This window comes from Leptospira terpstrae serovar Hualin str. LT 11-33 = ATCC 700639 (assembly GCF_000332495.1).
In the GTDB taxonomy this organism is placed as follows: Bacteria; Spirochaetota; Leptospiria; order Leptospirales; family Leptospiraceae; genus Leptospira_A; species Leptospira_A terpstrae.
Genome location: NZ_AOGW02000010.1, coordinates 627,674 through 743,016 on the forward strand (window position 1 = coordinate 627,674; position 115,343 = coordinate 743,016).

A 115,343-nucleotide genomic window follows, 5' to 3' on the forward strand; every position below is an offset into this window, starting at 1 on the left:
ATTCAGAAGAAGATGAGAGGTAAAATCCGCCTTCGTTGTTTTTTCGAATGATTGGCGGAAGGAAACTGGGCTTCAATGGTTTAATCTTTGTTAAATTTTAATGATTCTTCTCTTAATCTTCGATTAGCATCTTCCAATGATTTGATTTTGTCGAATGCGGACATGAGTTCATCCCGACTAAGATTGGATACCATGGAGCTTGCTTGTACTGTCTCTTTCGCTTCCCTGAGTTCCACTCTTGAATAATCGATAATTTGTTCATACATTCGTATGATCTCATCTGCGTTTGCTAATTCTTGTTCGTTGAGTCGAAGAACTTTTTCATAGCCTTTGATGATATCCGATTGGATTTTCAATTTTTTAGTCAGTTCTTCTACTGTATCTTGTCCCATAACATCTCTGGTTCCTTAGCCAATTTAGGATTCTGTTGACAAGCAAACGCGGTCACTCACCTTGGATTAGCACAAGGGGACGTAGCTCAGTTGGGAGAGCGTTTGAATGGCATTCAAAAGGTCGGGGGTTCGATTCCCCTCGTCTCCAAAATCCCTCCCGGAATTTCACCGTTCAAAGCCTCCCCTGTCAAATTCTTTTTCATTTGGAGTGGAGATCACTTGATCAATCAGTGACCTTTTCCAATCTATTCCATATTAGATTATGGCTGTTAGAAAAATCCTCAAGATTGGCAATCCCTTACTCCGTCAAACGAGCGAAGACGTAACTGAATCCGAAATCCAAACCAAGGAATTCAAAAAACTGATTCGAGATATGTTTGAAACAATGAGACACGCTGACGGTGTTGGCCTTGCTGCCCCCCAAATTGGTGTTCTTAAAAAACTAGTTGTTGTTGGTCAGGACGATGACAATGAAAGATACCCTGGAACCCCAGAGGTTCCCAATCAAATCATCCTGAATCCAGAGATTACTCCCCTTTCTCCGGCCGGGGAAGGATTTTGGGAAGGTTGTCTTTCTGTTCCTGGAATGCGTGGATATGTAGAAAGACCCGATAAAATTCGAATGAAATGGAGAGATGAAAATTTCCAGGAACATGAAGAAATCATTTCGGGTTATCGTGCGATCGTATTACAACATGAGTGCGACCACCTCTTCGGTGTTCTCTATGTAGATAGACTCAAAAGTACAAAGTTGTTCGGTTATAACGAAGACATTGATACCGCAGGTAAGTTGTTAGATTAATTTTTTTTCTCCTATAGGAGTTATATGGGCACATCCATCGTTCAGTACTTTCTTTCGAAGAGTTTATTCGTAAACCTTCTTACCTTTCTTATCCTACTTGTGGGTGGTTTTACGGCCGCTACAATGAACCGCGAAGCATTCCCGAATATCAACTTTGATATTGTGAGTGTCACCACAGTTTACCCTGGAGCTGCCCCTGCAGATGTGGAAAAATTGGTCACCAAACCTTTGGAAGATGCTATCAAAGAAGTGGATGGGATCAAAGAATTTCGCTCTGCTTCATTGGAAAACCGATCAGGGATTATCGTTACAATTGATCCCAATACAAAAAATACACAAAAAGTAGTCGATGATTTGAAATCGGCCATCGATCGAATCCAAGACATGCCTACCGAGGTTGAGGATCCAATTGTCACAGAAATCACAACGGCAAGACAACCTGTAATTGAAATTCATTTGTCGTCAGCAACGAGAGACGACAAACCTTTGTTAAGTGCAAAAGAGCTCCGAGACAAAGCTAAAATTTTAGAAGAAAAACTCAAAGAACTACCAACGGTAGCAAGGATTACCAAACGCGGATGGCGAGAAAGGGAAATGAAAGTGGACTTAGATCCCGACAAATTAAGAAGCCTTTCTCTATCTTCTACCCAAGTAATCAATGCCCTCCGTCTTAGAAACATCAATTTCCCTGGCGGCAATATCAATGAAAAAACAAGAGAAATCATCGTCCGCACGGTCGGTGAATTTGATACCGCCGAAGAAATAGAAAATGTTTTTGTTCGTTCCAACGATGCCGGACGTTCTGTTCGCATTCGTGACGTAGCTCGTGTCACAGAAGGATTTGAAGACTCAGAATATTTAGATAAATCGAATGGAAACATAGCCATAGCACTCACTGTCATTAAAAGAGAAAAAGCAGATGCCATTACTGTTGTGGATGATTCTAAAGTTGTTGTGGAAGAGTTTATTAAGTCCACCGGAGGAACAGTCAAACATGCTTTTGTGAATGACTTATCCAAATACATTCGTCGTCGCCTAGGGGTTTTAACTTCGAATGCAGTGTCCGGGTTATTTCTAGTTACTGCATCACTTTTCGTATTTCTCGGCTGGCGTATGGCTCTTATGACAGCACTTGGAATTCCAATCTCGATTGCCATGACTTTTGTCGCCATGAACTACATGGGCCTTACCTTAAACCTAATCTCGATGATGGGTCTTATCATAGTGGTAGGGATTCTAGTCGATGATGCCATCATCATTTGTGAAAACGTCTATCGTCATTTAGAAATGGGAGAAGAACCATTTGAAGCAGCTATGCGCGGGACAAGTGAGGTATTGGCACCTGTTACAGCGACAGTAACCACTACCATTGCAGCTTTTGGTCCCATGTTATTTATGACAGGAATCTTTGGAAAATTCATCCACTCCATTCCCCTCGTAGTGATATTATCTTTATGTAGTTCTCTCTTTGAAGCCTTTTTTATGTTACCTTCTCACTTATATGATGTGAGTAAAGCCACTGACATGAAAGGTGAAGTCAAAGAAGAATCACATTGGTTTGTTAAGTTTAAAGAACGAACGTATCTTCCCCTACTTAGTTTTGCATTGCGGAATCGTTGGAAGATGGTGGGACTACTTTTGGGTCTCTTTGTTTTTTCACTCGCCATCCAAATTAAATTTGGAAAATTCAAACTTTTCCCTGGTGCCATTGAAACTTTCCAAGTACGAGTCACCGCAGAAACTGGTTTAAAATTGGAAGAAACCGATCGTTTCATTAGAGTGATAGAACAAGCAGTTTCCAAACTTCCCGAAGGCGAAGTCGAAAACTATATCTCCCGAGTAGGAATCATCCAAAAAGATCCAAATGACCCGTTCACCAAACGCGGTAAAAACTATGCACAAGTCATGGTATATCTCACACCTGATGACAATAGAGAAAGGTCTACAGAAAAAATCATCGAAGTGGTTCGCGAGAACACCAAATTCATGTTAAATGAAAAAGCCCTCCTTCTTTTGGAAGAAAAGTTAGCCAAAGAAAATATAGGTAAAAAAGAAGAGGAAACCTTGCCTCTTGCGGATGTTCCCAAAGATTTTCTACCTTTGAAAGGAAAATTGGTAAATCTTGAATTTGAAAAACTAGCAGGTGGGCCACCAGTCGGAAAACCAGTGGCGATCGAAATCAAAGGTGACGACTTCACCACCTTACTCAAAATAGGTGCCGAATTCAAAGCAGCCCTTGCAAAAATCAATGGAGTTACCGATATTGGTGACGATTTTAATGAGGGTAAAGATGAAATTAGAGTATCAGTGGATGAAACCCTCGCCTCTTTTGCTGGAGTTAGTGTACAATCAGTTTCTCTTGCGATCAATACCGCATTACAAGGAACAGTGTCCACAAAAATCAAACGGGCAGATGAAGAGGTGGATGTTCGAGTTCGTTTTCCAGAAGAATACAGGTCTTCCCTCACACACTTGAACAAAGTCTACGTGAACAACTTAACCGGAAACCTAATTCCCGTTTCGCGACTCACGAGCCACGATAGAAATCCGGGGCGAGCTTCCATCAACCACTTGGATGGTAAAAGGTTATTAACCGTGACCTCCAATATCGATGAAACCGTATCAACTTCAAGACAAGTCAACATCGAAGCCAAAAAACTGACAGAAGGGATCATTGCAAAATACCCTGGGTATTCAGTTCGGTTTTCCGGTGAAAATAAAGATACGGAAGAGTCGATGGCTTCTCTCGGCAGGGCATTCCTTGTGGGATTACTCATCATCTATATGATCCTTGCCTCTTTATTTCGATCATTAGCACAACCTCTCATCGTTATGAGTGCAATTCCCTTTGCCGTGATTGGAGTGATCTTTGCATTTTTACTCCATGGACAACCGTTTTCATTCCTAGCTTTTCTTGGAATCATTGGACTTGCGGGGGTGGTCGTTAACGACTCCATTGTTCTTGTGGATTGTGCTAACCAACTCAGGATTGAAGATCCCAGTAAGTCTACTTTCGAACTTTTAGTGGAAGCAGGAAGTATTCGTCTTAGGGCAGTAATGTTAACTACGGTGACTACAGTTCTTGGACTTCTTCCAACTGCTTATGGAATTGGTGGAAAAGATCCATTCCTTGTTCCCATGGCATTGGCATTCGGTTGGGGATTGGCGTTTGCCACTTTCATCACCCTCATCATGGTACCTGTCTTTTATCTGAACTTGTATTTGTTCAAAGATTGGGTGATGGCCAAATACCAATCGCGAAAGAAAAAGTTTTAGTCTTTTTTGTCGTTTAATACTTCGGTAAGAGTTACGAATTTATATCCTTTTTCCTTCATCCGTTCGATGAAAGTGGGAAGGATATAAATCAATTTATCAAATTTTCTTGGTCCACCCAAATGCATTAGAATGATGGCACCGTTCATTCCGTTCGCATCTGCTTTTTCCCAATTGTCCAAAAAAGTAAGTGTCTCTTCCCCTGTTTTGTAATGAGGGTTGCGAACTACTTCCTTTTTTCCTTTGGATGTTTTTTTATAAAGGAATTGTTTGCTAATATAATCCGGCAAATCGAGAGAACCTTTAGAATTATTTGACCACATGATATGGTCTGTATAACCAAGGCTTGCATGTGCATCTAAAATCAATTGGCTAAGTGCTCCATAAGGTAAACGATAATATTTCGTTAACTCTTGTTTTGTGAGCGAATGGAAAATATCTTCTACTCTCTTCAGTTCTTCTGCCATACGAGGTAAATCGAGAACTGATTTGGATAGGTATTCGAGTACCATTCGTTTTTTTAATGAAGTTTCTGTTACCGATCTTTGGTAATTAAAATGAGACCAAGTATGATTTCCAAATTCCACAGATCCAGTTTTCGCCATTTTTTTAATATAATCTAAATTTTGACGGAGAAAGAAAGAACCACTAATATCAGAAGGCCTTTCGTTTGATAAAAAGAGTGTCACCTTAATTTTATGTTCTTTGATATAGTTGTACAATACAGGGAGTTCTTCTCCTGTTGCCAAATCAAAGGTTAGTGCAATTTCTTTTTGAGTTTCATTTCCCCGGAGAATGTTGCGACCTTTACTGGTTTGGCTTACTTCTTTTAAAAACTGGATGTTTTCTTCGACTTGTTTGGCAAGTTCTGTATCAGGTTCGCTATCTCCAGCAAGGGCATTCTCCTCTCGAAGTTGTTCTTGGTACATAAGAGAAAAAAGCGATTGTTCCAGTTCTCTCAGGTTCTTTTCTTTTTCTTTTACCTCTGACTCAAGTTTGGTGACACTTAAACTGAGATAAAGTAAATACCCGCATAGGACGAGAACTGTAATTCCAACAAAGGAAAGAGCAGAAACCAAGGCAAACTTACGAAGTTTTTTTGCAAACAACCTGTCCTTCTCGATGTCCTGGGAAAGTTCATGAACAATATCCTGAATTTCCTTTTCTTCATTTGTCGGGTCGAGGGACATTTGGGTATGGGTTTCCTTATTACCTAATATCGGATTTGGATCGGTCGTTCTAAAACGACCTACCATCTCCCTTAAGTCTTTATCTTTAAAAATTTTCCCTTCTTTCCTTGGCGGATCAGGTATTCTTTTCCTGGTTCCAAAGAGAGTCCTGGGTCTGTAATTTTTTCTTCATCCAGATACAATCCTCCTGCCTGGATGAGCCTACGCCCTTCCGAAACACTGGGAATGAATTTTAATTGGGACAAAACATAGACAAGGAGAGGTGGTTTCTCGGCAAAGTAAGTAGAATCCAGGTTTTCGGTTGGAATTTCATCGGGAAGGGCACGGTTTTTGGTATTGTGGATGGCAGTCCACTCTTCCACTGCCTTTCTGTTTTCCTCTTCTGGATGGAGTTGGTCCATCACGAGAAGAGCCAGTTCCGTTTTGACTTCTTTGGGGTGAAGGGATTTGGACCGGATTCCTTCCTTTCTGTTTTCCATTTCGGTCCGAGGGAGATCAGTTAAAAGTTCAAAGTAATTCCACATCAGATCATCGGAGATGGACATGATTTTTCCATACATATCAATGGGTTTTTCAGTCACACCGACATAGTTCCCGAGTGACTTCGACATTTTTTTTACTCCATCTAATCCAACGAGAAGTGGAAGTGTAATGACCGATTGTGGTTTTTGACCGTATTCTCTTTGTAAGTCGCGTCCGACTAACATATTAAACTTTTGGTCCGTTCCCCCAAGTTCCACATCTGCTTTCATCGCAACAGAATCATAACCTTGGACAAGTGGGTATAAAAACTCAATCATAGAGATGGGAGTTCCTGCTTTATGACGTTTGGTAAAATCGTCTCTTTCCAACATGCGAGAAACTGTATATTTTGATGTTAAAACTAAAACATCTTCAAACTTCATTTCCGAACACCAATGAGAGTTATAAAGAATTTTCGTTTTATTTGGATCTAAAATTTTAAACACTTGGTTTTGGTATGTTTTGGAATTTTCCAATACCTCTTCTTTGGAAAGACGTTTTCTAGTTTCTGATTTTCCCGTGGGGTCACCAATCATCGCTGTAAAATCACCAAGCATAAAACAAACTTCATGACCCAAATCTTGGAAGTGTTTTAGTTTTCTAAGTAAAACAAAATGTCCTAAATGTAAATCGGGAGCCGTAGGATCAAAACCAGCCTTGATGGTAAGGGAAGGTTTGGATTTGATCTTTTCTAAAAGTTCGGCTTCGCTAATGATCTCGACTGTGCCTCGGCGGATGGTATCTAATTCTTGGTTCAATTCTCTTTCAGTTTTCATAACAAATTCAAAAATTTTCGATGGTCGAAATGGTGACTTTTGACAATACTAACCTTAGAATCTCTATAGGCAACCACCAAAGTACGTAAAAACCCTTATGAATCATTTAGATGAAAGAAAACAAACACTAAAACAATTAGAATCAACTGACTACGATGTCTTAGTACTGGGTGGTGGAGCCACTGGATCCGGTACTGCACTTGATGCTAGTTTGCGCGGATACAAAGTAGCCCTCCTCGAAAAACAAGATTTTTCGGCAGGAACTAGTTCTAGGTCTACGAAACTCATTCACGGTGGGGTTCGTTACCTCGCCCAATTCCATTTCAAACTGATTTACGAAGCATTATCGGAAAGAAAACGCCTCCTCATCAATGCACCCCACTTAGTAAAACCACTTCAGTTTGTTTTACCAACTTATGTTTGGTGGGAAAAACCATTTTACTCGATTGGACTTACCATGTATGACATTCTTGCCGGTAGATCCATTGTTCCCGGTCATGAAAGAATTACCAAAGCAACTGCTTTAGATTATTTTGCCTCTTTAAAAAAAGAAAAACTAAAGGGGGGAATTTCCTATTACGATGCCCAGTTCAATGACTCAAGACTCAATGTCACAACAGTCCGAGCTGCCAAAGAAAATGGAGCCGATGTTTTATCTCGAATTGAAGTTACATCTTTTTTAAAAGATGGGAATGGAAAAATCATAGGTGTCACGGCAAAGGACCTCATTACAAAAAAGAAAGTTACGATCAAAGCAAAGGTAGTTGCCAATACTACCGGAGTTTGGATTGATTCCCTTCGAAAATTGGATGACCCTAAAGCAGAAAATGTCCTTGCCCCGAGCCAGGGAATCCACCTTGTCTTCGACAAAGCAAAGTTACCTTGTCGTACAGCCATGATCATACCCAAAACTGCTGATGGGCGTGTGGTTTTTGTAATCCCATGGGAAGGCAAAGTCCTCCTTGGGACCACCGATACTCCAATCCAAAAAATTGAGGAGGAACCTCTTCCTCTTGCCTCAGAAGTAGAATTTTTACTCAAAACTGGAAATGATTATTTAGATACCAAGTTAACCAAAGACGATATCGAATCCGTTTTTTCTGGCCTTCGTCCTCTCATCTCCACAGGTGATAAAAAAGATACCAAGTCAATTTCAAGAGAAGAAGCCATCCTTGTTTCCGAATCAGGTCTTGTCACTATGTCTGGCGGAAAGTGGTCAACCTTTCGTAAAATGGCCGAAGACTTAACGGACAAATTAATTTCTGTCGGGAACCTACCTCTTAAGATGAATTGTGTGACCGCTAGTTTTGCATTCCCTGGGGCAGATGGTTATTCCAAACATCTAGTGGCAAAAGTACAAACTATGTATGATCTTTCTTATGAAACTTCCGTTCGTTTGGTAGATGCTTATGGTGGCGAGGTTGCCTTCATTCTAGGAAAAAAACCAAAAGAACTCAAAAAAGGATCCGGTTACTTTCTAGAAGAAATCAAACATTTTGTGAAAAAGGAATTTGCACTTTCTGTGACTGACGTTCTGTCGAGAAGGTGGAGAGTTGTATTTTTGGATTTGAAACTAGCAGAGTCTCTTGCCATTCCGGTAACCAATGCCCTAGCAAAAGAACTTGGTTGGAAAGAAACAGAGAAAAAATCTTCTTTGAACGAACTCTTAAACCATATCAAAGACCTGAAAAAAACAATAGGTTAAAAACGAAAAAAGCCAAATCTATTTCGGTTTGGCTAGTTCGTAATGATAAAAAGTCCTACCTGATTCCTTTTCTTTTAACACGAGCAAATAGTGGGTTTTGGGATTGAAGACTTCGGAAAACCGGGTACCTAGTTTGGTTTTGAAGTTTTCATAGTCTTCATCGCCCACTTCGGCCCGTTTAAAAATCCAGGAAATATTCCTTTCAATCCCACCGTTATCATAATAACTCAAATTGAGTTCCAATCCTTCTTCTGATGATTGAAGAATGGTGTAGGTTCCGACGATGGAAGGTAAAAATCCTAAAGGATCTCCTTCTCCATACATCTCCGAAAAACTAAAGGTTTGGTCAGACTTAAAAAATACGGGAAGGATGGTTCCTTGGTCATAAAAGGAAATGGTTCCCTTTTCATTGGCCAATACTAATTGTTTGAATCCAGAAAAGTGGCGTTCTGCTTTGCCAAATTGAATGATGGTATTTTTAATTTTATCAAAGGAAACCCAAGGATAAGAAACAAAGTTGTCTTTTTGTATTTCTCCAAACGAAATTTCAGAAATACATACTCGTCCCGTGGATCCGAGACCATGAGTTTCTAAAATTTCGAAACGAATTACATTTCCTTGAAACTTAGAATCTAAATCCAATATTTGAAATCCTGATTTTCCAAATTTGGGTTTTGTCAGTTCCAAATCCACTGTGGAACCTATTTTCAGTTTTGACTTTAAATCTTCGGTTTCCATATCGAACGAAGTGATTCGAAGTTTTTTTACTGCATCATTTGATTTTAAATCCAGTGCTGATTTATGAAATCCATTGAATATCTGTAAGGCGGAGAATTCCGAATAAGATTTTAAATATAAAGTGAATCCAGAACCTACTTCTTTGGCATTCGAACAAAACGCCGTCGTAGGTTTATTGTCCAAAGCAAATTCTGGGCTAAATCGCCAAGGTTCTTCGGGACTGATTTGGCCTACACTTTGGGTTCTTTGGTAATCGAATTGTTTTTCGGAACCTTTACATTGAAAACTGAAACCGAGAGAAAGAAGGAGAAGGCAAAAATACCTGAGAAGCTTTGTTAGAAAAGGAAAAAGGTAAGTAAAATTAAACTGATTCAGACCCATGGACTGTCAAACCATGAATCTGAACGAAAGGACGATCAAGCGAAAAACAATTTCTCTTAATCGATATAGTCTTTGAGTTTTTTGGATCGGCTTGGGTGGCGGAGTCGACGAAGGGCTTTCGCTTCAATCTGACGAATCCGTTCCCGGGTAACTTTAAATTGGTAACCCACCTCTTCCAATGTTTGCGCATACCCATCATCCAATCCAAATCGCATCCGAATCACCTTTTGCTCCCGTGCAGGAAGTGTTTGTAAGACCTGACGAATTTGTTCGGAAAGGATGGAAGACGCAGCAGAGTTTAGCGGAGAAATGACTTCCTTATCTTCGATAAAATCTCCGAGTTCCGAATCCTCCTCCGAACCCACAGGGATCTCAAGAGAAATTGGTTCGCGGGCTACGTTTTTCACTGCCTTAACTTTTTGCACTGGCCAACCAAGTCTCTCCGCAATCTCATCATTGGATGGATCACGACCAAACTCTTGAACAAAGAGTCGAGTTTCCCGAATCACTTTGTTGACTTGTTCGATCATGTGAACTGGAACACGAATGGTTCGTGCTTGGTCAGAGATCGCACGAGTGATGGCTTGCCTAATCCACCAAGTCGCATATGTAGAAAACTTATAACCTTTTTTGTATTCGAACTTATCCACAGCGCGGATGAGACCAATGTTTCCTTCTTGGATTAGGTCAAAGAAATGCATTCCACGGTTGGCATATCTTTTGGCAATGGAAACCACCAAACGAAGGTTTGCTCTCACAAGCTCACGTTTCGCTTGGGCAATTTCTCTTTCGCCTTTGATGATTTTTTCACCCCAGTCTTTGATTTCGCCAACGGGAGATCCAGCTTCCTGTTCCATACGACGGAGTTTTCTTTCGTTATTACGAATATCTTTGATGACTTCTCTAACTTCATCAATATCGCAACCCATCATCTTTTCGATTTCATCTAAGTTTTCATTTTTTTCGATGAAACGGTTTAGGGCTTTAATTTCACGAACATCATGTCCGTATTTGGCTTTGATTTTAAGGAAATGTTTTTCAATTTCCTTAACACGAAATACCATTGATTTGATTTTTTGTGAGATCTTTTGTATTTCTTTTTGAGAAACACCAATTTTACGAATAGCTTCGTCAATTTTGCCAGTAGATAAATCAATTTTTTCTTTGAGTTCTTTAAACTTCTTAGAGTTCTCAGAATACTTACGAATTCGGTTTGTGGATTCGTTGAGAACTTTTTCATCCTGTTGGATGAGTTCCATATTTTCAAAGAATACTTTTTCCAATTTGTCTGCTTGCTCTTGGTTGAGGGCGTACATTTTGTCCACTTTCACCAAGTCATAAACTTTGATTTTTTTGGACTTTATTTTTGGAATGAGTTTTGCAAAGTTTTGGCGAAGTATTGAAGAACTAAGAATTGTTTCTTCAATGATTTTTTCACCCTTCTCTATTCTTTTGGCAAGAAACACTTCTGTTTCTCCAGAGATAAGAGATACTTTACCAATTTCTTTTAGATAAAGGCGGATTGGATCCTCGGAACTAGAGGAAACACTGGACTCTCTTTTTTTACGTGCAGGTTTCTCTTTTGTTTCTTTGTTTGTCTCTTCTTTTGTTGTTGTAAGGGAACTCGATTCTTCCAAAGATTTTTTGGAATACTCTTCTACAATTTCAATCCCCATCTCATGTAACAAAGTAAAGACATCATCGATCTTTTCGGAATTTAAGATTTTATCCGGAAGTATTTCATTGATTTCATCATAAGAAACCTCTCGATTTGCTTTACCGATCGAGATGATCTTTTGTACTTCTGGTAGGCTTGCTAGATTTTCCATTCTACCTCTATCCTCTTTAGACTTCTAACGTTTGGATCGTTCGGAGATACACGGATCTCTTATTTTTCTCACTCTTTAAGAGTGAAAGTTCTGACAAAAGATTGTTCTTTTCTTCAATCGTTAAGTCAGGTTTGGCCATTTCTTTGACAAGTTCTTCCATCCTTGCGTCATCCAACAAATCCGCATGGTAAAGAAACATCCCTTTAAAAAGCCCTGGGCTTGTCGAATCATCGGCCGTAAAATGTTCGGCAATCATTCCCAGGTATTCCGAAGGAATCTCTTCCCTCGAAAGAATTTCAGCAGCTGTTAAGTTCTCATTCTGCAAATACTTAGTATATAAATAGTCCCAAAGAAAAGCGGATACTTCATCCCGAAACTCAAGACCAAGCAAATCATCCGCGAAACTAAAAAGTTCCAAATTCTGAATGAGCATGGCGATCATCTTTCGTTCACAAACCAAAATGGGAGAAACTTTTCCCGGTTTAGCCGCCGTTCTTTCCTTCTTAGTATCGACCACGGAGGGGGTCGAAGTTACCCCTGGTTTGCCACGAAAATCCTGAAAAAGCGAAGAAAATGAAAGTCCGAGTTGGCGTGCCCCTTCCTCTAAATAGACCTGTTTGTCCGTTTCTTTTTCCATTGGCCGGAGGAATTCGAAAAGTTTTTTGACACTGGCTTGTTTTTCTTCTGCAAGCGAACTTGGACCTGCCCCTCCGAGAACTTCCCGGATCATAAATTGCGAAGCTGGGGCCGCTGCTTCGAGTAAATCTCTGATTTCTTGTTTGTTGTGATGGAGTGAATAATCAAAAGGGTCTTTTCCTTCGGGAATGTGACATACCTTCACACTTACCCCTTCTTTCGATAGGAGGTTCACAGCCCTAAAAGCGCCCTTTGTGCCTGCTTTATCGGAATCCATCATTAAGTACACTTTGTCCGCCATATTCTTCAATATCCGAACATGGCCTTCCGTGAAACCAGTGCCAAGCGGAGCGACAACAAACTCGATTCCTTTACGAAAGAGTCCAATGGCGTCAAACACACCTTCGACGATCACCGCTTCTCTTGTTTTGCGGATGCTGTCTTGGGCTAAATTTAAATTATAAAACGTACGACTTTTATCATAGATCAAAGAGTTTGGACTATTGATGTATTTGGCTTCTTCCGATTCACCAAGGATCCGTCCAGAAAAGGCAATCACTCTCCCCTTGGTATCGATCACAGGAAACATAATGCGGCTACGAAAGAAATCATAAGGATCTCTATTTTGGTCTTGTCGTTTGAGTAGACCCAACTGTTCGCCTAACTTCACTTCGGATTCTGATTTAAACAAATCTTGACGTAAATTCCCAAATCCAGGAAGTCCAAATCCAATTTTAAAAACTTTTAAATCTTCTGTAAACATCCCGCGAGATTCTAAATACTTTAAAGCCACTTCGCCGGCGCTTGTATTTAAATTTCTTTGAAAGTATTCTAAGGCTTTTTGAGAGACCTGGTAAAGTGCTTCTTTTTTTCGTTCTGACTCTTCCTCTTCTTTGGTCCTTTCCACAAGCGGAATGCCAGAATAATCAGAAAGAATTTCTAAAGATTTGAGAAAGTCTACCTTTTGGTAGTCCATCACAAAACGAAATAAATCACCAGAAGCTTTACAGCCAAAACAGTGGTAGAACCCACCTTCTGAGTTTACATTGAATGAGGGAGTTTTTTCATTATGGAATGGGCAAATGCCTACAAGGTTACGTCCCATACGTCGTAAGGGAACAAACCTGTTGATGTATGAGTCAATGGAGACTTCTCTGCGAACTCTTTCTTTAAAACTTTGGTAAGGATTCACAGTATAACAGTATTAACGGGCGCTAAGTGCTTGTTTTGCGAGGGAGGATACCTTGGAGCCGTCTATATTTTGTCCTTTAAATTTTGCCATAACTTTACCCATCACCTTTCCCATATCCTGGGCTCCGCTAGCATTCAATTCCCCAATGGCTTCTGTAACCGCTTTGGAGATTTCTTCATCGGAGACTTCTTCTGGAATATAACGAGAGATGACTTCTGCTTCCTGAATTTCTTTGCTAGAAAGATCGGGACGATTGGCTTTGTCATATTCGACTGCCGTGTCCTTTCTGCGTTTGAAATTGGATTTAAGGATCTGCATCACCGCAGTATCCGTCAGTTCGGAAGCACCGGTTTTGGTTAATTCATATTGAATTTCCGCTTTCAAGAGACGTAAAGTGCCGAGGACTGTTTCATCCTTAGCCTTTAAAGCCGTCTTTAGATCGGTATTGATCGTCTCTTGAAGGGTCATTAGTAAAACCGACTTTAAGATTAAAGTTTATCTTTTTTAGCGAATAGTCTTTTCTTTTTGTCTCGTTTGCGTTTCGCAGCTTCGACAGCTTTCTTTTTCACAACGCTTGGTTTTTCAAAGTATTCTCTACGTTTGATTTCGCTCATGATACCAGCATTCGCACAATCTCTTTTGAATCGACGAAGCGCAGCTTCAATTGATTCCCCTTCTTTTAAATAAATCCCTACTTGTGGGGTCATAGACAAACAACTGTCCTTTTGTAAAAATGGTCTAGTTTTGACGGTATCGGAAACCGCCCTGATTTGTCAATTCAGCCGAAAAACAAATCAGAAATTTTCAATGAAAATCGACGAAAACTTGGAATCATCGGCCAAAATCTCCCGATCAATGGGGAAAATCTTCAGCTTGTAGTCCAAAATCAAATGTTTCGAGGGAAAGTAAAGGGATCCAAACCTTTGGTTGGCTCCATCCAGTGTTTCTCCAGGGCAAAATAGAAAGTAAGAACGGGGGTTTAGTTGGAAATTGAATTCTTTTTCCTTGGTTTCTTTGTGCAAAGTGGCCGTGACTTCTCTTAGGATTTCTTGGCTTTTGACCACTCCCAGGGGTTTGAAAAAAGGTGATAAGTCTTGTAAATGGAAAAATGCGATCACCCCTGACTGGATATCTCCAGAAAAAGATTTCTCCATTTTTTTGCGGATGGGATCAGTAATGGTTTCGAAATCGAGAAGGTTCTTCTCACGCAAAGAAATTCCAGTGGCACAAAAGGTCAAAACTTGGTTGGAAAGGTCTTCCCAGTTTCTTTTCGAAAGTTCTGGTTCCACTTCTTGGACAACGAGAACAAAAACAGGAACCTCCCCTTCGGGAAGCCGCATCATATTGATTTTAAAATCTCTGCCTTTTTCGGAAAAAGTTCCCAAGGCTTTGGGATCCATATAGCTTAAGTTACGCACAAGATCCGAAATTTGTGTGGAAACAAGGCCTCGAAGCCATTCCTCTTTTTCCGTTTGACCAAATTCGTAAACAATCTCGCCCGCAAGATACACCCAGCCTAAATGGGCACCCACACTGGCAAAACTAATCCCCAAACGCCTGGAATGGTAGTCTGTCATTTGCATCGAAGGAGAAGGACTTACGTGAGTTGTATCTATCATCGGAATCTAGTTTTAGTATCGGTTAGGACTTCGCCAATCAAAAGGAGAAAGGATTGCTCCTGACGTTATGCCCCCAAAATGGTGTAAAAACTACTCGGGGAACCTGTGAACGCAACACCGAAACAAAAAAAACTCATCTCTCTATCGCAATTCATTCTAGAAGAGCAACTCAAAATCCCTCATGCCTCCGGAGAATTTACCGCCCTACTCAGCCATCTGGTCTATGCGGCCAAAATCGTGGGTCGTGAGGTTCGAAAAGCAGGACTTTTGGATGATATTCTCGGTGCCACAGAAGATACCAATGTCCAAGGCGAAACCCAAATGAAATTGGACCAATATGCAGACAATGCCTTCAACCAGTCCCTCAAAATTTGCGGCCATCTTTGTGTCCTTGCCAGTGAAGAACACGAAAACATCATTCCGATACCAGGCGGTTACAATATTGGAAAGTATACCATGGCCATCGATCCCTTGGATGGATCCTCCAATATCGATACCAATGTTTCCATAGGAACTATCTTTTCCATCCACCAAAGGTTAGAACCTAATTCCAAAGAACCAGGAACCGAAAAAGATCTCCTCCAACAAGGCCATTTGCAACGCTGCGCAGGATACATCATTTACGGATCCTCCACAATGCTTGTTCTTTCTACTGGAAAAGGTGTCTCTGGTTTTACTTTGGACCCAAGTGTGGGTGAGTTTTTATTATCCCATCCCAATATGAAAATGCCAGAGTCAGGCGATATTTACTCTGCCAATGAAGGAAATGCATCTTATTGGTCGCCAGAAGTACAAGCCTATCTCCAAAAGATAAAATCCATTGAAGGGGGAAAAAAACCAAAAATGGCTCGGTACATTGGATCTCTCGTTGCGGATTTCCATAGGAACTTACTCAAAGGAGGAATTTTCCTTTATCCGAACGATACCAAATCCTCCAAATACCCGAACGGAAAGCTACGTTTGTTATACGAAGCGGCACCTATGGCCTATATTGCAGAACAGGCCGGCGGAATGGCAGTGACAGTAAAGGGCGAAAGAATCCTAGACTTAAATCCCAAAGACCTTCATGAAAGAACAACGCTCATTATTGGAAGTAAGAAGGAAGTAGAAGAATTCCTTACATTTGTTCCCAAAGCATAATTTTCGAAACAAATACAGAAATTTCTTTCAAAAGAAATCTCGATCTATTAGTTTTGGCAGAATTAAAAGATTTTAGGAGAAAACTTTCAATGAATAAAAAACTACTCGTTTTAATTCTTGGTGTCACTATGGCTTCTGGACTTGCGTTCTGTAAAAAAGAAGAACCAGTTGTAGAAGAAAAAATCGAAACTGTTGAAGATGCAGCTAAAAAAGTAACTACAGAAGTAGAGAAAAAAGTTGATGCAGCAGTGAAAACTGCAGAAGCAGAAGCTAAAAAAGCAGCAACAGGCGCGATCAAAGACGCAACTAAAGACATTAAAAAACCAGCAGGTTTCTAATCATCTTTTTCTGTAAAAAGGAAACCAACCGATTTTCGGTTGGTTTTTGTTTTTACAAGAAGGCACAGTTTTTTAAATTTCCCTCATTTTTAACTGCCTACCATAGATTTCAAAACGAATCCAACTAAGAATCAGTGTATTTAATTTTTGCATGAAGTTCTTCTTCTAATGCACATTTAGGATAGGTTCCTACATCTAGCGAGGTTCCGATATGCCCGAAAGGATCTTGCGGAGAAATGATCCTTAAATCCCAGCCGTTCACAATCCAAGGACATTGGTAATTTTTATCCTTACATAAGATCTGTGCTGCCTTTGGTTTTGGATAAGCCCAAGCGGAAGGAGGAAACTTACATTTATTTTCAATTTCTGCAATCGTACGAATGCGTTTGATGGCTTGGTCGAATTCCTTAAAACGATCTATCATTGGATCGGCAAGGTCTTTTCGGAAAAGACCCTTCTCTGCATTGTAAGTAAACATAACCAGGAGTTTTTCTGAGACATGTTCTTTATCCGTGGTCAACTTTAAGTTTTCCATGATATAACGTGCAATCTTTAACGCATCCAAGGTGACAGCTGCAGTATCATCTGCATACTCACCTGCTTCTTCTTCATCATCACTGGAATCATCTTCCATTCCACTTCCTGCAAGTAAATCCTGGTTCAATTGGTGTTTGCGTAGGTCTTCTACATTGACTGTGGCTGGAACAACGTCAGGAATTTCAAATCCATTGGAACCGTGGTTATTAATGGCACTAATCACTTCTTCTGGAAGATTGAGTTTTCGTGCGATTTCCAATGAAAGATTTACAGCAGAAGTTAGCGAAGATCCAAAAAAACTTTGTTTGTACAATCCTTCTTTGGATACGGAAATATCAGCACAAAGTCCGGCAAGGAAACTGAACCGATTGACCATCTTAAAGCCGTATTGTTTTTGAATCACCGATCCTAAACTCAGGAGTCCAAAGTCAGCTAAGTGGTTAAAGAATTCCTTATGGCTAAGCAAAATTCTAAAAAAAGATAGAGCAAGTGATTTGGAATAAAAAGAATTCTGAATGATTCCTTTGAGACTTGCCATCCTTTCTGCATTTTGTTCGTATAAATGAAAAATAAATTCATTGGATCGGTCTTCGATTCGACTGAGGATGGCTTTCGAAAGGACCATTCGAAGCATTCTCATCAAATCCTTGGACATTGCTAACTTAAAGGAAGGAATGTAATTACCTTCCATTCCTTCCAGTTTCTTTAAAATATTTTCCTTAATGGCAACTTTTTCTTTGATTAAGATATTACCATTTTTATCAACAACGGGTTCACTAAGAGAGACAGAACCTAACAAATCATAATCAACGGCAAAATTTTTAAATTCATTGAATTCTAAGAATTCGATTCCAGCATTCGTAATTTTCATAAAGGTCCTAAGGAAACTGTCTTTTACGATCCTTCTGAGAGCAAGATTTTTGCTTTCCTTCTCCGTCTAAATGGTGTAGTTTTTTACTGGTTTTGGAGGTTCTAGTTGGTTTCTTCTGTCCCAAAAGACTCACAATCTGTGAGCGAGTTGAAAGAGTTCTACAGACAAATGGTACTTATACGAAAGTTTGAGGAAGCCGCTGCCAAAGCCTATAGTGTAGGTAAGATTGGTGGGTTTTTACATTTGTACATCGGTCAAGAAGCAGTAGGAGTTGGTTCTATCGCTTCCCTCACCCCAAAAGACTATATCGTTTCTACTTACAGAGACCACGGCCATGCATTGGCAAGGGGACTCCATCCAAAACCTTTAATGGCCGAATTGTTCGGGAAAGGAACTGGAATCTCGAAAGGTAACGGTGGTTCGATGCACTTTTTTGATCGCAACGCCCACTTTATGGGAGGACACGGAATTGTGGGAGGTCATATCTCTCTGGCAGCAGGAATCGCATTTGCTTCTAAATTCAAAAAAGAAGATTCAGTCACAATTTGTTTTTTTGGTGAAGGTGCTGCCAATATCGGATCCTTTCATGAAGGTTTAAATTTAGCGGCTATATGGAAACTTCCTGTTGTTTTTATTTGCGAGAACAACCATTATGCGATGGGAACTCCAGAATACCGAGCGCTTGCTGTAAAAGATGTTTCGGTTCGAGCTTATGCCTATGACATGGCACGTGACCATATCGAAGGAGATGAAGTAAGGAAAGTGAGAGACCATGTAAAAGTGGCTGTGGAACGAGCACGACGCGGCGAAGGACCAACTCTCATTGAAGTTTCGACCTACCGATTTCGAGGACATTCTATGTCTGACCCTGCAAAATACAGAACCAAAGAAGAATTAGAAGCTTATAAAAAGAAAGACCCTCTCATGCGTGCGAGACACGAACTGGAATTAGGCGGAATTAAAACGGAAGAATTAGATAAATTAGATTTAGAGATTCAAACCCAAATTGATGAAGCCTATGAGTATGCTGAGACCTCACCGGAACCTCCTCTCTCTCAACTACACAAGTATGTGTATGCGGAGGACAAATAGATGGCGATTCTTACTTATAGAGAGGCACTCAACCGAGCCATGGTCGAAGAGATGGAAAAAGACCCATTGATCTATTTAATGGGAGAAGAAGTCGGTCACTACCAAGGTGCCTATAAAGTGTCCCAAGGGATGTTAAGTAAGTTCGGAGAGGATCGTGTGATCGATACTCCGATTTCAGAAAACGGCTTTGCAGGGATTGGAGTTGGTTCTGCCATGGTGGGCCTACGCCCCATCATTGAATTTATGACTTGGAACTTTTCTCTCGTTGCCATTGACCAAATCATCAACTCCGCTGCCAAAATGAATTATATGAGTGGGGGTCAGTTCCCCATGCCGATTGTCTTTCGAGGCGCCGGTGGTGTCGGAGGAAGACTTGGTGCCCAACACTCGCAAGCCTTTGAATCTTGGTATGCTCATTGTCCGGGATTAAAAGTAGTCTGCCCTGCCACTCCGAAGGATGCTTACGGACTACTCAAATCATCCATTCGTGACAATAACCCTACCATCTTTATCGAGTCGGAAGTGTTATACGGATCCAAAGGGGAAGTTCCCGAACAGGAATACACCATTCCATTGGGACTCGGTGAAATCAAACGCAAAGGTACAGACATTACACTTGTTACTTGGTCAAGGGCTCTCGTTTTTGCAGAAGAAGCAGCGGCCCTCTTAGAACAAGAAGGAATTTCTGTGGAAATTGTAGATCTACGAAGTTTACGCCCGTTAGATGAAAATCTTATTTATGAATCGGTAAAAAAAACAAATCGAGCTGTGGTTGTGGAAGAAGGTTGGCCTGTGGCAGGATTTGGGGCCCAGATTGCTTACCTTATCCAAAAAAATGCCTTCGCCTACCTGGACCACCCAGTAGAACGAGTGACACAAATGGATGTTCCTATGTCTTACGCTGCAAACTTAGAACGAATGAGTTTGCCCAATGCAACGAGAGTTGCTGATACCATCCGCGAGATGTTACAGTAGGAGAACCGTAATGGCAAAGATCCAAGAAATGACCCAACTTTCCCCCACCATGGAGGAAGGAACCATTGTGAAATGGCTGAAACAAGAAGGAGATTCTGTCTCGCCTGGTGACATCATTGCAGAAGTAGAAACTGATAAAGCTGTGATGGAAATGGAAGCCTTTGAAACCGGAGTGATTCTAAAAATCCTACACAAAGAAGGCGCCAAACTCAAAGTAGGTGAAGCTTTGGCTGTGATTGGAAAACCAGGAGAAGATGTCACTTCTCTCCTAGCTGGAATTCCACAAAAATCGGCTCCCGTGCCACAAACTTCTACCAAAGAACCTACAACTCCAATGGAAAATGGAAATCCACTTCCTATGCAGACTAAACTGGAACCAGTGGCCCAAAGCCCAGCCAAGGAAGTAGGCTCTCAAAACCAAACCAATACAAAACCACAAGTGCAAACGCAAAACAAAGGTTTAGCGCGTATCCTTGCCTCCCCTTTGGCTAAGTCCATAGCCATAGAACATGGAATTGACCTACACACTGTCATAGGCACTGGTCCTGAAGGTAGAATCACAAAAAATGATGTACTCGATACCTTAAACAAAGGAAGCCACTCCTCATCAGCGCAAGTAACATCTTCTCGTTTGGATGAAGTAGTGACTCTGAATGGAATGCGTAAAACCATTGCCAAACGTCTGACAGAATCCAAACAAAACCTTCCCCACTTCTATTTGAATGTAGATGTAAATGCAAAAGCCATGGAATCTTTCCGAGCGGATCTTTTGGAATTCCAAAAAAATTTAGACCCGGAAACACAAGGAAAGGTCAGCCTAAACGATATCATAGTCAAAGCCACTGCCGCTGCCTTAAGGCTCCACCCGAAAGTGAATGCCAGTTTCCAAGGAGATTCCATTTTACAATTTGGTCGAGTGGATGTAGGGATTGCAGTTTCTTTGGATGGAGGACTACTAACGCCGGTCATACGAAATGCGGACGGAAAATCGATTTTCGAAATTTCTAAAGAAGTGAAGGAACTAGCTAAAAAAGCTAGGGAACGAAAACTAAAACCCGAAGAGTTTTCGAATGGAACCTTTACCATATCTAATCTAGGCATGTATGGGATCAGTCGGTTCACGGCGATTATCAATGAACCGGAGAGTGCTATCCTTGCCGTCGGTTCTGTGGAAGAAAAACCGGTTGTGGAAAACGGAGCAGTGGTCGCCGGAAGAGTTTTGTCTCTGACCCTTTCTTGCGACCACCGAGTGATCGATGGTGCTGTAGGGGCCGAGTTTCTAAAAACCCTAAAGACTCTTCTGGAAAAACCGAGCCTGATTGCGGGTGTTGTTTGAATCTATGAAATCTTGGGATTAAGCAGCGAAAAAATCGGCGCTTTGGATGTCAGCGATGGGAATGCGGACCACACCATTGGCTAAGTTCCCGATCACTACATCGTCCATCATTTGGCGATTTTTATCGAGTTCTATGCTTTGTCCGTCTTTTAGGTGAAGAACGATATCGATTCCGCGGTAGTGGATGTATCTTTCGAGTGTGTTTTTGAATTTGTGTGCTTTGTCCATCTGGTTTTTGTATCCTTTCTTTTTGTAACTTACAAAGGGTATCGTACGAATTTATGAGACCTTTAGAAAATTTTGTCTCATTAGGTAAGTTTTTTTTGACAGTATCAGGAAACCGGGAGAATTATGTCACATGAAGCCTGAGAACCCCACATCCGCCACTCCTGGCGTAAGGAAAGCCGCCCTACTCCTATTATCCCTAGGCAAAGAGAGGGCCGCCGATGTTCTCAAACACCTGGATGACGCCATGCTCGAAGCTGTGATTTTGGAAATGTCTAAAATCCGATCGATCTCCAAAGAAGAAAGAGAAGTCATCTTAAAAGAATTTCACAATACCATTGAAGATTTAAACGAAACAACTTCCGGCGGTCTATCCACTGCCAAATCTCTTTTGGAACATACGGTTGGGGCAGAAAAAGCCAATGTAATCTTAAAGAAGATCCATAAAGAAGAAACCAAAAACGATTTTGAATTTTTAAACCAAGTGGAGCCTGGTGTTTTGCAAGGAATGTTAGGGACTGAATCCCCACAAATCATTGCCGTCACACTCTCTCACTTGGATCCCAAAAAAGCCGCTGATGTTTTGAAACTCTTTCCAAAACCGGAACAGGCAAAAATCGCAGTAAGACTCGCTACCACATCCAAAACACATCCAGATGTAATCCAAAACATTGCGCGGATTCTTAAAAAACGATACGAAGAAAGAGACAAACAGGAATACTCAGAAGCCGGTGGTGCTCACGTCCTTGCGAACATTTTAAACTTTATGGAAAAAGGGGCAGAAGAGACCATCCTTTCCGAATTGGAAGAGACCTCCCCCGATGTAGCAGACCAAGTCCGAGAAAAACTCTATACCTTCGAAGATATCCTTTCTTTGGATAACAAGGAAATGCGAATCCTGATCAACCGATTGGCAGATGATACTTCCATCTCTCTTGCCATCCGGGGGGCAGGAGATGAAATTCGAAAAAAATTCTTAAACAATATGAGCCAAAACCGAGCAGAGGATATATTAGATATCTTAGATATGAAACCTCGGGTCACCTTACGAGAGATAAACGAAGCAAGAAGTAAAATTGTTCAGGTGGCAAGGGTATTAGAAGAAGAAAATCAGATTTTATTTAAGAAAGAGAAAGAAGAGTATATTGAGTGAGGGGAAAACCGATGGCGGAGTTGACGGGGCTCGAACCCGCGACATCCTGCGTGACAGGCAGGCACTCTGACCAACTGAGCTACAACTCCATCGGAATAAAAACCAAGGTATAGAAACGACTTCGAGAGTCAACACGGTTTTCATTTGTTTTCTTGCCTTTCGTTAGAATTTTTAGAATCTGGCATTGGTTCTATGCAAATCGAAGAAAAAAAAGCCAAAGACCTTTTCCAGGATCGAATCTTTACTCTATCCAATTTTTTATCTGTGTTCCGGGTATTGTTATTACCTTTTTTTTTCCAAAGTACTTTCGACTATGCACATAACCCAGCAAACCTTGCTGCTTTTTTTGCCTCCCTATTGTATGCATTGGCTGCAGTTTTCAGTGATTACCTTGATGGACTTTTTGCTCGCCTTCTCCACCAAGAAACTACCCTCGGCAGATACTTAGATCCGGTATGCGACAAGCTGGTCACCCTCGGTGGTCTTTTTGTCGTAACCATTCATTTTGATTTTCCGAGTTGGATCCTTATTGTCTATTTTATCCGTGAAGTTCTAGGAGTTTGGCTAGGTGGTTATTTGTATCTGAAAAGAGGACTGCAAGGAAGACCAAACTGGTGGGGAAAATTTGGAGTGGGGATTGTTGCTGTATCGGTGGTTTGGTATATGTCTTTGCCTTACTTTTTGCAGTTTGGCGCACCTTATGCTTTTTTACTCTATCCCGTGATCTCGGCCTATGTTTTACTTTTTGTCTTAACTGCCGGTGTTGTGGCCTATGTCATTCGCTATTGGAATATTGTGTTTCATCCAGAAGCCATCGAACTAGATCCAGAAAATAAAAAACAAGCTAGGAAATACCAAAAGATTTAATTGGAATTCTAATGAAAATAAAGTGCGGACTCGCTTGGGTTGGATTTGTTAGAGGAGGATTTTTGGGATAATAGAACGGTTCCCATTCCTGAAAGGAATTTCCAGGGGAGAAACGGAACCTATTACCCCAAACGTCGTTAACGTCTTTTTTTCTTTCTTGCGACTTTCTTCTTCGCTGCTTTTTTCTTAGCAGTTTTCTTTTTCGCAGGTCTCTTTTTAGTGACTGCTTTTTTAACTTTCTTCTTAGCCGCTTTCTTTTTCTTAGCTACTTTTTTCTTAGCCGCTTTCTTCTTTTTAGGAGCCGCTTTTTTAGCTTTTTTCTTCGCTGCTTTCTTTTTTGCCGCTTTTTTCTTCTTAGGAGCTGCTTTTTTAACCACTACTGCTACTTCCGGAGCAGGTTCTTCTTGAATCTGTGGAATTTCTATTGTTTCGTTTTCTTCCATACATGTAACCTTATGAAGATAGTATCAAATCTTCCTTCTTGGTACGATAACAAAGCGAGGATTATTAAAAGTAAATTCATTTTTGTTTTGTATGATAGTACATGACTAATTTCTTGGAAAATGATTCTATTTTATCGATATTTGTTTACCAAAGATCGATTCACCACCCATAAATCGAGTGAACTAATCCACCTAACCCTTAAGATACGATTTCACCAAAGGGTTTAGGACACTTTCCTTAAGACACTAATGATTGTTTTGCAAACGATGGATTTCTTTTTGGTATTCTTCGGCTCTTTCTGGACGTTTTGACTTTTTATAAAGACGGACAAGGATTTTGATCACAGGAATTACGTCAGGTTTACGACTATAAATTCGCTCTGCCATATCGATTGCTTCTTCAATCAAACTAGCTTTGGCATATTGTATAGCGCCATCTAGGATCATTTGGAGACCAGATGGGTGATTGTTAGAAAAGTTCTCTGCGGCACGTCCAGCCTCCGCTGGTTTTTCCAATTTACGATACACTCGGTACAATAATTTCCATACGGCAGGGTCGGAAGCATACAAATCAGCGTAGGTGGTAAGAAGAGTCAGAGCTTCAAAGTCATTGTTTTTCTTAAGGAGTCGGATCGGTTCTTCCAAATTCATTTCTCTAGTTTTTGCATCCACATGTGTTTGGGGATGGAACCGAATGCTGAGTAAGGAGAGATCATCGGTTAATTCCCCAATTTTTTGGAGGCGAAGTCCTAATCGTTCAATATCACCTTCACTTTCTTCGACTTGCTTTAATATCGAAGTATGATCTACGTTAATCACACGATTGTCAGTGGCATCCATTCCCATACCCAGATCGTCTCGCCCATCAGAGCCAATGATAATCGTGTCTCCAGGGCGAATCCAACAAGTTTCAATCCGAGCCTTGTCTTTTTGCATTCCTAATTTAAAGTTAGTGGCTTCTTCTGATAAAAAGTTAGCCTTTCCTTCACGGAATCGAATGGGAAAAGGATGTTCTGCATTGATATAGTATAAAAATCCATTTTCCTCATCTACCAAACCCAAAAGAAGAGACATGGACATAGATCCATCAAAACCTTCGAAGACATCATTGAGATCATTGAGTGCTGTATGTAACCATCTTTCTGGAAAGTATCCAGAAAGAATTCCTTCTCTATGCGTCCGTTCAATGAGAGCCCGAAAGGCAGTTCCAAAAACAAGAACTCCCCCTGCCCCCTGCATGGATTTCCCCATGGCATCTCCGTTGGCAAATACACAATAACTTCGACCCCTTAAAACAATTTGATCCGCTACACAAATATCACCACCGAGTTCATATTCTTTGTTTTTGAATTGGAATGCTTTTTTCTGTTTGATATAGGATTGGAAATGCACCGATTGGGAACGAATACGAATTCCCGAAAGTGGACGAGTGAGCAGAGAGGTTAAATAGTAATCTCCATCTTGTTGGTATTTCAAACGACTTACTTCTCCAATGGCATCTTCGTAAGATCGGTTGAGGGTGCGTAACATAAGTCCCAGTAAAAATAAAATAGAAATCCCAGTGATAAGAAAGTCCTCACTCCTTGCTTTCTCAGAGGAATAATCAAAAAACCACTCAGGATGCATTCCTTGGATGGTATTGACAGCAAAAAGTGCTCCTACAAAAAATACGATGGCCAACCAATCAAACTTTTTTCCAAGAATGAGCATATTCAAAACCAAGATGGGAGCAAGTAACATCACGTTGGCACTTACGATTCCACCACTGTATTGAATTTGTAAGAAGGAGGTTAAGGAACTGATGATAAAAGTTGGAAGGATTAGAACTTGAAATTGGTGTTGGAACCGGGCCAAATAATAAAAAATACATGCAAATCCAAAAGCTACCCATAAGGCAATCAGTCCTCCGATTTCAAAACCCTCTCGAAAAAACTCTGAAGTAAGCCCCACTCCCATGGCAACAATACCAGCAAGTAAGGTTCCATTCAAAATTCTGTGCCGCATCACAAAACCTTCGGTCGGACCTAAAACAAAAGAAACAAACAGAGACAAAACCTTTTGGAACTTACGTAGAAAAACAGCAAAGTTTGTTACTAACATTTTCGATCTCCCTTTTCGCAAATGACCAGAAGTGTTGGATTCTCGATGGGAATGGAATTCCCAAGATACATTTTTAGCACTTTTGATGTAAGGGGTAAACTGACAAAAAAACCGACAATTGTCGATTATTTTTTGTGGGTTGATTTTTCTTTTCTTAGGAGGACAGAAATCTATTTTCTATATTTTAAAAATTCGGGAAGGTAGGATCGTAAGTATGCTACTGCTGCCCTTGCGGCTTCACTGACCATTTCTTCGGTGATCTCACCTTGTTCTCGAAAGGAATACCGAAAGACAGAATCAATGAGTGATACGGCAATGCCCACCTTACGAGCTGCCTCCGGTAAATCCGGTAGAAGAAAACGTTCTTCCACTTGGGACAAAGCCAATTTTGCAATGGATGAATCTAAATCCTTCCCTACATCTTTTGTCTCTTCGTTGCGAACTCCATACACCACTCGCATGAGTGCCTTATCTTCTCGCACTACGGAAGCCGCTTCTCTTGCAAGAAAATGTACATAGTCTTGCCATGTTTCAAATTCAGATGTATCTACTTTTTCTAATCTATTTGAAACCAATTCAGAATGTACAAGACGAAGGCCAAGATACATGGCTCCCATATTGGGAAAAAAATGATACGCAGATGCCCTCGGAATTTTGGCTCTTTCACAAACCTTAGCGAAGGTGACTGAAGAGGGATCCTCTTCCTTAAGAAGTTCTCTGAGGGATTGGACTAAAACTGTCCGTCGATTTGGATCCTTCCCTCTATCCTCATCGACAGGGTGTCGTAAGGATTTATTTGCTTTCCCTCCAGTTTGTTTTCGATTAGAATTTCGCATCCAACTCGACAAAAGCCGAGTTTTATCCTGGTTTCAAGCATATTATAGCTAAAATGATAAAAAATTGTCGACAAATGCCCATGGAATCATAGTTTACAATCGACAGATGTCGGGTTTTAATAATCCAACTTTGGGGAAGGGAGAGAACGGATGAAAGATTCAAAAAAAGATACAGTGAAAAAGTCCATGTTAGCCGCCTGTATCAAGTTAGCTGATTTGGGTTTTTTAGCGGGAGTTGGTGGGAATTTAGCCGTTCGAATCAATTCTGAACTTATGGCAGTTACCCCTTCTGCTACTGATTATTATACAATGAAACCGGACGATCTTTGTATCTTACAAATCAAAGATTTAAAAATGGTAGAGGGCACCAAACAACCAACAACGGAAAGCGGACTCCATGCAGCATTTTTTAAATTGAGACCTGAAATTGAAGTCAGTTTACACACCCACCAACCACTTGCCAGTGCCGTCTCCCTCCTCGGTTTGGATATGGATATTGAGTCCATTGAAGGGAAAAAAAATATAGGTAATTTAATTCGGATCGTACCTTACGCACCTTCTGGAACTTCCTTTCTTGTTAGCGCATTTAAAAATAGGATTAGTAAAGATACCAATGGTTATCTACTCCGAAACCATGGATTTGTTTGTGGGGCTTTTACACTCGAACAAGCAATCGCCAATGTAAAGTTAGTGGAAAAGGAAGCGGCTCGTTTTTTACGAAAGAGAATCGAAAAAAATACTAACTTATCTTATATGCCAAACTCGGTGAAAGAACAATTACTATCAGCTCTATAAAACTTAATCTATAATAATTAGAATCCAATGAAAACAAAAACATATAAAAAAACAAATCCAAAACTAAAAACAAATTCCGATATAGTCGAGCTAAATCATTTATGGCACCGCCTAGATTCGAAAGGTCTATTCCAAAAACATAAAGCAGACCTTTCCTTTCGTCTTCCAGGAAAAGGAAGTTTTTTACTAATGCACCGTGGGGAAGGAAAACAAACAAAAGTAGAAACCACTGAGTATTTTATAGAGAATCCTACTTCCTTCCTAAAACTAAATTCTATACCTGAGGAAACACTGGCTATCATCCGGTTCCATGCAAGTTTTTATTCTTTAAGACCTGATGTAGGTGCGATTGTTTGTTTCCAACCTGTTTGGAGTTCCTTACTGAAAACACTCGACCACCCACTTCCCTTGGTCTTTGATGAACAGTGCCGTCAGCTCGGTGCCCCTGTAGAAATTTTACCAAAACGAATCGATGGCTCGATGGAAGCGGGTTCGATTGTCCAATCGGGAGCCAATGCTTTTCTCCAAGAGAATGGAGTTGTGATCACAAGTGTCACTCGTGACAAAGCCATTTACAATTGTGAGTTGATCGAAAAATGTTCTAAAGCCTATCTATTAGCCCACTCTACCGGAAGTCCTATCCGAAGGATTCCTTGGTGGGTTCGATTGATTGCCAAAAGTAGACTCAAGAAAGACGAAAAAAAAGCCAGTGCCGCTTATTTACGAGGCGAAACACCGACTGGGTTTAAAGCGTATTAACTGGATTTGATACGACCAATTCTACCTTTCTGAGGTTTCTAATGAATCCCTAAATAGATATCAAACTGTGAATGGTTTGGATCCTTTGCATTGGCACCATAGATTTCTAAATCGGCTTTGTAGGAACGATTCTTCTTATATTTCTCTTCCTTCCAAATGGTCTGCCAAGTTTCCATTCCAATCTCTGCAATCGGACCCCAAGGAGTAGGAACTTGGATGTAATCAGATGCTGGGATTGTAACTGAAGTTAGATGATGCCGAAGAACTCCGACAGAATGAACGGCAGCACCAATTAAGATTGAGTATTCCCCATTTTCATCGGATTCAAATTCTGTGTAGGTTGCCATAAATTCGTATGGATTGGTTCTATTTTGGATCTCGGAAAGAATTCCTTTTTCCCAAAACTGCTGCCATAGTCCTGCGATTTTTCCCTTTCCCTCCCTTTCCAGACGATTGGAAGTTCTAGCTTTGATCCCAACAAGGGTAATAGATTCTAAATGAATTTTGTTCTGAGTTGTGTTTTCCATACCACTATCCTAGCAGAATGGTTTGTGCCTTTCTTGACTATTTGTGCTTTTTATTGCGAAAGCCAAACGATTAGGCCAATGCATAGAAAATTTTCTTTTTAAAAGTTGTCTGGAATCACTGGCAATGGATTTACTTAATCGGGATATAGATTTCTGATTCTGGGTTTATTTCCTTTTGGAAGCGGTCATCAAATAAATCAAAATCATCACTGAACTCTCTTTCGTAACCTGTGTTAGGCATCCAGGTTCCATAAATATACTTCCAACCATTTAGGATATCATCGTTTTGATTTCCAGTAATTGTAAATACCATATATTTTGCAGGTTTCATCCGGTGAGTGACAAAACCTTTGGGAACAGAAACATCCGAACTCACTTGAGCCCCGATAATCACATCGAAGTTTTCCGCATAATCCCAGTTTGTATAGATACCCATAAGAGAATGTCCCATACGTTGGGGAATGGATTCCATATGTCCGCCACCGATAAATTCAGCCCAGAATTTCGGAATATCAATTTCATTTTGGCATCTTTGCATTGTAGTACGGAAAGGTTTTCCCATAAGTATGAATTCATTTTTCGTTATGATTTGGGTTTTAATGCGAGAACCATCGACGCGAATCCCATCACGTAAAGAATCAATTTCCAATTTAGAAAAATTTCTATGTTCTGAATGTTTTCTGTAATCAGATGGGTTCAAACCATATTCTGAACGAAAGGCACGTAAAAAAGATTCAGGAGTGGTATAATGGTATTTTAGAGCAATATCGATAATTTTCTCTTTTCCAAGGATCAAATCATTTCCAGCTTCGTTTAGTCTTCGTTTCTTTAAATAAGTATAAACTGAGTAACCGGTAACATAACGAAATATTCTTTGAAAATGCCATCTGGATTGGAATGCATTTTTAGAAATATCCTCCACTCCAATGTCATCTCGTAAATGTTTTTCGATAAAATTGACAGCTAGTTTGATATGATCGTAGTAATCCATGGAATAAGGATGGTAAGAAGAACTTTGTCTAGACTTAAGTTCCTATTTCTTCTGGCCATTGGTTTTTAATTTCAAGAATCTTTGGTAAAACAGAAATGAATTTTTCAACAAGGATTGGATCAAAATGGGTTCCTGATTCTTTTTTTAAAAACTCTATGGCCACATCCACTTCCCAAGCTTTTTTATATGGCCTGACTGTGGTCAATGCATCAAATACATCGGCGATAGCAATGATTCTACCTTCTAAAGGAATCCCTTCTCCTTTTAATTGAAAAGGATACCCTGTTCCATCAAATTTTTCATGATGGGTAATGGCAATGGACTTGGCTAATTTTAATAAACTAGAGTTATGATCTCCAATGATTTCAGCACCAATCTGAGGATGGCGTTTCATAATTTCCCATTCTTCGGGTGTGAGTTTCCCAGGTTTTTGGATGATATGATCAGGAATACCGATTTTTCCCACATCGTGCATGGGAGCTGCATTTAATATTTCTTCCGCTGCTTCTGAAGAATATCCAAAAGCTAAAGCAAGGGTTTGGGAATAATGACTCATACGAATCACATGCATTCCCGTTTCATTGTCTTTGTATTCGGAAGCCATACCGAGTCTCTGGACAATTTGTAACCGAGTTGCCTTCACTTCATTTACGTTAACTAATGATAATTGGTTTTTGATTCTTGCTTTTACAATGGGAGGACTTACAGGTTTGATAATATAATCAACTGCTCCTAACTGGAACCCTTTTTCTTCATCACCTACTTCGGTAAGTGCCGTCACAAAGATCACTGGAATGTATTTTGTTTTTTCATTGGACTTAAGCACTTTACAAACTTCATGGCCTGTCATTTCAGGCATCATTACATCGAGTAATACAAGTTCAGGTTCCTCTGAGATTGCCAGTTCAATTCCCTTGGCACCATCTTTAGCAAACAAAAGATGATAGTCATTTTGCAAAATTTCATTCAGAATTTGTAAGTTAGTTGGTTCATCATCCACAATTAGGACTTTTGGTTTAGCATTCATTTTCACTACTGCTCTTCCTTAATTTGAATTTTTAAATCGTTTAACAGTTTTATCGAATTCTCAAAGTCAAACTGTTGGATCGATGATTCCATTCCAAAAATAAGATTCAAAAATTTCGTTTCCGATAGTAGATTAGATAAAACATTCCACTCCTTTTGGTCTAAGGAACCTTTGGAAAATGATTCTGTTAAAACACCGATAGATTTCAGAATGTCAATTTTTTCGGATTCTAATAGGACTTTGGTTTGAGTCTGAATCACTTCCTCTTTCGCTATTTTTCTTCCAAATTCTTTTAAAAACTGGCCATAACTTTCCCGAAATGCCTCTTGCAGACTTTCAAAATCTGCTTGGGTCAGTTTTCCATTCTGCAATTTGTTTTCCAAACCATTGGAAATTTCCGAAAGTAGAACCACTCCTAAGTTAGACGAAACACCTTTGATTTTATGTAAAAAAGCCTGTTCTCCGGAAGGGTTCCCCAAATGAATCAAACTTTCCTCAATCTCAAATTGGAAATCCCGGAAAAAACCATCTAACATCGAAACATATTTTTCTAAGGATCCAAAAAGAGAAATTCCTCTTTGGGTTTGAAAAGCTTCTTTCGGATTCACTTTCGTATTCATGGGAACCGATTTTACCAAACTGCCTTGGATCAACTTTTTAATTTCAAAAAATAAATCGTGGATATCAATGGGCTTTGATACAAACCCATCCATTCCAGCATTTTTTGCAGAAACTTTATCTTCTTCAAACACACTGGCTGACAAAGCTATGATAGGTGTACGGATACTACTGCTTTTTTCATAATCACGAATTTGACGAGTGGCTTCTAAACCATCCATCTCAGGCATTTGGATATCCATTAATACTAAATCAAATTTTTTAGACTTAAAAAACTCCAACGCCTCCCTTCCATTTTTGGCAATTTCCACCTTGTGTCCGTTAGATGTCATTAATAGTTCAATGAGCTCGACGTTCTGTTTGACGTCATCCACGATCAGTATATCCATACTCGGCAAATCAAATTGAATTTTTTCATTGAACTCTAAAATGGGATTCCCTTTTTCCAGAGGAAGGGATACATAAAAATGAGTACCAGCACCAAGTTCACTTTCTACCCAAATCTTTCCTTTCATAAGTTCTACTAATTGTTTGGAGATCGTAGTCCCAAGTCCTGTCCCACCAAACTTACGACTCATGGAAACATCCGCTTGTGTGAATGGATCAAAAATTTTTTCTAACCTATCAGGAGCAATGCCTATCCCACTATCTTGAATATGAAAAAGAACCTCTTCTTCTTTTGTTGTGATACTGAGTTGGATAAAACCTTCTTTTGTAAATTTAATTGCATTTCCAAGTAAGTTGGTTAAAATTTGTCGGATGCGAAGACTGTCTCCTTTGTAGTATTCTTCTAGATTTTCTGCTAGAGAATACTGAAACTGTAATCCCTTTCTTTTTGCCTCGATTCCCATGGCAGAACATACTTGATCTACAAGTGAGAGTAAAGAAAAATCTATGATTTCAAGTTCTACTGCACCACGATCCAATTTTGCTGAATTCAGTACATCATTCAGTAACCGTAACAAAGATTTTGCGGAATTCTTAACAGTTTCTAATTGTTTTTTCTGATTTCCATACAACTCCCCCGCTAACAATACTTCGGTAAATCCAATGATAGCATTCATAGGAGTTCTGATTTCATGGCTCATGTTAGCTAAAAATGTAGTTTTAGTGATGGCTGCCATCTCCGCCTTTTCCTTGGATTCAATCAGTGCTTCTTCAATCATCCTCCTATCCGTGTTGTCTAAAATCACACCATCCAAAAATTTAACTTTTTTTTCTTCATCGAAAACAAGGCCACCGTATTCTAAAACCCAACGAATTTCCCCTGATTTTTGAATGATTCGATAATTCAAAACAAATGTATCGGTAGTATCGATTGCATTTTGAATGATATTAGAAACATGAATCCGGTCTTCTGGGTGGATGATTTCTGAAAAAGTTCTTTTGCGATTCGGTTCCAAAAAATCACTGGAAGGATAACCCGATAAACTTTGTATCGAATCACTCATAAACACTGTAGTCCAATACTCATCCACCAAACATCTGTAAACTACTCCCGGAATATTTTGAATGAAAGATTGCATTTGTTCTTCATTTGATTTTAATGCTTTTTCAATAATGACTCTTTCCGTTATATCACTGATCAATCCTACAAAAATGTCGTCTTGCGGGAGTTTTGTGTGTCCAATAGCCAATCGAATGGGAAAAATGGATCCGTCTTTTCTTATCGCTTCTGTTTCTCTACCTACTCCAATGATTTTTGCGTTTCCTGTTTTTAGATAATTAGAAAGATACCCATCATGTTCGGATTGATAAGGATTCGGCATTAAGATATTCACATTCTTTCCAATGATTTCCTTTGCTTTCCAACCAAACATTTTTTCAGCAGTAATATTAAATTCCTGCACAATACCTTTTGTGTTGATCATTACAATGGCATCAGCGGCAGTTTCAATGATAGCTCGAAGCCTCGATTCACTTTTTTGTAGATTTTGGAAGAGATCTTTATAACTAATAAATGCGATGGTCGCCACAGCTGAGCCAATGACAAAAATGCTTCCAATACTAACAAGAAATGCTAAAAATAATTGGTCAGGATTAGAAGACTCGAGTATCTGATTCCTTTCTGTGACAAATCGAGCCGCCGCCATTCCGGTATAGTGCATTCCCGATATCGCACTCCCCATTACAACGCCACTAACAAGAGTTAAATAGATATTTTTGATTTTTAAATTTCTTTTTTTTAGCCGAAATTGAATGAAAATTGATAAAATAGCCAAGGATATGGCAACTACAAGTGAAACAGAAAAAAGTAATGGATCATACATTAACTTTGGTCGCATTTCCATAGCAGCCATTCCCATATAATGCATAAAGCCGATTCCAGAACCTACAATCACTCCAACAGAGATTAGTTCCTTTCTACTGATTTCTTTTTTGTTTAAAGAAACCAAGGCAAAGTAAGAGGCGAAAAAACTAGGCAGAATGGAAAGTATCGTAATGGATTTATTGTATGTGACTTTTGTACAGAGTTCAAAAGACATCATTCCAATAAAGTGCATTGACCAAACCGCACCACCCATCGATAAACTGGAAGTGAATAGAATTGCTAACCGAGAATACCGATTCTCCACATTCGAGAAACGATTCAGCATGTATAAGGAAATCCAAGAAGCAAAAATTGATATAAAAACAGAAAGACTGACTAACCAATAATTATAAGAGCCTTCTACAAAATACGTTTGGCTTGAATCAAAGATAAAAAAATGTTTTAGAATTTCGAATCCCACTGTTTTACTGACACCGACTTTCTCCTATGATTCATCATAAGAAAATATGGATACTAGCAAATTAGATATATTCTAAATTCTATAGATAAGCATTCGTACTAGCCCTAAACGAAATCGCTTTGATCGGGATAGATAGAATCAATTGTGGCAATTTTTGCCATTCCAATCGAACAGGAATCCATTGTAAGAATTTTTATTAAAGATTCAAACCCTACAGGTTTGATTTTCAATTTTATAATATTTTAATTCCAACTCTTACATTTAGACCAATTGGTTCACCAAGGTTTTACTTTGATACAGTAGACCGATCAGTCTTTACTTGATAAGAAAGAATCATAAACTTTGGGATTTTACTTGCACCACTTGCCTTAAATCAAAAAGGTTTGGTATGGAAAAAAACTTAAAAAACAAAAATGCCATCGTGACCGGTGGTGCACTTGGGATAGGTAGAGAAACATCTCTACTTCTTGCCAAAAAAGGAGCCCATGTCATAGTATCAGATATCAATTCAGCAGAAGGAAACCGTGTGGTTTCAGAAATCAATGACCTAGGTGGTTCTTCAGAATTTATCAAATGTGATGTCACCATAGAAGACGAAATTATCGCGTTAGTAGATGGACTCAAAGTCAATAACAAACGATTAGACATTATGGTAAATAACGCAGGCATAGCCAATAAACCCACCTTTATGCATAAAGTCACAACAGAAGTTTGGAACCGATTGATTTTAATGGATTTAACTAGTGTCTTTTGGTCTCAGAAATATGCCACAAAACTCATGCTAAGTGATCGCCTTGGTGGTTCCATTATCAATGTGGCATCAATTGCAGGACTAGGTGCCTCCCCTTCTCTTGGTCCTTATTGTGTTGCCAAAGCCGGTGTGATTGAGCTCACAACGACTGGAGCCTTGGAAGTAGCTAGATTCGGTGTTCGGATCAATGCCGTTTGTCCAGGTTGGACAGAAACTGCCATCCTTGATGTAGCCGGCGAAAGAGGAAAGGATGCTATGGAAAAAAATATTCCTATGGGAAGGCTTGGAAAACCAGCAGAAGTAGCTAACTTAATAGCATTTTTAGCATCCGATGAATCTAGTTTTATTACGGGTTCTGTATATCGTGTGGATGGGGGAACAAGGAGTTGAGGCGGATCAGTGAAATTTATTTACACATATCAGAGAAAATGTCATTAGGCGTATCGATGATTTTGGAAGTATAGGAATCGTTTTTGATATCTACTTCGATATATACAGATTGGTTGGCTTCGACAGTAAAAAATTGATAAACATAGAAATTATCATAATGAGGCAATTCGAAATCGCGTCGATTATCATACATTGAAAATTCGTAAATATATTCTCCTTTGGGTATTGGAAAATAATTATTACAAAACTCAATTATCGAATTTTGTCGATGCAAATTTTTACTTACTTTATAATATGAAGATTTATTAATAGAAGAATATGGAATTACAGAATTGCGGATTGGGTAATCCCAATAACGCATCCTCAACCAAAATCGATTTTTACCAAAAACAAAATTGTATGAATAACTATTTGATTCATTCCCGAATTTTTCTCCCAAGACATTTACAATAAAATAATTATTTTGATGATCTGGAACAGGTACTGCTTTAAAAATGTATTCACTTTTACCTTTCAACAAAGGACTGGTAGCGATATTTAACAAGCTAACAACAGGATCTGCTTGAGTAACAGATAGTATATGAAAATCTAAAAAAAATAATAATAGAAGTAGAAAAATACACTTAAATTTCAACATACAGTCCACCTGATTTTGATTTTTTTTTGATGATAAATTTTTGTTTTTTGTCTTTTGTAAAAAAAAACGAATATGCCTTTTCCATCTCGTCTTTACGATACCGGATACGAATTGTCTGATTTCTACACGGGATTTTATGGGAAAAGCCACCTTTAGGATCAATATGAAAAGGCAATCTATATTCAGAATCAGGATCAGTGTGAACACTTAATTCATCTAGCAACTTTTCTTCAACATCGAAAACGTTTGTTCGATCCAATATAATTGAAATTGATGTTATATTTTCCAAAGCTCCAGAAATGGCTAGTGGACAGAGTTTTTTGGCTAAATAAGGATGATAAGTTAATTGAATCGTATGAGTTGTATCACAGTTGCCGATATGGAGAAATAATAAACTCAACCAAAGAAATCGAAAATACATACCACCTCCTTGATATTAAAAATCCAATAGTTTCATTCAATTTCTTAAACTATATGGAACAAAAAGCATGATCGAAAAAACCACTAACGTTCGCTATTTTCTTATCATTTTAAATAAAAATAAGAATTTAATAATATGAAACAATAATTAAAGAGAAACGAGAGGGAATAATAATATTAAAATTTAATGACAGGCGATGAAGTTAGATTTCAGCCTATCTTAGATTCCCGTGAAAGGGATGTGCAGGGCTTGGTCTGACGGATGTCAGACGGGAGCGTTAGCGCACCCCGGAACAGCCCGACCCCGAAATTCTTTCGGGGGTTCACCCTTAACGCATTACTTCAAATAGTCGACCGAGTAAACTATCTTGGGTTTGCATGGTTTTAGAATTGGCTTCGTAAGCGCGGTTGACTTCAATCATATCCACCATTTCCGTCACAACAGAAACGTTTGAGGCTTCTAAATATCCTTGCATGACTTGTGGGGCAAGAAGAGTGGGAAACTTGGTGGGTTCTCCCGATTCGGGAGTGTCGGAATAAAACGAGTCCCCTTCTTTGTCGAGGTGGCGAGGATTTTCTACGGTTCGGATTTTTAAGGTATCGAGAAGGACTGGATCTTCAAATCGGTTTTCACTAAAGTTAGTTCCATCTTTCGGTGCGGTTCCGAGTTTTGCGTTGATATAGATCTCTCCATTTTCTTTCACAAGAAAATTTCCTTGGTTCACTTGGATGGGACCTTTTTCTCCAAGAAGAGGAAATCCTTGGGGAGTGACTACAAATCCATTTTTATCTAATACAAAACTTCCACTTCGAGTGAGGCGTTCGCCTCGGTTAGTAAGAACAGTAAAGAAGGCAGGTTTTTCCATACCGGGTTGGTCTTGGACCATCAAGTCAAAGATATTGTCTGTTTTTTTCACAGAGCCTTGGTCGAAACGAGTGTACACTTCATTCACTTCAGCACCAAACCCGAGTTTCCCGACCACAGGTGAGGTATCAAAAGATCCCATAGGCGTTTTTCCAATTCCATCTTCTGAATAACGATGCAGTAACATTTCAGGAAAGGTTTTGAAAACGGTTGTATCTTTTTTGAATGCAGTTTTATCCACATTGGCCAAATTGTTGGCGATCACATCCATTCTTACTTGTTGGGAAATCATCCCGTTGGCGCCTGTATAGAGTCCTCGTAACATACCTTTCCTACCTATCATTTCTTTCGGTCAGAACACGAGATTCCCTAAGAGAAAATGCGACATAGTCAAAAAAGAGTTGAAGTTTTGATGAAAATTCAGGAAAAAGAAGGACATGAAGTTATCCATCGGAAATCTCCCCCAGTCGCTTACTGACGAAGCCCTCGAAAAACTTCTTTCGGCCCATGGAAAAGTGGATCACCTCCAAATCAAACGGGACAAAATCACCAAGGTTTCCTTGGGATATGGTACCGCAGAAATGGCAGATGCCGATGCTACGAAAGCAATCGCTGCCCTAAACGGAAAAGAAGTAGAAGGGAAAAAATTGGTTCTAGTGAACCAAGAAGAGCTTACCAAATCGCAAAACGATGCTGCCAAGAAAAAAGGAAGTCCCGCTGTAGCCAAACCAACGTTTGGTAGAAACCAAACCTCTGGTGGTGGAAACACAGGTGTCCAAAGGAGAGGCGGTTCTCGCGGTTCTTAGATGAAACAACTGACCGGCAGTTACCTCTCCATTGGAGCCGGAGAGAACCAAATCCCCCTGATCCGGGCAGCAAAAGCCAGAGGACTCAAAGTCATCTCGGTGGACACAAACCCCCAGGCTCCGGGTCTTGTGGAATCAGATATTAAAATATTAGAATCTACTCATGAATATAGAAAAATTCTACATTCTATGAGTAAAGTCCCTCTCCCCTTCACACTTTTAGGAGTGGGTTCTCGATCTTATGGCAAAGCAGTATATACAGTTTCTTATTTAGCTGAAAAATTAAAACTTCGCGGGAATCCTCGTGATACTGTGAATCTTTTTCTCGACAAAGAAAGATTTAAAAACTCCGTTCAAAAGTATGGAATCCCGGTTCCCCTTTCTTTGCAGTCCAATTTACAAACGAAAGCCAAAGAAAAAAAAATCGAAATCACATTTCCACTCATCGCCAAACCCAAAGAAGGTTCTGGGAAAAAAGGAATTTTGGTTTTGGAGTCAGAGGCTGAATTTAAAAAGTTTAGTCGATTAAAAACCAGTGAAAGTTTTTTATTAGAACCATTCATCCCAGGAGAGGAAGTGACGGTTCTTGGTTTTGTGATCGCCAGACGTTTTTATTTGATCTCTCTCACTGACAAAATTACAACGGGAAAACCAAACTTTATCGAAGTGGCCCATGTCGCGCCGTCAAAACACATTGCAATGGCAGGAGAATTAAAAATGATCTGCCAGGCCATCGTTACTGCCACCAAACTAAAAACAGGTCCTTTTGTTGCCGAATTCAAAATTACAAAAAATAAAGAATGCCTTCTGATTGAATCTGCTCCAGAAGTGGGTGGCGAATTTTTAGCGGATGTGCTCATCCCGGAACATTATGGGTATCAGTATTTTAACGACCTACTCTCCGTTACGATTGGTGAAAAAACAAGACCAGGTTTTTTAAAAAAACCCAAAGACGGGGTCACAAAATCCGCGTTAGTGTTTACACTTCCCTCGGAACGCCAAAAGAAAATGGGAGAACCTACCACCTTACTTGCCAATGTCGGTGAGACTGTTTTTTTCCAGAAACAGTTGGTTCCCACTGGCGCTCTTCTGGATAAATTAGAGGGAAACCACAAAAGAACCCAAGTGTTTGGGATCACTACGAAATTAGACACAAACACCGAAGATTGGTTAGAATCTATTTTCACACGAATCAATTCATGAAAAATGTCTGGGATGAACACTATGAAAGACCAAAATCAAAACTGGCCTTTCCGGATGAAAATTTAGTCCGCCTCCTTTCTAGAATCCAACCAACCAATCGCAAAGCGCTCGACTTTGGTTGTGGTTCCGGCAGGCATTCTTACCTCTTGCAAAACGAAGGATACCTTGTTACCGCCTGTGATACTGCCAAAACTACTATAGATAGTTTAAACCAAAATCCATCTTCCATTCGTTGGATTTTTACCCCACCCGATACAAACCTTCCGTTTTCCCCGAGTGAATTTGGTCTGATTGTTAGTTGGGGTGTGTTTCATTACAATCAAAGAGAAGATGCAAAAAAATTACTTTCTTCTTTGTATTCCTCTTTGGATGAAGGAGGATACCTTTTGGGTTCTATTCGTGCGGAGGGAGATACCCATCTCGGTCTTTCCAAAGGAAAGATGAATTTGGTAGATCTTAGCGGAGGTTATGCGGAGACTTACTCACTCGAAGATTTAAAAAGTTTTCTTTCCATCTTTTCGAATGTATCCATTGGATATTCGGAACGAACCCCACTCGGTAAATTGGAAGATAGAATTTGCCACTGGTTTTTCCTTGCTTGTAAATAATGAACGAAAAAAATTCTTTGTTGGAAGAATGTCCACTCGATAAACTTTGTGACTGGCAACCATTATATACAACCACAGGAAAGTATTCTGGGTTATCCATTTTCGAATGCAAACATTGTAAACTCCAAACTCTCTATCCTAGGCGCAACCAAAAAGAATTATACGGTAAAGACTACTACCAAGGCAAAGCCGACTATACTTATATTGATGAAAGAGAAAATAAAAAATACTTTCAATATGTATGGAAAGCCCGAGTGCGTAACATTCAAAAGTATGTATCTTCCGGAAACTTCCTTGATATAGGTTCTTCTTTCGGCGGTTTTTTGGAGTCTGCGAGGGAGGAAGGTTTCCAAGTCCAAGGGGTGGAAATTTCAGAATATGCCTCTCGTTATGCGAATGAAAATGGAATTCCAACTTTTCAGGGAAGTTTATTAGATGCAATATTTCCAAACGACCATTTTAGCGTCATCACCATGGTGGAGGTGATTGAACATATAGAAGAACCGAACCATTTTTTTAAGGAACTTACCCGAATTCTAAAACCGGGAGGACTTCTCCTCCTACAAACTGCTAATTTTGATGGTTGGCAGGCAAAATCGGAAGGTTCCAATTATCACTACTACATGCCAGGCCATGTTTATTATTACTCAGACACCATCCTAAAAAAAATATTGACGAACCTTAATTTTAATCATTTTGTATCTTACTTCGGAGTGGATTTTCCTTTAGTAGCCAAACTTCAAAAATCAAGAGGTTCTTTCCAAAACTGGAAAGACTACTTCCAATGGATTCGTATTTCGTATTACCATTTTAAGTCAAAATGGAAAAGAAAAGGATTTCCCATCACTTCAAGTTACGTTTTGTACGCTTTTAAAAAATAGGTAAACCCATATGAATGACACAACCAAACTTCCCTTACTTGTCCGGCTGACAGCAATTCCAGAGGAAAACGGATGGAAACGAAAACTCATTTTAAGTCTTCGGGTTTTATTAGTCGCCGTTCATAGGTTTATGAAAGATGATTGTCTTATCATAGGTTCCAGTTTGGCATATACAACCATTGTCACTCTCATCCCAACACTTACCGTTGCTCTCGCTTTAATCACTGTTGCTTCAGGAATCCAAGCAAGACAAGGAGAAATGGTGGATGAAATAAATTCCTACTTACTTCGTAACAATATCCAATTTGATATCACTCCTTACCTTGATACACTTACAGACATTATATCCACGGCTTCGCAAATTGGAGCAGTGGGTTTTGTGGTATTTATTTTCTCAGCTACTGCTGTCTTACGATCTCTCGAAAAAGCCTTCCATATCATTTGGAAAATTGACCTACATAGAAATTTTATTAATAAGTTTGTATTTTATTTCTTTCTTATCTCTTTTGGTCCGCTTCTTTTTGTTGTTGGAAAAAACATCACTGATAAAATTTCCGATTCTGTTCGCCCTCCTCACTTAAAGTCAATTGTTTCGACAAAACAAGGTGAGTTATGGGTTGCGGGTGAAAAGGGAAATATTGGAACTATCAAAGAACTTAACAAATCGATATCTTTTATTCCAAATTCAAGTATAGACTTTGAGAACATGCTTTGTATCGATTTTGAAACTGTTGAAACAGGTACATGCAAAAAACCAGATATCTCAAAAGAAAACTTTTTTCGAATTCGAAGTGTCGGCGATGATTTATTCACAATTTCAGAAGAAGGAACTTTTCTTTATTCGAATGATTTAGGCAGTACATGGAAACTCCATTCTCTAAAAGGAATCAATGTATCCGATTTTGGTGCGATCGATTATGATACTCTATTCATTCTCACAAAAGACACTCGCACACTTCGTTATGAAATTGGCAAAACACTAAAAGAAATCAAAAGGTTCACAGATCCTGCCATCACACCCATACGAGTTCGTTTCTTTTCTGATAAAGACGGTTTTATTTTAGACCGTGAAGGTAGACTTTGGAAAACCAGTGACGGAGGGATTACATTTTTTCCTCAAGAAATTTCACAAAAACCTCTGAATGATATTGCTTTTTTAAACCGAAACGTAGGTTTTCTTGTTGGTGATAGTGGTGCCATTTTTAAAACCACAGACGGAGGCTACACTTGGTCCGACTTAAGCCACAGAAAGTATTCTTATGAAAGAGTATGGGTGTTTACTTCGCCAAAAAAACAAGACTTCGATATCTTTATCCTTACCTCCCTGGGTGACATTCTCCTCTCTGAAGACGAAGGTGAAAACTGGTCTACAGCATACAAAGGTAAGGCGGGAATGATTCTCGACTTAATTTTAATTTCCAAAAAAACAAAAGCTCCTGAAGTCCTTACTGATGGAACTACCGCACCTATAGAAGAAACAATCGAAATAGAGAATCAAAACGAAGCGGAATCATTAAACGAAGGTATGCTTGGCCTTGTTGGCGTGGGAGAATTCAATAAAATCATTCGGGTTGAAGATGATTCCAAAGGTCAAACCATTTGGAAAAAGTACCAAGGGGGAAAACGTTTTTTTTCCCTGTATTCTATTTTCCAAATCCTCCTTCCACTCCTTGCCCTTTGGTTATTCTTTTTGCTGATATTCAATATCATCCCAAATACCAAAGTCCCGATTAAAGCCTCTTCCATTGGAGCTGCTGTCACTGGAATCATCCTCATTATTTTCTTTTGGGGATTTATTAATATTTATCTCACATCTTTTACCGAAAAAACAATGTTAGTTTACAAGGCCTTGGCTGCGATCCCAATTGCTTTACTTGCCATTTATTCTATCTCACTCATCATTTTGTATGGTGCTGAAGTGACGGCAACTTTACAATTCCCTGACCGTTATCTACTGCCGAAACACCCATTTGATGATATTGATAGTAATCTCTCTTATGAGTTTTACAAAACCATACAAGTTTTAGCACTTACTTACGACCACCAATCCAAAAAAGGTGAGCTAATCAAAAAATCAGTTTTAAGAAAGTCACTTCTCATACCAGAAAAAGATTTATCCGAAATTTTAGATAAACTTGCCGATGCTAAACTCATTGAAATCACAGAAGACAAACGAATTGCACCGGTAAAACTCAAAGAACAAATCGATTTAGTATCTTTATACGAGAATACATCTAGTTTTAAATTGGGAGCACCAAAGGAACTTGCCGGTGTTATCCCCAAGTTAAATGAAAGTTTAAGTTTGGTTGAGGATAAATTAAAAGAGGAACTAAAAAAGATTTCTTTTAAAGATTTAATTTAATTGGATATCGTAAGACTGGATTCCAAGGAAGAAAGAACATACGTTGATTCGTATGTTCCGAAACTTACGGATTAAAGATAAGGATTCTTTTTTACTGGCGGAAGAGACGCTGACATTTGTTTGTAGATCTCTTCTGCAAGTCCCATCGATTCATTTTGGGAAATATTTTTGGCATACTCATCGTAAAGCATGTCTTCAAAAATTTCTTCCGCATACCCTCCATCGATCATTTTCTCTTTGTGGATGGTGTTTTTCATTTCTTTAAGCATCATCTTCACAAAAACAGATTCAAATTCCACAGAGGCATCATAGAGTTTTTTTCGATAAGGATCTTCTTTAATTTCCTCTCGAATGTTTTGTGGCACACGAATCGAAGAAGAACTCACCTTACCCATAAGTTCTTCATGAGTTTCTAGTAAGTTTTGGAAGTCAGACTGACCTTGTTTTTTCGGTTTTTCTAGATCATTCGAATAGGATTTCATCCGATTTAAAATGGATTCGTCTTGAGAGCGACTGAGTCTTCCCGAATAGTCTTGGATTTTGTGAATGTCCATATTATGTCTTCTTATTCTATCGGCAATTTTCCAAATTACTGAATCACAAGTTCTGCTTTTAAAGCCCCTTGTTTTTTGAGTGCTTCCAGAATCGAGATGATATCCCGAGTGGAGGCACCCACTTTATTCAAAGCAGCCACAACATCCGAAACTTGTGTGGTCTCCTTTAAAACAAAAACCGATTCCCCTTTTCCCTCGTCTTGGATGGGAAAGAAATACCGCGCTTTGTCTCTGTTTGCAATTTGGATGGTGAGGCCTTGTTGGGAGATAGCTACTTCATCGATGGCAATATTGGCACCCATGACAATCGTTCCCGTTCGTTCGTTGATGACGACTCGAGCGACTGGGGATGAGTTTACCGTTAGGTTTTCTAATTTAGCAAGGAATGCCAAATCCAGTTTCGGTTCCCCCGCCGCCATTTCTCCTGCTGCATTCACACCAGAAGATTTTACTGGTAGAGGAACTAGAACCTCTGTCGGAGATACCACTTCGGGGACAATCGAAAGTTCATTTGTGATGGCTTCGACAATGGCTCCCATAGTGGTATAATCTTTTTCTAGTAAAGTCAGTTTTACTGATTTTGTAACAGGGGCATTCGGGATTGATTTTTCTAAAATGGCACCCATGGGAACCAGAGCCGTATTCGATCCCGATTTTTTATCGGCTCCCCCTCGTTTTTTTTCTTTTCCACCAAACACAAGTACGCCGGAGGCAACGGCTATGGTTTCTCCATTTCCTGCTTTCAAAGGAGATTGTAAAAGCACTCCTCCTTCCAAGGAACGAGCATCTCCGAGAGAAGAGACTAAAATATCAATTTTATCCCCTTCTTTTAGATTCACGGGAACATTTGCTGAGATCAGAACCGAAGCTGTGTTTTTCGCATCGCGTAAGTTCTTTTTGGTATTCACACCGAGTCCACTTAAGTAGTTTTGCAAAGCTTCTTCTGTGAGTGGATTTTTTGTATCCCCTGTTCCATTGAGACCTACCACAAGTCCAAAACCAGTCAGTTGGTTTTCACGAACTGCATCAATCCGGACAAGATCCTTTAGTCTTGTTTCCACAGCAAATAAAGGTAAGGATAAAAATCCAATGAATACAATGGATAATAGTGATCTTCCACCCAAAAGAAAAAGGGTTTGAGTATTGTTTAAAAAAATTTTTTTGGAAAGTTCCATCTTTGGATAAGTAAAATTCATTTCTTTTGAATTCATTGGATTACTCACTTTCCCCTAAGAGTCGTTTGATATTTTTTAAGATAATTTCTTGTTTTTCTGGTTCCGAAAGTTCCGCTTTTTCCGTAACAGTTCCATCTGGATTGGTAATTCGTTTCATTTGGATATTAGGATTTGTTAATTCTTTCGGATTTAAAGTCCCTTGGTATTCCACCCGAAGGTTTGCAATCAAATCACTTGAGATAAATCTGTTTTTGTCGAGGTCTTCTGGAGAAATAGTTCCCGACAAACGAAGGTTAATCCTTTCTTCGGAAAGATTGAATACCTTACTCCCCTCAAGCTCCAAATTTCCTGTTCCGGGATCAATTCCTGTCACAAGAACTGCCATCACACCCACCACTTTGCCTTGAGATTTTGATTTACCCACTTTGGAACGCATGTAGGTGGCATTAGAGTTATAAGTAGGAAGGTCAGGAACAAGCTTTTTATCAGGAACCGTTTTGATATCATTATCAAAGGTTGCTTTGTATTCCGATTCGTATTCCACACGAAGGCCGTTTTTTAAAACCACTTTCACTACGGTTCCCGGTTGGATGGTCTTAGGATAAGAATAAGGATCTTTGTCTTTCCATAAGGAATCACCCCAAAGAGATAGTCCAGCAAGGACTGTCAGTCCATAGACTGTCAAAATTCCAATAGATCCTAGTTCAAAAATAGAAATCAAAAACCGATTCATTAGGGAGGATTTTTCTTTGAAATTCATAATATTTTATATTTCTTCGAGAAGGCAAATCCCTTCATTTTGCACACGGGCTTTGATGATCTTTTGCGAAGTTAAGTTGAGAACAGAAATTTCATCACCACGATTTCCAGAAGCGAGGGCTCTCGTTTTGATTTTTAATAATAAATTTCCCGCAGTATAAACCAATTGGACTTCTTGTCCTCTTTCGATAGTATGAAGTGTCCTTACTTGTTTTCTTTCAATGGCTGAATCCCCAAGTAAAACACCAAGCGCCGTTTTTCCCACCGGACTTTCCTCTAAATATTCGCGGTTGTGGTCTGCTGTAAAAAATTCTTTTAAGGCCACGTCGGCTTCTGTCAAAACTGCTTTTGATGGGATCTCTCTTGTAGTGAAATAGGCTCTTTTCTTTTCTTCAATAAGAAAGGGAACGGATTCCGAATATACCATTTTTCCTTCAAAGTAATAGTCCAAAGGAAAAAGACGTTTTCCTGCATGGAGGGTGCGTCCAGTATTTCTCCAGACAAGTTTAGTTCCGGAGATTGTATGGAGAGATTCTTTTTCTGAACTCAAACGAACAGATTGCCCTTCTTCCCCAAGAGATACGTCTACACTCTCTTGTAACTCTTTCCATAAAGAGCGTTCTAATTCTTTTTTTCCCACTACACTTGTTTTTGGAAGTAGAATTCCTTCTTTTCCCATTACCTCGAAAGAAAGATCTTCCCCCGTTTCTTTTTTATAACGCGTGTTTAGCGACTCTTTTAGAGTATCTGGTTCTAAGACGAGAGGATATTGTAAATTTTGAAATAGGATCGGGTTCCAGTTTCCTTTCCAGTTAGTAAAATCAGACAAACGAATTTCACTATTACCCACTATGGTTTTGGGTTTTAAGTAAACTCGATTCTCTTTCTCTTTTGCCAGAATGGGCAAAGATAGAACTAAACTAAAAAGGATAAGGAACCAAAGTTTCATTAACGTTTCAAACCTATTGCCGTAGAAAGCATGTTATCTGAGGTTTGGATGGTTTTGGAATTGGATTCATAGGCTCTTTGTGCCACAATCATATTCACCATCTCTTCTACGATTTTTACGTTACTCATTTCCAAAAATCCTTGGAGGACACTTCCATATCCTTCTTGGGATGGCATCCCAGGAATTTCTGCACCAGAGGCCACTGTTTCTCGAAACAAGTTTTTACCCACAGCTTGGAGACCCGCAGGGTTCACAAAGCGGTAAAGTTCCAATTGACCAATGGTTGTGGGACGAATGTCATTCCCGATTTTTACAGTGACTTCCCCTTCTTCCGAAACCATCAGGGTATTGAGGATGGCGTTTTCAGGAAGGATGATGGGAGGTTCGAGTAGGTATCCATTCGAAGTCACTACTTGTTGGTTGGAGTCAATTTTAAAAGATCCGTCCCTCGAATAAGAAAAAGTTCCATCAGGCATTTGGATTTTAAAAAATGCCATTTCCCCTGTCAGGGCAAGGTCTAGTTTGTTTCCCGTAGCTTGGAAGGAACCAATTTCGAATAACTTCTGTGTGGCGGCAACTTTCACCCCATGCCCCACATTCACACCAGTTGGGATTTCGGAAACAGAGGTGGCTGGAGTTCCCGCAAGCACTTGGTGTTGGTAAACTAAATCTTCAAAGTCCACACGGTTCTTTTTGAAACCAGTTGTGTTTACGTTGGCCAAGTTGTTAGCAACGGTATCAATATGAAATTGTTGGGCAATCATCCCGGTAGCGCCGGTCCATAGGGATCGCATCATAAAAAGGCACCTCTACAGCTTTCTATCGGTAGAGATGAAAAAAAGCTAAGTGTCTTTTTTCCGGTTTATGTCTTATTTTCCTGTACTTCCAAACCCACCCGTTCCCCTCTCTGTAGCAGAAAGTTCTGTCACCACCTGAAGGGTTAGCTTGTCCACTGCCTGAAATACAATTTGGGCCACCCGGGTACCCGGTTCGAGGACAAAGTCCGCCCCACTCAAATTCAATAGAGGGATGAGAATTTCTCCCCGGTAATCCGAATCAATCGTTCCTGGGCTATTTGGCATAAGGATGCGGTTCTTAGTAGAAAATCCACTCCTTGGCCGGATCTGTCCCTCAAAGCCATCGGGGATGGCCATGGCAAGGCCCGTGGGAACATAAACTACTTCGCCTTGGGGAATGGTTATGTTTTCCGTGAGGCAAGCAGAAAGATCCATACCGGCAGAACCAGAGGTTTTGTATTCAGGAACAACGGCACCGGCTTTTAAAATCTGGAGGGACACAATGGGAGGTTTCATCTGGATCCTTAACTTAGTATCTGTTTTGTATTTATTAGAGTTTGTTTGAATTGGTACAATTGTTTTTTTTTCGAATCATCCACCAAATTGAACGGGGATTTTTGCGAATTGAGATTCTGTCATATCACCCACACAAGACAAATGTACTTTCTTTAGATCAAACAATTGTTTTGCGGTTTCATTGATTTCCTCTAAGGTAACCGACTTGATGGACTTCATTCTGTCTTCCAAAGAAAAATATTTTCCATAATAGATTTCTTGAAGGCCAATATTATTCATTCGGTTTTCGGGAAGTTCATAACCAATCGCAATGGAACCCATTTGGTTGGATTTTGCATCGGCAAGTTCCGATTTAGAAAATCCAAATTTGGTGATACTTTCCAACTCTTTTAATATGAGCTCCACACAACGGGCAGCCTTTTCTTTCGAAGTCGCAGAAGAAATAGAAAAAAGACCAGTCGTTTTGTAATAGGAAGGAAAACTATAAATACTATAACATAATCCTTCTTTTTCTCGGATGTTTTGGAAAAGTCGAGAAGCCATTCCTCCACCAAGGATGGTTGAAATCAATTGGGTGACAGTGACAGTTCGGTAATCTCTTTTGTTCCCATTTACACCAAGCATAATATGAAACTGCTCAATTTTACGACGTTCCAAATGCTTCGAATAACTTTTTTTAGGTGCAGGAATGATAAGTTCTGTCGGATTTTTACCCTTTGGATTCTCAAAGGAAAAGTATTTGTTTGTGAGATCTAAAATTTTTTCCCATGTAAAATTTCCAGAAACAGAGATGACCATATTTTTCGGGAAATAGTGTTTTTCAAAAAAACTGCGGATGGATTTTTCACTCACACCTGTGACAGATTTTTTAGTTCCAATGATATCACGGCCGTAAGGTGACTTACCAAAGATATTGCGAAAGTAATAATCATAAACAAAATCATCCGGAGCATCTTCATAGGAACGCATCTCTTCCATAATGACACCCTTTTCTGTGCGAATGTCTTCATCACGAAAAAGTGGTCGAAATAACATATCGGAAAGAATATCAAAAGCAAGCTCGGCTTGGTCTTTGATAGCAACAACGTAATATTGTGTGTATTCACGACCCGTTGAGCCGTTTAAAATTCCGCCCACTCGTTCTATGGATTCAGCTATTTCTTTACTAGTTCTATGTTCCGTATCTTTAAAGAGCATATGCTCTAAAAAATGGAAGTATCCGTGTTCTGAACTCGTTTCGGCAAGACTGCCTTGTTTCAAAAAAACACCCACCCCCATGGAGGATGCGTGTTTCATAGGTTGGAAGAGAACCGTTAACCCATTAGGTAAAACGGCTCGTTTGCATTCGATAACGGATGCCATTTGTTTACTCCCCCCAAACAATTGTTTGGGGACTGTTTAGTTGTCTAGAAGAACATCCTTTCTGGAAAGGTCGATTTTTCCCATTTTATCAACGGAAATCACCTTCACTTGGATTTTGTCTCCTTCGGAAACAATGTCACGAACCGATTGTACTCGTTTCACATCTAGTTTGGAGATATGACAGAGACCTTCTTTTCCTGGCAAAATTTCGACAAAAGCACCAAAATCAGCAATTCGTTTGATGACACCATCATAGATTTTGCCTACTTCGATTTCTTCAAAGATTCCGTCGATCATGGCAATGGCTTTTTCTTTTGCTTCTTCACTTGGAGAAGCAATCGTTACCTTTCCTGTGTCATCCACAGATATCTCCGATCCAGATTGTTCGATGATCGCACGGATCATTTTACCACCAGGACCAATGAGTTCGCCAATGCGATCTTTTGGAATTTGTTTGAGAGTGATACGAGGAGCATTTAAACTCAAATTGCCTTTCACAGAAGAAATCGCTTTGTTCATTTCCCCAAGGATATGGTCACGACCCACTTCTGCTTGTTCAATGGCTTTCTGTAAAACTTCGAGACCTAGTCCATTGACTTTTAAGTCCATTTGGAAAGCAGTGATTCCTTTTTTGGTTCCTGCAAGTTTGAAGTCCATATCGCCGAAGTGGTCTTCAATTCCAGCAATGTCAGAAAGGACGGCAAACCGGCCTTTTTCATCACTAAAAAGACCCATAGCAATTCCAGACACAGGACCCGAAATGGGAACACCCCCAGCCATAAGGGCCAAGGTTCCCGAACAAACGGAAGCCATAGAAGAAGAACCATTGGATTCTAAAATTTCAGAAACAATACGAATCACATAAGGAAAATCCGTTTGAGTCGGGAGCACTTTTTTGATCGCACGTTCCGCCAAGTTTCCGTGACCAATTTCACGTCGGCCAGGACCTGAGTTTCGACGCACTTCTCCAACAGAAAATGCTGGGAAATTGTAGTGCAACATAAAGTTCTTTTCTTTCGAACCTTCCAAAGTTTCGTACCTTTGGTTGTCAGAAGTAGTTCCTAGAGTCACAACACCAAGCGATTGGGTTTGTCCACGGGTGAATACTGCTGATCCATGAGGTCCAGGAAGAACGTCAATTTCACAAGAAATTTGGCGAATTTCGTTGGTTTTACGACCGTCAAAACGAATTCCATCGTTTAGCACGAGTTCGCGGACCACTTCGTATTCTAATTCATGTAGAAAATGTTTGATATCTTTTGATTTGTCTTCTGGTGCAAGTAACGTTTTAAAATGTTCTACTGTTTCTTTATTGATGGCTTTGATGTCATCATTACGTTTTGCTTTGTCAGAGTTTTTGTTTGCAGCCGCCAAACGGTCGTATGCGAACTCACGAATTTTTTTATGAAGTTCTTTGTCTGGAGTTTTTAGAACGACTTCTTTTTTCACCGTTCCATTTTTCGTAGCCAAAGTCTCTTGCATTTCGACAGCAATTTTTAGCTGTTCTTGTGCAAAACGGAGAGCAGACATCATATCTTCTTTTGAGATTTCGCTTGCTTCCCCTTCGATCATCACAATGGCTTCTTTGGTTCCGGCAACTACCAAATCCAAATCAGATCTTGTGATTTCTTCGTTTGTGGGGTTTAGAATAAATTCACCAGCGATCCTTCCGATACGAGCACCAGCAATAGGGCCTGCAAAAGGAATGGAAGAAACGGAAAGTGCCGCCGAAGCTGCGTTAATCGCATGTCCTTGGACAGAAACTTGTTTGTCTGCGGATAATACTTGTACGAGAAGTTGTACTTCAGAGAAGTATCCTTCTGGAAACATAGGACGAATGGGACGATCTAAGATACGGGAAAGTAATACTTCGTGTTCTGCGGGTTTTGCTTCACGTTTGAAGTATCCACCAGGAAAACGACCTACCGAGTAGGCTTTCTCAGTGTATTCGCAAGTAAGTGGGAAAAAATCTTGTCCTTCTTTTGGTTCTTCTGCCGCACAAACTGTGGCAAGGAGAACTAAATTTCCGGTTTTGTATACAACCGACCCGTGAGCTTGTTTCGCCCACTTGCCGGTCTCAATGGTGATAGAGTCTCTACCCCAAGTACCAGTCAACTCTGTAGCCATAGGATTTATTTCCTAAGGCCGAGTTTTTCAATCAGCTTTTTATAACTTTCTAGGTTGGAACGTTTTAGGTATTCCAACAAACTCTTTCTCTGGTTCACCATAGCGATTAATCCGCGGCGAGAGTGAAAGTCCTTCTTGTTCGCTTTGAAGTGTTCAGTAAGGTCTTTGATACGAGAGTCGAGAAGAGCGATTTGTACTTCTGCAGAACCTGAGTCGTTTGGTTTGCTACCGAAAGTAGCAATGATCTGCTGTTTTTGTTCTTTTGTGATCATAACAGTGTCCAGATTTTAAGAAGGACTCATTTAGAAAACATAATTTTTAAGGAAGGGTCAAAAAATACTTTTCTGTAACGGTAGGGAATGTGGTCCGGTTTCCCATCGTAAGTACACCAGGCAAGGATTGTAGATTCATCTGAGTCTACAATATAAAACCCATTTTCATCGGCCTTTGGGAGTTTGTCCCAAATGTACCCCCCGTGGACCACGGCCTTTTTTTCTGCCTCATCGGCAATCCGCACGGGAAGTGGGAACACTTCCTTCCAGGTTCGTAAGTCCAGGTAGGTAATTTCTTCTAAGGGTTTTACCCCGTCCAAGTGGAATTCTCCAATGGATTCTCGTACCAATCGTCCAAGAGAAAGCGGGATTCCCCACTGGTCTGACAAATCCAAAACAATTTTACGGATGTATGTTCCGGAGCTCACATGGATTCGAAAGGAAAAACCAGAACTTGTTTTTTGGATGTCGGCCACTTTGTAGATAGAAATGGATCTTTCCTTTTCTTCCACAAGGGCCCCTTCCCGCACTAGATCCGATTGGCGTTTTCCTCCCACTTTGAGGGCAGATATTTTCGGGGCTTTTTGGATCTTTAGCTTCGTGAGTTCTGAAAGTTCCCGTTCCAATCGTTCCGTGGGAAATGTGGATTCCCAAACGGATTGGATAGTTTCCCTTTCCTCCACTTCCACAACTCCTTCGGGATCCCCGGAATCGGTTCGCAGCCCCACAACCACTTCCGCATAATAGGTTTTGTCTTTTCCAAGAAATACTTGGGAGAAGGCAGTATAGTCGCCGCAAGGTAAAATCAGTAGTCCTTCGGCAAACCGGTCGAGAGTTCCGGTGTGGCCGACAGACTTTTGTTTTAACAAACGTTTGGTTTTGAGAACCAAATCGGAACTCGTAATGCCCGGAGGTTTGTAGACAAATAAGAATCCGGATTGGTAAGGTTTATGAGCCATAAAATCTCTGACTTAAGGAAAGTAATAAGAAAGAATACTAAGTTGTTTTTGAATCTGAATTTGTTTTTGAATCATCTTCTGATTCGTTAACATTTTCATCCTCTGTTTCTTCTTCAGTATCCTCATCTTCTTCGTTTTCAGACGGATGGAGTTCTTCAAACAAAGTTTTAGGAGCGGATTCATCGATCAGGCGATTCACTTCCAAACTTTTGATGTAGTTATTGTCCCAGACAAAACTAAACTTGGGATTGGTATGAAGGTGGAGGTTCTTTCCGACAAGGGAAGAGAGAAAACCCGCACAAGAGACAAGTCCTTGTGTGAGTTTTTTTCTTTCGTTGTTATTACAAAGAGCAGTGAAGTAAACCTTTGCATACTTGAGATCTTCACTGATCTCAATTCGATGAAAACTTGGCAAAAAGACCCGAGGGTCCTTTACCTTGCCTTCTAAAATTGCGGTGGAGATGAGGCGAATGATCTCCGATTCGAGTTTTTTCATTCGAATAGGATTCATTTAAGCCGCCTTACAGTTTACGAGCAATCTCTCGGATCTCGTAAGCTTCGATCTCATCACCCACAACAAAGTCATTGAATCCATCAAGTAAGATCCCGCACTCAAACCCGGTCAGAACATCTGCCACATCGTCTTTCATACGTTTGAGGTTTTTGATCTTACCTTCCCAAGTGATTTCCCCTGTTTCGCTCGAGATCACTCGAACGTGCGCCTGTTTGGTGACCTTACCGGATTTCACCATACAACCTGCAATGTTACCCACTTTGGAAATTTTGAATACGTCTCGGATTTCTACCTTTCCGATTACGTTTTCTACTTTTTCTGGTTCAAGCATTCCTTCCATGGATGCTTTTACTTCGTTTACTACATCGTAAATGATACTGTAGTATTTGATTTCTACTTTTTCTTTTTCAGCGAGTGAAACTGTTTTTGGATTCGCACGAGTATGGAAACCAATTACAATCGCATTGGATGCTGATGCCAAGATGATATCAGAATCAACGATCGCACCCGTTCCAGCATGAATTACGTTCAAACGAACATCTGCCGTAGATAGTTTTTCTAGGGCTTCTTTCACCGCTTCCGTAGATCCGCGAACGTCCGCTTTGATGATGACTTTGAGTTCTTTCAGAGCACCTTGTTTGATGATCTCGCTCATGTTGTCGAGAGTGACACGAGTGGCCGCATTTTTCGATTGGCCTAGTCTTTCATACTCTTGACGGCTATGAGAAATGGTGCGTGCTTCTTTGTCATCGATCACCACATCAAACGGAGCTCCTGCATCAGGAACTCCATCGAGTCCCGTTACGAGAGCTGGAAAGGAAGGACCTGCTTCTTTGATCGAACGACCAAGATCGTCATACATCGCTCGCACACGACCTGCGTGTACTCCGGCAACAAAGGCATCACCCACACGGAGTGTTCCGTTTTGGATAAGAACCGTTGCCACAGCACCACGACCTGGATCGAGTTTTGCTTCGACGATGGTTCCTTTTGCTTTTCGTTTTGGATTGGATTTGTGATCGAGAAGTTCTGCTTGGATGAGTAGCATCTCGAGAAGTTTATCAATTCCAATATTATTTTTAGCGGAGATATCACAGAAGATGGTAGTTCCACCCCATTCCTCTGGTTGTAATCCGTAGTTGGATAGTTCTTGTCTCACCTTCTCTGGGTTAGCGGCTGGCAAATCAATTTTGTTTACCGCCACAATGATTGGCACTTCTGCTTCTTTGGCGTGGTTGATCGCTTCAATGGTTTGAGGCATTACCCCGTCATCGGCAGCAACCACAAGTACAACAATGTCAGTCACCGAGGCACCACGTGCTCTCATGGAAGTAAAGGCTTCGTGACCAGGAGTATCAAGGAAAGCTACCCTTCCACGGTTGGTTTCTACTTGGTAGGCACCAATGTGCTGAGTGATTCCACCTGACTCTCCTTCCGCCACTCGAGACGAACGAATGGTATCCAAAAGTTTCGTTTTACCATGGTCTACGTGACCCATGATAGTCACTACTGGAGGACGAGTGATATAATCTTCTGGTGCATCCTTTTCTTCTTCAATGACGGTTTCGTCATAAAGGGAAACAATCTTCACCTTACAACCGTAATCGTCTGCAAGGATAGATGCCGTTTCTGCATCGATCACATTATTGATGGTTACCATCATCCCCATTTTCATGAGTTTACTGATGACTTCCCCTGGTTTTAAATTCAGTTTTTTAGCGATCTCTCCCACTTGGATGTTTTCCAAAATGGAGATTTCTTTTGGGACAGCGGCAAGAGCTGCAGCCTGAGCCTTTTGTTTGCGGAAAGATTGTTTGAAAAACTTAGTATTCTCGTTTTCTTCTCTTCCGCCTTTTTCTTTATCAAAGACTCTCTTTTTCGCACCACCAGGGCCGCCTGCACCAGGCGGTCCACCGGGAGCTCCGAAAGGAGAATCTCCAGGAGGTCTTCCCGTACCTGGTCCACCTTGACCAATGGGTCTTGCCCCACGATTTCCTTGGTATCCACCAGGACCACCTTGTCCAGGTCCACGATTTCCTTGGTATCCACCAGGACCACCTTGTCCGGGTCCACGATTTCCTTGGTATCCACCAGGACCACCTTGTCCAGGTCCACGATTTCCTTGGTATCCACCAGGGCCACCTTGTCCGGGTCCACGATTTCCTTGGTATCCACCAGGGCCACCTTGTCCAGGTCCGCGATTTCCTTGGTATCCGCCACCCTGTCCTGGGCCACGGTTTCCTTGGTATCCAGTTCCTTGCCCTTCCGGTCTTGGGGGACGAGGAGTGGTAGGCCTAGACACAATCGGGTTACGATCTTCTTTTCTAAAATAACCTTGGTTTCCTCCTCCTTGGCCTTGGCCAGGACCACCGCCTTGGCGGTAGTTAGGAGAAGAAGTATCACCGGAGAGGATGGATTCCGGTTTGCGGTCCATAGGAGGTCTTTCTCTTTCAGGTTGTGGTTCCGGTTTTCTTTCCGGACGAGACACAATTGGTGATGCTTGGGAAGGAGCTTGTGGACCGGAACCGAGTCCCTGTCTTTTGGCTTCCTCACGAATGAGTTCATTTAAATCCTTTTTCTTGTCCGAAGCTGAGGAAGAGGTTTTCACCGCTTCTGCCGCTTGTGGGCTAGAACTGGATTCTTTTTTCTCATCTGCAGGCGCCGCTTTTTTCTTGATGACAAGCTTTTTCTTGGTTTTGTCACCACTGGCTCCCTGCTGGAGGGTTTCTTTAATCGATTTTTGCTCTTCCATATTATGCCTTAAAACTTAACCCTCTTCTACCCATTCGATAGATTCACGAAGCAGACGTAATATTTGTTCTGCAGTCGTTTTCCCGATTCCGGAAATTTTCGAAAGTTCCTCTTGGCTGAACTCGAGAAGGGTTTCCACGTTTTTGATCCCGCCGGCTTCGAGAAGACCAACGATCCTTGGGGTAAGACCAGGAACTTCAGAAAGCGGAGTGAATCCAGAATCTTCTTCTTCCTCGTCCCCACCCTCATTATATTGGTCATCCGATTCTTCCATTGCTTCTTGTTGGGCATTGAAGAGTCGATCCAGTTTTTCACGAGCTTCCGGCGAAGCCAGTTCCTGGTTGTATTGGGATACAGTTTTGATGTCGATTTTGAAACCGGAAAGTTGGGATACCAATTTTACGTTGGATCCGTTGATTCCGATGGCAAGAGAAAGAGATTCGTCAGGAACGATGACTAGAGCATCTCCTCTCTTTCTGTCCACATGCACTTCCACTGGTTTGGCAGGAGAAATGGCATTGGCGATAAAAATACTTGGTTCGTCAGAATGAAGGACGATGTCGATTCTTTCATTTCCAAGTTCTCTTACGATGGCTTGGATCCGAACTCCCTTCATACCCACACAAGCTCCCACAGGATCTACATCCGATTTACTTGTGGTAACGACCACCTTAGTTCTGTAAGATGGAATGCGCGCTACGTCGCGAATTTCCACAATGCCATCATAAACTTCGGGAATTTCCATCTCGAAGAGTTTTTTCACAAAGTCACCCGATGCACGAGAGAGTGTGATGACAGGCATTGGTTCGCGAGGTCTTAATTCCACACGAGAGATGATTGCTTTGAGACGATCCCCTTGGCGGTATTTTTCTCCAGGGTTTTGGTCCTTTTTCAACATGATCCCTTCCACCTTACCCAGGTCGATGGACATGATGTCTTTTTTCCAACGTTGGAAATACCCGTGAGTCAGTTCCCCTTCTTTGGATTTATACTCTTGGTAGAGTAATTCCTTTTCCATATCGCGCAAACGTTGGAAGACCATTTGTTTGGCTTGGCTAGAAAGGACCCGAGAAAGGTCTTGTGGTTTTTCAAACACTCGCATCTGGGTTCCTACTTGTGCAGCAGGATCCAATTTGCTTGCTTCTTCGAGAGAGATCTCTAGAGGGTTTGTTGTTTTATCTTCTACCACGTCACGAAGGACAGAGATGATGATTTCGTTTTTGTTGTCGGAACCGAAGTCTACTTGGCAACGGTCATCTGTCTCTGCTTCCAAACCGACTTTTTTGCGATAGGCGGCGAGAAGTGAGTCTCGGATGACACCGAGTACGAGTTCTCTATCAAGAGATTTGTCCTGACAGAATTGTTGGATGGCTTCGAATAGCCCAGTTTCTTTCGTTGCTTGTTTTGTCGCCATAGTCTTAAATTTCTAAATACAAATTTCCCTTTCGTATTTCTGCGATGGGCATAGATACCGATTTTTGGTTCTTTTTGTGTCGAGTTTTACGATCGTAAAGCGTAAGCTCAACTGAATCCCCCGAAACCGGTCCCAAACGATACAATCGTTTGTCCCATTTTCCTGCTTCCAGCGGTACTTCTAGTTTGACTAAAAGTCCTTGGAAACGACTTAAATCCTCCGGCAGACGCAAAACACGTTCTGCTCCCGCGGAGGAGACTTGGAGAGTGAAATCAAATTCCTCTCCCCATAAATCCAGCTCCTCTTTGAGTCTCCTAGAAACATTTTCACAGTCTTCCAAACTAGCGGAGCCAGTTTTGTCTGTGAGATGATCAAGTTCAATCTCAATGAGGGCGTGGTTTTTCCGATTCTGTACTTGGAGCGAAAAAAGCGCTAGAGGTGGAGCGAGAACGCGTAAAATAAGTTCTCTGATGTTTTCCTCGGTATATACCAAACCATTTCCAAAAGATTCCAAAAGGAATCTGTATAAGAGACCCAGCTCATGCTAAAATTTAACATGTCTACTGTCAAGCTAGGAAAAGCGAGTTGTCCTGTAAATAAAAAATTAGGGAATGGATGTTGCACCATGCGAACCCTTTATCTTTTCCTCACCCTACTTCTTTCCCTTTCCTGCCTTCGTTTCCGAGTGGAGAATCTGAAAGAAGAAATCCTCTTTCGCATACCCTTAGGACAAACCAACGAAACCTTTGAAGGTGTGGTGGTGAACCAAGTACTCACCAATGTCCCACTGACCATTCCCAACTCTTCCAATATTAGCGCGATGGCGGACAATAAACAAGCCGTAATCAAACTTTTTGACAGAAATGGAAGGCTAGATGCCACTCTCGGCAACCCCGATTTCAAATCTATCTCCGGAATTCCCCACTACCCGTTTCGCTTTGGGGGGATTGGGATTGTTGCTATGAACGAGGATGGTGACCTCATTGTTCAAAATCGAATTTCGACAAAGGGAATGGAACTTCCCCCCGGCCAAGAAAACTTATACAAAACCTATAGTGGTGCTTTTTCCACCCAAGGGGCAACAGTTCTCCCCTCTTTTCTTGTTCAAATCTCCCAAAAAGGAGTCGTGAAATTTATGTTAGGGGCATCGGGAAAAAATTCCGAACCCTTTCGTTACATTGAATTCATCCTTCCTGGAGAAGGCGAAAAGTTATTTGTCTACCACCGAATTGCAGAAGAAATGCGCCTTTCTTATTTTGAAGAAGGAGAACTTAAAGGGAATTTGAAAGAGTCAGGGCTCGATGTATTTGCTAGTAATGACGCCAAAGAATACGATATCACTCTGGATAAACTCCTTCCTCATCCAGAAGGAGAGTATGTACTCGGGTCTTTTAGTTACTATTCGAAAAAGGACAAACGTTTTAAATTCCGTAGGATCTTTCGTTTTGTTTTTAATTCTAAACAATCTGAGTTTTTAAAAGAAATCCAGGATCCATCGGAGATATTATTTTCCATTCGTAACAACGGAGAGTTTTATATTTGGGAAACGGAAGACGGTGGTAACTCCGCAAGACTGCAAGTCCATGACAAAGAAGGAAACCATATCAATAACAAAAGGATTCCTTTTTCTAGTCCCAGAGGACAATGGAGAGAAACTTATACGGATGCCTTTGATAATATTTATTCCGTTCGGATTCGTGCAGGTGCCCTCGAAGTGTATCGTTGGATCTAAATGAAATACAAACCCTTATTCACAAACAAAGAATCTAAAGCATTAGATTCTCTCACAATAAAGGAATTAGGGTTTCAGGAACAAACCTTAATGGGAATGGCTGCCCTTTCTGTTTTCCATGCTAATGAAGACTTATGGAAAACAGCGGAATCCATCTGGATACTTTCTGGAAGTGGCGGCAATGGGGGGGATGGGTATGCCCTTGCCCATACACTCTTCCAAGAAGGATATAACGTTCGGTGTTTTTCTACCTCACCAAACAAAAACGAGGCGGGAAAGTTCTACGAATCCTTAGTTTCAAAAACTCTTGGTACCATTGGAACAATGGAAGACTTTTATAAGGAATGGGAAGAAGCGGAGGAAGACTCAGTTCTTCTTGTAGACGCCCTCCTTGGAACAGGATTTCAAGATTCTCTTTCGAAAGAACTAAAGGAACTGATTGATACAGTAAACGACTCGGATGTATTTTTTTACCGGTTGTCGCTCGATACGGCAAGTGGTTGGAATCCTTATTTACTCGGGGAAAAAACTCAAGAGAGCCAAAGTTTTGTTTTTGCCGATTCTATCGAAGAATTAGGGACAAGGAAATGGGAAAACATAGGATTTATTTATGAAAAAGATTCTATCATCCCTAGATATTATGAATCCATTGGATTTCCTGTTCACTCCCACCTAAACAATGCTACATTCTCCAATCGTTATTATTTAGAACCAGATCCCGAATCGGCCATCTCTATCATCAAAAGAAAAAACAAAGACCATAAATACAGTGCGGGTTCTGCCCTATTTTATGGAGGTTCCGACGGAATGGAAGGAGCCATTTTACTTTCCGAACAAGCATTCGCAAGGCTCGGTGGAGGGATTAGTAAAATCTTTTCTCCCTCAATGAATATCGCCTCACTTGTGTTCAAAGAAGACCTTTCTAAAATGGTAAAAACAAGTTCCCTTGCGGAAACCTTAAACGATCCTTTTTTAAAGAAAACGAAAACCCTAGTTTTGGGCCCAGGCCTCACACAATACCCCAATGATCTAAGCGGATGGGAAGTTCCTGAAGGTCTACGTTTGGTTTTGGATGCTGGGGCGATCCCAACAAAAGGCATCCCACTCCCGAAGGGAAACGAAATCCTCCTCACGCCACATGTGGGAGAGCTAAATCGAATGACAGGAATTCCCCACCACTCAGTCCAGGCCGCCTATGATACACTAATCAAATATTGCCCACAAAACAATGTGTATGTGCTATTAAAATCTTTTGTGAGCCTTCTTGTTTGTCCCAATGGTTTTTCTTATGTTTGGGAATCACCCAATCCGAAACTGGCCACTATGGGAACGGGGGATTTACTTTCGGGAATCCTTGCACGGTATCTTAGTTTGGACTTATCGATCGAAGAGGCAGTGCCTTTGGCTCTAAGTTTACTTGACCATTCCAAACAAGTGGAAGAACCCTACCCGTCCGCCCATCAAATCTTAAAATCTCTTGTGGAGTTAGTTTAAATGGGAAAAGGATACCACTCTCGTTCTCCGGAAGAATTTCGCGAATACCTAAAACAGATTGGGGACAAAAACAAAAAAACTAGATGGAGACAAATTGTTCTCCTCATTGATTTGGTTCTAGTGGTACTCATTTTCTATATTGGGTTTCGCGCTTTAAATCCTGGAAGTTTTCAAAATCGCACGCAGTCCGACAAACAGATTGTAGATGGTTACCCAACTTATTTAAGTTTATCGAGAGAGGAAGATGACCAGTTCCAAGGTTATTTTTTATTTATAGAAAATAATACAAAGTCAGAAATCCAAGTTCCAAACCCTCATTGGAAATCGGAGTTTCGAATCCAAACGAGACTTGGGATTTTATGTTTTAAAGAAGACATCCAATGGGAGAACAGAACCATTCCCGCGCAAGCAAATGGTTTTCTTTACTATTCCGTTTCCAAAAACAAATGGAAGGAATTAGTCGCAGATTGCCGCAAAGAAATATTTGATGAAGAAGCCTCCATCTTCCGGTCGAAGTTTCGCTCTTTGGATTTAGGATTTTACGCTCAGGTTCTCATCCATTCCGAAGAGAGAACCTTCACCTTCCAAATCAAACAAAAGCCATACAAATAGGCGGTTATTTTAACGTAACCGCTGGATATTCTTCTAAATAACTTTCGCCGTTAACACCGTAATAAACAACCTTTCTGCCTGTGAAATCAACGTCATAACCGATGACTCCCGCTTCCCAAGCTGCTTTCAGAAATTCCTGGAATGTACTTCGGCCTTCTTGGTCGGTTCGAAGAGCAGTGATGAGTGCGTCCCTATCAAAGTTCGCTATCTCAAAAACGCCTGTGACGAGAGGGGTTCCTTGTTGTACGACAGAACCATCTTTCATATGGTAGACCGCTTGGCAGGCAGGCAGTGACCAGCGGTTACTATGTACGCCTGCACTACGAAGGACTTCCGCAAGCACGGGAAAACCTCCTACTTTCGGTCGGATGGACATCGCAAATTTTTGCGCATCTGTAAGTTGGTTTGTTAAACTTGTCATTGTTTTCTCCTTATTCGATTGGGTTGGTATTGAGTTTATGTTGTTCTGCTAGTTTCACGAGTGTCTTCATAAGAAGATCTCTCTCGGATGAAGAAAGCAGGGAAAAAAAGACAGCGTCATTTTCATCGGCAATAAGAGAAAGCTTTGGAACTAACCTAATTGCTTTTGCAGTGAGTCGAATGTCTTGGTAACGGCGATCCTCGGTTGCTTCTGTCCGAGTCACGAGACCTTTGTGTAAAAGTCGATCAATGAGTTTGGACACGGCTCCACGAGTGAGGCCTGTGATTTCTGATACAGTGCTTGGCGAAGTATTTTCTTTTTTGGAATACATCTCCCGAAGGATGACCCACTCAGCAACGGTAACGTCAAGAGTAGCCAGTTTCTTAGCAAACGAATGAGACACCGCATTAGAAACAATGCGCAAACGATATCCAATATGAGATTTTAAGTGGCTTGGTTCGAGAACTTCCTTTTTTGCCATAATTAATATTAGTTTCCTAGGAAACTATTGTCAAGGAAATTAAACCGAAAAATATATTCTTTTTTTTGTAACCATAGGCAAAAGTTTTGACGAAACCGGTTTTCTTTTTTTTCATTACCTAGTTATAATGTGCAATAATCGTTTAGAGAAAGCTTTAAGAAAGCAAGAAAATCACACTGATAAAAGTGGATCACAGCAGAGGAAGATGTACCAACGCCAAATGAAAGTTAGACAAACTAAGAATTCTGAAAATAATTATTAAAAGCTTCCTATATCTTTGCGTTTCTATTAAGAAATTGATTTCATAAAAAATAAAATTAGATAAGTCTAATTTTTTTTGAATTTCATTGGTAGATCAATCAATACAACTAAATCATATCAATGAAAATGCCATTACAACAAGCAACTGAATTTTGTATCAGGAATACAAATGGATTATTTCACGCAAACTGCACAGTTTTGGGAATTGTCAGCATATTGTGACATATATAACTCTCCTTGTGCACCATAATTAGATCTAGATATCCTTGAGTAAAAACTTGTTTGTAGAGAAGTCAAACCACTGATAGTAGTTGCCGAACAAATTAAATTTGCCAAACTTACCGACGGTGCCGTAGGCGATGGTGCTGATCGAATCTATGGCATTTGCATATAGCCAACGTAAGCGGTCGTCCATCCACTAGCACATGTTGTTGATCCCCAAGCTATATAGCTAGCTCCGATGGGAACATCTCCCCCGGCACCAGTTCCCATAAATGAAGAGAGTCCTAAAACTGCCATTAATCCATTCTTCGCAGAGTCATTATTTGATTGGAACAATCCACATTGGAATAATGCGGAAATCATTACAAACAAGGCTAGTAATCTAATTTTCATTGGCACGGCTTGTAGACAAAACAAAAAAACAATCGCCAAACGGTAGTGATGTTTTAATTTTAAACTGATATCGGGACTTACCCAGATTTGAGAAGATTAAGTAATCAAAGTGGGGGACCTGAATCAATGAATAGATTCAATCAAGGTTTTAAAAAATTCTAATATGAAACTCAGATTACTGTTTTTACTGATCCTATATGTATTTTCTTCGTTTTGCGGAAGAAAAACAGACCAAATAGATCCAGAGAAACGAAAGCAATTTTGTTATTTGCTGGCTATCGATAGGGAACTAAATCCACAAAATCTTGATCTTCCAGGTTCTTTAAAACAAATTTCTACCGCTGAATATTTAGCATTGTGTCATTATACTTATAAGAAATGAATTGATACCCATTCAAATTTTCAATATCGTTAACCTCTTATCATTCCAATTCTTTTTGCAAACGTTCCACGGTTGTTTCTAAAATCATAGTCCTTGCAAAGTATTTGTCATTGGCAGGAACCAAAAACCAAGGAGCTTTGGGGGCATCTGTTTTTTGGAACATTTGGTTTGCTGCTTCTTCATACAGAGACCATTTGTCTCTGTTACGCCAATCTTCTTCTGTGAGTTTCCAACGTTTGAGTGGATCGTTCTTTCTTGTTTCGAACCTTAACAATTGTTCCTCGGCACTAATATGAAGCCAAAACTTAATGACGATGGTTCCAAAACTCAACAGTTGTTCTTCGAATAATAAAATTTCTTCGTAAGCTCTTGACCATTCTGGTTCAGAGGCAAACCCTTCTACTCGTTCGACAAGGACTCGACCATAGTAAGAACGATCCAAAATTCCAATATGTCCTTTTTTGGGAATGCGGTTCCAAAACCTCCATAGGTAGTGGTGTTGGATTTCTTCCGCATTGGGGGCAGAGATATTATGAACTTCAAAAAGTCTAGGGTCGATTTCTTGAGTCAGCCGGCGAATGGCACCACCCTTCCCCGCAGCATCCCAACCTTCAAAAACAAATAATATGGGTCTTTCTTTCTCCTTTGCTATAAAAGTGAGTTCCCTAATTTGATTTTTTAATTCCTTCATCTTCACCTGGTATTCGTCAGGTGATAGAATTTTGGTTTGGTCTAACTGGTTTAAATGTAAAACCCTGTTTTGTAAATGGTTCCAATTCATGGGATAAGCTCCATTCCGTGATTGATCGACTGGAGTGCGTTTTGTGAGTCGTATTTAAGGATTCTTTCTAATCGTTCAATAATGGCTTCGAATACCAATAGTTTGGTGTCTTCCTTTTTATCACTGGTGATGATTTGCCAAGGAGAGTCAATGGTTCGAGAAGCACTTAAGATAGAATCAAATATTTCAAAGTAACGTTTGTAATGTTCTCCCTGGTCTTTGTCAAATGCTGAAAGTTCCCATTCTTTTTTCTTTTTTTTAGAATCTTCTAATCGTTTCTTTTGATCTTTTTTGGAAATATGCAAAAAGAATTTATGAACAATGATTTTATCTTTGGAAAGGATTCTTTCTGTATTCAAAATCGATAGAAGTCTATGGTCATATTCAGATAAGTTGATTTTTTTTTCGGAACGAAGATAAGCAAGTCGACTGTAGTAAGTATTAAGGTAAAACAAAAACTCACCATAACGAGGAACCACACGCCAAAAATTCCAAAGGAAGGGATATCCTCTATCTTCTGATTGGTGGACATAGGGAGAATACACTTTAAACTTACGCGGATCCAATCGAATGGTCAAGGATTGTAAAATAGATCCCTTTCCTGTGGAAGAAAAACCCTCTATGAGAAAGATATGAGCAATCTTTTGTTTGAACGATTCTCTCTGCAAAAGAAAGAATCGTTCCTGCAAATCGTTTAAGTCACTCGTCGCATGTTTGGGGACTTGGTTGATTGGATGTCTGTCTAAAACCACAACCAAAGATTGTAAGTAAGATTTAGAAAAATCCTATTCTTTTTTTCCAATTCCTCTGTTTACATGGGTTTTGGAAAACCAGGGCCTGTGGCTTTTGCAATATGATCTAGCCCCTTCTCTTGGTTTTCATAACGCGGAATCAAATGAACATGCAAATGAGGAACTTTTTCTGCAATCGCAACAATGTACATTTTTTCTGGATTGTATTCTTTTAAAATTTCCGTGGCTTTATGGAAAGCACGTCCATAATTTTCAAACTCACCGATACCTAACCCAAACCAAGACTCCCGATGTTTGCGGTGTTCCATATAAAGGTAACCTTCCAGGTTTTGGCCTGCTTTTCGGAGGATCCAGTCCTCGTTTTGGTAGAGGAATTGCGATTCATTTTTATGGGCTTCACAGATGGGACAGTTCATCATTCTTCCCATTTTGGCCGATATAGAAAGAGATGAGAATCTATTTTTTAATCTTCTTATTCTTATCTTTGATAGGTCCAGAACGAAGTTTTGCACAAACCTCAACAGAATCTTTGGATCCAATGACTGAATTTATTTATTCGCTTTCGGAAGTAGTTTTCTCCAATCCATTTCGCAAAGAAGAAACAGAGATTCGAAAAAGAATCCAAGAAACCAATAGTTCGGAAATTAGAGACCTTCGCATCCAACTAAAAAACATTCTCCGTTCCCAATCGATCTCCACAAACGATACCAAATCTAAGAATCAAAAACTCACTGCCTTAACGCAAGTGCTCGAAGAACTACCAAGCCTTGGTGGGTTTTTATGGAAAGAAGATACAGGAACTGTCTACCAATGGGGTGACTGGTCTGATTTTTATGAAGACGGGTTTAGCATAGAAAAATTGAGACTCGAGGGCCAAATCCCTTCTTTCCCTTATGAACGAGGAACAGTCTATTTTTATATAAAGAACCCACCAGGTTCCTTCCCTGCTGAGTTCAGTTTTCTTGGTTGGGAGTCACATTTTTATGCCTTTGGGGACGAAGGGTCTTTACGTTACACAAACGACTTTCATTTGGATCCCTCGGAGAGACTCGGTGATTTTCGCAAAGCCTTCGATTCCATTCGGAAAAAATTCCCAGGTTCCCATATCCTCACGGCCAATGACTTAACCATCTTTATTGTTCCAGGAGAACCAAAACCGATTTATTATGTTTTCCTATTCCTTCGTTTTTTTCTTATTGGTTGGACCCTCCTCCTCGCCCTCTACATCATACGTATGAGTCTCTCTACTCCAAAAAATCATTTGCCCGAAGAAAGCCCCCGCCTATCCTGACATTACATCCATGACCATGCCCTGGTAGTTCAACGGATAGAACATCGGTCTTCGGAACCGACAGTGGGGGTTCGATTCCCTCCTGGGGCACCAGTTTAGCAATCACAACAGAATCCATCTAACATAGCAAAGCTGGGATCGAACAGTTTTGTGAGCAGAAATGAGAACGACCCATAGGGAGTGAGCATTTCTGTCCCGTAGCCATGATGGCGAAGGGAGAACAAAACCGTGCCTCGGAGCGCAGGCAACACAGGATGTGTTGACAGCGGAGAGGGCGATTCCCGGCCTTTAGGCACCAGTTTAGCAATCACAACAGAATCCATCTAACATAGCAAAGCTGGGATCGAACAGTTTTGTGAGCCAAATCGTTGCGTCCCTGTGAAGCACCGGAACCTACAGGGGGAGGTGTTGAAGCGATTGATCAACTAATAAAAGATATATTGAATGGAGCAATCAACAGACCAAACATGAACTATCAATCATTACTATAATAAGTGGGGAAAGTTACAAATTTTAGCATAACAAATCAAACATTCTTGAAAAATCGTCTGATCTGATTTATCAGGAGACTCTCTAATTTTCACTAAATAACAATTAAGAAAAGACTCACCTCGCCTCTCGGACGTCTTATCTATATCTTTTTGCTTACCACAACTAATTGTAATTAATGAAGCACAAACCAACATTGAAAATGCAAGATTCGACCAACTCATAAAAATACCTTTCCATTTAAAAATAATTTAAACACAAAACCAAATCTCCCTTCGCTCAAGGGTTTTGTACTTTCCCTTCAAAACGATTCACCTTCACATCCAAAAAATCAATAGATTCCGAAACAAAGCCGCAATAGAGAACTGTCAAAGGCAAAAGGAATCCTTGATAAATTTTTAAGTCGCCCCATTTACAATTTTGAAACGAAGTTTCTACATAGCCATAGTCGTGACGAGCGATATTATTTTTTACATTCTCTTTTTCAAGTGAACCTATACAAGTAAGAGTCAAAATTACTGAAAGTGACAATGCAAATAACCGAAGTCGAACCACCTAACCATAACACCATACGATGGAATTCTATCGCAATAGAAAATTGATTCTCTTTTTTGATTTACGCCAAAAAGGGGAATAAAAGCATATACTCAATGTTATTGAATCAATCGGTCAACTATGCTCAAATGGTTTTGGATAACTCTACCGATGCCATTGTACTAATGGGGCTTGATTATTCGGTTCTCGCATTCAATCAAAACCTACAAGATACCATAAAAGCCTACTCAGGAAAAATTATAAAAACTGGTGATGATTACCGTAAATTTGTGACAGAAACGGATAAAGAAGTTTTTTTCGAATTATTCCAAAATGCTCTTACAGGTGAGGGTGTCACCATAGAAAGACTAGCAAGTCTCAATGAATTTTCCATTTGGTATGAATACAAAATGAATCCTACTTTTAACAAGGAAAAGACTCTATTGGGAGTTTGCCTACGTGCCAAAAACATTGATGTCCGAAAGAAAATGGAAATTGCACTTTCGGAAAGTGAACAAAAATTTCGAAACTTAATAGAGTCCGCTCCAAACCCCATTCTTATCGTGGATCAAAAAGGTATGATTGTTCACTGCAATATCGAAACTGAAAATACATTTGGATTCAGAAAACAAGAACTCATTGGACAATCAGTAGAACTCCTTGTACCGCTGCAACATAGAGAAGGACATGATCGTTTGTTAGCAGGTTTTTTTCAAGCACCGAGGCCCATGCGAATTGGTAAAAACCAAATAACTTCTGCGATCAAAAAAGATGGAACTGAAATTTTTGTAGAAGTCAGTTTGAATGGATTTGTAGTTAACGATACAAATTATGTATCCGCAATCATTGTAGACATCACAGAAAAAGTATTAGCAGACAATAAAATCAAGAACCAAATCCATGAACTAAAGGAAATTGCAAGAATCCAATCTCATGAGATTAGAAGCCCACTTGCAAACATTTTAGGTCTCATTGAACTTTTGGACACAGAAATGCCAGAACAAACTACAAATGAAATATATTCCTATTTGCGTCAGTCAGCAAAAGAATTAGATAACTTAATTTGTGATATTGTAAAACGAACTGCCATTAGCCTCTCCAAATAACCAAATCCTTAGCCATGGTTCAAATTTCAAATTCTGTCTTAACTTAGTAACTTTCATTAATATTTGATAATTAATACTGTATACTTTCTATTTTTATAACTGTATACTAACTCTTTCATTTTTATCTGCTAAAATGATATTATGAATGAAACCATTTATATCGTGGATGCCTTTACTAACTCTCTATTTTCCGGAAACCCAGCGGCAGTTCTAGTTTTATCTAATTGGCCCAGTGAAGAATGGATGCAAAACATAGCAATGGAGAACAACCTTTCAGAAACTGCTTTTGTTGTAAAAAAAGAAAATCAATACCAAATTCGGTGGTTTACTCCTTCAGTGGAAGTGGATCTTTGTGGACATGCCACACTAGCTTCCGCCTTTATCTTAAAGAATCATTACGGAGAAAAAAGGGAGTCTTTTGAGTTCCATTCAAAATCCGGAATCCTTCCTGTTTTTATCAATGAAGATATAATTTATTTAAACTTTCCGACTTATCCAGAATTTCAAAAAAATAAATCTATAAATCCGAGGGAACTTGTTTCTGCATTAGGTAAGGAACCAAAAGAAATCTGGGAAGGAAAAGATACCATCTTTCTATTTTCCAATTCTTCCGATTTGATAGTCTTAGCACCAAATTTTTTCAAGTTAAGCGAATATCCAACAAATAGAGGTTATATTGCTCTTTGGATCAATGATACAAATAAGGAAAAAGTTGATTATGAATTTCGATTCTTTGGCCCTGGTCTTGGAATTCCCGAAGATCCCGCAACAGGTTCAGCCCATTGCAGTTTAGCTCCCTTTGTTTCCGAGAGATTAGGAAAAACAAAATTAACAAGCCAACAAAAATCAAAAAGGGGTGCTGAATTTTTAATCGAAGTCTTAGGAGAAAGGGTTTCCATAGGGGGAAGAGCAGTTTTGTATCTGAAAGGGGAAGTAGTTAAGCCAACTATGGATTAACACGCCAGCGATTGCAGCGGATATCCTTTCCGAAAGGAAAGATAGGAGCGTAAAGCGCGGTCGCCTCTTGGCGAGGCGCCCCAATCAAATCTTAAATCTGGAAAAAACTAACATCTCGTTTTAGATTGTTCGCTTGTTCGGAAAGTGCAGAACAAAGTTTGTCAATCTCACCAACAAACTGATTTAGGTATTCGGTTCCTTCTGAAATAGTGGCGATACTCTGAGAAAGTTCAAAGGACGTACGTGCTTGTTCTTCTGTGTTTTGTTCTATCTCAAGTGCGGACCGGTCTGTACTAGTTTCATCCCTTACAAATTGATCTCACAACATCCTTTACAAACAAGAATTTAATTCTTCGATTCAGAACACGATGTACACACCAGGAGTGTGTCATGGCTTGGAAGGAGACAAACGTGTTTGAAGAAAGAATGAAATTTGTTGTCGCTTGGAAACGTGGTGGGTGGTCTCTCACTGACCTTTGTCATGAATTCAATATCAGTAGAGTGACGGGGTATAAATATTTAAAGCAATACAAACTATATGGGATCGATGGGTTAAAAGACAAAAGCCGAAGACCGAAATACCATCCACACCAAACTCGAAAGAAAATCATTGAACTAATTTTACAAGAGAGAAAAGACCATCCCAGGTGGGGAGCAAGAAAACTCCTAGCATCACTCTCAGCTCGGTTTCATATGATTAGAAAGTATAACGTATAATGTATGCTATACGAAGTTATCATGATTGGAGAAATCAATGACATAGGGAATCTTCATATTGAAGGCCATCGGATCTTTCTATCTTCCGCGTTAGCAGATGAAGAAGTTGGTTTAGAGGAAATCTCGGACAGGCATGTAAAGATTCATTTTTATGGAGTTAGCCTTGGTGTGATCGATTTGTATACGGGAAAGTTGTTGCATTTTAAAAATCCAATGCAATCCTCATTACCGTCTGAATCAGGATTTTAATGCATCTTTATGTAAAGTATGTATTGAGACAAAACTGTAAAGGATGTACGAGTACACTCAGACCGAGTCAAATTACCGAATCCTTCTTTTACATCCTTTGCGATAAACATCTGTTTTTTGGTCATTTCAGAGGAAGTTTTGATTAGCTGGATTGTAGTTTCTACGGCCCCACCTATTTGTGAAAAAGTTTTTTCTGTATTGGAAACCGCCACCCTTCCCGATTTAGAAGCCTCATAGGCTTTATCTACGGCTTCCAAAATTCTTTTTGTATTTTGAAGTGTTTGTTCCCCCAGTTTTGAAATTTCGCTAGCGACAACAGCGAAACCTCGGCCGGCCTCACCTGCCCTTGCTGCTTCAATGGATGCATTCAAAGATAAAAGTCCAATTTTATCTGATATATCACTAATGACTTGGATTACATCTGCTGTATGTTCAACACTTGTTTCGATTTCTTCCATGGCAGACAAAGTAGAATGTAAAGCTGATTGTCCAGATAGAATTTCTTTTTCCATCCTTTGTGTTTCGGATTCGGTTCGTTCCATAGAAGAGTGAACATCAACTAACACAGACTCCATTTCAATAAGAGAATTTAAAGCGGCTCTTGTGATCTCATTTTGAGTTTTTGCGCCGGCAGCCGTAGAACGAATGCTTGCTGACATCTCTTCAATCCCTGCAGACATTTCTTCTGTCGAAGATGCCTGTTCCATCATAGCTTGGGAAAGACCTTGTGTTTGAGAGGCTATTACCTTGGAATCGTTACTCACACGTTCGGATTCTTTAATGACACCCGAAGTTATTTTACGAATGCTTTCGATAAAGGAATTAAGAGAAAGTGAACCATGACCCAGTTCGTCTATAGAAATCATAGGTACAGTTTCTCGAAGGTCGCCAGTGGCAAGGCTGGCATACCGTTTTACCATTTGGTCAGTGTTAGACTGTAATGCGCGGACAAAAAGAGAAGTTAAAACATAAATTGCGATACAAATAAAAATTGCCAACAAACCAATGGTAATGCCTGCATTTTGTAATCGGATGATACCTGTTACCTGAGATCCCAATAAATAACCAAGTGTTGTCACACTCATACTAAAAACAGCAAACATTGTAAAAAAAACACGAGGGAAAATTCCAATTTTAGGAATATCCTCAACTGCTAAAGACAAATTTTTTAGTTCCTGCTGAGATAATACTGGCGCTAATTTTAATTCAGTAAGAAAAAAATGAGAAACACCTAATACCGGATAAATGATCACTGGCAAAACCGCATAGGGAATAATTTCCACTAATGTAGGTGTAAAGAAAAAAAAGGTTACAAAAGCAGCAAAAGGAATTCCCAAAGACCACTGGATCAGGAAGTAACCTGAGTTATTTCGAGGAAACTTCAAAAGTTTGATTTTGATTTCTTGTTTTTCTTTTAGTGTTTTTTTGGAAAATACAGTCGATCTAGTTTCCAATATCAAGCTACGTAACCGAAAAAAACGAATTGTTGGAACAATATAGGATATTGTTAGCGAAATGGTCGCTCCCAATACCACTAAAACCGCCTTTTCAAAGTTATACTCCCCACCGGAAACTATAAATAATACGGCAATGGGAACCGCCAGAATGGATGTTAATAATTCTAAACCTAAAGTTAATTTCCAACAAATCGAGTTTGTTTCCTTTTCTTCCATACTGCATTTTCCTTTTCAAATCTTAGTTCGTTTTTTTTATATATTTATATTGAGAATTCTTTGTTATTTGGATGTTCTTGTAAAAACACCATCCCAATCCACAGCCGGTGGATTTTTAAATAGAGACTGACAACGACTGATAAGAAGTTTACTGCTTTTATCATCATACCCATAAATTTTTGAAACTTTTTCGAAACTAACAATGGCCTTTTCCCATTCTCGGTTTAAATAGAACTGAAATCCTTCATCATACATTCTTTCTGCTTCCAAAACTTGAGGGGAGAGATCGGAGACCAAACTAACTAAGCTATAAATCTTTACGGGGGCTTCCTTGCCTTTGACTCGTATCCAATCTAAGAATCGAAAATGAAATTCTCCGTTACAAAGAGACTCAATACTTTCAGAAACAAGAATAGAAACACCATAGTCTTTTGCCGCTGCTTCTAACCTCGCACTTAAATTTACGGTATCTCCCATCATTGTGTAAGAGGCAAGACTGTCAGTACCCATAAAACCAACCTTAGCTGGTCCACAATTCAATCCGATACGGAAGGTCATATTTCTGGCCGTTTCCGTATAATCCATTTTTTCTTTCCAATTCGACCTTAGAACTTCCAATTCGGTAACCATCTCTAGTGCCGTTTTACAAGCAAGTCTTGGATGTTCTTTATTTTGAATGGGAGCTCCAAAAATTCCAACTATGGCATCTCCGATGTATTTATCCAAAGTACCTGAATTAGATTTTAGAATTTTTGTCATTGCAGATAAATATTCATTTAGTAATCGTGCAAGGTCACTTGCACTTAGTTCTTCACTAATAGAAGAAAAACCAGCCACATCAGAAAAAAATGCAGTAATCTCCCACTCTCCACCTTTTTTTAAGGAGTCCATATCTTCTAATGCTTCACTCACAACTCCAGGATCGACTAAATTCCGAAGTATGCTGTTGAACTTTCTTTTTTCCTTTCCTTCTGTATAGGTTAGGTATGCAAATCCCAATAAATAAGAAATGGGAAATGCAATCACAAAGGAAGAGCTGGCTAAAACTAAATCCAATCGATACAAAAAATAAAACAAACCAACAAACATTGATATGGCAAAAATAGGATAAATATTTTTTAATAGATGCCACTGGTTGATAAAAAGGACAAATACTCCAATAACAAGAATTAAGAAAGTAAAGCCCATTCCAACAATTTCTGGAAGTTCTCGCAACATATGTCCTTCCAACAAATTCGAAGCAAATACTGCCTGACCAATCACTCCCGGAAAAAGTCCATGAGGAGTGACCACATCATCGTGAGTGGAAGCTGCAGAAGTTCCAATCAAAACAATTTTGTTTTCAAACACGCTAGGTGGTACAAGCAGTTTTTCAGGATCTTCTACTTCGCTAGAATTGAGCTGGTTTAATGATTCAATAATTCCTGCAGCAGAATACCGAGGTATATTTCTTAACTCATCTTCGGTGTAAAAATAAGCACGGACGAGACCATCTTTTCCTAAAGGCACTTCTCTTTTTGTTTTTTCTTTTTGGATCCACAAACGACCTTCTTTCCATTCCGTTTCGTAAGGTTTTCCTGCTACAAATGCTTGTAATGCGAGAGTAGGAAAATTTCTGTTTTTCCAGCGAATGAATGGAGTGAACCTACGAAGAATCCCATCACTGTCTGGGATTACATTGACCACATGGATCATGGGAGCCGTTTCCCCTACTTCACCAATAGGAAAAGATGCATTTTCATACCGAGGAAATGGAATTTCTTCGGGAAGTGGAACATTAAATTTTTGGCCCAGGTCTTCTTGACCTTTTCGGGGAACCACAATTCCTCCATCGCGAAAATTAGCAGCATGAGAGATTTCACCTAAACTGAGATTCGCAGCCACTAAAGCTTCATCGTAATCTGACCTTTCAGTAAACATAATATCGATAATCGTAACTTTAGGTGCTGTAATCAGTTTCGTATAACCAATTAACGTTGGATATACGGTTCGCTTCCAGGGCCACTGACCAAGTTCTGGATGGTCAGCATATTTTGCGATACTCTGTTCGTCTATATCGATGATAACAATATCTTTTGATAAACTATGATGGGAAGGGAGCAAATGAAATAAGGAATCTGATAACTTTCGATTTAACGTTTGCGAAAAACCGAATAAAGATAATAATCCAATGATGATCGCAGGTACGATCACCATAAGGAAAAATGGTACAAAGAATTTTTTCTGTTTCATGGTTTTAATTTGGATTTAAATTCGCTCCAACGATCTTTGATTAGAGGCGATTGATCGCTCACAGAAGAAGATTCATAGAATACCAATTTTGCAATACGAATGGTAGTGTCTGGATGCGTTTTTTTAAATGATTCCGTGCCTTCCGACTTGGACAATGTATTCAAATAACTAGAAAGACCAATTGGTGTATAACCAGCTTGGCTTGTCAGCGCAACTGCAGCTTCGTCGGCTTCCAATTCTAATTTCATATCTCGCCCTGTTTCAAATAATTGTTTTTCCATTTCATCTAAAACAGCGGAAGTAGCTGCATTCACAACCTCCACACCGGGTGGCGATAATAAACTAGATAAAATATCCAAATATACATTCGACTGCTTAAACTCACCGTTGTGAAACAGTACAATATGTCCGATTTCATGTCCAATGATTCCCGCAAGTTCTGATTCAGTTTGAATTTTTTTCAAACTCCCGGTAGTGATGAATACAAAACCACCCGGGCAAGCAAATGCATTGATTTCAGGAGACTGAATGATTCCCACCCGAAAACTCAAATCCTTTCTTGAAGAAACGGAGGCAATGCGAGTTGCCACTCCATTCAAGTAAGAAGTAAATTCTCCATCTCTGACTAAGGGGTATTTTTTTAATAACCTTGCCGCAAGGGAACGTCCCATTTTTACTTCCGCTTTTGTCTCTTTTGAAACTTCTAAACTGGAACCAGAAGAAAAGAAATTTAGAATATTTACATTTTCTAATTTAACAACTTCCTCATTTGCAATTACGGACGGAACGTCGGATGGAATTGATTCAAGCCAACGTAAAGACTCAAAATCATACAGGTCTCCTTCCCCACGGACTCTCATTTTTTGTGTTTCTGAAAGCCCTCGTGCTGCCGCAGTTTTTGTAAAATCAGAAGCTCTTTGTCTGGCCACGACTGCCTCAGAGGAATTGGAAGTGACTCCCAATTTGATTTGGCTACCCGGAGGCAAAGGCGACACAAATAGTTTGGAAACCCAACCTAAATTCTCCCTGGACCGCACCTGAACAAACAGACCCTGCTCTCCAATAGGTGATAGTACTTCCCCCATTGCCAATGGAAATCCATCTGCACTTAGCTTCGGTTGGGAAAGAAGTTTTGCCTTTGTGCTTTGTACGTATACATTGCCCTTGGCAACAAGTGATTGTGCTAATAAAAGTAACAAAACGGTTTGAGATAGTGCTCTCATTCAAGAAATTATGTTTAGAGTGAATGGTTTGGAAACTCTTTTTTTACTTGTAGACTTTAGAATTGACATTTCCTTTCACACTCATGAAATGAACGCGTGATGAATCATCTATTTCTAATATTCTTTCTTGTTTTCTTTGCATTGATTGGTTGTAAAAAAGAAAAAGATGAGAGTAATTCTTTAGAAGCATTGGTGTCTCGTTTTCTTGTTAGAAACCTTCTAAGCTCCAGTATCAATTCTGAACTTCCTTCTAATCTAAGTGTAGCCGTTCCTCGTTCGATTCGCAAACCATCCTCTGGACTCGGTGCTTCCGTTCGAAAAGTACCCAAATCAATTAAATCTATTGTTAGCTCCAAAGGAATTGCACAAGATACCTTTGATTATGGATTTACGGGACAAGCTTTCCTTACAGAAGGAACATCCATTGTCTCCGAAATTCTTCGCGATTCCAAAAGAGATTTAGTCCTTGTGAGTGGTGCTTATGGAACTGCAAAATCAAATCCTGGAGTTTGTATTCCTGGAGGGACATCAACAGTAAGAATCACTCAAACAATGGAAAATGAGTTTCTAACGGGAATTGAACGTTTGGGACTTAGTCCAGAAGAAGCACGCGGAGAACTTGTTAGTTTACAAAACGAAGGAATCCTACCTTTTATAGGTCAGGCGGTTCCTACTCCGGCTATGGTGTACCGAACCTTATCCAATAACGAATATGATGTTGAAATCGAATATTCTTTTGCGGAATCTATAGGAACCCCACAACCTTGCCCAGCGAACAATCGTTTCCAAAAAAGCATTAAATTCAAATCAGACAAAACAAAAATTTTTAGTTCCATCACTCGCTCTTTGAAAGTATTTGGAATTTCTCTGAGTGTGGAAGCATCAATTACCTATATCACTCAAGAGGGAAAAAAAGATAAAGCCATCTTAAACATAAAACAAGTCACTACTGGTTCCGGAAGTACAGACAAATCTACCACTCGGTTTACTTTTGAGGAATGTGAAAACGATACCAATTCCAATGCAAACAATTGTGTTACTTTAAGTTACAGCAATGTTTATGATACAACCGCAGGAGACAAAATCACTACTTCTGTAAAAGGAAAATCCAATGATTTCGGTGGTTATGTGACCACAGAGTATATAGACAATGCAAATCAGGAAGAATATTACCTAGAAGAGACTTATAATGCCAATGGAGACACTGAGTATTTTGCAGTAGATTATTATGATATAGCCACTCCTGCAAACGATGAATACGAAGAACTAGGATACTTTGACTATGATATCTACGGTCAGTTTTATGAAACAGGTGCCAACGCTTACCAATTTGAATGGGATGCCTTTGTCGACTTTGCGATTGCATTGCCAGGTGGTAATATTGGTGTGGATGCAGGTTTTGTTGAATACGATGCTTATGTGATTATGCCAAATGGTGTAGATCCCAACACCTATCCCGACGAATACATTGGTTGGGGAGAATTTTTTAATAATGTCAACAGCGGTGGTCCTGTTTATTATATAGATTTTTATGGGACTGCTGACCAAATTCCATCTGCTGATGTTTATCGATACTTTATCGATTCGAATGGAAATGAACAATACACTCTTGTAGGAAATACAGTCGTACAAATTTAAAAAATTTAATTGAAACCAAATATGTTAGAAACAAAACAATTTAGAATTTATTTCCTATTCCTATTAATTTTCCTTTTCGGACCTGGTTCTTTATTTTCTTCAGAACCTTTTCATAATATCCAAGGATTTTATGGAGAACGTGCTGCAGGACTTGGTGGTGCATTCACAGCCATAGCCGATGACCCTTCAGGAGCTTATTACAATCCGGCAGGACTTGGCTTTACTCACAATGATGGAATTTCCATTTCTGCAAGTAACTTCAAAGACATTAAAAGAAGTTATATCAATATTGATACACCAGGCCAAGTATACAACCAAACCCACCAAGGTTTTGATCCCAACTTCATTGGATTGTTAAAAAACTTTGATCGTTGGAAATTTGCCTTTTCTATTGTAAATACTTACAACTACTCTTACAACCGAGTGGATCAGGTCAACTACCCCTTAGTATCACCTTCTATCAACTCTACAAGAAATTATACAAAAGAAAGATACAACCAACTCCTTGTGGGACCAAGTGCCGCCTATTCACTCTCCGACAAACTTTCGATTGGTGCTACCTTGTATTATATGAATGACACGAAAGAAGTGTCCAGGACTCAGTTCCAACAATTTTCTGACTTAAGTTATGTTATGCGTTCCTACGTAGACAATAGAAGAACATCAGCAATTATGCCTGTTCTCGGTATCCAATACCAACCCATTCAAAAAGTTTCACTCGGCATGAGTTACAGACGAATTTTTGTGATGGGTGGGAATAGACTTTATAATGAAGTTTATGCAGATTCCACAAGAAGGCCAGGTTCTTCTGCCATAGATTTTATTGAAGGAACTGGAGATGGAGCCTCCGCCATTGAATCGGGAGTCCTAACCCAAAGACCGAAACTCACCACTTCCATTCCACAAACATCGGAGTTACGATTCGGAATTGCATTTTTTCCTACATCCAGGTTTCTCGCATCCTTTGATATGATCCATACAACTGCATACAAATCACACAGAAATCAGGATGAAATCAGCGCATTTGGTCGCAGAGTTACTTATACGATCAATGATACGGAAGTTCGTGAATTAACCAGAGCATCCACAACAAATTTTGCTGCAGGAATGGAATATTATCTAGCAGACACATTTTCTGTGTTAGCTGGGATTTACACAAACGAACCAAATACAAAACCAATTTCCTGGACAGAGTCTGCCGTCGATTTATACTTACAAAACATTTTTGGAAATCAAGTGCAAATGAATTCTGGTGACGCAAGTGTAATCTACAAAGTGGCACGTTCTGGAACCAATCCAAGAAACGAATATTCCAGAAACAAAGGTTTAAGTTTAGGATTTTCATGGGCAACTTCCAAGTCTTCCGTTTCAGTCACTTATATTAGAGAAGTGGGAAATGGGAACTCTCGTATAGATCCAAATTCATTATCCCAAACTTTTGAATACAGTGCTCACTCAGTGTATATCATGGTTAGCTCTAGAAATTAATTTATATTTTACTTGTAGTTTCTACATCCATGTCCTATCTTTCTGCAGATGGGATTGGAACTTACAGACCAAATATTGATCCATACAATTCTGGAACAATCGGTCAATGCCATTGTGATTACCGATTTAGAAGGAATCCTACAATATGTAAATCCATCTTTTGTCTCTCTTTGGGGATACAATCATTCCAGTGAAATTGTTGGCAAAGATGCAGCCGAATTCCTCGAAGATACAATAAAAGCAAAGCAGATCCTTTCCGAACTAAAAACCGGTTCCCGTTGGGAGGGCGAATTATGTGCAAAAAGAAAAAATGGTTCTAGTTTTGAAATTCAAGTAAGTGCTTATAGTTCCAAAGATAAACAGGGAAACACCACTTACCTACTTGCAACTTTTGCGGACCAAACCAAATCCAAAGAACTGGAACGATATGCAAAAGAACGAGAAATTTACTTTTCACAAATTTTAGATTCCATCACTGATTTGGTTTTTTGTAAAAATCAAAAACTACAAGTCACTTACGTAAATAAAGCATGTGCGGATTTTTATGGCCTATCGAAACAGGAACTCATAGGAATCCAAGATGTATCCTACAACGAAGAAGAATTCACAAAAGCTTACAATGCAGAAGACCGAAAAGTTTTTGAAACAGGTGAAACAAGTTACGTGAGAAGAGAACCAAACCTTGGCTCTCGTGGGATTACAAAAATTTTAGAAACAGTTAAAAATCCAATCCTAGATGGTAATGGCAAAATCAAAGAAATTGTCGGTGTTTCTCGAGATATTACGGAAACTCTAGCTTTAGAAGACCGCCTTCGTTTGGTGACAGAAATCACTTCTGATTATATTTACACAGCAAAGATTGAAAATGGAGATATTATCGCAGAATGGAGTTCTAAAGATTTAGCCACTACCTCGGGTTATTCCATAGAAGAAATAGGAAAGTTAGGTGGCTGGTTTAACGTGATCCTAAAAGAGGATATCTCCATTATTGCTCTCCGGATGGGACAGATTTTGAAGGGAGAAACAGGTGTGATTGAATACCGCATCCGTACAAAATCCGGAAAAATCAAATGGTTACGCGATTATACGAAACCCATAATGGATGAAAATGGTATTGTTATTTCCGTCATTGGTGCCGCTAAAGACATTACGATGGAAAAGGAAACAGAATTAAAATTCCAAATCAGTAGCCAAAGATACCAAGCGGCAATGAATTCTGCCTTAGAAGCCATTTACTTTTTAGAAACCTCAAAAAACAAAGAAGGCGATATCATAGACTTTATCATTTCCGATGTGAACAAAAAAGCAGAGGAACAACTCGGAATGAAAAAAGAAGATTTGTTAGGTAAAGGGATCTGCCAACTTTTTCCAGTCAACCTTGAAAATGGTTTTTTCGATGACTACAAAAAAGTTGTAGAAACAAACATTCCCATGGAACAAGAATTCCAAATCCCGGGCAATTACAGAGCCCCTGGTTATTATTTCCACCAAGTCATACCAACTAACGATGGAATTGTGATACAAACGAGAGATATCTCTGACAGAAAAAGAATGGAAGAATTACTTCTTCGAACAAACCGACTAGCAAAGGTGGGAAGTTTTGATTACGATCTAATAGAAAAACAAATTACTCTTTCGCAAGTAGCCACAGAAATTCTTGTACAAACATCAAAACAAATCAAAAATGTGGACTTAAGTTTTTTTGGATCCAAAGAATTTGGCCCCATTCTAAAACAAAAAGAAATTCACTGCATCCAAACTAAAGAAACCTTTGATTTGGAATGTTTAGTAAAAATAAGTTCAGGCAATGAATTTTGGATTCGGATCATTGCCACACCGAAGTTTTCAGAAGAAACCTGTGTCGGATTCTACGGCGCCATCCAAAACATTCATGACGAAAAACTGATCCAAGAATCCTTATTTGACAAAGAGACTTTACTCCTCACAAAAAATCGAGAGTTAGAATCCTTGATCCAAGTAACAAACAAACAGAACGAAAGACTAAAAGAATATACTTACATTACTTCTCATAATCTACGAGCACCTATCGCCAACTTAATGAGCCTTACTGCCATGTTAAAAGAAAACCCAGCCAATACTGAACTTCTGGGTCTTATTGAGTCCTCGTCTTATCAACTGGACCAAATCATTCGTAACTTAAACGAATTATTGAATATTGAAAAAGATACAAAAGAACTTCCTAAATCAAATATTTTGATAAAAGAAAGTATCGAAGCTCAGATTCTAGTATTAAAAAATGGAGCAGATCGGGAAATAGAATTCACAAACAATTTACCAGAAGGTATGAAGCTTCTCGGTTTCCAGGCCTATTTCGATAGCATCATCAACAATATTCTCACCAATGCAATCAAATACTCGAAACCAGACGAGGTTTGCAAAATCTCAATTGCTTATGAAGAATCAAAAGAATTCTTGAAGATCGCCATAGTGGACAATGGACTTGGCATCGATTTGAATCGCCATGGTCACAAACTGTTCAAAATGAACTTCCGATTACGCCAGGACATCGATGGAAAAGGTATGGGATTATTCCTTGCAAAACACCAAATTGAATCCATGAACGGTTCAATTGAAGTCACAAGTGTTCTTGGGAATGGCTCCACTTTTTTCCTAACCTTTCCTAAAAACCTAATTTGAACGGCTTTTGACAGTAAAGGAGAGTTTGGCATCTTCATACCCTTGTTGTAAAAGTATTTCTGCCTGGTCTTTTTTGAAATTCAATATACTACCTAAACCTAACATTTGCTTGGGTGCGATGACAGAAATATTGGCATGATTGAATTGTGTTCGTAAACCTAGGAAAAAATTTTCGATCGATGTGAGTCCTTTCATCACTGCTTTTCTGTATTCCAAACCCTGTTCTACACTTCTGTAAGAACCAAGTAGATACAATTCAAACAATCGTTCTAAGGCTTCGTCTTTTGTTTCCGGAGCTTCCATCATTGGTGTTCCCCCCACAGGTGAAAGAAGAACTACAACAATTTCAGAAGCTTCATGTGTTAAGGCAGGAAGGATCGGAGTGTTTGCCATCACTCCCCCATCCCAGTAAGGTTCTCCATCAATCATCTGCCATGGAAACACCATCGGAATCGCAGAGGAAGCTAAGATATGTTCAATTTGTAAATGGGGATTTTCGAAAAACTTTAACTCTGATGTTAAAATGTTCACAGCAGATATGATAACTTTAGTTTTTGATTCATTGAGAGTAGTAAAATCTAAGTTCTCATGAATGAATTTTTTTAATGGATAGGTTTCCACAAGCGGATAGTATTTTCTTCGGAAAAGTCCCTTTAACATATTCCAAATAGAATAACGCATGATATTTTTTTGATTGAGCCTAAGCCATAATTCGGATAATTTACTCGAATTCATTCCTGCACCAATGGCACATGCATTAATCGCACCTACCGATGTTCCACAAATGATATCCGGTTTCCAATGGATATCTTCTAAATACCGCAAAACACCTGCTTGGTAAGCACCTCTGGCACCACCTCCCGATAAAACAAGAGCTCTTTTTTTACCCATTTTAGTTTCCTCCTGTAAAAATGTCGCGACCCGTTACGTATCTTTCCTTCCACCACTTTTCATTTAAGGACTGGATGACAACTCCACGGCTTGTTGAGGCATGAATAAAATTTCCATTCTCTAAAACCATTCCTACATGTGTGATTTTGTTTGTGTTTGAAGAAGCTGAAAAAAATACCAAATTGCCGATCTGTTGTTTTTCTCTCGTGACTGATTTTCCTATTTGAGCTTGGTCTCTGGCAGACCTTGGAATCATCCGTTCATTCATTCCAATCTTTGGATCAGTAAGAATCGATTTTGTAAGTCCAGAACAATCCACACCGCGTTTGGAATAACCTCCATAAAGATAGGGAGTTCCAATCCATTGGCGACCGACAGTATCCACTAACTTACGTTTGTCCTTTTCTCCACTACTTATGGGTGGAAGATTATTTTGTTCTTCTAAAAATATTAAGTTAGGGTCTAACTTTGGTCTTTCTTTCGTGACCCAATCCCCTTGTTCATTCCAGATGATTTCTGTTCGTCTTTCTGATTTTTGAAAATCTTCCTTAAGCTTTGCAGGTGCTAACAATGCAATTGTATCCGCCTTTACCATTTCCCAATGTTTTTCTTCTATCTTCAGTTTTTCACTGGCAAACCATTCATTAAAAAATTTTATCCGTTTTTCTTCTGTTAAGTTTTGAATCTGTTTAGGCAATACTGATTCCAATCGTTTTAGAGTAACACCAGGATTTTCTTCCTTTTTCCTAGAAAGAAGAACCAAACGACCAGAAACAAAAACAGAAGCTCCACTCCATTGTTTTAATTTTGCAATACGAAGGATTTCTGAAACGGTATCGTCGGGAAGTTTTGAAGCGGCCATTTCCTTAAAAAACTTACCTAAATACGGAATGTCTTTTTTACTTGGTTTGGTTGTGATAAAATAAGGAATTAATTCTTCTGTTTCTTCCCAAGTGAATCCATAATCGGAAAGGATCACAAACCTTTCTACTTCTTCAGCAAATTCAGGAGCAGGCATAGATTCAATTGCCGCCCATACACGTAAAGATTTTACGATCTCTTTTACAGAGGTATCATTTGCCCGGTCTCCCAAACGTTTACGAATCTCATTTCGGATCAGAAGGGATTCTTGTTTGTTATACACAGACTCAACTAACGAATCTAAGTTTTGTGCAGATAGGGAATTTGCAACAAGTAAGAAAAGAGAAAAAGCCACTAACGGAAAAACAGCCATACGAAAAACAAACATACTTTGTATGATAGTCGATTGTATTTATTGTAAAGTAGGATTTAGAAATTTCTCTCGACTCCGAATGATTTTATCAATGGAAGAAATATAACCTAATTCAATCAATCGTTCATAAGCAAACCAATCCAGTAGACCGAAGTTATTGGTGGGAATTTGTAAAAACAAATCAGAAATTTTTTCTGTTTGGCGTATCCTATCCCTACTTGAGGCAAGGATGGACCTGATGATGATATCTCCAATAGGTGGAAACTTAGGCCGAAGGATTTCATTGAAATTAATTAAGTTTGTAATTTGTGTCAAAGGATTTGTCATTACCCCGGGATTTGTTTTATCAAAATAGGCACAAAGTTCTTTATCTTGGTCAGGATAAATATCTCCAAAGACATCTACAGAAATCACCTTTCCTACTCCTCGTTCTTTTAAAGCAATTCCAGGAACATTGTCCAATACCCCTCCGTCAACATAGACAACTCCATCATCAATTAAGGGGGGAACAATTCCTGGAATGGAAGTACTGGCACGAATGGCCTTCCACAAATCCCCTTTATCATGGACATGAATTTCAGAATGGGATAAGTCCGTCGAAATAGAGTAATAGGGAATCCATAAATCTTCTATTTGAATAGTACCAAAAAACTGACGAATAGCTTCTGTATACTTTTTTCCCGTTGTTAAGGAAAGAACGGGAACCGTATATTCATTTAACAGGTCTTTTGTGACCCAAAAGGCTTTTGCTTTTTCTTTACTTCCACTACTAGTTTCTCCCATAGCAATGAGTGCAGCAAAAATAGAGCCCGCACTGGTTCCAGAAACCATATCAATGGGAATTTGATTTTCTTCTAAAGCAGAAAGAACTCCTAAATGTGCAAAACCTTTGGCACCTCCTCCTCCGAGTGCAAGTCCGATTGATTTACCGAGTAAACCACGTCCAAGTCTTTCCCAAGTATCAAGCCGATCAAAATGCACATGGAAATGACGATTGAATTTTCTTTTTTGCAAATGCCGAATGGTTCCGGGAACCACAGCCACTGGGTCTGGTTGAAGAAGGACCAAAACTTGCGTTCGATTCTTCAATTGTTTTTGAATCAAAAGGGATTCTAGGTGGATACAATCTGGTGCATCGTTTGCATCTTTAATAAACAGAAGTGAATCGGATTGGCGCAAAGCACGCTCTGTCCAAGTTGAAATAGATTTGTTATCATCTAAAAGATAAAATACAAAATCATACTCAGCTTCTAACTGTGAAAAAAAACGGATGATCCAAGGTTCCCTTTCCACTTCATCTAACGATTGCAATTCAGTTGTTCTTTCTAAAAAAATCGTTTCATCTATAACACAAAATGATCCATACCGAAGGAGTACAAGGCCAATTCGGTGAATGATTTCATCTAAAGTTTCTTTGGGAAATGAACTGAGAATAGAAAATGTTTTAGGAACTGGAACAAATCCTTTGCTATCCGTTTTGGCATGGGCCAAACGTTCCGCTATGATTTTTGTGATTTGTAAAAGACTATCGGGGTATTTTAAAAGTATGGAGAGAGCTACCTCTCTTGGAACTCGAATGAGTTCTGAATCTCGAATGGCTTTTACAGTTGCCGAACGTTTTTCTCCTGTGAATAAACTAAGCTCTCCTATGATATCAAGTCGTTTGAATTCTCCGACATCACGCACAGTCCCATCCGCTGCACGTTTTTCATACCGAAGTTTACCTGCTGCAAGTATGTATAAATCACTTCCTTCGGAGTTTTCCTCAAACAAAACCTCACCACCCGCTAAAAATTCCCTGACTGTATTTTCCTTCATTTCGCGAAGTACAGTATGAGGTAAATTTTTGAAAAGGTCTGCCAAAGTCAGATACTGTGCCAATGCAGGATGTTTGGAGATTCGAATACGTTTCACTCCTTTTGTTTTACTAAATAAATCAAAAAACACAACCTCCTTTTCTTTTTTTCAATTCACATTCACTCAATCAAAGATAGAAAGCAAGTGGTATCAAAACAAAAGAGTTGTCGCCAAACGGATGGGATCCTAAAGATTGGAAGTGGAACGGATACGATGATTGCAAGTTTACGCGGAAAATTAATTCAACTAGAAATGGACCATCTTGTCCTAGATGTAGCCGGTGTTGGTTATGAAGTTCACATCCCTTTTCCCTTACATTTAGAATGTAAAGAGAAAATGAAAGAAGAGATCTTTTTACATATATTTCACTCCATCACAGACAGGGGGGAAAGGCTTTTTGGATTTTCCACAAGAAAGGATAGAGAACTTTTCCAACTCATCAAATCACTCCATGGGATTGGTGAGTTAACGGCACTTAAAATCTTATCCTTTTTCCAAGCAGATGATTTGTACAAAATTGCGAAAGAAGATGACCGCAAGACTTTGGAAAAAATTCCCAAGGTCAAAGGCAAAACTTCAGAAAAAATTCTTTTTGAAATCAAACAAAACTTAAAAAAACTAGAAATGTTTCTAAATGATGAATCTACAAAAACAGATTCAGAAGATAGAGAAACAGACTTGGCCACTCTTGCCCTCATCCAACTTGGTTTTGATGAAAAAACAGCCACAAAACAAGTAGCAGACGCCAAGAAACTGAACCCCGGTTATACGGCTTCAGAAATAGTAAAACAAGTCATTACAGGAACCAGGTAGTTCAAAACATACGGAGGAGATACCAATTCCCCTCCCATTTGATAAAACTGGGATTGATCAAATACCGTTCCAATTTTGGATTTTCAGCAAATCGAAACCGAACTTCCACTTCTTCGCTAGAGCCCACATAAAAATCAGCCCATACTTTTTTTGCTGATAAAAAAACTTCTCTGACTGTTAGGTTTCCCAAACTTCCTTTTTTATGGTCCAACTTTTTAGAATCAAAGTAATAGATTTCAAAGTAACCATTGGGACTAGCGAGGTCCTTTTCAACTTCTAATAAGGTCCAATACCCTTTGGCATCTACAAACAAACCTTTTTCTGGATGGATGAGACTCGGTAGATGGGAAAAAGATCGAGCACAAAGATCACCAAGTAATACTTTTAATACACTTAAAAGATATGTCTGGTCAAATTTAGAAAGTGAGGTTCCGTAAACCGTTCCAAGGGATAGTGAGATGGGGCAACCAATTTCTTTGGTTGGAACTTCGGAAGAAAAACCAGTTTCTACGGATGGCCCTTCTTGTTTTTTTAATTGGCAATTGAATAGAATACCAAGGATGAGAAAAAAAAATAAATTTGGTTTTAGATGCATCACATTGTTTTGTTGAGTAAGTCCTCAAACAAATCTCCGCTGTACATCTCGAGAGCTCCATTACTGGCAGCGATGATTTTTTTTCCTGCTTCCGTCACATCAAAGTTTCCAATGACAAATCCTTTCGTGGCACCTAACTCTTCCATTTGGTTTGTCATCTCACGAAGAAATACATCTGATACCTTAGCATCTTTCCATTTACGAACTCGGAAGAGTGCTCTTTTGTTGACATCTTCTTTAGAGGATGCGAGTAAATTCACTCCATCTGCCTCAGGATTGGACATTTCTTTGGTAACACGGTAACCCATGCTCATCACCATTCGAGTGGCTTGGTTCTTAAAATTGGTGCCAGGCAAGCTGATGAATTTTTCAAATTTATCCAAACCTAACATATCTAATTTTGATGTTAGTTTTTTACCACTATCGTCTACCATACCTTTGATATTGAAAGGTTTAGAAGAACGCATTCCACTTAGTTCGAAGTATCTAGAATTTGGAAATAAATTGACAGATAGTAAATTAAGTTCACGAGTGAGATCATACTCATGAGTTAAAGAATCTACAGTTCCAGTACCTCGTTCCAATCTGTATTTTAAATTGGCGAGGGCCACCACATCTGGATCATCTAATCTTTCCGCTTCCGCTTCAATTAAATATTCGGAAGCATCATCCAATCGACCCATATACACAGTAATCATGGCAAAATGAATACTACATTCAATGATTTCACTTTGCCATGCATTGAGCCTTGCCATTTCCAAACAAAGTCTTCCATACTTCAAAGCTTCAGGAAAGTTTTGCATAAGAATGGCTTCAGTCATTAAAAACTGAAAGAGAGTGAAACGGACAAATTCATCTTCGATCTGTTCGCTTATAGCCACTGCAGTTTTCACTGCTTCTTTATGTTTGTTTTCGCGAGAAAGAGAAAGGGCATATAAAAAACCTGAGACTGGAGACTTCTCTAATTTGTATGCCTTTTCAAAATAATCCCTTTCCTTTCCACCACCGGTGACACCAGAAATCACTCCCCGAGCAATGAAGTATGAAGAAAGATTGATTTTTTCTTCTGGAATCCGAGAGAAAAAATGTTCAGCGATTTTGAACTCTTTTTGTCCCAGTGCCATAAATCCCAATCGAAGGCAGGCTATGGGGTTGGAACGGTCCGCCTGGAGGGTGTCCAAATAGTGAAAGAAGGCTTCTTCAAAAAAATCTTTGTTATAATAAATATCAGCAATACGGTTGGAAACAGTTACGGAATCGATTTCCTTTGTATACCGATTGTTCTTTTTGATGATTTCGAGGTGTTTTGCCTCGTTTAAGGGATCATTCTCCATGGCATAGATCTTTGCCATGACATAGTGGCCATAAGGGTTTTGGTGGTCTTCTTCGAGTTTTTCCCGTACAAGGGCCCTTGCGTCCAAAAAATTCCCAAGAGTGGCAAGACTTAAGGCCTTGGCATAACTATCTCTTCTCTGCCCGACAATGAAGGTCAAGAGAAACCCGAGCATAATCACTGCTGCTCCCACAAAGATAAAAAATGCCAAATTCGCTTACTTCCTATTTTCCTATTTTAGTTGGTAAAAAAGAGTCTTACGTCAATTCTGTCCTGGAAGTGATACAGCTCACCTACATTTCGTTTGCGCTTCGCCTTCTCTTCCGGGATCGACTCTATTCGGTGGCCTATGGCCTCGTCGGAGCCCTGGTTTTTACATTCTTCTTACTCGCCGTTAGGATTCACTTCCATTTATATTCTGGAGTGTCCCTTACTAGTATCGTTTCCTTTGACCAATCTCCGCAGATTCTTTTTTATTCTACAAGTTTTGCTTTGATGGCTCTATTTTTCTTCCACTGCCTCCAAGGCCTTGGTGACATTGGGGTCATGATGGCCATTGGTGGAAACCGATTGGGTTGTATTTGGCTACATTCCTTGTCCTTATTTTTCTTATTTTTACCCAGTTTCCTACTGGCAATTATTATCAACCTAGGATACTTAAACCCACCTGCAGATTTTGGTATCTACAATGAATTAAAATCCATTTTCACTTGTTTGGTTCTCTTCATTGCCCTGGGTCTCTTGGTATCGGTTCCCACAATTGGAATCAGTTCTTACATTGATCCTTACAAATCGATCCGGAGGCAAAAATAATGTTACTCCGTGTCCACAACCTAACCAAACGATTTGGTAAAGACGAAGCCGTAAGTTCTGTAAGTTTCGATGTAAACCAAGGGGACTATGTTGCTATCATTGGTCCTTCGGGATCGGGTAAAACAACTTTGCTTTCTATGCTCACCGGAATGCTCTCCCCCACAGAAGGAGATATTCTCTATGACCAAACCAAACTCTCACAAATTTCCAAACAGGAACTAGCTGAAATTCGAGCCCGTGACCTTGGCCTTGTTTTTCAATTTTCCGAACTTGTAGGAAACCTGACCATAAAAGAAAACATACTTTTGCCAGCACTTTTCACACGCAAATTTTCCAACGATGACTACATTCGTAAATGTGATTACTTGATCGAACATTTAAAGTTAGGTGATATTCAAAATTCACTGCCTAGAACTTTATCCGGGGGACAAATCCAAAAAGCAGCCATTGCAAGATCTCTCATCAATGACCCAGCCATCCTTTTTGCGGACGAACCGTCCGGTGACTTAGATCCTGAGAATAGTTATCTGGTCCAACTGCTTTTAAATGAATACAACAAACGAAACCACTCCATCATCCTTGTCACACATGATATGAAACTTGCGTTCGATGCCCAAACCGTTTACGAAATGAAGAACGGAAAATTTGACCAAGTCATCAAGGGAGAATGAGATTGCGAAATGCCATCGGAGTGGATATCGGTGGAGGGAGTATCCGTGCGAGCCTCTTTGCCGAAAGTGGTAAAGAACTTGACTCAACTCTTTCCCCCACTCCTGAACATTTAGACAATGAAAGTTTTTTAAAGATTCTGAAAGAGACCATTTGCCCCCTCACAAAAGATGCCATGGGGATTGGAGTAGGTTCCCCAGGTCCTTTAGACAATGAACGAGGGATAATGATTGCCAGTGCCAATATGCAAGGGCTAAAAAACCTACCCATCAAAGATGAATTAAAAAAAGAATTTTCCCTACCCGTTTGGTATGAAAATGATGCCAACTGCGCTGCCTTAGGGGAAGCTTATTTTGGATTTTATAAAGACACAAAGTCTCAACTCATCATCACCTTAGGAACAGGAGTTGGTGGTGGTTTTGTAGACCGAGGAATTTTGTATTCCGGATACCTTGGCAATGGAATTGAAATTGGACACACTACTTCAGTCATTGGGGGAGCCTTGTGCGGGTGTGGAGTACATGGTTGTGTGGAAAGTTATTTTTCGACTCGGGGTTTTCTTGGTCGATATGCAGAAAAGGCAAACAAAGATTTAGACAACGCCGAAACTTTCTTTCAATTAGTAAAAGAAAAGGATCCAATCGCTACTGAAATTTTAAGTTTCGGAACCCTGGCTCTTGCCCATGCCATAAGAAATGCAGTTCATCTCTTAAACCCAGAAGTTGTTGTCTTTGTTGGGGGAATCACAAAATCCTATGACTTATTTGGCAAAAACTTAGAATCAGAAATCAGATCTACCATCTTCCCTGTGTTAAATGATATGTTAAAAATTGGTGTTGGTGGAAGTTTATCTGGAGCCTTAGGTGCTGCCTCACTTGTATTTTCTAAGGAGAAACTATAGTATGGAAAATTGTCTTTTCTGCAAAATTGCGAGTGGAGAAATCCAAAGCAAAAAAGAATATGAATCTGAAAACATATTAGTATTTCATGATATCACACCCCAAGCACCCTTTCATGTTCTTATCATTCCCAAAGTCCATATTTCGAGTATGAACCAAATTGGAGATTTAGATCCAGAAATCCTCAAGGAAATTTTCCATATCATTCCCAAATTGGCGGAACAAAATGGAATTTCTGAAAAAGGATATAGGTTAGTCAATAACTGTGGGAATTTTGGCGGACAAACAGTAAACCACATCCACTTTCACCTGCTAGGTGGTCGCCATATGAAGTGGCCACCGGGTTAAAAAGGAAAATATGAGAAAGTTAATATTTGGAATTTTTGTTTCAGGAGTTGCGATTTATTTCCTCTCCAAAAACTTTGATATCACTGAATTTGAACGGTTAGAAGGAAAAATCAATTGGTGGATTTTCCCTTTACTTTTCCTTTCCAACCTTTGGGCATTTGTTCCCTTTTCCATTCGATGGTATTACCTTTTAGAAAAGAAGATTAGTTTTGCACAGGCCTTTACCACAGCCATTATTGGAGTGGGACTCAATATGGTGCTTCCTGCAAGAGGCGGAGATTTGGTGCGACTAATCATGAACAAAAGAGATACAGAACTTCCCTTAACTCATCTCCTGAGTCGAATTTTTTTAGAGAAAGTAATGGATTTAGGTTCTGTTGTTGTCATTGGTGCCACTGCTCTTTTTTATATGGGACTTGGACAATCCAAAAACTTAAGCCTCCTTCTCCTCTCCACACTTGTAATTGTTGGGATGATTGTGGGCCTCACACTGGTTCGGTATTTTTTAGAACCATTACGCAAACTTACCAAAAAACTATTTGGAATCATCGGTAAACATAGTCTATACGAAGATAAGTTAGACCACCATTTAGTTGAATTTTCCTCCTTTTTACAAGGAGACAAATTATTGAGACCTGTCCTCTACTCCATTCCCACTTGGGTTTTGGGTTATGCAGTTTCCTATTCTCTTGCAGGGATTCTCATAGGAATGCCACTTACTTTTCCTGAGGCACTACTTTTTATGTTTCTTGGGGGTATGGGTGTGGCAATTCCTTCGGCTCCATCAGGAATTGGAGTTTTCCACGCAGCAATCATTTCCGGTTTTATCATTTTGGGGAGAGATCCAGGCGAAGGTCTGGTTTATGCTACCGTTGTCCACCTAACGCAATTTATCATCACAACAAGTTTGGCACTCGTAGCTTATTTGTATTGGAGATGGACCCATGGGAAAAAAATAGAAAACAAAAACTTTTTCTAAACATTCTCCCTAAGAAAACTCTCTAATTGAGGATGAGACAGTTCATACAAATCCCAATACAGAACATTGTAAGATTTGTTTTGGTGGGAATTTTATTCGGCTGCTCTTCACCAACTTTCGAACCGTCAAAAAGCAGGTCTGCAGAAGAAAACCTATTCTTTACCTTGCTAGTAACTGGTTTGGTTACTTATCAATCCACTTCCGTTTTTGATTCTTATGCAGAAAAAAATCTAGATTGGAGTCGATTTCTCGGAACTTGGATTGAGATTCAACGTATTGATAATAGTTTCCAATCGGGTTTACGAGAGGTATCAGCAGAATATTCTTTATCCAATGACGGTTCAATTCGTGTATTCAACAGAGGAGTCGATCTAACAGGGAATCGGAACCAAATAGAAGGAAAGGCGTTACTAGTTCACCCAGATGTTGGAAAATTAAAAGTGAGTTTTTTCTTTCCGTTTTTCTTCGGGGATTACTTGGTTTTAAAGATCGATCGGATCAATTATTCCACAGCATTAATTGGTGGACCTGATCCGAATTTTCTTTGGGTATTTTCTAAAACAAATTCCATACCAAGTGAAGTAGAATCTGATTATATTGAATATGCAAAAACGATCGGATATTCCACCGATCGCTTACAATCATTTCGCTGAACTAACTTAATGCTTTGATTACATCCTCGGGAGCTTGCACCAGTTCCACAAGCACACCTTCACTACAAAGCGGAAACTCTTCATTCCCTTTAGGGTGAATGAAACAAACGTTATACCCAGCAGCTCCCTTTCTAATCCCACCTGGAGTAAACCGGACTCCTTGTTTGGTTAGATACTCAACACATTCCTCCAACTTGTCGATCCAAAGGCCGATGTGATTGAGTTTCGGATCATGCACTTTGGGACTTTTGTTTGGATCAATGGGTTGCATTAAATCTATTTCAACTTTAAAGGGACCATTGCCCATGGACAAAATGTCCTCATCCACGTTTTCTTTTTCACTTTTGTAATCAGATACTTTTGTGAGACCCATTACCTCTACCCAAAACTTGGATAACTTTTCTTTGGACTCACCACCTATTGCAACTTGTTGGATACCTAAAACTTTGAAGGGACGGGACATGAATTACCTCTTTTATTGCATTCTGCAAAAATATAATTTCTACCTGCACCACTTTCTCCATCGGTCATTCTGCGGAAAATTATTTTTCTAATCGGATTGCCGTATTTCGGGGCAGGCCGATCCTATCATTCCAAACGATGGATTCTATTTACTGGTATCTACCCTTGGTTTGTTCCCATGTGAACGGCGACTCTGGGGTCTAAACAAATTCTTGTCTTCGGGCCTACGTCCGCCGTAATCCTATGCAAAATATTATTAGTATCATATATTCCTTGCTTATGATTCGAGTTAGCTTACAATGAAATTTGTATGGATGAAAATGATAAACTCAATTACATCAAAACCAATTTTTGGAAAAAAATTAAGGAAACAGGCAAAAAAATTCCCTTCATAAAAGATGTCATTGCAATGTATTATTGCCTACTCAATGAAAATACATCTTTATCGGCGAAAGCATCTATCGTTTTGGCCTTACTATATTTTATCTCTCCCGTTGATGCCATCCCCGATATCATTTTGGCATTAGGATATACAGATGATGCAGGTGTGATTGCGACAACCTTACTCATCATCAAATCTCAATTAAAACCAGAACACTATGCAAAGGCTAGCGAGTCTCTACTTTAATTTAAACGAAATAAAACATAAGAAAAGAAGATTTCAAATTGAATAGTAAATATAACAATCTAAACCTTCTATTTCCAAAACGGAAGACAAGATTCTAACGATAGAATTTAAAAAGTGAATAAGTATCTTTAATATTCACTCTACTCTTTTTTAAAACATAAATGGGGATTTCACTTTCCATCGTGTATTGCCTTGAATAAGTTCCAATTAACTGCTTTTCCTGAAAAAAAGGTTCCAAAATTTTTGCTGTTTCTTCGCTAGTAACCACAAGATGTTTCGGGTTTATTTTAAGTTCCTCTAACCAAAGATAGTAATTATTATGCCCACTAATCACAGGAATTCGTATTTTATAAAATTCCAAACTACCTGCTTGACCATAAAAATTTCCGACAATGGCTGTTTCTTTCAATTCCTCTTGTGACAAAGAAAGCAATGATTTATCTACTTGAAAATAGAATTCTTGCCAATCGAGTCGATCAGCAAACCACTGAGGAAGCAGAGTTCGATTCCCGGCCTCTATTTTCGGAACTACTCCTAAAATATCGACATATCTAGAAAGAAGTGGCAGTGGTAGAATTGGGAGTCCTACCGGAGATAAGACTATACCAACAATTAGAATTAAACTTAATAAAACCTTTTTCCAAAGGTCTGACAAAATGAATGCACTCCCCCCAGCAAAAAGAATAGGATAGAAAGAAGCTATTCGATCAGGTCTGGATGACTTGAAAAACAGAAATAAACCTAACAATAATAAGTAGGCAATTCCTAAATATCGAAATTCTTTATTTTTCAAAAAGAAATAAATTCCGCATATCCATAAAGGCAATGTGGCTGGATTCACTGAAAGGATTTGATCAAATATAATTTGAAACAAACTCAAATTAATATTTTTCATTTTATAAGCATTTTTATAAAACTCCAACGATGGGAATTCATAATGGTATTGCCATATCAAATTAGGTAAAACAATTACGACTGCAATTACCGCACCCAGATAGAAAAAACGATTTTTATAAACTGATTTAAAATGTATCCAAACATAAGGAATCAAAACTGCCAATACATACAAAACAAAAGTATGTTTGTTCATCACCCCAAGGCCAATGACCACTCCTAAACTCATCCAATGTTTTGGAGAATCCTTCAACTGAATAGAAATTGTAACGAGCAATACAACAAAGAAAACTTCGATTGCATTCATAGAATAAAACCCAAAGATTACTTGTAAAACAGGCATAGTCATTGTTGCAAAACAAGGTAAAACAATCGCAAACCTCTGACTCGAAAATCTCTGCGTAAGATTCCCGACAAGGAAAACGGAAAAACCAGCGAATACTGCAGGAATAAATCTCAAAAACAGGATAGAATTTCCATCTATGCGAAATAAACTTAAAAGAAAAATCGAAAATGGTGGTTGGTCTACATAACCCCAGGACAATCTTTTGGAACAGGCTAAGTAATAATACTCATCGACAAAGATTCCATAACCACCTGTTGTATTGATAATTGTTAGGATTATGAAATAGAAAATTCCGAAGAATATGGGTAATGACATTACTATGGTTTATCACAAAATCAAAAGCAATGTCACTACAAATTAAATAAATCCAATGACTTCCTTGGAAAAAACTAATTTCTAAAATAGAAATTGGATTCACCGCTCCAAAAAGTATTCGTTCCATTTCAGAAACGAATACTTTTTGTTACTATTTTTTACTTAAATTTTTAAAGGAAATCTTTGATACGATATGTTTAAAATCCTCTTTGATTCTATACAAGACCGGAACAAAAACTAAAGTCACACCCGTTGCAAAAAACAACCCCCAACCAAATGCTAAGGATAGCGGCTGTACAAATGGATCCAAGGTAGGAATTCCATACGCACTAGGAACAAGGCCAATCACAGTACTGATCGTTGTTAAAAAAATGGGTCGCAATCGTATGGCACCACCATTGATGATGGCCTCTTCAATGGACATCCCTTGCATTCTTAATTCTTCAATAAAAGTAATCAGAATCAATGTGTTAGCAACAATCGATCCACTCAGGGCCACAATTGCAAGTGTACTCATAAAACTGAGTGGCATCCCGTGGGTCATAAGCGCAAAAAGAACACCTACAATTCCAAAGGGAATGGAACCTATGATTACTGTTGTGGTTCCCACGGAGTTGAAATAAACGATAAAAATTCCAAAAATTACCGCAACCGCAAGCAACATAGAAATTCCTAAATCACGAAACGACTTACCAGCATCTTCTTGTTCTCCGCCAAAGATCACCGAATAAGCGTTTGCTGCATACTTATCTACATTCACTAGATTCTTTAGTTGTCTGTTTACAAAAAGAGATGTTGTTTTCTCCGTATCTACAGAAGCTTCTAGTCTAACCACTCGTTGTAAATCTTGACGGTTGATCATGGAATAGTCACGATCCTTTTCAAAGTATGCTACTTGATTTAAAGGAATGAGCCTTCGGTTTCTGTTTTCCACTTTTACTAAATTCAGACTAGAGACTGAATGTCTTTCTGCTTCAGGAAAACGAACGAGGATATTGATTTTATCTTCCCCTTTACTGATAGTCGATGCTACTTCCCCGTTAAAGGCTGTGCGAACTGAGCGGGCAATGTCCCTTGCACTCACATCGGTCCTTCCTGCAATTTCATCTTTGACAAAAAATCTGTATTCTTCTTTACCCAGTTCTAAATCAATTCGAATGTCTGAAACTCCGTCCATTTTTTTTAGCTCTTTTATATAAAGATCTGCAATCTCTTGAATTACACCGAAGTCAGCTCCGCGAATTTCTAAACTCACTGGTTTTCCTACTGGAGGTCCTTTGATCCGAGCATTTACATCGTAAATCATTTCCCTCGGGAAATTACCTGATACTTTATTTTCTGCGATATATTCCCGAATTTTTTTCACAAGAACTCTTGCATCTTCCCATTCTTTTCTGTCAGCTGCTGTCACAAGCTTCATTGTTAGATGAGAGCGATGTACCTCTAACCCTGGTTTTGGATCAGTAATTGGATTTTCATGTATCCCAATTCGGCTACGGAGATGAACAAAATCTTTACCTGCCATTTTGGTCACAACAGGTTCCATTTTTTCAATGATTTCGAGATTCTTCTGGAGAGTGGTTCCGATGGGCATCCAAACCTTGATTTCGATGTCCTCTTCGCTTCCCGAAGGAAACATAACAAAAGGTAAAAACCTTCCTGCAAGGAACAAAGTAAAGAAAAAGATAAATGTAAATATCGAAAGAACAAAAACCCTATGTTTTAATGCAAAAGTCATTGTACGTTTGTATCCAGAGATTACATACCCAAATGCGCCTTCTTTCTCTTCTATAGATTCATTTTTTTTGATCTTGCCTTGGTATGTTTTTGGCAAAAATTTATTTAACCAGTTTGGTAAAAACACAAGAGCAAACAAAAGAGAACTAGCAAGCGTTACAAGAACCACCGCAGGAATTCCCAAAATAAACTTTCCAATCACACCACTCATAAACAAAAGTGGGAAAAAAGCAGCTGATATCACTAGAAATGAAACAAGTAGAGGAACTAATACATCTTTAAAGGTCTGTAAGATAGCATCGCGCCTATCCATTCCCTCTTGCATCAAACGATAGGTATTTTCTGCCACTACAATGGAATTATCCACCATCATACCAAGAACCATGACCATTCCAAAAATAGTAATGGTATTAATGGTAAATCCAAATTGTTTTAAAAAGATAAAAGAAATAAGAAAGATAAATATGATAGCAACGCTAATCATAATACTCAATCTCATACCCAAAATAAAAATAAGAGAAAGTAATACGAGAACAAGACCCGTTTCGAAGTTTAAAATTAAATCACCAAGTTGACGACGAACATCTCGACTTTTATCATCGTAAATTTTTGTTTCAATTTCTGGAAAATTTCCTTCCATGGAAGAAACTAAAGTTTTAACGGTATCTGCAGTTGTTATAATATCAGCTTGGTCGGTTTTCCAAACTCTTAAAATAATACTATTTTTTCCGTTTAACTTTTCATAGGTTTTCTCTTCTTCAAAACCATCAACTACCTTTGCGACGTCTTTTAAAATGGTAGCAAAACCTAATTCATTCCCTAACATCGGAACAGAAAGCATGTCTTTTGCTTCTTCAAAGTCACCTCTAGTCCGAAGTAGGTATTCAGTTCCATTTACTTTTAATCTTCCAGAAGGAATGTTTATATTTCGGGAACCGAGGGCATTCAGGACAGTATTGAGTCCAACTTCCTTTGCATTTAGGCTTTTAGGATTGACTTCCACAAGAAACTCACGGTTTCTATAACCAATTTTTTCGATTTCGGCGATTTCTTTGATTTGGAAAAAACGATCTTCAAATGCTTTGGCTGTGTCACGTAACTTTCGATAGTCGCCTATTGCATCCTTTGAATCTGCTTTTAAGGAAAGTGCAAGACTAATGACTTCTTGTTTTTCCGTTGTAATTTCTCTTACCTTCGGTTTTTGTGCATTGTCAGGAAGGCGAACGGAATCTACTGCGTCTTTGATATCATCGAGTACTTTTTTTGTATTTTTGGTCCCTTCAACAATGAAGACCATAATAACACTGACGTTTTCTAAGTTATAACTTCGAATTTTATCAATTTTTGCAACGGCACGTAATTTTTTTTCAATGGGAATCGCAACAAGCCTTTCAATCTCTTCCGGAGTGGCACCAGGAAGTGGTGCTTCAATGACAATTTTATCTAGAGCCACATTGGGAAACGCTTCCCTATGCATAGAAAGTAAACGTGAAAGTCCAATCAAAACAAATAGGACTAAAATGAACTGAATGATAAGTGTTTTATCGGTAATGAATTTTGCAATGTTCTGCATTCGTTACTTCCCAAAAATTAAAATACAAACAAAAAAGTTGACTAACTGGTCAGTTTTTATTCTGACATAAGAAAAACAACAGATTTTGTTTGGGAAAACGAATTTCTATACTCTAGAGTTTGAATTGATAGGCAATTTCCTTCAGATCTTCGGCAGTTTGTGTCAATTCCTGGGAACTATCGGCTGTTTGGACAGAGGCGTCACTGATTTGGCTAGTTCCTGAATTAATTTCGCCCAGGGCTAAGGCATTCTGATTCATGGCATCTGAAACGGAAAGGATTGCTTGGTGGACTTCTGTGATACTCGAACTAATCTCACGGGAAAGGTTAAAGGTCCTTTTGGCAAGTTTGTTAATTTCCTCAGATTGAGCTCGGTATTGTCTACCCGATGCTGCCACTTCCTCATAGTCTGGAATGACTTTATCTGTAATCATACTGAGTAGTTCCTTTACAGAATCTACCATTTCCATCATTGCTTTTTCTAGTTTTTTGTTTAGCTCAACAATCTTCTTTACTGTATCTTGGGATTTACCTGCTAAATGGGAAACTTCAGTAGCCACAACAGCAAACCCACGCCCATGTTCCCCAGCTCTTGCCGCTTCGATAGCAGCATTTAAGGAAAGTAAATTAGTTTGGTCTCCAATCTCTGAAATCATACTTGCAAGTTCCCTGATCTCTTTAATTGCTTCTGCATCTTTCACAGCGTTTTGGATTTTTTCATTGATCGATTCAAATAAGGACCTAGCTTCACTGAGAGACTTTCCAGCAAAAGTTTCCAACTGTCCTGCTTTGACTTCAATGTTCTCTGCACCTTTAGAAACAAGTTCCATTTCATCACCTAACAAACTCAATGTTTCCATCATCGAATTTGATTGAGAAGAAATCTCTTCTGCGGAGGCAGAAACATTTTCAGCACTGGCAGAAAGTTCTTGTACAGATGATGCTATCTCTTCCATAGTGGCAGACGAATCAGAAGCTAATGAAGAGAGATGAACACTTTTAACTGTCAAGGCTTCAGAGAGAGATTGAACTTTTTTAACGATCGAAATTAGATTCTTTCGCATTTTTTCTAAACTCTTGGCCATCCCTCCAATTTCATCTTTTCTATCTAATTGGATTTTAGGAACTTCCACTGCTAGTTCATTATGTGATATTCGATTCATAAGAATGGATGCCTCGCGTAAGGCATTCGTTACTTTTGTAAGAATATAGCCCATACCCATGGAAACCAAAACAACTGAAAATACTATACTCAATATTGTAAAAAAGGAGATGGAATCTAGAGATTTAGTCATGGCAACAACTGGAACCCTATAAATCACTCGCCAAGGAACGGACCGTAATTTATAGACTCCGTATAGACAATCATTTCCTTTTATGTCTTTCCCTCGAAAGATAAAAACATCCGCCTTTGATTCTGCTATTTTTTCCGAGATACCTTCGGGAAAGGCAATTTTTATATCTTTATTTAACAAAGTAATATCGGCTGCGAGTTTAATTTGTCCTGTTCCATCCACAAGCCAACTTTCTCCGCTAAACTGATCCACTTGTGTGAATTGTTTTGATGCGTTGGAAACATCAATTCCAATAGAACTAATTAAAACTGGCTTTCCATTTTCAATGGTTACTCCATTTACAAAAATAGCATAGGATTTATACTCCGCAGTATAATCCATATTAATGACTAAATCTTTACCAGAAGATATAAGCTCAAAAAACCAAGAATCATCTGGATCCTCAGCTCTTAATGTATCAATTTTTGTAGCCTTTTCATTAAAGTAGTTTTTGGTTAAAGGATTGATTAGGCCTAAATAAGTAATGTAACCTAACTTTTGTTTATATGTTGATAAATTTTTAAATAAATTTTCTGTTTTTTCCCCTTTGGGTTCTCCCGTTTTGGCCCAAAGGATACTATTTTGATCAGATACAATTAAAGTAGCGGTTTCTTTCGCGCGTTCCAAAATTGAATCTATTGAAGCCGACTTGGATTCTAGGATTTTGAGAATATCAAAACTTTCTAATTTGGAAATAATAGTACTTCTACCAACATAATAACTTAAGAAACCAGTTAAACTTGCTGAAATCGCAACAGAAAGAACGGTTAGCAGTAATAATTTTGTTCGAAGTGAATCTGGTTCCCATTTCAATTTCATAAGATTGTTTCCTTTAAATTTTTAAAATAGAATCTTGTTTGCAAATCTACGACAAAGAGTATAGAGTGTCATAACATTTATGACTCCTATACCTCAAGTAAAAAAGTATATTGCGATCAAAGTATATTCTATCTTTATGATGAGTCTTTTCCTCTTCTCACCATTGGTTATGGTGGCTGCTCCAAAGAAGAAATCTCCGATTATCTCAGGAGAAATCCCTAAGGAAATCCCACCTCTTGAAACAAATTCAGAAGCTGAAAAAAAGGAATCTCCTCCGTCCAGTGAAATCCAATTTAAAATCACAGGGATGGTTAAAACTGATTTTGCCTATGCAAACAATTCCGTTCTTTCGTTTGGTTTTGATAATCTTGTAGCACCTACTATGGCCAAACGCCAAGTGCAAGCGAGAGACTCAGAACCTCGATCGGGAATCTATCCTACGAGTTCTCTTCTCGGAACGGAAATTTCTTATGGAACCAAACTCAAAGGGATTTTTGAAGCTGACTTTGTTGATGTATCCAAAAGTTCAGCGGGACCAGAAACAAAAGCCCGAGTTCGACAAATTTTTTTTAAATACAATCCGAACACTTCGTTCGAGATTTTTATGGGAAGGACTTGGGATTTATTTGCAGGTGTTTTTCCTCATTCCTTTAACTCGAGTGCATTTATGTCCGCAACAGGTAATATCGGATGGCAAAGAGAACAAATCGGAGCTTGGTATAAATTAGGTAAGTTTAAATTGGGAGGAGCGATTGGTACTACCGGCTTCCACATTGATCCACAAGTCAAAACCAATATCGAAAGAAATTCCATGCCCACCGTAGCAATCCGTATTGATTGGTTACCAACGACAAACCTTATGCTCACAACTTCAGCTATCGGTGCAAAACTAAAAATAAGTGATCCTTATTCAGATTCCACTAGAGATGGGAGTTTTTTACACTACGATCCTAGTCGTTACGATCCAAATGCTACTCCAGTTTCAGGGCTTATACAAAAAGAAAACAATCGAAGGACAAACGTTGCCGCTGGTGGTATTTCTTTTGGATTCACATGGAAATGGGGAGCTCTCGAATCCAAAGGAGAAATCACATATGGAGCCAACCTAAATTCAGTGACAGCATCCTCAATCTCCCAAGTCCAATCCACAACGTATGGGAATGAAATCACTGATAGCCAATGGGGATTTTTATCAGGTTCTTACTTTTCAGACGCTAAAGTTAGTACGAAGACAAAATACAATTCACCGAGAGAAGTAACTGGTTTCTTAAGTTTTAATTACGAAGTCACTAAACAATTTGGAATCGGTATTCATGGAGGTATTTCGAGAATCACAAACCCAGAAGTACTTGTAGGAGCAGACTTCAACCAACTCACAATTAGTCGGTCTGATAGTTTCCAATGGACATCAAATCCTAGGGTTATGGGTGCAATTCGAGAAAACCATGACTATGGATTTAGAATGTATTATGACCCAGAGGACCGAGTCCGTTTTTTCATACAAACTGATTGGTTTAGAACCTTCTACAAAGATGTAGATAGGTATTCAGGCCAATCGGCGCATATCACCAGTTATGATCCCTCTACTGGCACAGGAGAACTACGTGATCCAGGAAACAAATACGTTCGTGCATCCGCATTGGGTGAATCTTATTCCCTTCGGGTCGGTGGATTGTTTCGATTTGATCCCTAAAAGAATTTTAAAGTTCTAACCATTTCAAAAGTGTTTGTTTTAAGTTTTCTTTTTGGACTGGTTTACTGATGTAATCATTCATACCAATCCCCAAACATTTTTCCTTTTCTCCAGCTATGATCCCAGCAGTCACAGCAATGATTGGTAGAGTTTTGCCCTGAGGAAGTTTTCTAATTTCCTTTGTGGCGTCATACCCATTCATTACCGGCATTTGGATATCCATCAAAATAAGAGACGGTATTTCATTTTGGAATACTTGAATTGCTTCTTCCCCATTCTGCGCTTCTAATATTTTTACTTCAGGAAGGATCCGTTTGATAAAATTTTTCATTAAGCCAAGGTTTACTGGATTATCTTCCACAACTAAAATTTTGGATGTATCTTTACTTGCGGAATGATTCCCTTCTCCCAGTTTCATATCCTTTGTTTCCAAATTTGTGGATTGTAATTTTGGATCAAATTCTGGAATTCTAAGTTGAATATCAAAGTAAAACTCACTTCCTTCATTTAGTTCACTCTTTAATTGTAAATCAGACTTCATAAGAGCAAGTAACTGTTTACATATGGCCAACCCAAGCCCTGTTCCACCAAATTTCCGTGTGGTGGAAAAATCTTCCTGAGTAAAAGAATCGAATATTTTCTCTTGGCTATCTTTTGCGATTCCAATTCCAGTATCTTTTACGGAAACCCTAAGTTTTACCGAATTTGTTTCTGGGCTTTCCAAACGTTTGACATTACATTCAACATAACCTGCTTCCGTAAATTTAATCGCATTCCCAAGTAAATTCAAGATTACTTGCCTCAACCGATTGGAATCAAACATAAGAAGTGGAGGAATGTTTTCCTCAATATGAAATTGAATATCAAGTCCCTTGATGATGGCTTGGATATTCATAATTTTGATAGCTTCCAAAACCAATTTTTTTAGATTGTATGCTTCTTCTGCCAATTGTAACTTTCCCGCTTCAGCCTTTGAAAAGTCCAAGATATCATTCACAATATTAAGTAATGCGTGAGCAGATTGTTTTACAATTTGTGCATATTCGTTATAGGAAGAGTTTTCCAATGTTTCCGCTAATAAATCGGAATAACCAATGATTCCATTAAGAGGGGTTCGGATTTCATGGCTCATATTTGCTAAAAATTCGGACTTAGCGCTGTAAGCTTTTTCAGCAAATTCTTTTGCCTGTTTTAATTCTAACTTAGTATCATAGTCTTCGGTAATATCACGAGTAAACATTAGTATCCCGCCTATACCCCCACCTAATTGGCTCCATGGGCGAATTTCCCACTGGATCACTTGGTCTTTATGCCAACCTGGAGGTCTCCAAACGTCTTCATCTCTCTTCAAAACCTCGCCACGTAACCCCCGTGAGTGGATGTCTTTCCATTCCTGACTGATATTAGGAAAAATTTCATAATGGCTCTTTCCGATAATTTCTTCTTTGGTCAGAGGAATTTTATAATCCTCTATCCAACGTTGGCTAAGTGCTACATAACGCATTTCCTGGTCTAACATGGCAACGGCGGCAGGAGCATGCTCGACAAATGACCATAAAATAGATGTTTGGGCGGCAAGTGCCATTTCCCATTTTTTTCGTTCATTGATGTCTTGGATAATTCCGTATATTTTTACAATCTTTCCATTTTCATATTCTGCGCGACCAATGGTTCGAATCCAGGTTTGGTTACCTTTGGCTGTTACCATTTCCAATTCTAAATCGTATTCTTTACCTTCAGCTAACAGTAATGATACTGCATCCGATATCTTTCGTTTACTACCTTCAGCTTGAAAAAACTGAATTCCACCTTCCACACTCGGAATATAATCATCTGGAACTTCATGAATACTTTTGGTTACATTGGTCCAACTAGCTTTATTGGTTCTTAAATCCAAGTCCCATCCACCAATTTTAGCTAAACCTGCCACTTGATCAAGTAAACGTGAGATGCTTCGTAATTCCATCTCCGCTTGCAAAGACTCAGAAATATCTAAGATTTGGGAGAGGTAATATATTGGATTTCCTAAATGATCTCGAATGATCGACTTATTCAATAATGCCCAAATCAAACGTTTGTCTTTAGTAATATAACGTTTTTTGATTTGAAAACTTTGAATGAAACCTCTATTGAGTTTTTCTAAAAATGTAAGTTCTAATTCTAAATCTTCGGGATGGGTAATATCAGAAATTGATTTTGTTTTTAATTCATTTGCAGAATAACCAAGCCATTGACAAAAAATGGGATTAACCTCAATCACTTCTCCATGAGGATTTGCAATCTCCATTCCGATACTCGAACTACGAAAGGAGGAAGAAAACAAGTCCCGAGACAATTCCGTTGACTGTAAAATATGTGGACTTTGTTCGTTCGGAGTTTCAATGGTTGTATCCAAAACTAGTAGGATGTATTTTTTCCCAGATTCAACAAATTCCTTAGGATACATTCGGAAGGGAAATCCAGCACTATTATTGGGATCAAAACAAATCCGACCAACGATAGATTCTTTTGTTCCAAGGACAGTTTCCAATCGGATTCCTGAATTTGTAAGTATACATTCAGCAGGGAAAGATTGTTCCTTAATCATTCCCATCGACTTCGATGCAACGGGGCTTGGAAAAACGATTCCAATGGAAGGATCCCATACTAAAAATCCATGCAAACCAAATTCCAAAATGATTTCACATAACTCTCGTTTGCCTGCAATAAAAGTAATAGGATTCATTTTAAAGTATTAGTTTCTTTTATATTTATTTTGTAAACCGAACAGAAAATAATCCTCTCAAACTCCCCACTCGATAACCTCGTGCCAAATCTGCTGGATATTCTTTTTGCAGAACGTTTAAAGTTTCTTTTTTGATCTCCAAGTTTGGTTCTCCATGGCACTGAAGGCAAAGGCCTACTGTCGGAATGGGAATGTATACAGTCACAGTATCCTTTGTTGAGATAATCTTTGAAGGATACTCACCTTCCTTCGATTGTTTTGCACCGATTTCCAAAAAAATATTTCTTTCCTCATCCGAAAGAGCATTCGTCGGATTTCTTGGTTTATCTGAAATTCGACGAAGAAGAACTTCATTTTTCATACCTATGGAATTGGTAATTTTTACTGCATTTTGTTTGCAAAAAGGAATGGCTTTCACTGTTCCTCCTGAAGCAAGAGAGGCAGTCAATTTTTCTATGAGATTTGTTTTCGCTTCTTTTGCAATGTTTTTTGCAACCGTTTCATAATTCAACTTTTGGCAGCCAAAAGAAACCAAAAGGAATGATATACAAACTGTATATCCCATTTCTCTCAGGGAAACATTTTCCATAACAACCTCTGCAAGGAATTCTAATCCTTTTTTTTTCTTATGCAACTGGTAAATAGACTCGGAATATGGTCTCACCAGGATGAGACACAAACTGAAGCCGTCCTCCTTGTTTTTCCACAATCTCCTTTGAAATAAAGAGTCCCAAACCAATTCCCTCTCCTTTTTCTTTTGTTGTAAAAAAAGGATGAAAGATACTCTCTTTCCATTGGTTGGAAATTCCTACCCCATTATCAAATACTGAAATTTCGATTTCATTCTTTTCTGTACGTTTGACTTGGACTTTTATTTTTCCACTGGTTTGGTTTGTTGCTTGGATTGCGTTGTAAATTAAATGCGACCATACAAGTTTCATTGCTGGTTCACAAACGAAAGATGTTAACGACTCATCAATTTCAGTAGTAAGTGTCCTACCCGATTCCCAATAGTGACTATAAAGAAATAAGATATCGCGAATCCCATTCCCCACTCTGACAATATCTTGATCATGCTCCAAAAATGGCTGCGAGAATTGTTTAAAAGTAGCCACAACTTTTTCAGTTCGATCTATGGCATTGGAAACAAGGAGATTCGCTTTTTCCATGGTTTTGTATTTCAGCCATAAAAAAACAAATTCCCATTCCTTATTATTTTCAGCAGTCAATCCTTCAAAAGAGCGGTGGTCGAGTCCTAAATCAACACAACGTTCGGCTAAGTAATTTCGATCCTCTTTAGGTAAAAAATGATAGAGGTTCAAAATTAAATCATGATCTTCCCTTTTTTCGATTCGATTACGATACAACCAACGAAACTGTTTTTCTTTTTCTATCCAGATTGGATCTTTCCTACCAAAAAAGAAATTTCTTCTTCTAACAAAAACTCATTCATCGACTTGATTCCTGCTAAAGGATTGTTGATTTCATGAGCAACATTCGCAGCCAAATTTCCTAAAGTAACTAACCGATCATTTTTTAATAGAGAAGTTTCTCGTTGGTTTAGTTCGTCTGCCAGAGTTTGGTTGTTGTTTTCTAATATATCCAAAAGAAAAGAAACTAACTTTACTATACAAATGGTCTTTGCTAATAACAAAATTACTTTCAGAATTTCAATAGAGAGAACAATCCGATCCGGATATTGAGAAGTGAATTGGTATTCGGTCATTACTTCTGCACCATTTGCATGAGCAATCGCAATACCTCCAATATAACCTAAAATCACAATGGCTCCCATAATTCCAGAGAACCTTCGATGCAAAAAAAAACCAATATAGAGTTGGTATAAAAAGAAAATGGAAAAGAAAATCGAACTTTGGATTGGGGTTGCTGTTAACTCTTTTGGATAACTTAAAATAGCGGAATAAAAACCTATTAAGATTACAAAGAAATCCATCACCAAAAAAGGAATCACCAACCCATTTCTTAATTCAGAAATAAAAATTCTTTTGATTTGATAACGACCATAAATAGAGGAACCTAGGAAATAAACAGCGATACCAATAGCGATGAAAAAAGTGGGTTTGCCAAAGGTTAATAAAGAAGCAAGAAAGCCTACCCATCCAATGATCATACGAATCGAAATCAAAATCATCAAACCTTTCGATTTCATTTGCAGCGAAAATTCTTTGAGGAGAGTTGAGGAAGTTACCATAAAAAGGTTTCATCAATAGATCGAAAGATTTTTAAAAATCAACTCAATTCTAGAATAGAGCCGTTTGACAGCACGTACCAATCCGCAAATCTTGACCTTGGTTCCCTCTATGAAACAAACAAAGATTGCAATCATTGGTGCTGGTGGTCTTACCGGCAAAGAACTCACAAAACTCATTGCACACCATCCAGGTTTTGAGTTGGTGCATGTCACTTCAAACCAAGTTGACGGCAAACATATCCGCGATATTTTCCCTGATCTCAGCCATTTGCCAGATTTAAAATTTCAGAAACACGATGCACCGATTCCTAAAGAAGCTGGTATCGTCCTTGCCACCCCCAATGAAGTATCGTTGGAAAAGGCTCCCCAGTTTTTAAAAGATGGACGAAAGGTCATTGATCTTTCAGGAACATTTAGGCTCCACAACCAAAACAAATTTGAAAAGGCATACCAATTCCCCCATACTGAATTTGGGATGATGGACCAAGTTGTATTTGGTCTTCCCGAACTCTTTCGAGAAAAATTAAAAAATGCAAACTTTGTCTCGAACCCAGGTTGTTATGCCACTTCAGCCATATTACCTATTGCCCTACTTGGGAATTTGAGAAAAGAAATCCAAGGTCCAGTCATCGTAGATGCCAAATCAGGTGTCAGTGGTGCGGGTGGAAGGACAGAAGAAATCAAATTTGCATATACTCATGTTTATGAAAACTTTAGGGCCTACAAAATTCTTACGCACCAACATGAACCAGAAATGGAAGAATACGGATTTGTTGGAACAGAAGAAAAGGAAATTCTTTTTACACCTCACTTACTTCCTGTATATCGAGGAATCCTCGCCACCATTTACATTTCCTTTCCCAAAGGAATTGATCCAAAACAGGTAGCTGAAAAATTTCAAATCGCAAGTGAGAAGGAACCATTTGTACGTTTGTATCAAACTCCAGAAGAAGTAGAGATTCGAAAGGTACAAAATACAAACTTTTTGGATCTAGGATTTCGCATCAAAGGAAACACACTCGTGATTGTGTCTGCCTTGGACAACCTAGTCAAAGGTGCCGCAGGACAAGCTTTACAGAATTTGAATTTGATGTATGGATATCCTGAAACGGAAGGACTTGTTACCCTTTAACCCCAACCAAACGCTAGTTACAGGGGCTTTCGAAGGAGAAGTAGGAATCCTTCGTTCCTCTGGGAAATTTCCATATCTAAAAGTAATGGGAATTGGAAACCTAGAAGCCGCCGTCAATTTATCAGAGTATCTCTTTCATAACATACAAATCCAGCAGATCGTATTTTTAGGATCGTGTGGGGCTTATGAATGGAGTGGGATTTCTATAAACTCAGTGGTATCACCTAACCTAGTTTATACGAAAGAACTTTCGCATGCATTGAATTTATCCAAACAAATTCCAGAATCTCCCGATTCTTTTATTCTCCGTTCTGACAAAAACTTCTCAGAAGTAAATTGTAATGCCCCCACAACCATATCGCTTGCGGAACTAAAAAACCCACCGGAAGAATCTTGGAAAAGTTTGGATGTGGAAAACTTGGAACTTTTTGGAATTTCCAAAGTGGCGGCAAAGTTTTCTATACCCGTCACTGCCTATTTCGCCGTAACCAACCTTGTTGGTCCCAATGGATCTGTAGACTGGGCCAAAAATTGGAAAAATTTATCCCATGACCTGCAAAACCAATTTTTACAGCAATTTTCTACCTAACTCAATCGGTAAGTCAAAGATTAAAAAAACTTACTAATCATTTAAAGCGGAGACTACACTCTCTTCACTTAACACTCGCTTGTTCCATTTCTCTACCTGAGGTGGAAGTTTAATCTCCATCAGTTCGATTTGATTGAGAAACGGTGCATATAGAATTTCCAGAAATCCAAATTGATTTTGATGCAAGTAGTTGTTTGATTCTAAAATCCCTTCTAAAATATCCAAATGCCTTCCTATCCGTTTCATAGAATCCTTCATTCGGTTTTTATCCCATTTTTCTTCCGGAACAAACTTCTTGGCAAAATAAAGAACACTCCCAGGAAAACAAAACTCTGATTCACATCGGTTGATGGCTTGGTTCAGAAGGGCTCTTGATTGAATCTCTTTAGAAAAAAATGGAGGATCAAAAGAATGTTTTTCTTCCAGATAACGAATGATAGCCGATGATTCCGCCAAATAAAATCCTTCGTCATGCAAAACAGGAACTTTTCCATAGGGATTAATTTGGATGAAAGGTTTTTTTCTATTTTCAAGTTTTTCTAAAGCAACTGGTATGGTTTCATAAGGAAGATTTCTAAATAACAAATAAATGTGAACTCGTTTGCTATAAGGCGAACGAGGATTAGAATACAATTGGTACATGCATAGTCTCCTAAGTATATAGAATCATCAGTTTATTTAAAAAATTAATAAGGAAACCATAGGATTCCTTCTCGTTTCAACTTTTCAATCGCATATCGGTCTGTCATACCAGCAATATAATCACAAATGATTCGCATCCGTCCTTCTTCTTCCTCTCGGTTTCGATAGGACTCAGGAATCGATTCAGGATGGGACTCAAAATGTTTGAAGAGTAAAAAAATGGTTTCTTTTCCCCTTTCACTCATCCGGGAAACTTCTGGATGACGGTAAAGTTTTCCAAACAAAAAGGATTTAAGTTCTTTAAATTCTAAGTAGAATTCCTCAGTAAATTGTACGAGTTTCTTTTGACTATGAAAGGCTTTAGAAACATCCTCTCTCGAATGAATGGAATATTGTTGTAACCTATTTTCGATACTATCTATCAAATCAGAAACCATAAGATTGAGAAGCACCCTCCCTGCCGAACGAGAAATGGAATCTTTGTCTGATGGGATATTTTTGGGAAGTGAATCCTCGATTCGTTTCCAAATTTTAAGTTCTTTTACATCAAAAAGTTTGAATAGTCCACTTTCCAATCCATCTTCCAAATCATGAGCACTATAAGTTATTTCATCCGAACTATCCACAACCATTGCTTCCAACGATGGTCCCATATCTCGTCTGACATCTAACAATTCAGAAGTTTCATAGTCCCCACCGTGTTTCATAATTCCAAGTAATGTTTCGCCACAAAGGTTAAGGCCGGGAAACTCTGGATACCTACGTTCCAATTTTTGAACTACACGTAACGATTGTTTGTTGTGCTCGAACCCACCTTTCCCCCGCATAAGCTCCGATAATGCCTCTTGACCGGCATGTCCAAATGGAGAATGCCCCAAGTCATGGGCAAGAGCGATCGTTTCGCTTAAGTCTTCATTGAGTCCAAGAACTTTCGAAATGGTTTTAGAAATTCCAGCTACTTCTAGAGTATGAGTGAGTCGATTGCGAAAATGATCCCCTTCCGAATAAACAAAAACTTGAGTTTTGTATTCCAAACGTTTGAAGGCATGGGAATGAATGATACGATCGCGGTCTCTTTGGAAGGGAAGACGGTATGGATGTTCTGGTTCAGGATACTCCCTTTCACCCGGTTTTTTACTGCCAACAGCATAAGGGGCAAGGATTTTTTCTTCTTCCTCTAGGAGTTCATTTCTCCCTTTCTTCATAAATCTCTTTCCTTTTTGAACGAAACCATAAAATCAGTATAAATCCCTCATGGACTTTCTACAAACTCTAGTTTCCATTTTTATGCAATACGGTTATTTTGCCGTTTTTGGAATTCTGATCCTTTGTGGATTTGGTCTTCCGGTTCCCGAAGACATTTCCCTCACCGCTGGAGGCGTTATCTCTGGCCTCGGTTATGCCAATGTTCATATCATGTTTCTTGTAGGAATGGCCGGTGTTTTACTGGGAGACAGCTTTGTATTCTGGCTCGGAAGTTACTACGGTGAAAAAGCACTCACCCTCCCGGTCCTAAGAACTGTCCTCCATCCAGAACGATTCGATAAAGTTCGTGAACAATTTAAAAAATATGGTCGTTGGGTGGTTTTCTTTGGGCGTTTTATGCCTGGTCTCAGGATGCCTATTTTTTTCACTGCAGGCACTTCCAAACAAATTAGTTTCATTCGATTCGTACTGACTGACGGGTTTGCTGCCCTCATTTCTGTTCCCATTTGGGTATATCTCGGTTATTACGGGGCACATAATTTTGATGAACTGATGGGTTGGGTGCGAAATGGACAAACCATCATCCTAGCCCTTGTGGCTTTAGCGATAGCCGTTGTGGTTTTCTATTGGTGGCGGAGGAAACACCGCGAAGCTCGAGGGCAAAAATGAACATTGCTCTTTTTTTCCCTAGGCAATTTTCTCTACTCTTGGTCCTTGTGTTAGCTCTCGGATGCACCAATTACTCTACAACTGCATCCGTCCAAGCACCACCCACTCTCATTTCCATTACAAACAATGGAAATTCCAACTTTACCGTCAAAGTTAGGGCCCAAAACCCGGAATTTATCTTCCAAGGGTACCGACTTTACTCGGGAACTACGGAAAATTTAGCCCAAAATCCCACTGACCTGAATATCGGGGCGTCTTGTTTTTTGGCCCAGGCAACGGTGGTCCAACCGATCGAATACACTTTCGAAATCGATGAGTCCACAAACCCGAATACCACAGGAGTCTCTTGCCGGATTTTTGCCACCCTCACTCCAGGAACCTACATTGCCATGAGGACACTGGGCCTTGCTGTAAACCTACAGAATAGCACGAGTTCGTTTAAGGTTTCGATGTCTTCCAACGCTCTTATTGTCCCTTAAAATAAAACTTTCTTGCATTTAAGTCAAATGCGTGTATTTTTTTCCGGAATCATGGGATTTCTTTGTGCTTTTTTTAGAATTCATCTAAAAATTTGCCCCAAAGTCAGAACATGAGGATACAAATAGAAAGGAACTTATAGTTCCAAATATCTTTTGGAGGATGATACAAAATGTACCAAACGAAACATTGGTCAAAAATCGCAATGGCAGCTCTCGTGCTCGTTTCCGTGGTTGCCTGTGGAAAATCAAGACAAGTGAAAATCTCGGCTTCGGACGTAGAACGAGCCACAACCCCAGCAAAACTTCCTGCTGATTTAGAAAAACTGTGGAAGAACAGACAAAACGAACAAGACCTAAGACTTGCACTTGTTGGTTTAGAAAAATTTGCGATTGAGAATCCTCAATATGCAGATGTGAAAGTTTTACTCTGTCGCGGAAATTATCTATTAAGTGACGGACACCTTTGGTTAAAACTTACAGGTGATGCAGATGCAGACGAAAAAGTAAAAGAAGAATCCATCCAATTTTATGATGCAGCTGTGACTTGGTGTGAAGCTGCCCTTGCCATGAACTCTAAATTTAGAGACAAAGTAGTCAAAGACAAACTAGAGATTGAAAAAGCTTTGGATGTTCTTGGACCTCAGGACATCGATGCTCTCTATTGGAGATATGCATCTCTTGCTAAATGGTCACGTTTAGTTGGTTTCACAACACTACTTTCCAATCGTTCTAAATTCTCTGCCATGATCAATCGTGCCAAAGAAATCGAAAAAACTATGGGTAAAGAATACTTCTACTCTGCAACTCTTCGATATGACGCTGCAAGTAACGCCCTCTCTCCTACGGGAGACAAAAAACTAGCGGACAAATTGTTCGAAGAAGCAATTGCAAAACACCCTAACTACTTTGCAGTTCGAGTATTGTATGCAGAAAGTCGCTTAAAAGGAAATGAAGACAAATTCAAAAAACAATTAGAATTTGTACTGAAAGGCAAACCAGCATCTCTACCTGAAATCGAAGCAGACCAAATCGTAGAACAACGTAAAGCAAAGAAATTACTCGACGAACTATAGTCATTTTACTAGGAGAACTAGATGTTTTTAAGACAATTAAAGTATTTAGTTTGTGTAAGTTTCACCCTCACCTTCAGTGGGGGTTTATTTGCTCAAACAACCGTTAAGTTGGCAACAGTAGCACCAGAAGGATCTCCATGGGCGAACGAACTTGCCAAAATCAAAAAGAAAATTGAATCAGAATCCCAAGGGCAAATTAAGTTTAAAATTTATCCCGGTGGACAAATGGGTGGAGAAAACGAAATCCTCCAACAAGTCATTCGTGGAAAACTGCAAGGAGCTGGTCTCACAGCAGGTGCTCTTGCCAATACAGTTAAAGAATTAAACGTTTTAGAAATTCCTTACCTTTTTAGTTCTTATGCGCAAGCAGACTGTGTCCTTGATGATCACTTACAAGAAGACTTCCGTAAGTTATTTGAAGCAAAAGGTCTAATCTTTGTTACTTGGGCAGAAAATGGATACCGTTCCATCGGAACAAAATCTGCACCTGTAAAAACACCGGAAGACTTAAAAGGTGTTAAGATCAGAATCCAAGAATCTCCAGTCCACATTGCTTATTGGAAACAATTAGGTGTGAGCGGAATTCCGATTGCGATCCCAGAAGTTCTTCCTTCCTTACAAACAGGTGTGGTAGAAGGTTTTGATAACACTCCTCTCTTCACTTTGGCAGCAGAGTGGCAAACAGCGATCAAATATTTTACTTTGACACGCCATATCTACCAACCAGCTGCCATTCTTTATTCCAAAAAGTTTTGGGACACACTAAACGACGAACAAAAGAAAACACTTATGGGTGAAGGAAACAAACTTGCTCCCGGTGCTAGACAAGCAGTTCGTTCGATTGAAAAGAACATGATTGCGACTTTAAAGAAAGCAGATGTAGTCGTCTATGAACCAACAAATGCTGATTTAGCAGGCTTTAAAGCTGCTGCAAATGCAGTTTCAGGACAAGTCATTGGTAAAATTGGTGGTCAATCGAAACAAATTTTCGACAAAATCCAAAAAGCCAAAGCAGCTTGCGGCGGATAGGTTAAGGAAGGATATAGATACATGAAATTCGTCGAACGAATTCTAAACACTTTGAGTTTCGGCGAGAAATGGGCGGGGGGAATTTGTTTCCTTCTGCTCACTCTTCTCATGATTGCTGACGTTTCCAAACGAGAGGTAATCGATAAAGTTTTCAGTTGGATTATGGAAGTTACAGAAGCCTATCCGAATACCGGTTTTGCTGGTTTTGTCGGAGATTGGAGTGTTTACATTGCCGAATCCATTCACGGAGGAACCTCTGGATTTTTAGAATGGCTTGGCCTTGGTGGAATCATTTGGGCACAAAAACTTTCCCTTTATTTTATGTTATGGGGAGGACTATTTGGTTCAGCACTTGCCAGTGCGAAGGGATCTCATCTCCGTCCAGAAATTGCTGACAAAGTATTACCAAAATCATTGTTACCTTACATCAAAATTGTAGAGCAGTGGGTGATTTCTTTATTCTTTTTATTCCTTGCCTACCTATCTGTCATTTATGTTCTAGAAAGTATCAGTTTAGATGAAGTGAATCCCGTAACGGAAATTCACTTATGGAAAGTACAAATCATTTTTCCTTACATCTTTCTCTCTATGGGTTTTAGACATTTGTGTTATGGAATTTTTCCGGCACTCATTCCTTCCGATATCAATGAAGCAACAGAAGCATTGGAACTTGCGGAAGCGGAACTTTTTGAACCAAACTCACGGGGGAATCGCTAATGGGTTCTTGGGGAATACTCCTACTCTTACTCGCTTTAATTTTACTCAGACAACCACTCATCGTACTTATGGGTGCTATCACTGTGTATTGTTATTATTTTTTACCAGATCCGCCTCTTGAGTCCTTCCACGAACTCAACAGTATCATAGGGGATTTGTTTTTTGCTGGTGATAAGGAAATCCTACTTGCGATTCCTCTATTCATCATCGCAGGGAACTTAATGACCCATGGAAGTATTGCAAGGCGACTCATTCGGATCGCCCAAGCAATGACGGCTCCGATTCCTGCGGGCCTAGCCATTGCTGGGGTATTTTCCTGCGGAATTTTTGCTGCTATCTCTGGATCTTCACCGGTGACTCTCATCGCCATCGGTGGACTGATGTATCCTTCCTTAACTAAGGCAGGTTACCCAACGCAGTTTTCTATGGGACTACTTGCTTCTGGGGGAACTCTCGGGATCATCATCCCTCCGAGTATCCCTATGATCGTGTATGCGATTATGGTGGGTGTTTCCGTTACCGATCTTTTTATTGCAGGAATTGGACCTGGGATACTTCTCATGAGCCTTCTTATGATCTACTCTGTGTTACGCGCAGGAAAAGTCGGTCGTGGAAAGTGGGACTGGCAAGAAATCCGTATCGCATGGAAAGAAGGTGTATTAGCTCTTCTTATGCCAGTTGTTATCCTTGGTGGAATTTACTCTGGATTTT

At 39.3% G+C, this 115,343-nt stretch carries 106 protein-coding genes and 3 tRNA genes (2 of these 109 running past the window's edge); 48 read left to right on the forward strand and 61 right to left on the reverse strand.

What is annotated here, in order from left to right:
- A protein-coding gene (locus tag LEP1GSC203_RS11395) for a SpoIIE family protein phosphatase (RefSeq protein ID WP_002974157.1) crosses the window boundary here: on the reverse strand, positions 1-76 show its 5' portion. It extends 2,672 nt beyond the left edge of the window; the window shows 76 of its 2,748 coding nt (coding positions 1-76); it begins with the start codon at positions 74-76; its stop codon lies off the left edge, out of view.
- A 4-nt stretch (positions 77-80) separates the two neighbouring features.
- Positions 81-392 (reverse strand): hypothetical protein, encoded by a 312-nt coding sequence (locus LEP1GSC203_RS11400; RefSeq protein WP_002974202.1) that lies wholly within the window; start codon positions 390-392, stop codon positions 81-83.
- Between the two features lie 75 nt (positions 393-467).
- On the opposite strand from LEP1GSC203_RS11400, the gene LEP1GSC203_RS11405 reads away from it, so the two are divergent.
- From LEP1GSC203_RS11405 to LEP1GSC203_RS11415, 3 genes are all read left to right on the forward strand, one after another.
- Positions 468-540, forward strand: a tRNA-Ala gene (locus LEP1GSC203_RS11405).
- A 114-nt stretch (positions 541-654) separates the two neighbouring features.
- Complete coding sequence (gene def / locus LEP1GSC203_RS11410) at positions 655-1,194, forward strand: peptide deformylase (protein ID WP_002974198.1); 540 nt, start codon at positions 655-657, stop codon at positions 1,192-1,194.
- Between the two features lie 24 nt (positions 1,195-1,218).
- The gene (locus LEP1GSC203_RS11415) at positions 1,219-4,470 is read left to right on the forward strand and encodes an efflux RND transporter permease subunit (RefSeq protein WP_002974378.1); all 3,252 of its coding nucleotides are present in this window, start codon (positions 1,219-1,221) and stop codon (positions 4,468-4,470) included.
- On the opposite strand, the gene LEP1GSC203_RS11420 is transcribed toward LEP1GSC203_RS11415, so the two are convergent.
- Positions 4,467-5,657: a polysaccharide deacetylase family protein gene (locus LEP1GSC203_RS11420; protein ID WP_002974497.1), complete on the reverse strand. Its 1,191-nt coding sequence runs from the start codon at positions 5,655-5,657 to the stop codon at positions 4,467-4,469. The two genes, LEP1GSC203_RS11415 and LEP1GSC203_RS11420, sit on opposite strands and share 4 nt — an antisense overlap.
- 71 nt (positions 5,658-5,728) lie before the next feature.
- On the reverse strand, positions 5,729-6,955 hold the full coding sequence (tyrS, locus tag LEP1GSC203_RS11425) for a tyrosine--tRNA ligase (RefSeq protein ID WP_002974519.1): 1,227 nt from the start codon (positions 6,953-6,955) through the stop codon (positions 5,729-5,731).
- Positions 6,956-7,052: 97 nt separating this feature from the next.
- Here tyrS and LEP1GSC203_RS11430 point away from each other — a divergent pair, with 97 nt between their 5' ends.
- The gene (locus LEP1GSC203_RS11430; RefSeq protein ID WP_002973570.1) at positions 7,053-8,660 is read left to right on the forward strand and encodes a glycerol-3-phosphate dehydrogenase/oxidase; all 1,608 of its coding nucleotides are present in this window, start codon (positions 7,053-7,055) and stop codon (positions 8,658-8,660) included.
- 18 nt (positions 8,661-8,678) lie between these two features.
- On the opposite strand, the gene LEP1GSC203_RS11435 is transcribed toward LEP1GSC203_RS11430, so the two are convergent.
- From LEP1GSC203_RS11435 to LEP1GSC203_RS11460, 6 genes are all read right to left on the reverse strand, one after another.
- Positions 8,679-9,779, reverse strand: a complete 1,101-nt coding sequence (locus tag LEP1GSC203_RS11435) for an NADase-type glycan-binding domain-containing protein (RefSeq protein ID WP_002973732.1) — start codon at positions 9,777-9,779, stop codon at positions 8,679-8,681.
- A 56-nt stretch (positions 9,780-9,835) separates the two neighbouring features.
- Positions 9,836-11,608, reverse strand: coding sequence for an RNA polymerase sigma factor RpoD (gene rpoD / locus LEP1GSC203_RS11440; RefSeq protein WP_002973883.1), 1,773 nt, complete (start codon positions 11,606-11,608; stop codon positions 9,836-9,838).
- Between the two features lie 16 nt (positions 11,609-11,624).
- The gene (dnaG, locus tag LEP1GSC203_RS11445; RefSeq protein WP_002974109.1) at positions 11,625-13,436 is read right to left on the reverse strand and encodes a DNA primase; all 1,812 of its coding nucleotides are present in this window, start codon (positions 13,434-13,436) and stop codon (positions 11,625-11,627) included.
- Between the two features lie 12 nt (positions 13,437-13,448).
- Positions 13,449-13,904, reverse strand: coding sequence for a GatB/YqeY domain-containing protein (locus tag LEP1GSC203_RS11450; RefSeq protein WP_002973880.1), 456 nt, complete (start codon positions 13,902-13,904; stop codon positions 13,449-13,451).
- 20 nt (positions 13,905-13,924) lie between these two features.
- Entirely contained in the window at positions 13,925-14,143 is a 219-nt protein-coding gene (rpsU, locus tag LEP1GSC203_RS11455; RefSeq protein ID WP_002973784.1) for a 30S ribosomal protein S21, read from the reverse strand.
- Between the two features lie 87 nt (positions 14,144-14,230).
- A complete protein-coding gene (locus LEP1GSC203_RS11460) occupies positions 14,231-15,019 on the reverse strand; it encodes a hypothetical protein (RefSeq protein ID WP_002973790.1) in 789 nt (262 codons plus the stop codon).
- A 141-nt stretch (positions 15,020-15,160) separates the two neighbouring features.
- Here LEP1GSC203_RS11460 and fbp point away from each other — a divergent pair, with 141 nt between their 5' ends.
- Positions 15,161-16,195, forward strand: a complete 1,035-nt coding sequence (gene fbp / locus LEP1GSC203_RS11465; protein ID WP_002974037.1) for a class 1 fructose-bisphosphatase — start codon at positions 15,161-15,163, stop codon at positions 16,193-16,195.
- Between the two features lie 89 nt (positions 16,196-16,284).
- Positions 16,285-16,533 (forward strand): hypothetical protein, encoded by a 249-nt coding sequence (locus LEP1GSC203_RS11470; protein ID WP_002974510.1) that lies wholly within the window; start codon positions 16,285-16,287, stop codon positions 16,531-16,533.
- Between the two features lie 124 nt (positions 16,534-16,657).
- On the opposite strand, the gene LEP1GSC203_RS11475 is transcribed toward LEP1GSC203_RS11470, so the two are convergent.
- Positions 16,658-17,941, reverse strand: a complete 1,284-nt coding sequence (locus tag LEP1GSC203_RS11475) for a hypothetical protein (RefSeq protein ID WP_002973758.1) — start codon at positions 17,939-17,941, stop codon at positions 16,658-16,660.
- A gap of 168 nt (positions 17,942-18,109) precedes the next feature.
- On the opposite strand from LEP1GSC203_RS11475, the gene pdhA reads away from it, so the two are divergent.
- From pdhA to LEP1GSC203_RS11490, 3 genes are read left to right on the forward strand one after another with little or no spacing between them, the layout of a single operon-like run.
- Positions 18,110-19,033: a pyruvate dehydrogenase (acetyl-transferring) E1 component subunit alpha gene (pdhA, locus tag LEP1GSC203_RS11480; RefSeq protein ID WP_232225891.1), complete on the forward strand. Its 924-nt coding sequence runs from the start codon at positions 18,110-18,112 to the stop codon at positions 19,031-19,033.
- Positions 19,034-20,008 (forward strand): pyruvate dehydrogenase complex E1 component subunit beta, encoded by a 975-nt coding sequence (locus LEP1GSC203_RS11485; RefSeq protein WP_002974455.1) that lies wholly within the window; start codon positions 19,034-19,036, stop codon positions 20,006-20,008.
- 10 nt (positions 20,009-20,018) lie between these two features.
- The gene (locus LEP1GSC203_RS11490; RefSeq protein ID WP_002973992.1) at positions 20,019-21,344 is read left to right on the forward strand and encodes a pyruvate dehydrogenase complex dihydrolipoamide acetyltransferase; all 1,326 of its coding nucleotides are present in this window, start codon (positions 20,019-20,021) and stop codon (positions 21,342-21,344) included.
- Between the two features lie 18 nt (positions 21,345-21,362).
- On the opposite strand, the gene LEP1GSC203_RS11495 is transcribed toward LEP1GSC203_RS11490, so the two are convergent.
- The gene (locus LEP1GSC203_RS11495) at positions 21,363-21,572 is read right to left on the reverse strand and encodes a hypothetical protein (RefSeq protein ID WP_002973897.1); all 210 of its coding nucleotides are present in this window, start codon (positions 21,570-21,572) and stop codon (positions 21,363-21,365) included.
- A 130-nt stretch (positions 21,573-21,702) separates the two neighbouring features.
- On the opposite strand from LEP1GSC203_RS11495, the gene fliG reads away from it, so the two are divergent.
- Positions 21,703-22,722 carry a flagellar motor switch protein FliG gene (gene fliG, locus LEP1GSC203_RS11500; RefSeq protein WP_002973559.1) on the forward strand — a complete coding sequence of 340 codons (1,020 nt, stop codon included), beginning with the start codon at positions 21,703-21,705 and terminating at the stop codon, positions 22,720-22,722.
- Positions 22,723-22,734: 12 nt separating this feature from the next.
- Here the strand turns inward: fliG and LEP1GSC203_RS11505 are convergent.
- Positions 22,735-22,811 (reverse strand) — tRNA-Asp (locus LEP1GSC203_RS11505).
- Positions 22,812-22,914: 103 nt separating this feature from the next.
- Between LEP1GSC203_RS11505 and LEP1GSC203_RS11510 the strand changes: the two genes are divergently transcribed.
- The gene (locus tag LEP1GSC203_RS11510; RefSeq protein ID WP_039937945.1) at positions 22,915-23,589 is read left to right on the forward strand and encodes a CDP-alcohol phosphatidyltransferase family protein; all 675 of its coding nucleotides are present in this window, start codon (positions 22,915-22,917) and stop codon (positions 23,587-23,589) included.
- 137 nt (positions 23,590-23,726) lie between these two features.
- Here the strand turns inward: LEP1GSC203_RS11510 and LEP1GSC203_RS11515 are convergent, their stop codons facing one another.
- The 3 genes from LEP1GSC203_RS11515 to LEP1GSC203_RS11525 form a co-directional block, all read right to left on the reverse strand.
- Positions 23,727-24,032 (reverse strand): hypothetical protein, encoded by a 306-nt coding sequence (locus LEP1GSC203_RS11515; RefSeq protein WP_039937792.1) that lies wholly within the window; start codon positions 24,030-24,032, stop codon positions 23,727-23,729.
- Between the two features lie 246 nt (positions 24,033-24,278).
- Positions 24,279-26,132: a PP2C family protein-serine/threonine phosphatase gene (locus tag LEP1GSC203_RS11520; protein WP_002973586.1), complete on the reverse strand. Its 1,854-nt coding sequence runs from the start codon at positions 26,130-26,132 to the stop codon at positions 24,279-24,281.
- Positions 26,133-26,302: 170 nt separating this feature from the next.
- Complete coding sequence (locus LEP1GSC203_RS11525) at positions 26,303-26,968, reverse strand: TetR/AcrR family transcriptional regulator (protein ID WP_039937794.1); 666 nt, start codon at positions 26,966-26,968, stop codon at positions 26,303-26,305.
- A gap of 150 nt (positions 26,969-27,118) precedes the next feature.
- Between LEP1GSC203_RS11525 and LEP1GSC203_RS11530 the strand changes: the two genes are divergently transcribed.
- The gene (locus LEP1GSC203_RS11530; protein ID WP_002973835.1) at positions 27,119-27,763 is read left to right on the forward strand and encodes a class II aldolase/adducin family protein; all 645 of its coding nucleotides are present in this window, start codon (positions 27,119-27,121) and stop codon (positions 27,761-27,763) included.
- Positions 27,764-27,790: 27 nt separating this feature from the next.
- Positions 27,791-28,522 (forward strand): class II aldolase/adducin family protein, encoded by a 732-nt coding sequence (locus LEP1GSC203_RS11535; protein WP_002973933.1) that lies wholly within the window; start codon positions 27,791-27,793, stop codon positions 28,520-28,522.
- Between the two features lie 38 nt (positions 28,523-28,560).
- Here the strand turns inward: LEP1GSC203_RS11535 and LEP1GSC203_RS11540 are convergent, their stop codons facing one another.
- The 4 genes from LEP1GSC203_RS11540 to LEP1GSC203_RS11555 all read right to left on the reverse strand — a co-directional run bounded on the left by LEP1GSC203_RS11540 (position 28,561) and on the right by LEP1GSC203_RS11555 (position 34,417).
- The gene (locus tag LEP1GSC203_RS11540; RefSeq protein WP_002974076.1) at positions 28,561-29,049 is read right to left on the reverse strand and encodes a GyrI-like domain-containing protein; all 489 of its coding nucleotides are present in this window, start codon (positions 29,047-29,049) and stop codon (positions 28,561-28,563) included.
- Positions 29,050-29,179: 130 nt separating this feature from the next.
- The gene (locus LEP1GSC203_RS11545) at positions 29,180-30,040 is read right to left on the reverse strand and encodes an AraC family transcriptional regulator (protein ID WP_002974430.1); all 861 of its coding nucleotides are present in this window, start codon (positions 30,038-30,040) and stop codon (positions 29,180-29,182) included.
- A gap of 34 nt (positions 30,041-30,074) precedes the next feature.
- The gene (locus LEP1GSC203_RS11550; protein ID WP_039937796.1) at positions 30,075-31,067 is read right to left on the reverse strand and encodes an HD domain-containing phosphohydrolase; all 993 of its coding nucleotides are present in this window, start codon (positions 31,065-31,067) and stop codon (positions 30,075-30,077) included.
- A 5-nt stretch (positions 31,068-31,072) separates the two neighbouring features.
- Positions 31,073-34,417, reverse strand: a complete 3,345-nt coding sequence (locus tag LEP1GSC203_RS11555) for an MHYT domain-containing protein (RefSeq protein WP_002973689.1) — start codon at positions 34,415-34,417, stop codon at positions 31,073-31,075.
- Between the two features lie 388 nt (positions 34,418-34,805).
- Here LEP1GSC203_RS11555 and LEP1GSC203_RS11560 point away from each other — a divergent pair, with 388 nt between their 5' ends.
- Positions 34,806-35,558 (forward strand): SDR family NAD(P)-dependent oxidoreductase, encoded by a 753-nt coding sequence (locus LEP1GSC203_RS11560; RefSeq protein ID WP_002974452.1) that lies wholly within the window; start codon positions 34,806-34,808, stop codon positions 35,556-35,558.
- 16 nt (positions 35,559-35,574) lie between these two features.
- Here LEP1GSC203_RS11560 and LEP1GSC203_RS11565 read toward each other — a convergent pair whose 3' ends face one another.
- The 3 genes from LEP1GSC203_RS11565 to LEP1GSC203_RS11575 form a co-directional block, all read right to left on the reverse strand.
- Complete coding sequence (locus LEP1GSC203_RS11565; RefSeq protein ID WP_002974433.1) at positions 35,575-36,195, reverse strand: hypothetical protein; 621 nt, start codon at positions 36,193-36,195, stop codon at positions 35,575-35,577.
- Complete coding sequence (locus tag LEP1GSC203_RS11570) at positions 36,182-36,616, reverse strand: hypothetical protein (RefSeq protein ID WP_002973611.1); 435 nt, start codon at positions 36,614-36,616, stop codon at positions 36,182-36,184. The genes LEP1GSC203_RS11565 and LEP1GSC203_RS11570 overlap by 14 nt, the downstream gene beginning before the upstream one ends.
- A gap of 328 nt (positions 36,617-36,944) precedes the next feature.
- On the reverse strand, positions 36,945-37,805 hold the full coding sequence (locus tag LEP1GSC203_RS11575) for a flagellar hook-basal body protein (protein WP_002973730.1): 861 nt from the start codon (positions 37,803-37,805) through the stop codon (positions 36,945-36,947).
- A gap of 112 nt (positions 37,806-37,917) precedes the next feature.
- On the opposite strand from LEP1GSC203_RS11575, the gene LEP1GSC203_RS11580 reads away from it, so the two are divergent.
- From LEP1GSC203_RS11580 to LEP1GSC203_RS11600, 5 genes are read left to right on the forward strand one after another with little or no spacing between them, the layout of a single operon-like run.
- Positions 37,918-38,286: an RNA recognition motif domain-containing protein gene (locus tag LEP1GSC203_RS11580; RefSeq protein WP_002974025.1), complete on the forward strand. Its 369-nt coding sequence runs from the start codon at positions 37,918-37,920 to the stop codon at positions 38,284-38,286.
- Positions 38,287-39,489 (forward strand): ATP-grasp domain-containing protein, encoded by a 1,203-nt coding sequence (locus LEP1GSC203_RS11585; protein WP_002973962.1) that lies wholly within the window; start codon positions 38,287-38,289, stop codon positions 39,487-39,489.
- Positions 39,486-40,097: a class I SAM-dependent methyltransferase gene (locus tag LEP1GSC203_RS11590; RefSeq protein WP_002974155.1), complete on the forward strand. Its 612-nt coding sequence runs from the start codon at positions 39,486-39,488 to the stop codon at positions 40,095-40,097. The genes LEP1GSC203_RS11585 and LEP1GSC203_RS11590 overlap by 4 nt, the downstream gene beginning before the upstream one ends.
- The gene (locus LEP1GSC203_RS11595; protein WP_002974266.1) at positions 40,097-40,978 is read left to right on the forward strand and encodes a class I SAM-dependent methyltransferase; all 882 of its coding nucleotides are present in this window, start codon (positions 40,097-40,099) and stop codon (positions 40,976-40,978) included. The genes LEP1GSC203_RS11590 and LEP1GSC203_RS11595 overlap by 1 nt, the downstream gene beginning before the upstream one ends.
- Positions 40,979-40,988: 10 nt before the next feature.
- A complete protein-coding gene (locus LEP1GSC203_RS11600; RefSeq protein ID WP_002973986.1) occupies positions 40,989-43,340 on the forward strand; it encodes a YhjD/YihY/BrkB family envelope integrity protein in 2,352 nt (783 codons plus the stop codon).
- 71 nt (positions 43,341-43,411) lie between these two features.
- Here LEP1GSC203_RS11600 and LEP1GSC203_RS11605 read toward each other — a convergent pair whose 3' ends face one another.
- The 14 genes from LEP1GSC203_RS11605 to rimP form a co-directional block, all read right to left on the reverse strand.
- A complete protein-coding gene (locus LEP1GSC203_RS11605; RefSeq protein ID WP_002973720.1) occupies positions 43,412-43,894 on the reverse strand; it encodes a rod-binding protein in 483 nt (160 codons plus the stop codon).
- 35 nt (positions 43,895-43,929) lie between these two features.
- On the reverse strand, positions 43,930-45,105 hold the full coding sequence (locus LEP1GSC203_RS11610) for a flagellar basal body P-ring protein FlgI (protein WP_002973860.1): 1,176 nt from the start codon (positions 45,103-45,105) through the stop codon (positions 43,930-43,932).
- Between the two features lie 4 nt (positions 45,106-45,109).
- Entirely contained in the window at positions 45,110-45,829 is a 720-nt protein-coding gene (locus tag LEP1GSC203_RS11615; protein WP_002974295.1) for a flagellar basal body L-ring protein FlgH, read from the reverse strand.
- A gap of 6 nt (positions 45,830-45,835) precedes the next feature.
- On the reverse strand, positions 45,836-46,777 hold the full coding sequence (gene flgA / locus LEP1GSC203_RS11620) for a flagellar basal body P-ring formation chaperone FlgA (protein WP_002974169.1): 942 nt from the start codon (positions 46,775-46,777) through the stop codon (positions 45,836-45,838).
- The gene (gene flgG / locus LEP1GSC203_RS11625; RefSeq protein ID WP_002974360.1) at positions 46,777-47,574 is read right to left on the reverse strand and encodes a flagellar basal-body rod protein FlgG; all 798 of its coding nucleotides are present in this window, start codon (positions 47,572-47,574) and stop codon (positions 46,777-46,779) included. Before flgG ends, flgA begins: the two co-directional genes overlap by 1 nt.
- A gap of 72 nt (positions 47,575-47,646) precedes the next feature.
- Positions 47,647-48,090: a dUTP diphosphatase gene (dut, locus tag LEP1GSC203_RS11630; RefSeq protein WP_002974193.1), complete on the reverse strand. Its 444-nt coding sequence runs from the start codon at positions 48,088-48,090 to the stop codon at positions 47,647-47,649.
- 75 nt (positions 48,091-48,165) lie between these two features.
- Positions 48,166-49,452 carry a M16 family metallopeptidase gene (locus LEP1GSC203_RS11635; protein ID WP_002973794.1) on the reverse strand — a complete coding sequence of 429 codons (1,287 nt, stop codon included), beginning with the start codon at positions 49,450-49,452 and terminating at the stop codon, positions 48,166-48,168.
- A 36-nt stretch (positions 49,453-49,488) separates the two neighbouring features.
- On the reverse strand, positions 49,489-51,579 hold the full coding sequence (gene pnp / locus LEP1GSC203_RS11640) for a polyribonucleotide nucleotidyltransferase (protein WP_002973624.1): 2,091 nt from the start codon (positions 51,577-51,579) through the stop codon (positions 49,489-49,491).
- Between the two features lie 5 nt (positions 51,580-51,584).
- Positions 51,585-51,851 carry a 30S ribosomal protein S15 gene (gene rpsO / locus LEP1GSC203_RS11645; protein ID WP_002973902.1) on the reverse strand — a complete coding sequence of 89 codons (267 nt, stop codon included), beginning with the start codon at positions 51,849-51,851 and terminating at the stop codon, positions 51,585-51,587.
- A gap of 26 nt (positions 51,852-51,877) precedes the next feature.
- On the reverse strand, positions 51,878-52,810 hold the full coding sequence (truB, locus tag LEP1GSC203_RS11650; protein WP_002973844.1) for a tRNA pseudouridine(55) synthase TruB: 933 nt from the start codon (positions 52,808-52,810) through the stop codon (positions 51,878-51,880).
- Positions 52,811-52,847: 37 nt separating this feature from the next.
- Positions 52,848-53,321 (reverse strand): 30S ribosome-binding factor RbfA, encoded by a 474-nt coding sequence (gene rbfA / locus LEP1GSC203_RS11655; protein ID WP_002974253.1) that lies wholly within the window; start codon positions 53,319-53,321, stop codon positions 52,848-52,850.
- Positions 53,322-53,331: 10 nt separating this feature from the next.
- Complete coding sequence (infB, locus tag LEP1GSC203_RS11660; RefSeq protein WP_002974147.1) at positions 53,332-56,076, reverse strand: translation initiation factor IF-2; 2,745 nt, start codon at positions 56,074-56,076, stop codon at positions 53,332-53,334.
- Between the two features lie 15 nt (positions 56,077-56,091).
- The gene (gene nusA, locus LEP1GSC203_RS11665) at positions 56,092-57,489 is read right to left on the reverse strand and encodes a transcription termination factor NusA (RefSeq protein WP_002974503.1); all 1,398 of its coding nucleotides are present in this window, start codon (positions 57,487-57,489) and stop codon (positions 56,092-56,094) included.
- Positions 57,490-57,493: 4 nt separating this feature from the next.
- Complete coding sequence (rimP, locus tag LEP1GSC203_RS11670; RefSeq protein WP_232225873.1) at positions 57,494-57,982, reverse strand: ribosome maturation factor RimP; 489 nt, start codon at positions 57,980-57,982, stop codon at positions 57,494-57,496.
- 132 nt (positions 57,983-58,114) lie between these two features.
- Between rimP and LEP1GSC203_RS11675 the strand changes: the two genes are divergently transcribed.
- From LEP1GSC203_RS11675 to LEP1GSC203_RS11685, 3 genes are read left to right on the forward strand one after another with little or no spacing between them, the layout of a single operon-like run.
- The gene (locus LEP1GSC203_RS11675; RefSeq protein WP_002974457.1) at positions 58,115-59,221 is read left to right on the forward strand and encodes an LIC_12708 family protein; all 1,107 of its coding nucleotides are present in this window, start codon (positions 58,115-58,117) and stop codon (positions 59,219-59,221) included.
- Positions 59,222-60,715: a bifunctional ADP-dependent NAD(P)H-hydrate dehydratase/NAD(P)H-hydrate epimerase gene (locus LEP1GSC203_RS11680; RefSeq protein WP_002973595.1), complete on the forward strand. Its 1,494-nt coding sequence runs from the start codon at positions 59,222-59,224 to the stop codon at positions 60,713-60,715.
- Positions 60,716-61,327 (forward strand): hypothetical protein, encoded by a 612-nt coding sequence (locus LEP1GSC203_RS11685; protein ID WP_002973987.1) that lies wholly within the window; start codon positions 60,716-60,718, stop codon positions 61,325-61,327. It abuts the gene before it with no gap.
- 4 nt (positions 61,328-61,331) lie between these two features.
- On the opposite strand, the gene LEP1GSC203_RS11690 is transcribed toward LEP1GSC203_RS11685, so the two are convergent.
- From LEP1GSC203_RS11690 to LEP1GSC203_RS11720, 6 genes are all read right to left on the reverse strand, one after another.
- Positions 61,332-61,748 carry a DUF1398 domain-containing protein gene (locus LEP1GSC203_RS11690; protein ID WP_002974308.1) on the reverse strand — a complete coding sequence of 139 codons (417 nt, stop codon included), beginning with the start codon at positions 61,746-61,748 and terminating at the stop codon, positions 61,332-61,334.
- A 10-nt stretch (positions 61,749-61,758) separates the two neighbouring features.
- Positions 61,759-62,229, reverse strand: a complete 471-nt coding sequence (locus tag LEP1GSC203_RS11695) for a MarR family winged helix-turn-helix transcriptional regulator (protein ID WP_002973864.1) — start codon at positions 62,227-62,229, stop codon at positions 61,759-61,761.
- Between the two features lie 636 nt (positions 62,230-62,865).
- Entirely contained in the window at positions 62,866-63,105 is a 240-nt protein-coding gene (locus tag LEP1GSC203_RS11700) for a hypothetical protein (RefSeq protein ID WP_039937799.1), read from the reverse strand.
- Positions 63,106-63,527: 422 nt separating this feature from the next.
- Entirely contained in the window at positions 63,528-64,268 is a 741-nt protein-coding gene (locus LEP1GSC203_RS11710; protein WP_002973565.1) for a polyphosphate kinase 2, read from the reverse strand.
- Positions 64,265-65,026, reverse strand: a complete 762-nt coding sequence (locus LEP1GSC203_RS11715; protein ID WP_002974058.1) for a polyphosphate kinase 2 family protein — start codon at positions 65,024-65,026, stop codon at positions 64,265-64,267. Before LEP1GSC203_RS11715 ends, LEP1GSC203_RS11710 begins: the two co-directional genes overlap by 4 nt.
- A 53-nt stretch (positions 65,027-65,079) precedes the next feature.
- Positions 65,080-65,436 (reverse strand): HIT family protein, encoded by a 357-nt coding sequence (locus LEP1GSC203_RS11720; protein WP_002973898.1) that lies wholly within the window; start codon positions 65,434-65,436, stop codon positions 65,080-65,082.
- 32 nt (positions 65,437-65,468) lie between these two features.
- Here LEP1GSC203_RS11720 and LEP1GSC203_RS11725 point away from each other — a divergent pair, with 32 nt between their 5' ends.
- The 6 genes from LEP1GSC203_RS11725 (at position 65,469) to LEP1GSC203_RS20000 (ending at position 70,363) form a co-directional block, all read left to right on the forward strand.
- Complete coding sequence (locus LEP1GSC203_RS11725; RefSeq protein WP_039937802.1) at positions 65,469-66,311, forward strand: hypothetical protein; 843 nt, start codon at positions 65,469-65,471, stop codon at positions 66,309-66,311.
- A gap of 18 nt (positions 66,312-66,329) precedes the next feature.
- A tRNA-Arg gene (locus LEP1GSC203_RS11730) sits at positions 66,330-66,404 on the forward strand.
- Between the two features lie 1,046 nt (positions 66,405-67,450).
- Positions 67,451-68,440, forward strand: coding sequence for a PAS domain S-box protein (locus tag LEP1GSC203_RS11740; RefSeq protein WP_039937805.1), 990 nt, complete (start codon positions 67,451-67,453; stop codon positions 68,438-68,440).
- Positions 68,441-68,581: 141 nt separating this feature from the next.
- Positions 68,582-69,397, forward strand: coding sequence for a PhzF family phenazine biosynthesis protein (locus tag LEP1GSC203_RS11745; RefSeq protein WP_002974158.1), 816 nt, complete (start codon positions 68,582-68,584; stop codon positions 69,395-69,397).
- 390 nt (positions 69,398-69,787) lie between these two features.
- Positions 69,788-70,114: a helix-turn-helix domain-containing protein gene (locus tag LEP1GSC203_RS19995; RefSeq protein ID WP_002974289.1), complete on the forward strand. Its 327-nt coding sequence runs from the start codon at positions 69,788-69,790 to the stop codon at positions 70,112-70,114.
- Positions 70,115-70,117: 3 nt separating this feature from the next.
- Positions 70,118-70,363, forward strand: a complete 246-nt coding sequence (locus tag LEP1GSC203_RS20000; RefSeq protein WP_232225876.1) for a hypothetical protein — start codon at positions 70,118-70,120, stop codon at positions 70,361-70,363.
- Here the strand turns inward: LEP1GSC203_RS20000 and LEP1GSC203_RS11760 are convergent.
- From LEP1GSC203_RS11760 to LEP1GSC203_RS11770, 3 genes are all read right to left on the reverse strand, one after another.
- Positions 70,360-72,036 carry a methyl-accepting chemotaxis protein gene (locus tag LEP1GSC203_RS11760; RefSeq protein WP_002974129.1) on the reverse strand — a complete coding sequence of 559 codons (1,677 nt, stop codon included), beginning with the start codon at positions 72,034-72,036 and terminating at the stop codon, positions 70,360-70,362. The two genes, LEP1GSC203_RS20000 and LEP1GSC203_RS11760, sit on opposite strands and share 4 nt — an antisense overlap.
- A 63-nt stretch (positions 72,037-72,099) precedes the next feature.
- The gene (locus LEP1GSC203_RS11765; RefSeq protein WP_002973906.1) at positions 72,100-74,268 is read right to left on the reverse strand and encodes a CHASE2 domain-containing protein; all 2,169 of its coding nucleotides are present in this window, start codon (positions 74,266-74,268) and stop codon (positions 72,100-72,102) included.
- Complete coding sequence (locus tag LEP1GSC203_RS11770) at positions 74,265-75,491, reverse strand: M48 family metalloprotease (RefSeq protein WP_002973785.1); 1,227 nt, start codon at positions 75,489-75,491, stop codon at positions 74,265-74,267. The genes LEP1GSC203_RS11765 and LEP1GSC203_RS11770 overlap by 4 nt, the downstream gene beginning before the upstream one ends.
- A 99-nt stretch (positions 75,492-75,590) precedes the next feature.
- Between LEP1GSC203_RS11770 and LEP1GSC203_RS11775 the strand changes: the two genes are divergently transcribed.
- The 3 genes from LEP1GSC203_RS11775 to LEP1GSC203_RS11785 all read left to right on the forward strand — a co-directional run bounded on the left by LEP1GSC203_RS11775 (position 75,591) and on the right by LEP1GSC203_RS11785 (position 81,275).
- Positions 75,591-77,129 carry a hypothetical protein gene (locus LEP1GSC203_RS11775; RefSeq protein WP_002973672.1) on the forward strand — a complete coding sequence of 513 codons (1,539 nt, stop codon included), beginning with the start codon at positions 75,591-75,593 and terminating at the stop codon, positions 77,127-77,129.
- Positions 77,130-77,150: 21 nt separating this feature from the next.
- A complete protein-coding gene (locus tag LEP1GSC203_RS11780; protein ID WP_002974429.1) occupies positions 77,151-78,617 on the forward strand; it encodes an OmpP1/FadL family transporter in 1,467 nt (488 codons plus the stop codon).
- A gap of 75 nt (positions 78,618-78,692) precedes the next feature.
- Positions 78,693-81,275 (forward strand): PAS domain-containing sensor histidine kinase, encoded by a 2,583-nt coding sequence (locus tag LEP1GSC203_RS11785; protein ID WP_232225877.1) that lies wholly within the window; start codon positions 78,693-78,695, stop codon positions 81,273-81,275.
- Here LEP1GSC203_RS11785 and LEP1GSC203_RS11790 read toward each other — a convergent pair.
- From LEP1GSC203_RS11790 to LEP1GSC203_RS11800, 3 genes are read right to left on the reverse strand one after another with little or no spacing between them, the layout of a single operon-like run.
- A complete protein-coding gene (locus LEP1GSC203_RS11790; RefSeq protein WP_002974442.1) occupies positions 81,267-82,166 on the reverse strand; it encodes a patatin-like phospholipase family protein in 900 nt (299 codons plus the stop codon). The genes LEP1GSC203_RS11785 and LEP1GSC203_RS11790 overlap by 9 nt on opposite strands.
- Before the next feature lies 1 nt (position 82,167).
- Positions 82,168-83,400, reverse strand: a complete 1,233-nt coding sequence (locus LEP1GSC203_RS11795) for a C40 family peptidase (RefSeq protein WP_039937954.1) — start codon at positions 83,398-83,400, stop codon at positions 82,168-82,170.
- Between the two features lie 39 nt (positions 83,401-83,439).
- Positions 83,440-85,314: a patatin-like phospholipase family protein gene (locus LEP1GSC203_RS11800; RefSeq protein WP_039937956.1), complete on the reverse strand. Its 1,875-nt coding sequence runs from the start codon at positions 85,312-85,314 to the stop codon at positions 83,440-83,442.
- Positions 85,315-85,470: 156 nt separating this feature from the next.
- Here LEP1GSC203_RS11800 and ruvA point away from each other — a divergent pair, with 156 nt between their 5' ends.
- Positions 85,471-86,070 carry a Holliday junction branch migration protein RuvA gene (ruvA, locus tag LEP1GSC203_RS11805; RefSeq protein ID WP_002974179.1) on the forward strand — a complete coding sequence of 200 codons (600 nt, stop codon included), beginning with the start codon at positions 85,471-85,473 and terminating at the stop codon, positions 86,068-86,070.
- A gap of 1 nt (position 86,071) precedes the next feature.
- Here the strand turns inward: ruvA and LEP1GSC203_RS11810 are convergent, their stop codons facing one another.
- Both LEP1GSC203_RS11810 and LEP1GSC203_RS11815 read right to left on the reverse strand, forming a co-directional pair.
- Positions 86,072-86,665: a hypothetical protein gene (locus LEP1GSC203_RS11810; RefSeq protein WP_002974421.1), complete on the reverse strand. Its 594-nt coding sequence runs from the start codon at positions 86,663-86,665 to the stop codon at positions 86,072-86,074.
- Positions 86,665-88,209, reverse strand: a complete 1,545-nt coding sequence (locus tag LEP1GSC203_RS11815) for a restriction endonuclease (protein ID WP_002974499.1) — start codon at positions 88,207-88,209, stop codon at positions 86,665-86,667. The genes LEP1GSC203_RS11810 and LEP1GSC203_RS11815 overlap by 1 nt, the downstream gene beginning before the upstream one ends.
- Here LEP1GSC203_RS11815 and LEP1GSC203_RS11820 point away from each other — a divergent pair.
- Genes LEP1GSC203_RS11820 through LEP1GSC203_RS11845 form a run of 6 tightly spaced genes read left to right on the forward strand, consistent with a single transcriptional unit; the run spans position 88,203 to position 92,359 of the window.
- Complete coding sequence (locus tag LEP1GSC203_RS11820) at positions 88,203-88,811, forward strand: hypothetical protein (protein WP_002973620.1); 609 nt, start codon at positions 88,203-88,205, stop codon at positions 88,809-88,811. The genes LEP1GSC203_RS11815 and LEP1GSC203_RS11820 overlap by 7 nt on opposite strands.
- Positions 88,811-89,482: an ABC transporter ATP-binding protein gene (locus tag LEP1GSC203_RS11825; RefSeq protein ID WP_002973757.1), complete on the forward strand. Its 672-nt coding sequence runs from the start codon at positions 88,811-88,813 to the stop codon at positions 89,480-89,482. Before LEP1GSC203_RS11820 ends, LEP1GSC203_RS11825 begins: the two co-directional genes overlap by 1 nt.
- A gap of 2 nt (positions 89,483-89,484) precedes the next feature.
- Positions 89,485-90,381: an ROK family protein gene (locus LEP1GSC203_RS11830; protein WP_002974159.1), complete on the forward strand. Its 897-nt coding sequence runs from the start codon at positions 89,485-89,487 to the stop codon at positions 90,379-90,381.
- Between the two features lies 1 nt (position 90,382).
- Positions 90,383-90,727: a histidine triad nucleotide-binding protein gene (locus LEP1GSC203_RS11835; RefSeq protein ID WP_002974042.1), complete on the forward strand. Its 345-nt coding sequence runs from the start codon at positions 90,383-90,385 to the stop codon at positions 90,725-90,727.
- 10 nt (positions 90,728-90,737) lie between these two features.
- Positions 90,738-91,706, forward strand: a complete 969-nt coding sequence (locus tag LEP1GSC203_RS11840) for a lysylphosphatidylglycerol synthase transmembrane domain-containing protein (protein ID WP_002974462.1) — start codon at positions 90,738-90,740, stop codon at positions 91,704-91,706.
- A gap of 32 nt (positions 91,707-91,738) precedes the next feature.
- The gene (locus LEP1GSC203_RS11845; protein ID WP_084764942.1) at positions 91,739-92,359 is read left to right on the forward strand and encodes a lipocalin family protein; all 621 of its coding nucleotides are present in this window, start codon (positions 91,739-91,741) and stop codon (positions 92,357-92,359) included.
- A 1-nt stretch (position 92,360) separates the two neighbouring features.
- On the opposite strand, the gene LEP1GSC203_RS11850 is transcribed toward LEP1GSC203_RS11845, so the two are convergent.
- The gene (locus tag LEP1GSC203_RS11850) at positions 92,361-92,822 is read right to left on the reverse strand and encodes a VOC family protein (RefSeq protein ID WP_002973728.1); all 462 of its coding nucleotides are present in this window, start codon (positions 92,820-92,822) and stop codon (positions 92,361-92,363) included.
- A gap of 309 nt (positions 92,823-93,131) precedes the next feature.
- Here LEP1GSC203_RS11850 and LEP1GSC203_RS11855 point away from each other — a divergent pair, with 309 nt between their 5' ends.
- A complete protein-coding gene (locus LEP1GSC203_RS11855; protein ID WP_002973598.1) occupies positions 93,132-93,449 on the forward strand; it encodes a YkvA family protein in 318 nt (105 codons plus the stop codon).
- A gap of 94 nt (positions 93,450-93,543) precedes the next feature.
- On the opposite strand, the gene LEP1GSC203_RS11860 is transcribed toward LEP1GSC203_RS11855, so the two are convergent.
- The 3 genes from LEP1GSC203_RS11860 to LEP1GSC203_RS11870 all read right to left on the reverse strand — a co-directional run bounded on the left by LEP1GSC203_RS11860 (position 93,544) and on the right by LEP1GSC203_RS11870 (position 100,466).
- The gene (locus LEP1GSC203_RS11860; RefSeq protein ID WP_002974040.1) at positions 93,544-95,004 is read right to left on the reverse strand and encodes a glycosyltransferase family 39 protein; all 1,461 of its coding nucleotides are present in this window, start codon (positions 95,002-95,004) and stop codon (positions 93,544-93,546) included.
- Between the two features lie 151 nt (positions 95,005-95,155).
- Positions 95,156-98,314, reverse strand: coding sequence for an efflux RND transporter permease subunit (locus tag LEP1GSC203_RS11865; protein WP_002973926.1), 3,159 nt, complete (start codon positions 98,312-98,314; stop codon positions 95,156-95,158).
- 112 nt (positions 98,315-98,426) lie between these two features.
- Positions 98,427-100,466, reverse strand: coding sequence for a methyl-accepting chemotaxis protein (locus LEP1GSC203_RS11870; RefSeq protein WP_002974187.1), 2,040 nt, complete (start codon positions 100,464-100,466; stop codon positions 98,427-98,429).
- A gap of 79 nt (positions 100,467-100,545) precedes the next feature.
- On the opposite strand from LEP1GSC203_RS11870, the gene LEP1GSC203_RS11875 reads away from it, so the two are divergent.
- A complete protein-coding gene (locus LEP1GSC203_RS11875) occupies positions 100,546-102,159 on the forward strand; it encodes a hypothetical protein (RefSeq protein WP_002974066.1) in 1,614 nt (537 codons plus the stop codon).
- Positions 102,160-102,166: 7 nt separating this feature from the next.
- Here the strand turns inward: LEP1GSC203_RS11875 and LEP1GSC203_RS11880 are convergent, their stop codons facing one another.
- From LEP1GSC203_RS11880 to LEP1GSC203_RS20010, 4 genes are all read right to left on the reverse strand, one after another.
- The gene (locus LEP1GSC203_RS11880) at positions 102,167-104,884 is read right to left on the reverse strand and encodes a PAS domain S-box protein (protein WP_002973711.1); all 2,718 of its coding nucleotides are present in this window, start codon (positions 104,882-104,884) and stop codon (positions 102,167-102,169) included.
- A gap of 25 nt (positions 104,885-104,909) precedes the next feature.
- The gene (locus LEP1GSC203_RS11885) at positions 104,910-105,473 is read right to left on the reverse strand and encodes a Tll0287-like domain-containing protein (RefSeq protein ID WP_002974023.1); all 564 of its coding nucleotides are present in this window, start codon (positions 105,471-105,473) and stop codon (positions 104,910-104,912) included.
- A 37-nt stretch (positions 105,474-105,510) separates the two neighbouring features.
- Positions 105,511-106,206 (reverse strand): sensor histidine kinase, encoded by a 696-nt coding sequence (locus LEP1GSC203_RS20005; protein WP_232225879.1) that lies wholly within the window; start codon positions 106,204-106,206, stop codon positions 105,511-105,513.
- 68 nt (positions 106,207-106,274) lie between these two features.
- Positions 106,275-107,054, reverse strand: a complete 780-nt coding sequence (locus tag LEP1GSC203_RS20010) for a histidine kinase dimerization/phospho-acceptor domain-containing protein (protein ID WP_232225880.1) — start codon at positions 107,052-107,054, stop codon at positions 106,275-106,277.
- A 151-nt stretch (positions 107,055-107,205) separates the two neighbouring features.
- Here LEP1GSC203_RS20010 and argC point away from each other — a divergent pair, with 151 nt between their 5' ends.
- The gene (gene argC / locus LEP1GSC203_RS11895; RefSeq protein ID WP_002973909.1) at positions 107,206-108,228 is read left to right on the forward strand and encodes an N-acetyl-gamma-glutamyl-phosphate reductase; all 1,023 of its coding nucleotides are present in this window, start codon (positions 107,206-107,208) and stop codon (positions 108,226-108,228) included.
- The gene (locus tag LEP1GSC203_RS11900; RefSeq protein ID WP_002974074.1) at positions 108,215-108,817 is read left to right on the forward strand and encodes a hypothetical protein; all 603 of its coding nucleotides are present in this window, start codon (positions 108,215-108,217) and stop codon (positions 108,815-108,817) included. Before argC ends, LEP1GSC203_RS11900 begins: the two co-directional genes overlap by 14 nt.
- A 33-nt stretch (positions 108,818-108,850) precedes the next feature.
- Here the strand turns inward: LEP1GSC203_RS11900 and LEP1GSC203_RS11905 are convergent, their stop codons facing one another.
- Positions 108,851-109,459, reverse strand: coding sequence for a glutathione S-transferase family protein (locus LEP1GSC203_RS11905; protein ID WP_002973636.1), 609 nt, complete (start codon positions 109,457-109,459; stop codon positions 108,851-108,853).
- A 44-nt stretch (positions 109,460-109,503) separates the two neighbouring features.
- Positions 109,504-110,664: a deoxyguanosinetriphosphate triphosphohydrolase gene (locus LEP1GSC203_RS11910; RefSeq protein WP_002973768.1), complete on the reverse strand. Its 1,161-nt coding sequence runs from the start codon at positions 110,662-110,664 to the stop codon at positions 109,504-109,506.
- Positions 110,665-110,713: 49 nt separating this feature from the next.
- On the opposite strand from LEP1GSC203_RS11910, the gene LEP1GSC203_RS11915 reads away from it, so the two are divergent.
- From LEP1GSC203_RS11915 to LEP1GSC203_RS11940, 6 genes are all read left to right on the forward strand, one after another.
- Entirely contained in the window at positions 110,714-111,334 is a 621-nt protein-coding gene (locus tag LEP1GSC203_RS11915; RefSeq protein ID WP_002974382.1) for a DedA family protein, read from the forward strand.
- Positions 111,331-111,813, forward strand: coding sequence for an LIC11661 family lipoprotein (locus LEP1GSC203_RS11920; RefSeq protein WP_039937809.1), 483 nt, complete (start codon positions 111,331-111,333; stop codon positions 111,811-111,813). Before LEP1GSC203_RS11915 ends, LEP1GSC203_RS11920 begins: the two co-directional genes overlap by 4 nt.
- 170 nt (positions 111,814-111,983) lie before the next feature.
- Positions 111,984-112,886 carry a TRAP transporter TatT component family protein gene (locus LEP1GSC203_RS11925; RefSeq protein ID WP_002974093.1) on the forward strand — a complete coding sequence of 301 codons (903 nt, stop codon included), beginning with the start codon at positions 111,984-111,986 and terminating at the stop codon, positions 112,884-112,886.
- A 21-nt stretch (positions 112,887-112,907) separates the two neighbouring features.
- Positions 112,908-113,915: a TRAP transporter substrate-binding protein DctP gene (gene dctP, locus LEP1GSC203_RS11930; protein ID WP_002974275.1), complete on the forward strand. Its 1,008-nt coding sequence runs from the start codon at positions 112,908-112,910 to the stop codon at positions 113,913-113,915.
- Positions 113,916-113,936: 21 nt separating this feature from the next.
- Complete coding sequence (locus tag LEP1GSC203_RS11935) at positions 113,937-114,632, forward strand: TRAP transporter small permease (RefSeq protein WP_002973826.1); 696 nt, start codon at positions 113,937-113,939, stop codon at positions 114,630-114,632.
- A protein-coding gene (locus LEP1GSC203_RS11940; protein WP_002973760.1) for a TRAP transporter large permease crosses the window boundary here: on the forward strand, positions 114,632-115,343 show its 5' portion. 590 nt of this gene lie beyond the right edge of the window; only the first 712 of its 1,302 coding nucleotides appear in the window; its start codon is at positions 114,632-114,634; its stop codon lies beyond the right edge, outside the window. The genes LEP1GSC203_RS11935 and LEP1GSC203_RS11940 overlap by 1 nt, the downstream gene beginning before the upstream one ends.

Coding starts and splice junctions, on each gene's coding strand:
- LEP1GSC203_RS11850 (WP_002973728.1), bottom strand. CDS start 92,822: ATGTCCCGTCCCTTCAAAGTTTTAGGTATCCAACAAGTTGCAATAGGT.
- LEP1GSC203_RS11610 (WP_002973860.1), bottom strand. CDS start 45,105: ATGAATTCAAAAGAAATGAATTTTACTTATCCAAAGATGGAACTTTCC.
- rpsO (WP_002973902.1), bottom strand. CDS start 51,851: ATGATCACAAAAGAACAAAAACAGCAGATCATTGCTACTTTCGGTAGC.
- LEP1GSC203_RS11510 (WP_039937945.1), top strand. CDS start 22,915: ATGCAAATCGAAGAAAAAAAAGCCAAAGACCTTTTCCAGGATCGAATC.
- LEP1GSC203_RS11560 (WP_002974452.1), top strand. CDS start 34,806: ATGGAAAAAAACTTAAAAAACAAAAATGCCATCGTGACCGGTGGTGCA.
- argC (WP_002973909.1), top strand. CDS start 107,206: ATGAAACAAACAAAGATTGCAATCATTGGTGCTGGTGGTCTTACCGGC.
- LEP1GSC203_RS11710 (WP_002973565.1), bottom strand. CDS start 64,268: ATGAATTGGAACCATTTACAAAACAGGGTTTTACATTTAAACCAGTTA.
- LEP1GSC203_RS11485 (WP_002974455.1), top strand. CDS start 19,034: ATGGCGATTCTTACTTATAGAGAGGCACTCAACCGAGCCATGGTCGAA.
- LEP1GSC203_RS11700 (WP_039937799.1), bottom strand. CDS start 63,105: ATGAAAATTAGATTACTAGCCTTGTTTGTAATGATTTCCGCATTATTC.
- LEP1GSC203_RS11495 (WP_002973897.1), bottom strand. CDS start 21,572: ATGGACAAAGCACACAAATTCAAAAACACACTCGAAAGATACATCCAC.
- LEP1GSC203_RS11635 (WP_002973794.1), bottom strand. CDS start 49,452: ATGGCATCCGTTATCGAATGCAAACGAGCCGTTTTACCTAATGGGTTA.
- LEP1GSC203_RS11675 (WP_002974457.1), top strand. CDS start 58,115: ATGCGAACCCTTTATCTTTTCCTCACCCTACTTCTTTCCCTTTCCTGC.
- LEP1GSC203_RS11470 (WP_002974510.1), top strand. CDS start 16,285: ATGAATAAAAAACTACTCGTTTTAATTCTTGGTGTCACTATGGCTTCT.
- LEP1GSC203_RS11935 (WP_002973826.1), top strand. CDS start 113,937: ATGAAATTCGTCGAACGAATTCTAAACACTTTGAGTTTCGGCGAGAAA.
- LEP1GSC203_RS11780 (WP_002974429.1), top strand. CDS start 77,151: ATGTTAGAAACAAAACAATTTAGAATTTATTTCCTATTCCTATTAATT.
- LEP1GSC203_RS11910 (WP_002973768.1), bottom strand. CDS start 110,664: ATGAAGAAAGGGAGAAATGAACTCCTAGAGGAAGAAGAAAAAATCCTT.
- LEP1GSC203_RS11855 (WP_002973598.1), top strand. CDS start 93,132: ATGGATGAAAATGATAAACTCAATTACATCAAAACCAATTTTTGGAAA.
- LEP1GSC203_RS11540 (WP_002974076.1), bottom strand. CDS start 29,049: ATGGAAAACACAACTCAGAACAAAATTCATTTAGAATCTATTACCCTT.
- LEP1GSC203_RS11865 (WP_002973926.1), bottom strand. CDS start 98,314: ATGCAGAACATTGCAAAATTCATTACCGATAAAACACTTATCATTCAG.
- LEP1GSC203_RS11595 (WP_002974266.1), top strand. CDS start 40,097: ATGAACGAAAAAAATTCTTTGTTGGAAGAATGTCCACTCGATAAACTT.
- LEP1GSC203_RS11790 (WP_002974442.1), bottom strand. CDS start 82,166: ATGGGTAAAAAAAGAGCTCTTGTTTTATCGGGAGGTGGTGCCAGAGGT.
- LEP1GSC203_RS11810 (WP_002974421.1), bottom strand. CDS start 86,665: ATGCATCTAAAACCAAATTTATTTTTTTTTCTCATCCTTGGTATTCTA.
- LEP1GSC203_RS11915 (WP_002974382.1), top strand. CDS start 110,714: ATGGACTTTCTACAAACTCTAGTTTCCATTTTTATGCAATACGGTTAT.
- LEP1GSC203_RS11695 (WP_002973864.1), bottom strand. CDS start 62,229: ATGGCAAAAAAGGAAGTTCTCGAACCAAGCCACTTAAAATCTCATATT.
- LEP1GSC203_RS11835 (WP_002974042.1), top strand. CDS start 90,383: ATGGAAAATTGTCTTTTCTGCAAAATTGCGAGTGGAGAAATCCAAAGC.
- LEP1GSC203_RS11795 (WP_039937954.1), bottom strand. CDS start 83,400: ATGGCTGTTTTTCCGTTAGTGGCTTTTTCTCTTTTCTTACTTGTTGCA.
- LEP1GSC203_RS11575 (WP_002973730.1), bottom strand. CDS start 37,805: ATGTTACGAGGACTCTATACAGGCGCCAACGGGATGATTTCCCAACAA.
- LEP1GSC203_RS11880 (WP_002973711.1), bottom strand. CDS start 104,884: ATGAATCCTATTACTTTTATTGCAGGCAAACGAGAGTTATGTGAAATC.
- LEP1GSC203_RS11860 (WP_002974040.1), bottom strand. CDS start 95,004: ATGTCATTACCCATATTCTTCGGAATTTTCTATTTCATAATCCTAACA.
- pdhA (WP_232225891.1), top strand. CDS start 18,110: ATGGTACTTATACGAAAGTTTGAGGAAGCCGCTGCCAAAGCCTATAGT.
- LEP1GSC203_RS11490 (WP_002973992.1), top strand. CDS start 20,019: ATGGCAAAGATCCAAGAAATGACCCAACTTTCCCCCACCATGGAGGAA.
- LEP1GSC203_RS20000 (WP_232225876.1), top strand. CDS start 70,118: ATGCTATACGAAGTTATCATGATTGGAGAAATCAATGACATAGGGAAT.
- LEP1GSC203_RS11720 (WP_002973898.1), bottom strand. CDS start 65,436: ATGAACTGTCCCATCTGTGAAGCCCATAAAAATGAATCGCAATTCCTC.
- LEP1GSC203_RS11600 (WP_002973986.1), top strand. CDS start 40,989: ATGAATGACACAACCAAACTTCCCTTACTTGTCCGGCTGACAGCAATT.
- LEP1GSC203_RS11545 (WP_002974430.1), bottom strand. CDS start 30,040: ATGGATTACTACGATCATATCAAACTAGCTGTCAATTTTATCGAAAAA.
- rpsU (WP_002973784.1), bottom strand. CDS start 14,143: ATGACCCCACAAGTAGGGATTTATTTAAAAGAAGGGGAATCAATTGAA.
- LEP1GSC203_RS11905 (WP_002973636.1), bottom strand. CDS start 109,459: ATGTACCAATTGTATTCTAATCCTCGTTCGCCTTATAGCAAACGAGTT.
- LEP1GSC203_RS11450 (WP_002973880.1), bottom strand. CDS start 13,904: ATGACCCTTCAAGAGACGATCAATACCGATCTAAAGACGGCTTTAAAG.
- LEP1GSC203_RS19995 (WP_002974289.1), top strand. CDS start 69,788: ATGGCTTGGAAGGAGACAAACGTGTTTGAAGAAAGAATGAAATTTGTT.
- LEP1GSC203_RS11565 (WP_002974433.1), bottom strand. CDS start 36,195: ATGTTGAAATTTAAGTGTATTTTTCTACTTCTATTATTATTTTTTTTA.
- truB (WP_002973844.1), bottom strand. CDS start 52,810: ATGGCTCATAAACCTTACCAATCCGGATTCTTATTTGTCTACAAACCT.
- LEP1GSC203_RS11845 (WP_084764942.1), top strand. CDS start 91,739: ATGAGACAGTTCATACAAATCCCAATACAGAACATTGTAAGATTTGTT.
- LEP1GSC203_RS11820 (WP_002973620.1), top strand. CDS start 88,203: ATGCCAAATTCGCTTACTTCCTATTTTCCTATTTTAGTTGGTAAAAAA.
- LEP1GSC203_RS11580 (WP_002974025.1), top strand. CDS start 37,918: ATGAAGTTATCCATCGGAAATCTCCCCCAGTCGCTTACTGACGAAGCC.
- LEP1GSC203_RS11680 (WP_002973595.1), top strand. CDS start 59,222: ATGAAATACAAACCCTTATTCACAAACAAAGAATCTAAAGCATTAGAT.
- LEP1GSC203_RS11760 (WP_002974129.1), bottom strand. CDS start 72,036: ATGGAAGAAAAGGAAACAAACTCGATTTGTTGGAAATTAACTTTAGGT.
- LEP1GSC203_RS11520 (WP_002973586.1), bottom strand. CDS start 26,132: ATGTTAGTAACAAACTTTGCTGTTTTTCTACGTAAGTTCCAAAAGGTT.
- nusA (WP_002974503.1), bottom strand. CDS start 57,489: ATGGCGACAAAACAAGCAACGAAAGAAACTGGGCTATTCGAAGCCATC.
- LEP1GSC203_RS11430 (WP_002973570.1), top strand. CDS start 7,053: ATGAATCATTTAGATGAAAGAAAACAAACACTAAAACAATTAGAATCA.
- LEP1GSC203_RS11400 (WP_002974202.1), bottom strand. CDS start 392: ATGGGACAAGATACAGTAGAAGAACTGACTAAAAAATTGAAAATCCAA.
- ruvA (WP_002974179.1), top strand. CDS start 85,471: ATGATTGCAAGTTTACGCGGAAAATTAATTCAACTAGAAATGGACCAT.
- LEP1GSC203_RS11840 (WP_002974462.1), top strand. CDS start 90,738: ATGAGAAAGTTAATATTTGGAATTTTTGTTTCAGGAGTTGCGATTTAT.
- LEP1GSC203_RS11740 (WP_039937805.1), top strand. CDS start 67,451: ATGTTATTGAATCAATCGGTCAACTATGCTCAAATGGTTTTGGATAAC.
- LEP1GSC203_RS11420 (WP_002974497.1), bottom strand. CDS start 5,657: ATGTCCCTCGACCCGACAAATGAAGAAAAGGAAATTCAGGATATTGTT.
- infB (WP_002974147.1), bottom strand. CDS start 56,076: ATGGAAGAGCAAAAATCGATTAAAGAAACCCTCCAGCAGGGAGCCAGT.
- LEP1GSC203_RS11615 (WP_002974295.1), bottom strand. CDS start 45,829: ATGAATTTCAAAGAAAAATCCTCCCTAATGAATCGGTTTTTGATTTCT.
- LEP1GSC203_RS11535 (WP_002973933.1), top strand. CDS start 27,791: ATGAAAACAAAAACATATAAAAAAACAAATCCAAAACTAAAAACAAAT.
- flgA (WP_002974169.1), bottom strand. CDS start 46,777: ATGAAACTTTGGTTCCTTATCCTTTTTAGTTTAGTTCTATCTTTGCCC.
- LEP1GSC203_RS11770 (WP_002973785.1), bottom strand. CDS start 75,491: ATGAGAGCACTATCTCAAACCGTTTTGTTACTTTTATTAGCACAATCA.
- LEP1GSC203_RS11585 (WP_002973962.1), top strand. CDS start 38,287: ATGAAACAACTGACCGGCAGTTACCTCTCCATTGGAGCCGGAGAGAAC.
- LEP1GSC203_RS11435 (WP_002973732.1), bottom strand. CDS start 9,779: ATGGGTCTGAATCAGTTTAATTTTACTTACCTTTTTCCTTTTCTAACA.
- LEP1GSC203_RS11415 (WP_002974378.1), top strand. CDS start 1,219: ATGGGCACATCCATCGTTCAGTACTTTCTTTCGAAGAGTTTATTCGTA.
- LEP1GSC203_RS11690 (WP_002974308.1), bottom strand. CDS start 61,748: ATGACAAGTTTAACAAACCAACTTACAGATGCGCAAAAATTTGCGATG.
- LEP1GSC203_RS11475 (WP_002973758.1), bottom strand. CDS start 17,941: ATGAAAATTACGAATGCTGGAATCGAATTCTTAGAATTCAATGAATTT.
- dut (WP_002974193.1), bottom strand. CDS start 48,090: ATGAAACCTCCCATTGTGTCCCTCCAGATTTTAAAAGCCGGTGCCGTT.
- LEP1GSC203_RS11685 (WP_002973987.1), top strand. CDS start 60,716: ATGGGAAAAGGATACCACTCTCGTTCTCCGGAAGAATTTCGCGAATAC.
- LEP1GSC203_RS11920 (WP_039937809.1), top strand. CDS start 111,331: ATGAACATTGCTCTTTTTTTCCCTAGGCAATTTTCTCTACTCTTGGTC.
- LEP1GSC203_RS11530 (WP_002973835.1), top strand. CDS start 27,119: ATGAAAGATTCAAAAAAAGATACAGTGAAAAAGTCCATGTTAGCCGCC.
- fliG (WP_002973559.1), top strand. CDS start 21,703: ATGAAGCCTGAGAACCCCACATCCGCCACTCCTGGCGTAAGGAAAGCC.
- flgG (WP_002974360.1), bottom strand. CDS start 47,574: ATGATGCGATCCCTATGGACCGGCGCTACCGGGATGATTGCCCAACAA.
- pnp (WP_002973624.1), bottom strand. CDS start 51,579: ATGGCTACAGAGTTGACTGGTACTTGGGGTAGAGACTCTATCACCATT.
- LEP1GSC203_RS11870 (WP_002974187.1), bottom strand. CDS start 100,466: ATGAAATTGAAATGGGAACCAGATTCACTTCGAACAAAATTATTACTG.
- LEP1GSC203_RS11885 (WP_002974023.1), bottom strand. CDS start 105,473: ATGGAAAATGTTTCCCTGAGAGAAATGGGATATACAGTTTGTATATCA.
- LEP1GSC203_RS11825 (WP_002973757.1), top strand. CDS start 88,811: ATGTTACTCCGTGTCCACAACCTAACCAAACGATTTGGTAAAGACGAA.
- LEP1GSC203_RS11765 (WP_002973906.1), bottom strand. CDS start 74,268: ATGAAACAGAAAAAATTCTTTGTACCATTTTTCCTTATGGTGATCGTA.
- LEP1GSC203_RS11875 (WP_002974066.1), top strand. CDS start 100,546: ATGACTCCTATACCTCAAGTAAAAAAGTATATTGCGATCAAAGTATAT.
- dctP (WP_002974275.1), top strand. CDS start 112,908: ATGTTTTTAAGACAATTAAAGTATTTAGTTTGTGTAAGTTTCACCCTC.
- LEP1GSC203_RS11725 (WP_039937802.1), top strand. CDS start 65,469: ATGAGAATCTATTTTTTAATCTTCTTATTCTTATCTTTGATAGGTCCA.
- rbfA (WP_002974253.1), bottom strand. CDS start 53,321: ATGAATCCTATTCGAATGAAAAAACTCGAATCGGAGATCATTCGCCTC.
- LEP1GSC203_RS11925 (WP_002974093.1), top strand. CDS start 111,984: ATGTACCAAACGAAACATTGGTCAAAAATCGCAATGGCAGCTCTCGTG.
- def (WP_002974198.1), top strand. CDS start 655: ATGGCTGTTAGAAAAATCCTCAAGATTGGCAATCCCTTACTCCGTCAA.
- LEP1GSC203_RS11605 (WP_002973720.1), bottom strand. CDS start 43,894: ATGGACATTCACAAAATCCAAGACTATTCGGGAAGACTCAGTCGCTCT.
- LEP1GSC203_RS11590 (WP_002974155.1), top strand. CDS start 39,486: ATGAAAAATGTCTGGGATGAACACTATGAAAGACCAAAATCAAAACTG.
- LEP1GSC203_RS20010 (WP_232225880.1), bottom strand. CDS start 107,054: ATGAAATCGAAAGGTTTGATGATTTTGATTTCGATTCGTATGATCATT.
- LEP1GSC203_RS11775 (WP_002973672.1), top strand. CDS start 75,591: ATGAATCATCTATTTCTAATATTCTTTCTTGTTTTCTTTGCATTGATT.
- tyrS (WP_002974519.1), bottom strand. CDS start 6,955: ATGAAAACTGAAAGAGAATTGAACCAAGAATTAGATACCATCCGCCGA.
- LEP1GSC203_RS11550 (WP_039937796.1), bottom strand. CDS start 31,067: ATGAATGCTAAACCAAAAGTCCTAATTGTGGATGATGAACCAACTAAC.
- LEP1GSC203_RS11745 (WP_002974158.1), top strand. CDS start 68,582: ATGAATGAAACCATTTATATCGTGGATGCCTTTACTAACTCTCTATTT.
- LEP1GSC203_RS11570 (WP_002973611.1), bottom strand. CDS start 36,616: ATGTATTTTCGATTTCTTTGGTTGAGTTTATTATTTCTCCATATCGGC.
- LEP1GSC203_RS11525 (WP_039937794.1), bottom strand. CDS start 26,968: ATGCGAAATTCTAATCGAAAACAAACTGGAGGGAAAGCAAATAAATCC.
- LEP1GSC203_RS11515 (WP_039937792.1), bottom strand. CDS start 24,032: ATGGAAGAAAACGAAACAATAGAAATTCCACAGATTCAAGAAGAACCT.
- rpoD (WP_002973883.1), bottom strand. CDS start 11,608: ATGGAAAATCTAGCAAGCCTACCAGAAGTACAAAAGATCATCTCGATC.
- LEP1GSC203_RS11460 (WP_002973790.1), bottom strand. CDS start 15,019: ATGCAAATGACAGACTACCATTCCAGGCGTTTGGGGATTAGTTTTGCC.